Origin of the sequence: Streptomyces sp. NPDC051173 (assembly GCF_040689515.1) — a bacterium.
Taxonomy (GTDB): domain Bacteria; phylum Actinomycetota; class Actinomycetes; order Streptomycetales; family Streptomycetaceae; genus Streptomyces.
In genome coordinates this window covers 18,443-133,785 of the sequence record NZ_JBFBBD010000009.1, presented here as the reverse complement: position 1 = coordinate 133,785, position 115,343 = coordinate 18,443, and the positions used below count along the sequence as shown (strand labels likewise).

Here is a 115,343-nt window from a genome sequence, read left to right as displayed (position 1 = left end):
ACCTCGTCCGCTTCCTCTACTGGCCGGTCCTGATCCTGCTCTCCGTCGCCTTCCTCACCACGCTCTACCACGTGTCCGTACCGGTCCGTTCGCCCTGGCAGGAGGACATCCCCGGGGCGCTGGTCGCCCTCACCATGTGGGTGATCGGCAGCCTCCTGCTGCGCGTCTACCTCACCCACACCGTGGAGGGCCTCACCATCTACGGGTCGCTCGCCGCGCCCGTGGCCGTCCTGCTGTGGATCGGCGTCTCGGCCTTCGCCGTCCTCGTCGGCGCCGCGGTGAACGCCGCGATAGACCGCGTCTGGCCGTCCGTCGCGACGGCCGGTGCCCGCGCGGAGGTCGACCGGCAGCGCGCGGTGGCCCTGGCCCGCGAGGCCGCGGAGCGGGCCGCCCGCGCGCTGGAGGCGGGCCTGGAGGAGGACCTCGACGACGAGGTGGAGGAAGGCGCCGCCGGCCAGGACCGCGAACCGCCGTCGGAATTCCCCGAGCGCTGGGCGCAGTTCCTCCCGCCGGAGGACGTACGCTCGCGCATCCAGCGCCCGGAACACCGCCCGAAACACGCGAAGCCGGACTCTGCGGGCCGGCATGCGAAGCCGAATGGTGGAGCCTAGGGTTTCGGCTGGTCTCGTGCTGCCTCTGCGGGCCGTCCCGTCCGCACCACCGCTGCGCGGCGGTGTCCTCAATCGCCGGACGGGCTGGATATGGCTGATGTGGGTGCGCAATTCAGCCCCACGGGCGTCCCGGCGCAGGCGGAAAAACAAATGGCGATCGTATGCACCACCTGCATACGATCGCTTCGCACAACAGGGTGCGGAACAGGAGGTGAGGACCGATGACTGTCACGGCGACGGGCGCTGCCCGCACACGGAAGCAGGTAACGATCCACTCCCTCCTGAAGGACTCCCACCTTGTCCGAGCTCACCGCTCCGCACCCCCTCACCCGCTACGGCTGGGACGAAGGGTTCGCTGAAAGCTTCGCCCCGCACGCCGCCGAGGGCCTGACGCCCGGCCGGATCGTCCGCGTGGACCGCGGCCGTTGCGACCTCGTCGTCCCCGACGGCGACGGCGTACGGACCGTGCAGGCCGACACCGCGCTCGTCACCACGGGCGACCCGTTGCGCATCATGTGCACCGGCGACTGGGCGGCCGTCGACCTCACCCGGGGGTTCGTACGGGCGCTGCTGCCGCGCCGTACGGCCTTCGTCCGGTCCACCTCCTCCCAGCGGTCCGAGGGCCAGATCCTCGCCGCCAACGTCGACCACGCCGTGGTCGCCTCCTCCCTCGCCGCCGAGCTGGACCTCGGCCGGATCGAGCGGTTCCTCACCCTCGCCTGGGAGAGCGGGGCCACGCCCGTCGTCGTCCTCACCAAGGCCGACCTCGTCGCCGACCCCGTCGTCCTCGGCCACCTCCTCGACGACACCGCGGCGGCCGCGCCGGGCTCGCAGGTCCTCGCGGTCAGCGCGGCGACGGGCGAGGGCGTCGACGTGCTCGCCGCGACGCTCGCCGGCGGCACGTCCGTGCTCCTGGGCCAGTCCGGCGCCGGGAAGTCCACGCTCGCCAACGCCCTGGTCGGCGAGGACGTCCAGGGCGTCAACGCCACACGCGACAGCGACGGCAAGGGCCGCCACACCACCACCACGCGCAATCTGCTGCCGCTGCCGGGCGGCGGCGTCCTCATCGACACACCGGGGCTGCGCGGGGTGGGGATGTACGACGCGGACGCCGGGGTGGCGCTGGCGTTCGCGGAGATCGAGGCGCTCACGGCGCGCTGCCGCTTCCACGACTGCGGCCACGAGAGCGAGCCGGGCTGCGCGGTCCTGGAGGCGCTGTCCTCCGGCGCCCTTCCGCAGCGCCGCTTCGACAGCTACCGCAAGCTGCTCCGCGAGAACCAGCGCATCGCCGCCCGGACCGACGCGAGGCTCCGGGCGGAGATCCGGCGAGACTGGAAGCGGAAGCAGGCGGAGGGGCGGGAGATGTTCGCCCGCAAACGGGGGCGCTGACGCTGGTCTGCGGGGTCGGGGTGCGCCTGATGCGCGGCTCCGCCGCGTGGGGGCTGCGCCCCGGCCGCCGCCTGCGGCGGGCTTTTCACCCACCCCGCCCCTTCCCGAAACTGGGGGAGACCCCCAGCCCCCCGACCACGCTTCGCGCGGTGTCCTCAAACGCCGGACGGGCTGGATATGCGGCTACGGTCCGCACCATTCAGCCCGTCCGGCGATTGAGGACGCGCCCGCAGGGCGCCCCCGCCGCTGGGGGCACCTCCCAGCGGTAGCTGGGGGAGGCAACGGCGAGGCAGCCGGGGGTCTGGGGCACGCGCCCCAGTTTCGGGAAGGGGCGGGGCTGGGGAAAAAGCCCGCCGCAGGCGCAACGGACCCGCACATCAGATGCGACCGGCTCCGAGGAACAAAGCCCCCCGCCCCCAACACCGCGTCCGATTTCCGCCAGGGCCGCCGCAGGCGATGCCGCAGACTGGATCGTATGGAAGACACCCCCACCTCCCTCGACGACTCCCGCTATCAAGCGGTGTGCAGCAGGGACGCCCGCTTCGACGGAGAGTTCTTCTTCGGTGTGGCGAGCACGGGGATCTACTGCCGGCCCAGTTGCCCCGCGGTCACCCCGAAGCGGGGCAACGTGAGTTTTCACGCGTCTGCCGCCGCCGCGCAGGGGGCCGGGTTCCGGGCCTGCCGCCGGTGCAGGCCGGACGCCGTGCCCGGGTCCGCGGAGTGGAACGTACGGGCCGATCTCGTCGGGCGGGCGATGCGGCTGATCGGGGACGGGATCGTGGACCGCGCCGGCGTCGAGGGCCTCGCGGACCGGCTCGGGTACAGCGCGCGCCAGGTCCACCGCCAGCTCACGGCGGAGCTCGGTGCGGGCCCGGTCGCCCTCGCGCGGGCCCAGCGTGCCCACACCGCGAGGATCCTCCTGACGACGACATCGCTGCCGGTCACGGAGATCGCGTTCGCGGCGGGGTTCAAGAGCGTCCGGCAGTTCAACGACACCGTCCGGCAGATCTACGCCTGCACGCCGACCGCGCTGCGCGGCCGGGCGCCCGGCCGCCGCGGCGGCCCCGCGCCGACCACCGCGGCCGGCATCCCGCTGCGGCTCGCCCACCGCGGCCCGTACGCCGCGCGGGAGATCTTCGACGACCTCCACAGGAGCGCCGTTCCCGGCATCGAGGAGGTGCGCGGCACCCCCGGCGCCCGCCTCTTCCGCCGCACCCTGCGCCTGCCGTACGGCACCGCCGTCGCCGAGGTCCGCGAACCCGCCCCGGCGCACCACGGCCAGTGGCTCGACTGCCACCTGCACCTGTCGGACCCGCGCGATCTGGCCGCCGCCGTGCAGCGGGTGCGCCGCCTCTTCGACCTCGACGCCGACCCGTACGCCGTCGCGGGCCGCCTTCGCGCCGACCCCCTGCTGCGGCCCCTCGTCGACGCCCGGCCGGGCCTGCGCTCGCCCGGCGCGGCCGACGGCGACGAGCTCGCCGTGCGCGCCGTGCTGGCCCGGGGCAGGACCGCCGAGGAGGCGGCGGCGCTCGCGGGCGGGCTGGTGAGCGCGTACGGAAAGCCCCTCGCCGCACCGGACGGCGCCCTCACCCATGTCTTCCCCGGCGCCGGCACCCTCGCCGGCGCCGCCCTCGACGACGTTCCGGAGCCGGCCCGCCGGGCGCTGCGCGCCCTCACCACTGCCCTCGCGGAGGGCGCGGTCCGGCTCGACCCCGGCGCGGACCGCGACGCCGCCGAACGCGCCCTGCTCACCCTGCCCGGCATCGACGCCCGGACGGCCGGTCACATCCGGATGCGGGCGCTCGGCGACCCGGACGTCTTCCTGGCGGAGGACGCGGAGGACACCGGCACGCCCGTCGAGGACACCGCCGCTTGGCGCCCCTGGCGCTCGTACGCACTGCACCACCTGCGGCTCCGCGCCGCCGAGCCCCGCCCCGACACAGTGAAGGACGTCTGACCGTGCTCTACACCGAGATCGACAGCCCCCTCGGCCCGCTCCTGCTCGCCGGCACGCCCTCCGCGACCGCGCCCGGCGGCACCGCCCTCGTCTCGCTGTCCGTGCCGGGGCAGAAGAACGGTGCCACCGTGGGGCCGGACTGGCAGCGCGACCCCGGTGCCTTCGCGGAGGCCGGACGCCAGCTCGCGGCGTACTTCGCGGGGGAGTCCAAGGACTTCGCGCTCGAATTCGCCGTGCAGGGGACGGAGTTCCGGCGGCGGGTCTGGGACGCGCTCGACACCGTCCCGTACGGCTCCACCACCACGTACGGCGAACTGGCCGCCCGCATCGGCGCCCCGCGCGCCGCCGTCCGCGCCGTGGGCGGCGCGATCGGCGCCAACCCGCTGCTGGTGCTGCGCCCCTGTCACCGGGTGATCGGCGCGGACGGCTCGCTCACCGGATACGCGGGAGGACTGGAGCGCAAGCGGCTGCTGCTCGGTCTCGAAGCACCGCGCGCTTGACCGCTCCGGTCAACGGAACTGGACGATCTGTCAATCGGCGCCGGGGGAGATCACCCCCGCAACACCGATCCGATCCACGCCCCCACGACGAGCAGGCAGGCGAACAGTTCGACCAGGACGCTCGTCCCGAGCGCCCGCATCACGTTCCGCGTCGACGCCCACGCCTCGCCGTGCCCGCCGAGCCGCTGCCGCTCCACGCCGTAGAGCCCGGCGACGAAGCCCGGGACCGCGCCCAGCACCGGCACGAGGAAGAACCCGGCGATCCCGGCCGCGCCGGCCACCAGGAAGGCGCGGCGGGTGATGCCCGCGCCCCGCAGGTGCCGGGCCGGGAGCAGCCAGATCACGGCCTGGTTCAGCAGCAGCACCCCCGTGGCACCGGCCAGCACGGCCCAGGCCAGGGCGGTCCGCTCGGTCATCGACCACCACAGCACCCCGGCCCAGACGATCGGCGGTCCCGGCACCCCCGGGGTCACCACGCCGAGCAGGCCGAGCAGCATCACCAGACCGACCAGGACCAGCTGCCACGTCCCCATGGACCAAGGTTGCCGGAAGGCGCGCGGCACCGCTTCCGGACGATTGCGGACAGCGTGGCCGGTATTCGCCCAACCACCGGCGCCCGTCGGCCCGCGAGCGGATCGGTGCAGGTCAGCGCGGTGCCGTCCAGCCGCGTTCGGCGGCGTGCCGGCCCAGCTGGAGCCGGGTCGTGACCCCGGCCAGCTCCATCAGCCGCTTCACCCGCCGCTGCACCGTCCGCAGGCCCAGCCCGAGCTGCTTGGCGGCGCCGGCGTCCGTCAGGCCAGCGAGCAGCAGCGAGAGCACTTCCAGGTCGACGGCGTCCGGCTCGGCGGCCTCGTACGGCGCGTCGTCCGCGCACGTCCGTAAGGGCAGCGCCCGGCGCCACTCGTCCTCGAAGAGGTCGGCCAGCGAGGTGAGGAGCGCGCCGGGCCGCACCGCGAGGGCGGTGTGCGGGGACAGCACCACCAGCGCGGCCGCGCGGTCGGCGACGACGAACTCGGCGGGCACCCGGCCGACGGCCCGGACTCGGGCGGCCGGTCCGTGGTGGCCGGACACCGGCGCGGGAGCGGCGCCGCGCGCCGGAGCGTCACGTCCGACAACCGTGCGCTGGTGCACGCCGTTGACCGCGTCACCCGTGGTGAGCGAGGCTCTGTCCGCCATCAGCGTGCAGATCTCGCGGGTGGCGGCGAACCGCAGCCGCAACAGACGTTCGGCGACGGCGTGGTAACCGGTCACCAGTTCCACCGCGCTGTTCCCGTCGGGCCGTTGTGTCGGCCGCTCGCACTGCCCTGTCTCCCGGACGGCGTCCAGACCTATGGCACTGAGCAAGCGACATCCCTCCCCGCGACCGCGTTTCGAATGCGGACATCATCCCTGGGGGCGGTTCCTTCGTGCACTCTTCCCGTATGCCCCGAGGTGTGGACAATAAGGGCATGAGTCAGCAGGGGGATCAACGCTCCGGCCAAGAGGACGCCTGGTGGGGCGAGTTGTACGACAAGAATCAACCCGACACCGGCTCCGCCGCCGCGGACGACAGCCTCGACGAACGCTTCACCTCCGTCGCCGCGGTCGTCAGAGCGACGGGTGCCGTGCCCGGAGCGGAACCGGTCGGGCGGGCGGCGCGCGCGACGAGAGACGGCGGCGACCGATCCGCTCCTCCCTCGGGAGGGCTCCCCTCGCTGTCGATGGGTTACGGAGCGCCGCACACCCGGGGCCTGCCCGGCCCGCCCGAACTCCAGCCGCCCGCCGACCCCGTGGGCCCGCCCCCGCTCCCCTCGCCGGACCGGGCGCAGCGGATCACCAGGGACGTGCCACCGCCCGATACCAGGGGGCAGGTGCCACCGCCCCGCGCCCCCGCCCCGCCGCCCCGGCTCCCCGAGCCCGCGGACCCCAGCGGCCCGACCGAGAAGCCGGTGAAGCTCCCGGAGTCCCTGCGGCCGGCCAACGTCGCCCGGCCCGCGAGCGCGCCCCGGCCCGTGAACGTACGGCGGCCGTCGCCCCGGCCCATGAACACCCCGCGGCCCACCTCACCGCTGCGCAAGCCGCCTGGGCAGTCCGTACCACCGCCGCGGGAGGCGCTGCCCCCCGCGGAGTCCCCGCTTCCGGGGGAGCCGCTCGAACCGCTCCCCGTGCGGGACGCGCTCCCGCCGCCCGGTCCGGCGCAGCCGGACGGGACTCCCACCCTGGATCCGGAGCCCGGGGACATGTGGGAGGGCCCGCTGCCACCCCGCCCTCCGCAGTCGCGGGAGCCGCTCTGGTCCCCGAAGTCCCGGGAGAAGGCCACCTCGGAGGCCCCACCGGTAACCGACGCGCCCCAGGAGGCCGAGGAGAGCCCGCGCGCGGCGGACGCCGAGCCAGCGGACGAGCCGTCGGCCGCGCCCCCGGAGCGCCGGGCACCGCTCCCGACGCCACGGCGCGAGCAGCCGCGCGACACCGCCCCACGGGACCGGCAGCCGCGCGGGGCGACGCCCCCGCGCAAGCCCCTGCCGTCCCGGCCGAACGAGGCGCCTCCCGGGCCCGCTTCACGCCGTGCGCGCGACCCTCAGCCGCCAGGCGATTCCCGCCGGTCGCGTGACTCCCTCCCGTCCAACGGATCCCGCCCGTCCCGCGACCCTCTCCCTCCCGCCGATCCCCGTTCGCCCCTCGACGCCCTGTTCCCCACCTCCTCCCGCCCACCGCGCGCCCCTGCCGTCCCGCCCGTCGACCCCCGGCAGCCCGACGACCCGCTGCCACCCGGATCCCGCCGGTCGCGCGAGCCCCTCTCGCCCGCCAGGTCACCCCAGCCCCGCGACGCCTCCCAGCCTCCGCAGACCATGCAGCCCTGGGACGCCCTCTTCTCCGCCCGGCCCGAGCCTGCCGAGGAGCGGGCGCCACGGGTGCCGCTCGTGCCCCGGCAGACGCGGAAGCCCGCCCGCGCCGCCGAGTTCGTGGGGGAGCGCCCGCCCACGTACGACGCCGAGCCGACCGCCTGGCCCGCCGGCGACCCCCGGCACCTGGCGGACGTCGTGCCGGACACCGTGCTCGACGGTGCCTGCTACGGCGCGGTGACCCTGCGCGCCACCTCGCTGCGCGGCGACTCGGCGCGCTACCGCGGCGAGCCGCGCCGCGACGCCCTGCTGACCACCCGCTTCGGCGACGGTGACGGCGCCCTGGTCTTCGTCGCGATGGCCAGCGGCACCCGCGCGGCCGGTGAGGCGCACCGCGCGGCCCGGGACATCTGCGCCTGGCTCGGCGGCGCCGTGGGGCGCAGCCACGCCCGGCTGGCCGACGACATCCGCGGCGGGCGCCGCGGCGAGCTGAGGTCCGGGCTGCACCGGCTCACCGACCGCTCGTACGGCAGGCTGCGCGCCCGCGCGGCCGAACTGGGCGTGCGCCCCGAGGAGTACACCGCCGCCGTGCGCTGCCTGCTCCTGACCGCGGACCCCGCCTGCCGTACGCGTGTCTTCTTCGGCGTCGGCACCGGCGGCCTCTTCCGGCTCCGGGAGGGGGGCTGGCAGGACCTCGACCCGGAGCCCACGGAGATCTGCCCGGGGCTCGAACCCGCGGTGGAGCAGGGCACGGCGCCCGACGAGCGGATGACGATCGACCTGGGCATCCCCACCCCCGGCGTCACCCCGCCCGTCGAACCGGCCGAGGTGCCGGGCGAGCCGTTCCGCTTCCGGGCGTCGGTCGCCCGGCCGGGCGACGGCCTGCTGCTGTGCAGCACGGGCATGGCCGAGCCGCTGCGCGGCGAGCCGGAGCTGGGCAAGGAGCTCGCCCGCCGCTGGTCCGGGGGTGAGCCGCCGGGGCTGGCGGCGTTCCTCGGGGACGCCCAGCTGCGGGTGACGGGGTACGCCGACGACCGCACCGCGTGCGTGCTCTGGGAGGCATAGCCATGTGTTCCGTGGGTTCATAGGGGAAGGAGCCGGCCGAGACCCGATCCGGAGGAGGCCCGATGGCGAAGCGGACGGTGGCGGAGCAGTTCGTCGACATCCTGGTGCGCGCCGGGGTGCGGCGGCTCTACGGAGTCGTCGGCGACAGCCTGAACCCGGTGGTGGACGCCGTCCGGCGGAACGCCGCCGTCGACTGGGTCCAGGTCCGCCACGAGGAGACCGCCGCCTTCGCGGCCGGCGCCGAGGCACAGCTGACCGGCAGGCTGGCCGCCTGCGCGGGCTCCTGCGGCCCCGGCAACCTGCACCTGATCAACGGCCTCTACGACGCCCACCGTTCCATGGCCCCGGTGCTGGCCCTCGCCTCGCACATCCCCAGCAGCGAGATCGGCACCGGCTTCTTCCAGGAGACCCACCCGGACCAGCTGTTCCGCGAGTGCAGCCACTACAGCGAGCTGATCTCCAGCCCCCGGCAGATGCCCCGGGTGCTGCGCACGGCCGTCCAGCACGCGATCGGGCAAGGCGGCGTCAGCGTCATCTCCCTGCCCGGTGACATCGCCGGGCAGCAGGCCCCCGAGGCGGGTGCCGACCACGCGCCGCTGCCCGCCCGCCCGTCCGTGCGGCCCGGGGACACGGAGATCGACGCGCTCGCCCGGATGGTCGACGAGGCCGGGAAGGTCACCCTCTTCTGCGGCAGCGGCACCGCGGGCGCGCACGACGAGGTGATGACGTTCGCGGAGCGGGTGAAGGCGCCGGTCGGGCACGCCCTGCGGGGCAAGGAGTGGATCCAGTACGACAACCCCTACGACGTCGGCATGAGCGGGCTCCTCGGCTACGGCGCCGCCTATGAGGCCACCCACGAGTGCGACCTGCTGATCCTGCTGGGCACCGACTTCCCGTACAACGCCTTCCTGCCCGACGACGTGCGGATCGTGCAGGTGGACGTGCGGCCCGAGCGCCTCGGCCGCCGGTCCCGGCTCGACCTCGCCGTGTGGGGCGACGTGCGAGAGACCCTGCGCTGCCTCACGCCGAAGGTGCGGGCGAAGGGCGACCGCGCCTTCCTGGACCGGATGCTCAAGAAGCACGCCGACGCCCTGGAGGGGGTCGTCAAGGCGTATACGCGCAAGGTCGAGAAGCACACCCCGATCCACCCCGAGTACGTCGCCTCCGTCCTGGACGAGGAGGCCGCCGACGACGCGGTCTTCACCGTCGACACCGGCATGAACAACGTCTGGGCGGCCCGCTATCTCACGCCCAACGGCCGTCGCCGGGTCATCGGTTCGTTCACCCACGGCTCGATGGCGAACGCGCTGCCCCAGGCGATCGGGGCCCAGTTCCTCGACCCCGGCCGCCAGGTCGTGGCGATGTCGGGCGACGGCGGCTTCTCCATGCTGATGGGCGACTTCCTCACGCTCGTGCAGTACGGCCTGCCGGTGAAGGTCGTTCTCTTCAACAACTCCTCGCTCGGCATGGTCGAGCTGGAGATGATGGTGAGCGGGCTCCCCTCGTACGGAACGACGAACCGGAACCCCGACTTCGCGGCCCTCGCCCGGGCCGCCGGAGCCCACGGCGTGCGGGTGGAGAAACCCAAGCAGGTGCGTGACGCGCTGCGCGACGCCTTCCGGCACAAGGGGCCCGCGCTGGTCGACATCGTCACCGACCCCAACGCCCTCTCCATCCCCCCGAAGATCAGCGCCGAGATGGTCAGCGGCTTCGCGCTCTCCGCGGGAAAGATGGTGCTGGACGGCGGCGTCGGCCGGATGCTGCAAATGGCGCGCTCCAACCTCCGCAACGTACCGCGCCCCTGACCAAGGAAAGCCACGCGGAAAACCTCCGTTCGCCACAGGCCGACGGCATATTCGCGCGCGGCACGGGTGGGCTCGTTATTCCAGTCATATCGCCTTGTTGATGGGTCAACAGGAGTCGTCGCCCGCGGGCCGGGGCATGCATTGCCGTGAGTGAGCGTGAACGTGTTCGATGCCGGTGCGCCGGGGAGGGGTCGGGTACAGGGAAGGATGAAACGGCGGACTGCAGGCCTGGCGAGCGCGGACGGCCACGCGGGCAGGGAAAGGGCCGCGGGGAGCATGGCGGCGAGCGGAGCGGGGGACGCGCCCGCGTCCTCGGTGCCACGTTTCGAGAGACGGCTCGGCCGTCGCGACCTCACGGCGGTGGGCCACGTGCGCGCGGAACTCCGCGCGCTGCTGGCGCACTGGGGCGCACCGGGGCGCGCGGACACGGCCGAGCTGCTGACGAGCGAGCTGGTCACCAACGCACTGGTGCACACCGACGGGGCGGCGGTGATGAAGGCCACGCTCACCGGTGGCGCGGAGGCATGGGCCAAGGGACGGCTGCGCGTCGAGGTGCGGGACTTCGTCGCCAGGCACCCGGCCCTGCGCGTCCCGGGAGCACGCACCGGCGGCCGGGACGACGGGACGGACGACATCGAGCAGACCGCGACCTCGGGCCGCGGTCTGCTGCTCGTGCACTCCCTCGCCGACGGCTGGGGCGTCCACCCGCACGGCGTGGGGAAATCGGTCTGGTTCGAGCTGGACGCCCAAGAGCCCTGAACCGCCGCTTCGGGCGACCCAGGGCCCATGGGGGCTCAGCCGAACTGTCGCTCGATCTGGGCGAGTTTGGCCTCCAGCGAGTCGAGCCGCGGGATGGCTTGGGTGTCGTCCTCGGCGGTGAGGTCGATCGGATCAGAGCCGCTCACCGCCTGGAGCGGACGCGCGCGTACGGGAAGCTGTCCTTCGGCCGCTATGGAAGGCTCCGCGCCGAGTTGCGGCGGCTGCGCGGCCGCGGGCACGGCCGGCCCGGTCACCTCGACCTGCCGCCCGGTGCGGGCGCGGCCCCAGACCCGGTGCTGGCGGTTGTACGCCTTGATGCGGGCCCGCTCCAGCTTGCCCGCCTCGCGCCGCCGCACCCGGTCCCGCTCCATCTGCCGCTTGTCCTCGCGGACCTCCTCGACCGCCTCGTCCAGCGTCCGCACACCCTCCAGGAGCATCAGCGACCAGGCGCCGAAGGTCTCGCGGGGGGCGCGCAGCCACCGGACTATGCGGATCTGGGGGAGTGGGCGGGGCACGAGTCCCTGCTCGCGGAGCGCTGCCCGGCGGGTCTGCTTGAGCGCGCGGTCGAAGAGCACCGCGGCCGAGAGGGACATGCCGGCGAAGAACTGCGGCGCGCCCGCGTGGTCCATCCCCCGTGGCGCGTGCACCCAGTTGAACCAGGCCGCCGCGCCCGCGAAGGTCCACACCAGCAGCCGGGAGCCGAGCGCCGCGTCACCGTGGCTGGCCTCGCGCACGGCGAGCACCGAGCAGAACATGGCGGCGCCGTCGAGACCGAAGGGCACCAGATACTCCCAGCCGCCCGTCAGGCCCAGATTCTGCACGCCGAAGCCCACCAGCCCGTGGAAGGAGAGAGCGGCGGCCACGGCGGCGCAGCAGAAGAGCAGTACGTACGAGGCGCTGCCGTAGATGGCCTCCTTGCGGCGCCTGCGCTCCTCGGTGCGTTCCCAGGAGTCCGTGGGAGCCCCCGTGTCGTCCGCGCCGCCGTTCCGGCCGCCGCGCGCGAGCACCGTCACCGCCACCACGGCCCCGGCGAGCGCCACCACACTGGGGAGCATCCAATTCAGCGGTATATCGGTCACTCTCATCTTGCGTCCCTTGCATAGCAGTACGGCCTTTCGCGCGCCATCCTGACGGAATCGGACCGTTCGCCAAAGGGTTTCCGGGCAACTGCCTGCCAATGGACGCCAAGGGCATACAGATAGGTGTGGGAGTATTCGAACGCCGCCCAGCGAAAAGGGAATTGCGTTCGTTTCACTCCACCCGATCGAGTGGTGTGAAGGTAATCAGCTTGTGGTCATACGTGCTACTCGTACGGCATCACCGGTACGAGGGCAGGTGAGACAGGTGTCATCGGGACGCAGGGTGTAGTAGAGGCAGCAGCTCGCCCGGTCGCGGGTCCGCAGCGATTCGCCCATGGGTCCGGTCGGCGCACGGAAGGCCGCACCGCCCGCGTACGGCGGGGTGGCGCCCGGCAGGAGCAGCGCCAACTCCCGCTCCACGCGCGGCTCCTCGCCCAGCAGGCCGCCCAGCCGCCAGAGGCCCTCGGTGAGTTCGTCCGCCGCCATGCCCCACAGGGCGCGCGAGCCGCGCCGCATCCGCGGCCGGAAGGCGGCCGGCACCGGTGCGAGGTGTTCGGCCACCGCCTCCCGCACCCGGACCCGCAGCTCCTCCTCGTCCGCGACGACCCGGGCGCGCGGATCCCCCGCCGCCGGATCGTCGGCCAGGCAGGCGAAGTCGGCGATCCGGGCCGTCATCCGGCCGCGCGCCCGGTCGTAGGAGACGGCCCCGACGGGCAGCCGCACCACCCGGCGGCGCAGAAACCACGGGATGGTGACCAGCAGGCACAGGGGCCAGGCGTAGCGGTGCAGACCGACGCTCGCGACGACGGTCGGCCGGGCCCGCTCGCCGTGGTCGCGCAGGAGCTGCTCGTCGTCCCATGCCAGAAACGCGTCGAGCTCGGCCCCGCCCGCCGCGAGCCCCGCCGCGGTCACCCAGCCGTCGCCCCGCCGGGGCGGCTCCACGCTGACGGTCAGCCGGGGGAACACCTCGGCGAGCCGGGCGTACGCGCCGCCGGCGGGGCACTCCCGGGCGGGCGGCCGAGGGGGTACGTGCGAGAACGGGGCGGCCGGGGCGGGAAGCATGCGATACCACCGAATCGCGATCGTTTGCAGGCAAGCCTTACCTTACCCGGATGGTTCGGGGTTTGAACTGTCAGAACGGCCGCCTATGGTTCGGATGGACACAGGAGGACCCCCATGGAGCAGGGCAGACCCCACGGCGCGGCATCGCGGCCCGTCCCCGGCGCGCCCGGACGGGCCACCGCGCACAGCGCGCCGATCGGCCACGTCCGAGGTGAGCACGTCCACAGCCAGGAGGCGTACGGCGAGGACGCGTACGGCGCCCCGGTCACCGTCCCCGCGCCGCGGTCCGCTCCCGCACGCCGCATGCCGCAGCGGTACTCCGTGCGCGGACAGATCCTCGACGCCCTGCGCAAGGCACTGCTCAGCGGCGAGCTGATACCCGGCGAGGTCTACTCCGGGCCCGCGCTCGGCGAGCGCTTCGGCGTCTCCGCGACGCCCGTCCGCGAAGCGATGCAGCAGCTGGCACTGGAAGGCGCCGTCGAGGTCGTCCCCAACCGCGGCTTCCGCGTCACCCGCCGCACCGCCCGCGACCTCGCGGAACTCGCCGAGGTGCGCGCCCTGCTGGAGGTCCCGGCCGTACTGCGGCTGGCCCGCACCGTGCCCCCGGCGCGCTGGGCCGACCTGCGGCCCCTCGCCGAGACGGCCGCCGCCGCGGCGGAGACCGGCGACCGCGCCCACTACGCCGAGGCCGACCGCGCCTTCCACCGCGCGCTCCTCGGCCTCTCCGGCAACCGCCAACTGGCCACGGTCGCCGAGGAACTCCACCGCCGGGCCCAGTGGTCCGCGGCCCGCACCCCCTGCCTCGCCGCGGACGCGGCTGAACATCTGGCCCTGCTCGACGCCTTGGCGGCGGGCGATCTGGGGGCGGTCGAGACGCTTCTGACGGGGCACGTCATGGGGGCTGCCTGAGCTGTCGGGTGCGGGTTGCTGGCGCCTGCGGCGGGCTTTGTTCCCCTACCCCGCCCCTTCCCGGCTGCGTCCGATGTGCGGCTCCGCCGCGTGGGGGGAGACCCCGGACCCCGACGCGGCTGCGCCGCGTGTCCTCACCCCCCCCAGCCACCTCCCCCGGACTCCGTCCGGGGGAGCCCCCAGAGGTGCCCCCAACGGGCTGAATGTGCGGACCGTGGCGAAGCGTGTTGCGGGGCCTGGGGCGCGGCCCCAGTGCGGGCTAATCCGGGGCCGCCCCCGGTGACAGCCGGTCCGCCAGCCACGCCGGGACGCCCCCCAGGAGCCGCACGAGCCGCCCCGCCTCCGCCCGCAGCCGCGCCGCCTCGTCCGCATCGGCGAGCACGGCGGCCAGCGACGCCAGCGCCGGGGCGATGCCGATCAGATAGCCCAGCTCCTCCCTTATGCGGAGCGACTCGGCGAAGCCGTACCGGGCCTCGGCGAGCTTGCCGTCGTGCTCGGCCATGGCCGCCACGTGCCGCCAGGTGAAGGACAGCAGCAGCCGCTGGCCGTGCGCGGCCGCCCCCGCGTGGGCGCGCTGGAAGGCGGCGGTGGCGTCGGAGGGGTTCTCGGACAGGTGCTGGGCGATGAGCCCCCGCCTGAAGTTCAGCAACGGCCGCGTCGGCGAGGCCGGAGTCAGCAGCGCGGCCGCCCGGCCCAGCGCGGACCGCGCCTCGTCCGCCCGGTCCCTTACGCCCAAAAGGGTGGCCGCGTAGGCGAGATGGCCCCGCTCGCAGGCCGCCGCGCCCCGCTCCTCGTCGTCCGTGGCGAGCGCCTCGGCCGCCCGCAGCGCGTCCTCCGCGGCCCCCCAGCCCCGCGCGGTGTAGACGCACCGCTCGGTCAGCACCTCCGTCCGCCGCAGCGCCGCGCCCGGATCCTCGGCGGCGTGCGGGGCGAGCAGCGCGGCGGCGTCGTCCCAGCAGGCGCGCGACCGCAGTCGCCAGACGGCTCGTTCGAGGGGATCGTCCCCTTGCGGGTCCGGCCCGTGTGGTCCTGGTGGCTCCTCCGACAACCCAGAATTCCGCATGGCGGTATCCGCCACAGTGCCCTCCCCAAGCGCGCCGTCGAGCTGGAAGCCGTGACCCGAATCTCAGCACGAAGACCCGGACGCGGCCAAGGGTCAGGTGTGAAGCAATTCACAAAGGTGGGCGACTTCCAGCAGTAGCGGAAGATTACCGGAGAGTGAACGGGCCCATGAGCGTGAGGGCGCTCATGTGGTACGCGTGGAAGGGGTCCGGAAGCCGCTCTCCCGTCCACCCTCTCCGCTCCCCGGCGGCTCGTCCGGCGCGCGGAAAATGCCTCGCTCCAGCAGGGTGCGGCTGACAGGATGGCCGACGCCCGCGCCACCGCGGGCGCGGAGTGACGCCTGCGGCGGGGCTTGTTCCCCAGCCCCGCCACTTCCCGGCTGCGTCTGATGTGCGGCTCCGCCGCGTGGGGGGCAAGTCCCCGGACCCCCGCAACACGCTTCGCGCGTTGTCCTCGAACTCCCCCGGCTACCTCCCCCGGACTCCGTCCGGGGGTGCCCCCAGAGGTGCCCCCAACGGGCTGAAAAGAAGAGAACGGCCGCGCCCGGCGCAAAGAACCGGTGCACCCGGCTGAAATGAACAGCGCACCCACCGGCCGTGAAGGTACCCACCGGCGGAGGGGGTGGGGCCGGAGGGTGGGGTTCTGGAACGCGGTGCGTCGTTACGGCACCCAATGCGTATGGCGGTGCCATGCACCGCGTTCCAGGTCCTCAGCCCGGAGGTCACACCCCCGGTCCAGCCACCAACCCAGCCCGGCCGGCGATTGAGGCCGCCCGCCGCACCCGCAGCGCACCCGCAGCGCACCCGCAGCGCACCCGCAGCGCACCCGCAGCGCACCCGCAGCGCACCCGCAGGCGCAGCGCACCCGCAGGCGGCAGGCGCACCCGCAGGTCAACTCATACGCAACGCCAAGAAAAAGTCCAACTTGTCCTCCAAGCGCGACAAATCACGCCCCGTCAGCTGCTCAATCCTGCCCACCCGATACCGCAACGTATTCACATGCAGGTGCAAGCGAGTCGCACACCGCGTCCAAGAGCCGTCGCAGTCCAGAAACGCCTCCAGCGTCGGGATCAGCTCGGCCCGATGCCGGTGGTCGTAGTCGCGCAGGGGGTCCAGGAGGCGTGCGGTGAAGGCGCGGCGGACGTCGTCGGGCACGAAGGGGAGCAGCAGCACGTGCGAGGCCAGCTCCTGGTGGCCCGCGGCGCAGACCCGGCCCGGGCGGGCGGCGGCGACGCGGCGGGCGTGCCGGGCCTCCTCCAGGGCGCCGCGCAGGCCTTCGGCCGAGTGCACGGGGGCGCTGACGCCCAGCGTGAGCCGGCCGTCGCCGTCGAGGCCGCGGGAGAGGGGTTCGTGGACGGTGGCGAGGAGGGTGTCGGCGTGCAGTCCGGGCGCCGTCGCCGTGCCGTCGTCCTCGGCGCCGGGAGGGCCGGGGAGGTCGGGGCGGACGGGCAGCGCCGGGAGCGGCACCAGCGCCACGGCCTCGTCGCCGAGGTGGGCGACCGCGATCCGGTCGGACGGCTCGGTGCCGGACGCGTCCGGGTCGACGAGGATCTCCTCCAGCAGGGCCTGGGCCACCGGGCCGCCGGGGATCTCGCCGCCGTCCCACTCGACCCGGGCCACGACGACCTGCCAGTGCGGGGCGGTGCCGAGGCCCGGCAGCAGCACGGGCGCCGCCACCCGCAGCCGGGCGGCGATCTCGGCCGGGGCCGCGCCGGTCTGGACCAGTTCCAGGACCTCCTGGGCGAGCCGGCGCCGCACCGTGCGGGCGGCGTCGCGCCGGTCGCGCTCGACGGCGATCAGCTGGGTGACGCCGTCGAGCAGGTCAAGGCGCTCGGCGGGCCAGTCGCCCGCGTCCGCCTCGACGGCCAGCAGCCAGTCCGACAGGACGGTCTCCCGGACGTCGCGGGCGGCGCCGCGCCCGGCCCCGCTGATGGGGAAGAGGGAGTAGGTGTTGCCCGCGGCGCTCACCCGGTGCGGGCCGCGGCGCCCGGTGCGCGAGGCGGCGAGGTGCTCGCCCGCGAGCGTGGCGCAGACGGCGGCCGGCAGCTCGGGCCCGGATCCGGCCAGCGAGGAACCGGCGATGGGGCGGCCGGTGGGGGAGAGAACCCAGGCCCGCAGGTCCAGGTCGGAGCCGAGCAGGTCGAGGACGACCTCGGGGCCGCCGCCCGCCGGGCCGGAGGTCATCAGCCGCCGGTGCCGGTCGACGACCGCCGCCAGGTCCCCGGCCCGCTCGCTGGAGACCTGCCGCACCACGTGCTCGGTGATGGACGCGAACGACACGTCCTCGACCACCGAGAACAGCGGCAGCCGGTGCCGCCCGCAGGCCTGCACGAGGTCGTCGGGGATCGAGCGCATCTCGGCCTCGCCCGCCGCGAGCCCGGCCACCCCGGCCGCCGAGAGGATCCGTACGAAGCGCTCGGAGTCCTCCGGCTCCCGCCGCCACGCGAGGCCCGTGAGCACCAGCTCCCCGCCGGAGAGGTACCGGCTCGGGTCGCGCAGGTCGGTGGTCATCACGCCGCGCACGGAGCGGTCCAGCTCGTCCTCGCCGCCGAGCAGCCGCAGGCCCAGTGCCTCGGTCTCCAGGAGTGCGCGCAGCCGCATCGTGGTCGCCGCCGATCTGTCTTGTTGTAACCAGTGGAATGCAGTGGGGTTTCTGAACCCCGTCTTTCGTTCGAATCTACAAGACGGGGCCCGCGGCCAGCGAACCGCTTCATGGTTTCGGTGACTGCACCCGGGTGCCCGCCCGGCCTTGTACTGGCCTCACGCCGCGTGAACAGGACATGAACCGCCCGGACGGACCACCCCCTCGCACCACCCCACGGGACCCGATCGAGAAGAGAAGATCCATGGACTTCCTGCGCCCCGGCAGCTGGGAGGAGGCGCTCGCCGCGAAGGCCGAGCACCCCACGGCTGTGCCCATCGCGGGCGGCACGGACGTGATGGTCGAGATCAATTTCGACCACCGCCGGCCGGAGTATCTGCTCGACCTGAATCGCATCGGCGATTTGTACGAATGGGAGATCGGCGACCGCGACGTCCGCCTCGGCGCGTCCGTGCCGTACACCCGGATCATGGAGGAGCTCCGCCACCCGCTCCCCGGCCTCGCGCTCGCCTCGCACACCGTGGGGTCCCCGCAGATCCGCAACCGCGGCAGCGTGGGCGGCAACCTCGGCGCGGCCTCCCCGGCCGGGGACGCCCACCCCGCGCTGCTCGCGGCGGGCGCCGACGTGGAGGCGGAGTCGGTGCGCGGCACCCGGCTGATCCCGGTGGAGGAGTTCTACACCGGCGTGAAGCGCAACGCCCTGGCGCCGGACGAGCTCATCCGGGCCGTACGGATCAGGAAGGCCGACGGGCCGCAGCAGTTCTCCAAGGTCGGCACCCGCAACGCCATGGTCATCGCGGTCTGCGCCTTCGGCATCGCCCTGCACCCGGACACCCGCACCGTGCGGACCGGCATCGGCTCGGCCGCGCCCACGCCGGTGCGGGCCCGCGCGGCGGAGGACTTCCTGGCCGCCGCGCTGGAGGAGGGCGGCTTCTGGGAGTCGGGCACGGCCCTCCCGCCGTCGCTGGCCCGGCAGTTCGCCGAGCTCGCCGCCGGCGCGTGCAACCCGATCGACGACGTGCGCGGCAGCGCCCGGTACCGGCGGCACGCGGTGGGCGTCATGGCCCGCCGGACGCTCGGCTGGACCTGGGACGCGTACCGCGGCAGTGAGAGGAACACCCGATGCGCGTGAATTTCGAGGTCAACGGGCGGCCGCAGCAGGCCGACGACGTCTGGGAGGGCGAGAGCCTGCTCTACGTCCTGCGCGAGCGGCTGGGCCTGCCCGGTTCGAAGAACGCCTGCGAGCAGGGCGAGTGCGGCTCCTGCACGGTCCGCCTCGACGGAGTGCCGGTGTGCGCCTGCCTGGTGGCCGCGGGGCAGGTCCAGGGCCGTACGGTCGACACCGTGGAAGGGCTCGCCGACTACGCGAAGCGGCGGGCCGGCGGCGCCGGTGGCACGGACCTCGGCGCGTCCCTGCAGTGGCGGCCCGGCCAGGCCGCCACCGAACTCTCCCCGGTCCAGCAGGCGTTCATCGACGCGGGGGCCGTCCAGTGCGGCTTCTGCACCCCCGGCCTGCTCGTCGCCGCCGACGAACTGCTGGAGCGCAACGCCGACCCCACCGACGCCGACATCCGCGAGGCGCTCTCGGGCAACCTCTGCCGCTGCACCGGCTACGAGAAGATCCTCGACGCGGTGCGCCTCGCGGCCGCCCGCGGCGGAGAGGGGAGCTGACGTGATGTCATCGGCCCGCGCACGGAGCGGCCTCCCGCCCGGCCCCACCGAGCCGCCCGGCTCCCGGCCCCCGGCCGCCGCCCGGGAGCGGAACCACGACGCGCCGCGCCGCCGCACGGCGCCGCGGGCGGACGACGCCCTCACCACCGAGCTACAAGCCGTCACACCGCAAACCATCGCAACACAAGCCGGCGCCTCCCGCACCGGACGAGGCACCGGCACCGCGCGCGTCCCCACCGAGCTCACCCAGGGCAGCCGCACCCGCGGCGGTATCGGCGAGTCCACCAGGCGGCCCGACGGCACCCTGAAGGTCACCGGCGACTTCGCCTACGCCTCCGACCTCTGGCACGAGGACATGCTCTGGGGCTTCACGCTCCGCAGCCCGCACACCCACGCCCGGATCCTGTCCGTCGACCTCTCCGAGGCGTACGCCACGCCGGGCGTGTACGCCGTGCTCACCTACGCCGACCTCCCCGCCGAGACCCGCTACGGGCTGGAGATCAAGGACACCCCCGTCCTCGCCGACGGCGTCGTCCGCTATCACGGCGAGCCCGTCGCGCTCGTCGCCGCCGACCACCCCGAGACCGCCCGCCGCGCCGCCGCGAAGATCAAGGTGGCGTACGAGCAACTGCCCACCGTCACCGACGAGGAGACGGCCACCGCACCCGGCGCCCCCCACCTGCACCCCGGCCGCAATGACCACCACGCCGGTCACGTGCCCCACCCCAACATCGTCCACCGCCAGCCCGTGCTCCGCGGCGACGTCGCCGCCGCCCGCGCCCGCGCCGAGGTGGTCGTCACCGGCGACTACGAAGTGGGCATGCAGGACCAGGCGTTCCTCGGCCCCGAGTCCGGACTCGCGGTGCCCGCCGAGGACGGCGGCGTCGACCTCTACATCGCCACCCAGTGGCTGCACGCCGACCTCCGCCAGATAGCCCCCGTCCTCGGCCTGCCCGAGGACAAGGTCCGCATGACGCTCTCCGGCGTCGGCGGGGCCTTCGGCGGCCGCGAGGACCTCTCCATGCAGGCCCACGCCTGCCTGCTGGCGCTGCGCACCGGACGGCCCGTCAAGATGGTCTACAACCGCTTCGAGTCGTTCTTCGGCCACGTCCACCGCCACCCCGCCAAGCTGCACTACGAGCACGGCGCGACGCGTGACGGCACGCTGCTGTACGTGAGTTGCCGCATCGTCCTCGACGGCGGCGCGTACGCCTCGTCCTCCCCGGCCGTCGTCGGCAACGCCGCCTCGCTCGCCGTCGGCCCGTACGTCGTCGACAACGTGGAGAGCGAGGCCCTCGCCCTCTACACCAACAACCCGCCCTGCGGGGCGATGCGCGGCTTCGGCGCGGTGCAGGCGTGCTTCGCCTACGAGGCGCAGATGGACAAGCTGGCCGCCGCGCTGGGCATGGACCCGGTGGAGCTGCGGCAGCGCAACGCCATGGCGCAGGGCGCCGTCATGCCCACCGGGCAGATCGTGGACTCCCCGGCGCCGGTCGCCGAACTCCTGCGCCGGGTCAAGGCGTTGCCCCTGCCGCCCGGGCGGGAGTGGGAGAGCGCGGGCGGCCCGCCCGACGTGCGGGCCCTGCCCGGCGGCCTGTCGAACACCACCCACGGCGAGGGCGTCGTACGGGGCGTCGGCTACGCGGTCGGCATCAAGAACGTCGGCTTCTCCGAGGGCTTCGACGACTACTCCACCGCCCGGGTGCGGCTGGAGGTCATCGGCGGGCAGCCCGTGGCCACGGTGCACACGGCCATGGCGGAGGTCGGCCAGGGCGGCGTCACCGTGCACGCCCAGATAGCCCGCACCGAGCTCGGCGTCAGCCAGGTCACCATCCGGCCCGCCGACACCCGCGTCGGATCCGCGGGCTCCACCTCCGCCTCCCGCCAGACCTATGTCACCGGCGGCGCGGTCCGGCACGCGTGCGAGGCCGTACGGGAGAAGGTGCTGGAGCTCGGCCGCGCCCGCTTCGCGGCCCACCACCCGGCCTGGAGCCACGCCGAGCTCCTCCTGGAGGGCGGCAAGGTCGTCACCGACGGGGGCGAGGTGCTCGCCGGCCTCGCCGACGTGCTGGAGGGCGAGGTGGTCGACCTCGAGCTGGAGTGGCGGCACCGGCCCACCGTGCCCTTCGACCTGAGGACGGGCCAGGGCGACGGCCATGTGCAGTACTCCTTCGCCGCCCACCGCGCCGTCGTGGAGGTCGACACCGAACTCGGGCTGGTCAAGGTGATCGAGCTCGCCTGCGCCCAGGACGTCGGCAAGGCCCTCAACCCGCTCTCGGTGGTGGGCCAGATCCAGGGCGGCACCACGCAGGGCCTCGGGCTGGCCGTGATGGAGGAGATCGTCGTCGCGGCGGACGGCAGGGTGCGCAACCCCTCCTTCACCGACTACCTCATCCCCACCATCCTCGACACCCCCGCCATACCGGTCGACATGCTCGAACTCGCCGACGACCACGCCCCGTACGGGCTGCGCGGCGTCGGCGAGGCCCCCACCCTCTCCTCGACCCCGGCTGTCGTCGCCGCGATCCGCGCCGCGGCGGGTCTGCCACTGAAGCGGGTGCCGGTGCGGCCGGAACACCTCACGGGGACGTGAGCGCCGTGTCGTACCCGCACCACCGCCGCGCGGCGGTGACCTCCGGCGAAGGGAGCCCCCGCCGCAGGCGGCAACGGCGAAGTCCCCGACGATAAGCCGCCGGCAAAGCTCAGCGAACCGCCTCGGGCCGTCCCCCGGGTCGTGCAGCCGTTCCACATCCCAAATCCCGTGGGCGGGCCCACCGGCCGCCCACGGGTGCCCCTCTGAACCTTGGGAAGGCACCATGACCCAGTCATCCGTGGAGACCGGGGCCACGGCGGAAGGCACGGGCGCGGGCCCGTGTCCGCCCGCCGGGCGCTCCCCGCTCGACCGGTACTTCCGCATCAGCGAGCGAGGCTCCACCGTCGCTCGCGAGGTGCGCGGCGGCATCACCACCTTCATGGCGATGTGCTACATCCTGCTCCTCAACCCGCTGATCCTCTCCGGCCCCGACTCCACGCGGCACACCCTGGGCCACGCCGGGCTCATCACCGCCACCGCGCTCGCGGCCGCCGTCAGCACCCTGCTCATGGGGTTCGTCGGCAGGGTGCCGCTCGCCCTCGCCGCCGGTCTCAGCGTCTCGGGTGTGCTCGCGACCCAGGTGGCACCCCACATGACGTGGCCGCAGGCCATGGGCATGTGCGTGCTCTACGGCGGGGTGATCGTGCTGCTGGCCGTCACCGGCCTGCGGGAACTGATCATGAACGCGATACCGCTCGCCCTCAAGCACTCCATCACCATGGGCATCGGGATGTTCATCGCCCTCATCGGCCTGGTCAAGGCGGGCTTCGTGCACGCCTCCACGGGCGGCGGGCCGGTCACCCTCGGCCCGGCAGGCGAGCTCACGGGCTGGCCGGTGCTGATCTTCTGCGTCACCCTGCTGGTCGTCCTGATGCTCCAGGCCCGCGAGGTCCCCGGCGCGATCCTCATCGGCATCGTCTCCGGCACGGTCCTCGCCGTCGTCGTCAACGCCGTCGGCCACCTCGGCCCCGGCACCTGGCAGAACGGCGCGCCCGCGCTCAAGGGGAGCGCGGTCTCCATGCCGGACTTCTCCCTCTTCGGGCACGTCGAGTTCGGCGGCTGGGGCTCGCTCGGGGCCATGAGCGTGGGGATGATCGTCTTCACCCTGGTGCTGGCCGGCTTCTTCGACGCGATGGCCACCATCATCGGCGTCGGCACCGAGGCCCGGCTCACCGACGCCTCCGGCCGGATGCCCGGCCTGAGCAAGGCGCTCCTCATCGATGGCGCGGGCGGCGCGATCGGCGGCGTCGCGGGGGCCTCGGGCCAGACCGTCTTCATCGAGTCGGCGACCGGGGTGGGCGAGGGCGCCCGTACGGGCCTGTCCTCGGTGGTCACCGGCCTCTTCTTCGCCGCCTGCCTGTTCTTCACCCCGCTCACCCGGATCGTGCCCGGCGAGGTGGCCGCCGCGGCGCTCGTGGTGATCGGCGCGATGATGATGAGCAACGCCCGGCACATCGACTGGAACGACCGGGCGGTGGCCGTCCCGGCCTTCCTGACGGTGGTGCTGATGCCCTTCACCTACTCCATCACCGCGGGCGTGGGCGCGGGCGTCATCGCCTACACGGCCATCAGGACGGCCCAGGGGAAGTGGCGCGAACCGGGCGTGTTCATGTGGCTGCTGACGGCGGTCTTCGGTGTGTACTTCGCGCTGCACCCGATCGAGAGGTGGCTGGGGGCGGCGTAGGGGCCGTCGCGCGGCCTCCGCCACCCGGCACATACGGATCACCCGAGGAGAGAGACATGCTGGACCTCGCAGAGGAGCTGCACCGCTGGTGCGAGCAGGGCCGGGACTTCGCCGTCGCCACCGTCGTGTCCGTGCGCGGCAGCGCGCCGCGGCAGCCGGGCGCGGCCCTGGCCGTCGACGCGGACGGCGCCGTCGTCGGGTCCGTGTCCGGCGGGTGTGTGGAGGGCGCGGTCTACGACCTGTGCCTGGCGGCCCTCGCGGACGGCGGGAGCGTGCGGACGAGCTTCGGCTATTCCGACGAGGACGCCTTCGCGGTGGGCCTGACCTGCGGCGGCGTGATCGACATCCTCGTCACCCCGGTCCGGGCCGACGCCCCGGACCGGGAGGTGCACGCGGCCGCCCTGGCCGCCGCCGCGGGCGGGGAGACCGCGGCCCTCGCCCGTGTCGTGGACGGCCCGGCCGCGCTGCTGGGCCGCCCCCTGCTCGTACGGCCCGGTGGCGGCCGTACCGGCACCCTCGGCGGCCCCGGCGCGCTCGACGACGCCGCCGCGCGGGAGACGGCGGCGCTGCTCGACCTCGGCCGCACGGGAACGGTCCGGGTGGCGTACGGCGACGACGGGGCGGGGGAGAGCGGCTCGCGCTGCGGTGAACAGGTGGTGCTGCTCGTCGAGTCCAGCCTCCCGCCGCCCCGGATGGTCGTCTTCGGGGCGGTCGACTTCGCCGCGGCCCTCACCGGCGTCGGGAAGTTCCTCGGCTACCACGTCACCGTCTGCGACGCCCGCCCCGTCTTCGCCACCGCCGACCGCTTCCCCGCGGCGGACGAGGTCGTGGTGGACTGGCCGCACCGCTATCTCGACTCGCAGGAGTTCGACAGCCGTACGGTGCTGTGCGTCCTCACCCACGACGCGAAGTTCGACATCCCGCTGCTGGAGCGGGCGTTGCGGCTCCCGGTCGCCTACGTCGGCGCGATGGGCTCGCGCCGCACGCACGAGGACCGCCTCGGGCGGCTGCGGGAGGCGGGGGTGGGCGAGCGCGAACTGGACCGGCTGCGCTCGCCCATCGGCCTGGACCTCGGCGCCCGTACGCCGGAGGAGACCGCGCTGTCCATAGCCGCCGAGATCGTCGCCGCGCGGCGGGGCGGCACGGGGGTGCCGCTCACCGGTGCCCACACGCCGATCCACCGGGACGCGCGGGCGGCCTGACCGTACGGAGGACCACAGAAGACCACAGAAGACCACAGAAGACCACAGAAGACTGCGGAAGGCGCGGCTCCGGGGACGGTATCGGGCATGTTCACGCCAGTGTGGCAGGATGCCTCGATTGTCGGTTCAACCACCTCAGAGAGTCGTCTTGTCACCTTTTAGATGGTCCCGCAGCGCAGCCGTCGTCCTTTGCATGGCCGCGTGCGGCACGACCGCCACCGCCGCCGTCGCGGCCACCCCGGGCACGGCCGACGGCCGCACCGCGGAGAAGTTCTGGACGGCCGAGCGCATGGCCGCCGCCAAGCCGGCCGACACGGGCCGCGCCGCCGCCCCCGCCCCGGGCGCCGGTCGGAGCCGCGCGCTCGTCGGCGCGGCCCCGACCGGCACGCCGCAGGGCGCGTACGGCGACGGCATACCCATGGTCGGCACGTTCTTCAGCAGCACCGGGCCCGACGGGCCCACCTACTGCACCGCCAGCGTGGTGCACAGCGCGGGCCGCAACCTCGTGCTCACCGCCGGGCACTGCGCCAAGTCCCTCGCGGGCGGGGGCCAGCGCGTCTTCGTGCCGCAGTACCGCAAGGGCCTGGACGCGGCCCACCAGCCGTACGGCGTCTTCCCCGTCGACCGGGTCTTCACCGACCCGCGCTACGCGAAGAACAGCAAGGGCCCCGACTCCAACCTGGACTTCGGCTTCGCCCGCCTCTCCCCGAACGCCCAGGGCGCCCAGGCGGAGGACCGCACCGGCGCCCTCCGGCTGACCCCGACCCCGCGCTGGAGCAGCACCGTCACGGTCGTCGGTTACCCCGGCTCGCGCAACCCCGACCAGAAGGCCGTCAGCTGCACGGTGCCGACCTCGCGGCTCGCCGGCTTCCACCAGCTCCAGATGAAGTGCGGCGGCTTCTACGGCGGCACCTCCGGCAGCCCCTGGATCACCAACTACGACGCCAGGAACCGCACCGGCGACGTCATCGGCAACCTCGGCGGCTGGAACGGCGGCGGCAACGCCACCGGCGACGACTGGATCAGCTACTCCCCGGTCCACGACCACGAGATCCAGGACCTCTACCAGGACGCGGTCGCCGGCCGCACGCCCGTCCGCGCTCCCTACCAGCCGCCCTCCGACAGCGCCCGGCTGCCCGGCGCCGCGTCGACCTGGAGCCACGCGAAGTTCCTCACCTCCGGCGACTTCACCGGCGACGGCCGCGACGACCTGATGACGGTCTGGAGCGACGGCGAGGTCACCCTCCACCCCGGCGACGGCAAGGGCGGCTTCGGCGCGGAACAGCAGCTCGCGAAGCCGAAGAGCTACTGGCAGCGCGCCCAGGCCGTGACCGCCGGCGACTTCAGCGGCACCGGCCGGCCCGAAGTCCTGGTCCGCTGGGACACCGGCAAGGTCAGTTACTACGAGGACGTGGATGCGGCGGGCTTCGGCGCCAAGAAGGAGTTCACCCTCGCGGCCGCCGGCTCCGTCTGGAAGGACGCCGCACAGATCACGGCGGGCCGCTTCAACTCCACCGGCAAGGCAGCCGACTTGATCGTCCGCTGGGCCGACGGCAAGGTCACCCTGCACAGCGGCGTGAACCCGTCCGGCACCGGCACCGGGCGCCGCCTCGCGGACCCCGGCTCCTTCTGGCGCAACTCCACGGCCCTCACCGCCACCCTCCCCGCGGGCCGGGACCGCTCGCAGGTCGTCGTGCGCTGGGCCGACGGCTCGCTCGGCAGCTTCGCCCTCTCCGCCGGCGGCCTCTCCGGCACCCGGCTCCAGGCGTCCAACCCCTCCTGGGCGGCACCCGCGATGACCGCCGGCGACTTCAGCGGAACGGGCCGGGCCGACGGCCTGATCGTCCGCTGGAACGACGGCGAGACCGCGCTCTACGACGGCACCGCCGCGGACGCCCTCGGCACCTGGAACCCTCTGGTCAACACCGGCTGACGAACCGTCAGCCATGCAGGGCGGCATCGACCACCAGCGCCCGGTGGTCGGTGCCCGCCAGGTCGAGGAATCTCGCCGCGCGCGGCTCGACCGCGGCGCTGACCAGCACATGGTCGATCTGCGCGCCCAGCGGCGGCGCGGTGAGCGCGGGCCACGTCGGCGTCCGCGCCCGGCCCACCAGGGCCGCGCTGTCCCGCACCCCGGTGTCCAGGACGGAGCGGAACGCCGCGTGGTCCTGGGTGGCGTTGAAGTCGCCCGCGATGACGGTCGGCACCGCACCCCGCCCGGCGGCCACGGCCCGCAGCCGCCCCAGCTCCCGCTGCCACAGCGCCACCTGGCCGGGCTCCGGCGGCATCGGATGCGCCACCTGGAAGCGCAGCGCAGTCCCCGCCACGCGCACCACCGCCCGCGGCATCGCCAGCGTGCCGCGCACCTCGCCGTCCGCATCCAGCGGGAACCTGCTCAGGATCGCCGAGCCCTCCGCCCGGCCGTCTCCGACGATCCGGCGGTAGGGGTAGGCCGCGCGCACTTCCGGGCCGTCGAGAGCGACCGCGCAGTTCTCCGGCGCGCACTCCTGCACCGACACCAGGTCCGGCTTCTCCCGGCGCAGTGCCTCCAGCAGTCCCGGGGTCGCGCCGCCGAACTCCAAGTTCGCGGTGAGGATGCGCAGTTGGGCCCGCACCGGACCCGGCGTGGGCGGGGGTGTCGCGTCGTACGGGCGGAGGAAGAGGGCGACGGCCGCGACGGCGAGCAGCCCCCAGGCGCAGCCGACGAGCCACCGCGCGCCCGCCGCCAGCAGCAGTGCGGCGGCGGCCGGGAGCAGCAACCACGGCAGGAACGCCAGGAGTTGGGGCACCGGGGTGACGGCGTCGGTCCCCAGTGCCCGGCACAGCGGCACCACGCTCACGGGAACCAGCAGGACCCCCGCGCACCAGCGCGCCCAGCGCCGCCGCCCGCCCGGCAGCCGCATTCCCTTCCCGAGGTCTTTCCGCATCGTTTGACCTTCGCATTAACCGCCCGGGGCGGACCCGCTTGACTTCCTATGGCAAGCTAGACGCTGAAGGTGCCGCTCCGGCCGCATTGACGCGAATTTTTACGGCGCGGCGCCTGTGCTGTCCGTGACGAGCGAGGAGGTGATCGGGATGACCAGTCGGAGTCCCGAGGGAAGTCCCCGCTACAGTCGGTCGGCCACTCTTCGCCGAGCGTAAGCGCTCCGTATCTTTCTTTCCGGGCGCACGCGTTCCGTTGATTCTCCACTGAGCTGACCTGCGGCGCCGCCTTTTCCGGCGTTCATTGCCGCGCCGCTGTCGCGAGCCCTTTCCCTTTTCGGTGTTTCCGGCCTTCCCGGCCGTCGAATTCCCCTTTTCCGTGCCCCGGGACGCTTTTCGCCGCCCCGCCGCGCGGTCACCCTTCACTTTTCCGTGCCCCGGCGCGGCCGCGCCATGCCGCTGTGCGGCCATGCCGCGATGCCGTCGCGCCGTCGTGCCCGGAGAGAGGTTCCGCCATGACCAACACCACGCTCACCCCCCAGAAGCTCGCACCGCCGGGCCGCGGCCGCCGCGACCGCAAGGCCGCGGAGCTGGAGGCCCGTACCCGCGCGGCCGGCGACCGGCTCGCCCGCTACAGCTCGCTGCCCGGCGGCCAGGTCCTCCAGGACGTACGCGCCACCGCGCAGGGGCTGCGGCACGACGAGGCCGCCCACCGCCTGGAGCAGCACGGCGCCAACGTCGTCGCCCACGAGCGCGCGCCCCGCTGGTTCACCCAGCTCGCCAAGGCGTTCGTCAACCCCTTCATCGCCGTGCTCGTCGCGCTGGACCTCGTCATGCTCTGGCAGTGGCTCCAGGCGGCCGACGACGAGCCCTTCGACCCGGGCATCGCCATCCTCGCCACGATGGTGCTGGTCAGCGGCGCCCTGCGGTTCTGGCAGGAGTACCGCTCGGGACGTTCGGCCGCGGCCCTGCGGGCCTTGGTCACCACGACCACGGCCGTGCAGCGCCGGGCGGGCCGCAACGAGCGGCCCGCGACCACCGAGATCCCCATGGAGCAGGTCGTCCCCGGCGACATCGTGCGCCTGGCCGCCGGTGACCTCGTACCCGCCGACCTGCGGCTGCTCACCGCCAAGGACCTTAATGTCGGCCAGGCCGCGCTGTCCGGCGAGTCCCTGCCGGTCGCCAAGGCCGACACCCGCACCCACGACTACGGGCAGAGCACCACCACCGACCCCGTCGAGGCCGACAACCTCTGCCTCATGGGCACCACCGTCACCTCCGGCACGGCCACCGGCGTGGTCGTCGCCACCGGCTCCGACACGTACTTCGGCTCGATGGCCGGCTCCCTGGTCGGCGAGCGCCCGCAGACCAGCTTCGACACCGGCGTCCGCAAGGTCAGCTTCCTGCTGATCCGCTTCATGCTGGTCATGGTCCCCGTCGTCTTCGCGATCAACGGCTTCACCAAGGGCTGGGACGAGGCGTTCATGTTCGCCCTCGCGGTCGCGGTCGGGCTGACCCCCGAGATGCTGCCGATGGTCGTCACCACCAACCTCGCGCGCGGCGCCGTCGCCATGTCCCGGCGCAAGGTCGTCGTCAAGCGCCTCAACGCCATCCAGAACCTCGGCGCCATGGACGTGCTCTGCACGGACAAGACCGGCACGCTCACCGAGGACCGCATCGTCCTCGACCGCTACCTCGACGTGCACGGCCAGGAGGACACCGAGGTCCTGGAGTACGCCTACCTCAACAGCCACTTCCAGACCGGGCTGCGCAACCTCATGGACCAGGCCGTCATCGACCGGGTGCTCGAGGCCGAGGAGGTTGTCGTCGACGCGCGCTTCACCAAGGTCGACGAGATCCCCTTCGACTTCGCCCGCCGCCGGATGTCGGTGGTCCTGCGCCGCAACGACCTGGACGGACCCGGCGCGCACGTCATCGTCACCAAGGGCGCGGTCGAGGAAGTCCTCGCGCTGTGCACCCACATGACCGACCGCGGGCGCCGCGTGGAGCTCACCGAAGAGCTGCGCCGCCGGGTGACCCGCACCGCCGAGGACCACAACCGGCAGGGCCTGCGCGTCCTGGCCGTCGCGACCCGCACCCGCCCCGCCGACAAGGACGCCTACACGGTCGCGGACGAGGAGGGCCTGACCCTCATCGGCTTCCTCGCCTTCCTCGACCCGCCGAAGGCCGACGCCGCGGCCGCGCTCCAGGCGCTCGCCGACAAGGGCGTCACGGTCAAGGTCGTCACCGGCGACAACGAGCTGGTCGCGGCCCGCGTCTGCGCCGACGTCGGCATCCACGTGGGCCGGGCCGTCACCGGCACGGAGATCGACGGCCTCGACGAGGGCGAGCTGCGCGCCCTGGTGCGCTCGACCACCCTCTTCGCGAAGACCAACCCGGTCCAGAAGGCCCGCATCGTCCGGGCGCTCCAGGCCGAGGGGCACACGGTGGGCTTCCTCGGCGACGGCATCAACGACGCCGCCGCGCTGCGGGACGCCGACGTCGGGATCTCCGTGGACACGGCGGTCGACATCGCCAAGGAGTCCGCGGACATCATCCTGCTGGAGAAGGACCTGATGGTCCTGGAGCAGGGCGTGGAGCAGGGCCGGACGACGTTCGGCAACACCATCAAGTACATCAAGATGACGGCCAGCTCGAACTTCGGCAACGTCTTCTCGGTGCTGGTGGCCAGCGCGTTCATCCCCTTCCAGCCGATGCTCGCGATCCACCTGCTGGTGCAGAACCTCGCGTACGACATCTCCCAGCTGGCCACCCCGTGGGACCGGATGGACCCGGAGTACCTGCGCGAGCCGCGCACCTGGGACGCCAAGGGCATCGCCCGGTTCATGCTCTGCATCGGTCCGATCAGCTCCGTCTTCGACATCACCACCTTCCTGGTGATGTGGAACGTCTTCGGGGCGGACAGCGAGGCGCACCAGACGCTCTTCCAGTCCGGCTGGTTCATCGAGGGGCTGCTCTCCCAGACCCTCGTCGTCCACATGATCCGCACCCGCAGGATCCCGTTCATCCAGTCCCGGGCCTCCGTGCCGGTGCTGGTCATGACCGGGCTGGTGATGGCGTTCGGCATCTTCCTGCCCTTCTCGCCGCTGGCGTCGGCGCTGTCGATGGAGCCGCTGCCGATGGCCTACTTCCCGTGGCTGATCGGGATCCTGCTCACCTACTGCGCGCTCACCCAGGTGGTGAAGACCTGGTACATCCGGCGGTTCAGCACCTGGCTGTGACCGGCCGATAGGGATACGGACAAGGACGAGGAGGAACGTGGGGCATGGTCATCGTCAATGAGTGGCACATGGCGGGCAACATCGCGGCCGGTCTGGGCTTCGGTGCGATCATCGGGCTGGAGCGCCAGTGGCGGGCGCGCATGGCCGGACTGCGGACGAACGCGCTCGTCGCGGCGGGCTCCGCCCTCTTCGTCCTGCTGTCGCAGTACGGATTCTCGGCGGCGACGAGTACCACCGGTTACGACGGCTCACGGGTCGCCGCCCAGATCGTCTCCGGCATCGGCTTCCTGGGCGCCGGCGTCATCATGCGCGACGGGCTGAGCGTCCGCGGCCTCAACACGGCGGCCACACTGTGGTGTTCGGCCGCGGTCGGCGCCCTCGCCGGGACCGGTCTCTACGTGGTCGCCGCGCTCGGCACCGTCGGCGTGGTCGGTGCGAACACCCTGCTGCGGCCGCTGGCCCGCGGCCTCGACCGGGGCTCGCACGGCGCCGAGGTGGCCACCGACTACCACTTCGAGGTCGTCTGCACCGAACCCGAGGAGGCCCACATCCGCACCCTCGTCGTGCAGGCCGTCACCCGTCCCGGCTTCCAGCTGCGTTCGGTCTACAGCAGTGACGCCGAGACGGGCGGCAAGGTCATGGTCGCGGCCGACCTCACCACCGAGCGCCGCGACGACAGCCTGCTCGAAGAGGCCGTCAGCAGGCTCTCGTTGGAACCCGCGGTCTCGGCCGTGCGCTGGACGGTCCTGCACGGGCCGGACGACACGGACGACGACTACCCGACGGAGACCCGGGGGCGGCGCCGGGTGCGGGACTTCTTCACGGGGCGGTGAGCGGCGGGTGCTGCGGCGGGGGAGGGGAGGCCGCGGGGCCGGGGTAGACGCGTTCGAGGGCGTGCCAGCCCGTGTCGTGGGCGCGCACGGCCTCCTCGGCGCGCCCGCCGCCGCGCAGGCCGAACAGCCGCTTGGCGAAGAGGAGGTAGATCACGACCGCGAGGTTGATGACCAGGGTGAGGACCTTGGTCGCGCTGATGCGCCCGGTGAGTTCGTAGACCTCGGGCACGAGCAGCACCGTGGTCGCCACGAACGTGAGGTACTCCGCCCAGCGCCGGGCCCGCCACAGGCCGATCGCCTCGACGCCTTCGAGGACGGCGTACGCCGCGATCACCAGGCCGATGATCCGCAGCGTGGAGGTGTGCGCGCGGAACGCCTTGTCGAGCTCGCCGAGCAGACCGTGTCCGGACCGGCCGCTGGGCCCGCCCACGCCGTTCTGCAGGGCGTCCACGACGCGGTAGAACGGGTCCTTGAGCCGGGCGCGCTCCCCGGCGAAGAGGAACACGGCGACCGCCAGCACGGCGAGCACCACGAAGTGCACCATCCGGTCGACGGCGATCAGCCGGAGGACGTACCGGTCACGCAACGGCCGCCCCCGCAAAGGCAGTTCGATCGCACCCCGGTCCGGGGGCGTCCGACTGCCGGGACGCTCGGGCGGCGGGTGCGGCAGCCAGGCATCGCACCGCAGACAACGATGCCACCGCACCCCGTCCACCCCCTCCCGCACGAACAGCCCGTCCTCGGCCCGCACCCGCGCGGCGTCGACCCCTTCCAGCCGGTGCCCGTGCAGCCCGCACTCGATGAGCTCGTACCACAACTTCCGCTTCCGCTTCCGCACCCCGGGGGCATGCACCGTCTCGGGCTTCTCTGCCACTGCTCCTCCTCGGTACAGCGCTCATGCCGTAGGTGATGCGGACCAGGGTAGGGGGGAAGGGGGCGCGGCCCAGGAGGAAATCTTTTCGGAGCCGCCGCTTTCGCATGGCTGACCTGCGTAAATCAGGTACTTGGAGAGTTGCTCCGGTCTGCGTGATCTGCCTTGTCGGCTCGCTCGTCGCACTACCCGTTTGTGCGGTCGATCCTCCCGGATTCTCTCCGCCGGGGTCGGGCACGGGGGCGACCGGTGAGCACGGGGCCAGCAAGCTGCCCCGGGTGGTCGGCTGAGACGTGGGTGGTCGGCCGAGAGCCGAACGGGACCGGCTGCGCCCGGTACGGCAGCAGAGCCCCCGATACGGCGGCAGGGGCTCGGACCGCGCGTCGCGGTCCGAGCCCCTGCCCCGTGCGGTGCTGCCCTGCGCGGCGGCGGTGTGTCAGCTCTGTGCGGTGTCGTTGTTCGCCTGCGCGGCGGCCTCAGCTGCGCGTGCCTTCTCGCGCATCTTGCGTACCAGCTCGGCCTTCTGGGCGGCGGCACCCTGGCGGTCGAGGTTGCGGTGCGGACCGTTGTTCTGCCGTTCGGCGCGGGACAGCTTCTTGCGGTGGCCGCCGCCCTGGCCCACGGGGTTGTTGATGTTCTTGCTGTCGGTCACGGGTTCTCCCGGTGATGATGTGCAGTGGTCTACGGATTCATCGGTGGGGGACGGGCGCGGCGACGTCGAAGGACGTCAGCAGGGGCCCGTCACGCTCTCACTCGTAAATCGGCGTCTGGAAGAACATGACAAAGACGTTACCCGGTTCCGTCGGCCCCGCGCGCCAAGGTTTTCGCCGCCCCGGCGTCGGCCGGGCTTCCGGCGAGCGCCCGGGGCCGGCTCGGCTACGACTGGGGCCTGCGCGGTGGATGATCTGGCCGGCGTGATCGGCGCTGGGCTCTTGCGCCCAGCTGCCCGGGACAACCTTTTTAGCCATGGGGTCGGACATCGGTCGTCTACGCTCAAGATCCACGGCCATTGGACAACTGCCGACTTGTAGCCGTCCAGCGGGACAGCAAGGGCCTGGTGCCACCCGTTTTCGTTACTCTCCGCAGACGCGTGCTGCTGAAGGTGGTCGGCGGCGCGGGAGCGTCACCCTCAAGGCGCGGGGGAGTGCCGTGCGGGGGCGGGCTGCGCGTTCTTCCCAGATTCTCCCCACTTGGGGCGGAGGGGTGGTCGCCGCTGGTCAGAAGCTCGATCCTGGCGTCGGTGCAAACCGTGCAAAGTGTTGCAGTCTGGGCAGGAATGGTGCTCGGCTTCGTAGACTGAGGCCGCATGGACGAATTGGATTCTCCTCCTCAGCTCGTACTGTCGCGATGGCTCCCCGGCAGCTTCTCGACCCACCGTCCACTCCAGCGGACGTCAGTGCCCCCTATGCGTGCGCCGTCATTCGGGGGCGGGCATCTCGGCTGCGAAGGAGCGTCCCACCCCAGGCTGCTTCATTTGCGGAGCGGGGCACAACGGAGGGTCGCTGACGTGATGCAATCTGCCATTGAGGCAGCCACACCCGACGTCCTCTTGGCGGCTGCCGCAGCAGGCGAGCTATGTGGCTTCGGGGAGGCTGTGATGAGCCGTGCAGGTCAAGCTGGTGAGGTCGGCAGCGTGTTCCGATGCGCCGTCGCCACCCACCTCGCTGTGCATGGGCTGCGTGGTCGCTCGAAGCACTCCTCCAGGCTGGTGCGGGCCGCCAGCACGTCGAAGTTGTTGGTGATCACGGGGCCGACCAAGTTCCCGGCGTCGTGGAGTTCTTTCAGCGCGCACATGGCGGGTGTCGGCTCGGCCAGGAAGCACGCCTTGAACATCTCGGTGAACTCGGCCGTCTTCTCCTCCGGCTCGGTGAGCACTTCGTGCAGAAGCGGGTCGGAGGTGGGGGAGAGGGTGAAGCGGTGTTCCCGCGGGTCGTCACCCTGGCGGTCGGTGACCCGGTAGATCTCGTGGAGACGGTGCAGGGGCGGGATACCGGCCTCCACGGAGGTGCCGCAGCCGATCTCGACCTGGAAGGGCAGATGATCGGCGAGGACGGACAGGTCCGGGACGAGGGTGGGCGTGCCGCGCTGGCCCTTGACCCGGATGCCGGAGGCCAGTACGTCCCAGGGCCGTTGCCGAACGGCCGGTGGCGGGGCGTATTGGGCGGAAGTGATCTGGACGTCGAGGCTGCGGTAGTTGTGCGGGAGCTTGCGGCGGGCCACGGAGTCCTGGGGGTGCAGTGCGTACGCCGTGACCTTGCACTTGAGGTCACGGCGCATCCACAAGGCTCCGCCGGGGGTGTGCTTCCATCCCCCGACCGCGAGCGCGGCCCTCACTGCGTCCTCGTGGGTGGTGATCTCGCCGGCGGGCGCGGTCACGGAGTGGTACAGGTACAGGTCGGTCAGGCCGATCGCCGGGGCGGCCGTGGTCGGTACCAGGCCGTAGCGGTAGTGGTAGTGGATGAGGCGGCGGCGGGCGTCGTCGCCCCCGCTCCAGCCCGACTGGCCGGCGGTGGCCTCCTCCTGGGTGCGGCGCCAGATGCCCTCCTCGATGTAGCGGGGACGGTCGGCGTCGCCGAAGTAGGTGTTCCACACCTGCTGTTGCGACGGGGTGAGCTGGTCGATGACGATGTACGGGATCTCCATGGGGTCCCTTCCCTGGTGATGATCCGCCCACAGCGGTGGGCGGCTGATCGGATGCCGTACGACATGTGCCAGGTCGAGCGCCGTTCCGCCCGGCGGAACGGATTGTGCTGCGGAGCAGGCCCGCCGTAGCTCGGGCGGTCCCTCACCGCACCTCGTCCAGGGCGGTGTCCGGTGCTCCGGCTCTCGGGGGCAGGCCCCAGGCCGCGGGGCCGGGGCCTCTATGGGTCCGGCTCGGCGGTGTCCGGCACGGAGATGGCCGCGGGCCGCTCGGCGGAGAGGAGATCGGCAGTCTGGCCGCGCAGGATCCACGCGGGCCCGGTGAGGCCGAGCAGGGACAGGACGGTCAGGGCGATGCCGCCGGAGTCGCGGTGGACCGGGTTGTTCCGTCCGTGGTCTGGCGCGTGGCGCCGTCCCTGGGGCATCACGGCGCCCCGCCGTGGGAGCGCTCGTGGCCGGCGAGTACGCGTCCGGTCTGGGCGTGCAGGCGCTGCAGTTCGGCCAGCGTGAGGATCAACGCTGCCTCGCTGCTGCCGCCATCCTCGTGGTGCACGACGATGGCCACCGACCCCTGCTCGGCACGCGGGTCGTAGACCGCGTCTGTGACGAGCAGGGTCGCGTGTGTCGGCCTGGAGGGCACCGGCTCCAACGTGCCGGCGTCGGCCGGCGCGGACCATTCCGGGCCGCCGCCCGGCGGGCGAAGGTGGTACGTCGCGGCACTTTCGCCGGGAAGGGCGACGACGATGCCGACGCGACCGTCCTTGGCGGTGTCGGCGGCGAGGTCGCCGAGCTGCGGAAGAAACGGGGCCGTTGTTCCTAACTCGGCTCCCTGTGAAGGCAGATGGGGAGTTGGTCGTCCGCTCATGCCCCTGACGCTAGGAACGGGTCAGGGGCCGAATATGAGCCCGAGGAATACGACCTTCATCCGCCCAGGTGGAAGCGGTCGGACATGTGCCGCAACTTCTCGCGTGTGACTGCTCGTTCGGCGTAGACGATGCTGCGAAGGGTGGAGCGGGCGATGGGGTGGTTACGGATGAGCTGGGGTGCGATTCGCTCCGCCCTTTCCAGTTCGCCCAGTGCCTTGTCGCGGTTCCCGTCCCATAGCCAGGCTCGCGCGAGGTCCATGTGGTGGTGTCCCTGACGTGAATTGGGCATGGAAGCGACCAGCTCCGGGCTGGTGCGGTGGTCTATCGTCAGGGCCTTCCGCTGTTGTCCCATCTCCAGAGCCACGCTGATGGCGTGGATCTGGACGTTGCCGGGCGAGAACGTCAGCGAGTGCCTGTCGTACACCGGGGGCCCGGCGTACTCGCCCATGCGGTCGGCCGCCGCCCTGGCGAGATTGATGCGGTCTTCCGTCTCCGCTGCCCGGCCGCCTCGTGCTGCGGAGACCGCAGCACGGAGCTGGAGCGTGCCCCATGCCCGCAGGGCCAACGGCTCGCCACGTTCGTAGTCCTGCTGAAGAGTGCTGATGGCCTTGTCGGACAGGGCGATGGCGTCTTCCCAGTCCGCGCCTGCCCACATGTCCCAGACCCGCATCCAGTCGGCGACCGCGGGCAGTACAGGGTCGCCGGACAGCCGTGCGGACCAGGCGGTTCGCTCGCAGGCCATGGCGACCAGCTCGGGGTGGCCCAGAGCGTGGGCGGCCGTGTGCGCGAACTTGCAGCACACCGCGTAGATCGCGTAAGCCTCTTCCCGCTCGTGGCCTGCGACTTGCCCAGAGCGGCGGCAAGGTCGGCCTGCGGCATGCCCAGGCGGAGACGGGCACGACGGGCTCGGCGGCCGATCTCCTCGGCTTCCTCCAGCATCAGCGCACCCCCGACCCGCTGATGGGCCGGCTTGGCTCAGTCGTTCGGCAGGGCATGGTGCCTCCGTCCGTTCAGGTGTCTCCATCAGAACGGTACCTATGCCGGTGTCGCGGTCGTGCAGGCTTGGATGACTCGTGCTCGGTCGCCGGGGGCTCGGCCGTTCCCGTGCCTCGCGGTGCCGTCCTCGTGAACCGGGGCCAGCCCTCGTCGCTACAACCAGTCCCGCCGCTTGAAGATGACGTACAAGCTCACGCAGACCACGGCCATCAGCAGGATCGCGAATGGATACCCGCCCGCCCAGTGCAGCTCCGGCATGTTGTCGAAGTTCATGCCGTAGATCGTTCCCACCAGCGTGGGGGCGAACAAGATGGCCGCCCACGACGAGATCTTCTTGATCTCCTCGTTCTGCTCGAACCCCGCCTCCGCCAAGGCCCGCATTTCCGCGTTCTGTTGCTGGGTGACGAGGGTGGCGTTGACGGCGAGGATGTCGGCGAGGGCGGAGCGGAAGCCGTCCACGCGCTCGCTGGTGTGGGTGACGTGGTCGGCGACGTCGCGGAGGTAGCGCTGGAGTTCGTCGTCGGTGCCGTATTTCGCGAAGCCCGCCATGAGGTTGTGCAGCATGCCCACCAGGGGGCGGGTCGCGCGCTGGAACTCCACCATTTCGCGGGCGAGTTCGTAGATGCGCCGGGAGACCTCGGGGTCGCCGCTGAAGACCTCGGTCTCGATCTCGTCGATGTCGTTCTGCACGCCGGACACCACGGGGGCGTAGCCGTCGACGACCGCGTCGAGGATCGCGTAGAGGACGGCCTCGGGGCCCAGGGCCAGCAGTTCCGGGGTGGCCTCCATGCGGCGGCGCACCGCGGAGAGGTCGGGGGCCGCGCCGTGCCGGACGGTGATCACGAAGTCGGGGCCGACGAAGAGGTGGAGCTCGCCGAAGTCGACCTCCTCGGGGGCGTCCAGATAGCGGGCGGCCCGCAGTACCACGAAGAGGGTGTCGCCGTAGCGCTCCAGCTTGGGGCGTTGGTGGGCCTCCAGCGCGTCTTCGACGGCCAGCTGGTGGAGGTCGAACTCCTCGGCCAGTGAGAGGAGTTCGTCCTCCGAAGGCCGGTGCAGCCCGATCCAGGCCATCCCCTGCGGCTGCTCGCGCAGCTGCCGGTAGGTGTCGGCCAGCGAGGCGGGCGTGGCGACGCGGTGGCCGTCGCGGTAGACGGCGGCGTGGACCACGCTCGAGTCACCCTCGTAGGCGGGTGGGTCGGCGGGAGTCTCCGCCGCCGGGCGCCCCGGCCCGTGCGTACGGGACCCCGTGGGCCGCAGCCAGGAGTGCTTCCTCGGCACGGGCCGCTCGCGGCGCGGAGGGTTCTCGGGCATGGGGCGCGCTCCCTCTCGCTCGTCCTCGTCTTTGAACCGCGCATCAGAATATACGGGCCGGTTCGCCGCGCTTTGCGGCGGCTTGTCGCCGGGGCGCGGAGGCTGATTCCGGGCGGTGCCCCGAGGAATCCGGGCCGGGCTGTCACAGTTGCCCGCCCCGCTGCGTCGGTCTCGGTGAGCGAGAGACGGCGGCAGCTGAGGGGAACGGATTCGGATGACGGAACAGCGAGAAGCGCGGCGCAGCCCCTGGCTGATGCTGACGGTCCTCTGCGTGGGTCAGTTCATGACGCTGCTCGACACCACGATCGTCAATATCGCGATCCCGGACATGGTCGACGGCCTGCGTGCCTCCCTGGACCAGGTCCTGTGGTTCGTCAACGCCTACATGATCGTCTTCGCGGCGCTCCAGATGCTGGCCGGCCGGCTCGGCGACCGCTACGGCCCCCAGCGGATGTTCGCCGCCGGACTGGTGGTCTTCACCGCCGCCTCCGCCGCCTGCGGCATGGCGCAGTCGCCCACCCAGATGATCGTCACGCGGGTGATCCAGGGCATCGGCGCGGCCGTCATGATGCCCCAGACCCTGACCCTGCTCACGGCGGTGTTCCCGGCGGAGCGGCGCGGCGCGGCCTTCGGCATCTGGTCGGCCGTCGCGGGCCTGGCGGCGGTCGCGGGTCCCACGCTCGGCGGGGTCCTGGTGGACGGGCTGGGCTGGCGCTGGATCTTCTACATCAACGTCCCGCTCGGCGTGCTGGCGGTGCTCGCCACCTTTGTGTTCGTACCCGATATCCGCCTGGGCCGGAAGGCGCGGCTGGACGTGCCCGGGGTGCTGCTCTCGACAGCGGGTCTGTTCCTGATCTCGTTCGCCCTCATCGAGGGCCAGCGCTACGACTGGGGGACGATCACCTCCTTCATCGGTATCCCCCTGCTGGGCGCCGTCGGGGTGCTGCTGCTGGTGCTCTTCGTCCTGCTCCAGCGGAGCGGCCAGGCGAGGCAGCCGCTGCTGCCCTTCGCGCTCTTCCGGATCCGGACGTCCGCCGTCTCCGGAGTGCTGGGGGCGGCCCTCATGTTCGGTTCCGTGGGCGTGCTGCTCCCGCTGACCATCTATGTGCAGTCCGCGCTCGGGCTGTCGGCCGTCCAGGCCGGCCTCGCCATCGCCCCGGCCCCGCTGGTGACCCTGTTCGTGGCCCCGCTGACCGGGAAGCTGCTGGCGAGGTTCGGCGGCCGGGTCCTCGTCTGCCTCGGCTTCCTGGCCTTCGCCGCGGGCATCGCCTTGATGGCGGCGCTCGCCGGACCGGACTCCAGCCGCTGGGTGCTGCTGCCGGGGCTGCTGGTCTTCGGCGTGGGCATGGGCCTGGCGTTCGGCCCGGTGAGCACCCTGGCCGTACGGAACGTGCCGCCCGCGCTGCTCGGCGCCGCCTCCGGCGTGTTCACGACGCTCCGTCAGGTCGGCACGGTACTCGGCGCGGCGGTGATCGGCGCGATGCTCCAGGCGCGGCTGGCCCACGAGCTGGTCAGCGAGTCGGCCCGCAGGGCGGCCGAACTCCCGGCGCAGCTCCGGCCGGGGTTCGAGGAGGGCTTCCACCAGGCCGCCGACAAGGGCATCGAGGTCGGGACGCGCGGCACCGACTCGATGCAGGGGCTGCTCACCGACGTACCGGAACGGCTGCGCGGCCAGGTGGGCGGCCTCGCCGGCGAGGTCTTCGGCCACAGCCTGACCAGCGCCGTCCAGGCGGGCCTGCTGCTCGCGGCCGGGGTCCTCGCGGCGGCGGCCCTGCTCGCCCTGCTGCTGCCCGGCCGTGACCTCGCCGCCGGAGGCGGGGGCACCGCCGCACCGGAGACGGCCTCGCTGGAGCAGCCCGTCGAGGGCTGACGCGGCTCGCAGGACCCAGGACCACATCACCCGGCGACCGCCGGGCGACGATCACCCATGACGTCACAGAGAGGCAGGACCGTGAGCGACACGACACTCGTCCAGCGCTACATCAGGGCACTCGGGGAGCAGGACTGGGACACCCTCACCGAGCTCTACGACGACGACGTCGTCTTCTACACCCCCCTCAAGTGGGGCATCAAGGGCGTCCCCTTCATCGTGCAGTTCTGCAAGGCGGTGCACCTGGGCTTTCCCGGCGTACGCGTGGCGCTGCACGACGAGTTCTACGACGCCGACGGCACCCGAGCGGCCTTCCGGTTCGTCATGCACTGGCACAACACCGGCCCGTTCCTGGGACACGAGCCCACCGGTGAGCGCGGCACGAGCGTCGAGGCGCACACCGTGCGGATCCGGGACGGCCGGATCACCGAACAGGTGGTGGCCGTCGGCTCGTTGCACCTGCCGCACATCGAACTGGTCCGCTGGGCGATGGATTTCCCCCGCGACACGGTCGACCCGTCCTCCGAGATCCTGTCCGCACCCACCGGGAAGTGAAACCGACAGATGGCTGACAGCGCCTTCCGCGAGCCGCGCGCCACCGAGATCCCCTTCGCCGTCAGGCCGCCCGAGACCGTCGCGGCGCGACTGCGCGACCGTGGCTGGTGGCGCGACCGGTCGATCGTCCACGACCTGCTGAACGCGGCGGTGGACCGCCCCGACGCCCCGGCGTTCGTCGCCCACCGGGCCGAGGAGAACCGTACGGACACCCTGACCTACTCCGAACTCGCCCGGCACACCGAGCGGTTCACCCAGGCCCTCGCCACCCTCGGGGTCCGCCGCGGCGACCGCGTGGCCTTCCAGCTGCCCGCCTGGTGGGAAGCCGCGGCGCTCACGCTCGCCTGCGCCTGGACCGGAGCCGTGGCCGTCCCGCTCCTGCCCACCCTCCGCAGCCGGGAGCTGGAGCGCATGCTCCAGATGACCGGGGCGGCCGTCTGCGTGGTGCCGGACACCTGGGGCGGCCACGACTACGCCGCCGCGCTGGAGCGGGTGGCCGGCCGGCTCCCCGCCCTCCGGCACCGGGTCGTGTACGGCGACAAGATCCCCGACGGCGCCCTGGACTTCGCCACCTACTTCCTCCGGACCACCTACCGGAAGCCGCTGCCGGACATCCCCTCCGGCCGCGACCTCGACGCCGTCACTCTGGTGATGTTCACCTCCGGCACCACCGGGGAGCGGAAAGCCGTCCTGCACACCGAGAACACCCTCTACGCCGGAACGGCCGCCGCCGCCGGAGTCCTCGAACGCGGCTGGGACGACGGCGAGGTGTTCTGCTCGCCCCATCCCATCTCGGGCCTCGCCGGTCTCCTCTACTGCCTGTGGGGGCCGATCCTGGCGCGGGGCACCGGTGTCTGCACCGACAGCTGGGACCCCGGCCGGCAGCTCGATGTCATGGCGGCCTCCGGGACCACACAGATCTTCGCCGCGCCGCCGTTCGCCGCGCAGCTCGCCGAGGCGCAGCGGAAGACGCCGCGCTCCCTGCCCGCCCTGCGCTTCCTCATGTGCGGCGGTGGGCCCGTCCTGCCGAAACTCGTCTCCGACGTCACCGCCGCGTTCGCCGCGCCCGTCCGCACCTGCTGGGGCATGACCGAGCTGGGCATGGGCATCCGCACCCGCGAGGACGACCCCGAGGACTGGGCGGCGCACAGCGACGGCCGCCCGCTGCCCGGCCTGGAGACCTCCCTGCGCGAGGTTCCCGGTGCCGACGGCCTCCGCAGGCTGTGGGTCCGCGGGCCCTCGGTCTGCGTGGCCGTCTGGGCGCCCGGCGTCGACGGCGGGGCCGCCGCCCCGACCTGGGACCGCGACGACGGGTGGATGGACACCGGCGACCTCGTGCGCGACGACGGCGCGGGCGGGATCCGCTTCGCGGGCCGGGCCGACCGCCGGGTCGGCGGCCCGTACATGATCCCCGTCGCGGACGTGGAGAACGAGATCCTGCACCATCCCGGCGTCGCCGAGGCCGTCCTCATCGGCTACGCGGACGAGGACGGCCAGGAACACGCCTGCGCCGTGCTCGCCCCCGCCGACGACCACGCACCGGGCCTGGACGAGATCCGCGGCTTCCTCACCGAACGCGGCATGACGCAGTGGTATCTCCCCGAGCGGGTGCTGGAGGTGCCCGAACTGCCCAAGAACGAGAACGGGAAGATCCTCGTGGACAAGCTGCGCCTCCTGCTGTCGTGACCCGAGCAGCTCCGCCCCACGCGCCGCGCCCGGGTCCCTCCCGCACCGGTAAAATCACTCATGCGTACGGGAGTTGCCGTATCACGAGTGCAGTCCGGGGAGGAACCCATGGCGGCAGAGGCCCCTGTCACCGATCCGTTCGAGGAGTACTGGGACCTGTTGTTCGGGATCTCCTACCGCATGCTCGGCACGGTGGCCGATGCCGAGGACGTGGTCCAGGAGACCTGGCTGCGCTGGCGCCAGGCAGACCCCGGGGAGGTCGCCAACCCGCGGGGCTATCTGGTCAGGGCGGTGACCCGTACGGCCATCGACCACCTGCGCCGCAGCCGGACGCGGCGGGAGGAGTACGTCGGGCCGTGGCTGCCGGAACCCCTGCTCACCAGCCCCGACGTGGCGGATACCGTGGCCCTCGCCGAGTCGGTGGACATGGCGTTCCTGGTGATGCTGGAGGCGCTGTCCCCTGTGGAGCGCGCGGTGTTCGTCCTGCACGAGGTGTTCGCGATCCCCTACCCGGAGATCGCCGGGACCGTGGGGCGCTCCCACTCCTCCGTACGGCAGATCGGCCACCGCTCGCGGCAGCGCGTGGAGGGCAGGCAGCAGCGCTACCGGCTGGGGCGGCGGGAGCGGCGCGAGGCGGTGGAGCACTTCGTCTCCGCCTGCCTCGACGGCGACCTGGACGCGCTGCTGCGCGTGCTGGCCCCGGAGGTGACCATGTGGGCGGACAGCGACGGCAAGTCGGAGACGCCGCGGGTGCCGCTGCACGGCGCCCGCACCGTCGCCGAGTACTTCGCCTCCGTGGCCGCCCTCTATCCGCCGGACGTCTCGATGAGGGTCGCCGAGATCAACGGCGGACCCGCCGCCGTCGTCGTGGCGAACGGCACGGTGTTCGCGGTGGTCGGGGTGGACGTGGAACCGAGCGGGGGCCGCTGGCAGATCACGGCCGTCCGCGCGGTGCGCAACCCGGCGAAACTTCGGCGGATCCCCGTCCAGGGGTGACCGGAGCGCCCGGCCCCGCGGGCCGTGTCGCCGGCGCCCCCGGACGGGAGCCCAGGACGACGTGGCCAGGAAGGAGCCGGGATGCCGGAACGGACTGAGAGCGCACCGGGATCCTCCGGTGCGCCGGAGGCGGCGGACCCCTTCGCGGCCCGGGTCCCGGCGGCGGTCGCCGAGCGGTTCCGCGCCGAGGGCTGGTGGCGGGACACCTCCGTCCTCCACGACCTGCTCCGGACCGCCGCCGAACGGCCGGACGCGCCGGCGATCGTCGCGTTCAGCGCGGACGAGGGCCGCACGACAGTCGTGCGCTACGCCGAACTCGCCTGTCATGTACGGCGATTCGGTGCGGCACTGGCCTCCCTCGGGGTCCGCTGCGGCGACCGCGTCGCCTTCCAGATGCCGAGCCGGTGGGAGGCGACGGCGCTCACCCTCGCCTGCTGCTGGGCGGGCGCCGTCGCCGTCCCGTTGCTGCCCACGCTGCGCGCCCGCGATGTGGAGCGCGCGCTCGCGGCCGCGCGGGCACAGGTGTGCGTGACGGTCGGGAGCTGGAACGGCTACGACTGCGCGGCCGCCCTGGGGGAGGTCTCGTCCCGCCTCCCCTGGCTGCGGCACGTCGCCGTCCTCGGCGGACACGTACCCGCCGGGGCCATCGACTTCGCCGACTACTTCATACGCACCCCGCACGAGGAGCGGGCCGCCGCCGTCCCGCCGCTGCCCTCCGGCGCGGACCTCGACCGGGCCTGCCTGCTGCTGTTCTCCTGCGGCCCGGACGGCGAACGGACCATGGTGCTGCACACGGAGAACACCCTGTACGCGGGGTGCGGCGGCCCGGCGAGCGCGCTCCACCGGGGCTGGGCGGCGGGCGACGTGTTCTGCACCTCCTACTCCATCACGGGCCCCGCGGGCGTGCGGTACTGCCTCTGGGGTCCGATCCTCGCCGGCGGCACGGGCGTGTACAGCGACACCTGGTCGCCCGCGGGCTGCCTGGAGCTGATGTCGTCGGCCTCGGTCACCCAGGCGTTCCTGCCCGCCGACCTCATCCAGCAGCTCGTCGCGGAGCAGCGCCGCAGGCCGCGCTCCCTGCCCATGCTCCGCTTCATCATGGGCGACTCCCTGTCGGGGCTCGACGGCCTCATCCGGGAGGTCAAGCGGTACCTGGTTCCCGGGGTGCGCTCCTGCTGGGGGATCACCGAGGTCGGGATGGGCTTCCGCACCCGTGAGGACGACGGCTGCGGCTGGGCGGCGCGCAGCGACGGTACGCCCCTGGCCGGCCTGGAGACCGACCTGGTGCCGGTCCCGGGGAGCGACGGCGTCTTCAGGCTCCGGGTGCGCGGCGCCCATCTCTGCCTGGGGTACGGGCGGCCGGGCGCCGGACCGGACAGCGCGTTCCACGAGACCTGGCGCCACGGCGACGGCTGGCTGGACACCGGCGACCTGGTGCGCGAGGACGGGCGCGGCGGTATCCGCCTCGTCCGGCGCGCGATCCGCCGGATAGACGGCGCCGCCCTGGTGCCCGCCGCCGAGGTGGAGGGCGAGATCGCCCGCCATCCCGGAGTCCGCGAGGTCGCGGTCGTCGGTTACCGGGACGGGCGGGGCCAGCAGCGGGCCTGCGCCGTCGTGGTGCCGAGCGGGGACCGTTGCCCCACCCTGCCCGAGCTGGTCGGCGTCCTCACCGACCGCGGCATGACCCACTGGTACCTGCCGACACGGCTGATGGAGTTCGGCCCCGCTCTCCCCCGCGAAGGGAACGGGGCGGTCCGGTACGAGCTGCTGCGGGCCCTGGTCGAGGCGGGGTGACCGGGCCGGGACCGGCGGACGCCCCTCAGTCGTCCGTCGGCCCCGTGCCGTGCTGCCGCTGGAGCACCCACTGGGCGATGTGGATCCGTGACGGCACGTCGAGCCGTCGCATGATCTGCCGCACGTGATTGACCACCGTCCACTCCGACAGGTTGAGCTGATGGGCGACTTGGCGGTTGGTCAGTCCATGGCTGACCAGCAGTGCCACCTCGTACTGACGAACCGTCAACTGGACCGGTCGCGTCGCCGAGGCGGGCTCGGGCGACGGCGGGGGAGAGGCCAGTGCCTCCTGCGCCGCGGCCTGCGGCGACAGCACCCTGCCCTCCCGCCGGGCGGCCTCGTACTCCGGACCGGACACCAGCCGGCGCAGCGCGCGCAGGGTGGACGCCGAGCTGCCGCCGCAGTCCGGCGGGGCCGCACCGGTCGCCTCCCGGACGGCGGATGCCGCCGCCAGGAGCCGGGCCACCCGCTGCCGCTGGCCCGGCAGCCGCTGCCACAGCAGAAGCGCGCGGATCTCCAGCACCCACGGCAGCGCCGTGTGTTCGGCGATGGACCACAGCCGGTGCAGGCTCTCCTGGAGCAGCGTCTCCGCCAGCAGCTGGTCCCCGCGCGCCATGACCAGCTCGGCGCGCTGCGCCAGGACCAGCCCCTCGCCCCGGACGTCCTGCGCACGCGCGTGGACCGTGCCCGCCGCGTCCAGCAGCTCCGAGGCGAGCTTGGCGTCGGAGGTCTGCCAGACGCAGGCCAGCGCCAGGGCGGCCGCCGCGACCTCCTCCTTGGCGTCGGAGCGCCGGGCCGCCTTGAGGACGTGGCCCGCGGCCTTGCGGGCCTCGTTGCGGGCGGGTTCCCGCTGGGCGGCGGTCAGCCGGGCCAGGGCCGTCCGCTCGGCGGACTCCTCGCCCCGCTCCCGGTGGGCGGTGGCGGCCCGCCGGAAGCAGTCCACCGCCAGCCGGGAGTTGCCCGCGGCCTCGGCCAGCGCCCCGCGTGCCTCCTCGGCCCGCGCGGTGAGCTCCCGCTGCGCGGGGTCGGCGAGGAAGGCCGCGGACGCGGCGGCCAGCATCCTTTCGCCCAGCGCGAGATGGCCGTGCGCCAGCCAGAACCGGTGCAGCGAGAGCGACGCCAGAGCGGAGTCGGCGCGTCTGCCGCACCCGTCGAGATGCGTCAGCGCGGCTTGGAGGTCGTCGTGCTCCAGCGCCAGCCGGGACAGCCACTGCGGCTGCTCCGGGCCGCACAGGCGCGGACCGGCCCGCAGTGCCAGCGCCAGGAAGTGACCGGCGTGCCGGTTCCGTGCGTCCGCCAGCTCGCCGGTCTCCTCCAGTCGCTCCAGCCCGAATTCGCGCACCGTTCTGAACATCGCGCACCGCGGCTCGTCACCGGCCGGGACGACGTGCAGCAACTGGTGTCCCACGAGCGCCTCCACGGTGTGCTCCGTCCGGCGGGCCGGGAGGTCCCAGATCTCCTCCATCGTGGTCAGGCTCATGCTGCCGTTGACGACGGACAGCTGGGTGAGGAGCCGCTGCTGGTCCTCGTCCAGCAGTCGGAAGCTCCGCTCCGCGAGAGAGGCCACGGAGCGGTGCCGGGGCGAGCGGGCGGCGTGGTGGGCACCCAGCACCGGCTTGCCCTCGCGCAGCCGCCGCAGGAGTGTGTCCACCCGGAACAGCCTCATCCGCTCGGCGATGAGCTCGATGGCCAGCGGTAGTCCGTCCGTCCGGGCGCAGATCTCCGCCACGGCCTGGGCGTTGTGGACGGTGAGGGCGAAGGAGGGATTCACCGCGCGGGCCCGGTCCAGGAAGAGCGCCACCGCCGCGTAGTCCTGGAGCTCGGACACGTCCTGGTGGTACGGCGGGGGCGGCGCGGACAACGGCTGCACGGGGCGCACCTGTTCGCCGTACACCCGCAGCGGGCGGTGGCCGGCGGCCAGGATCCGCAACCGCGGGAAATGGTCGAGCAGGGTGTCCACCGCGGCCGCGGTGGCGTCCGCCACCTGCTCGAAGCCGTCGAGCACCAGCAGCGCCTCCCCGTCCGGCAGCGGGAGGTCCAGTGCGCGGGGCAGCGCCGCCGGGTCGTCGACCTCGTGCAGGTCGGCGTAGTGGACGTACGGCAGGGACGCGCCGCTCACCGCGGCGGCCGCCAGCCGGCTCTTGCCGACGCCGCCCGGGCCGGTGAGCGTGATCAATCGGTGGGCGGGGCCGCGGAGTTGGGTCGTGATCGTCAGGAGGTCCACGTCGCGGCCCACGAGCGTGGTGCGGCCGTCGTCCGAGGGCCAGGTGCGCCGACGGGTGGCGGGGGCGTCAGAGGTGTCGTCCGGCGGGCCGCTGTGACCGAGCAGGTCCGGTATCACCGGCATGGCCTGACTGCGTGTAAGTCATGTGCGGGCACGGTGCGTTGAGCGTACGTCATCGTCTCAGTCCCCCGTTGACTGTGGAGCCCGCGGTGCCCTGCTGCGCCGGGCCGCAAGGTTCACGTGTTCGATCCCAGGATACGGCTTCGATGTCTCCGCCGGGCTCTCCGACGGCTCGTTGCCGTGTGCGGAGACGACACCACCCGCGGAACCGGCCGCACGGTCCACCGGACACCGCCTAACCGCGGCCGGGACCTTCCGCCTCGGTGGCGTCGGTGCGTGCTGTGCCGGGCCGGGCTGCGGGGGACAGCGCGACCCGGCAGACCACCCCGAACACCAGCCCCCAGAAGGCCGATCCGATCCCGAACAGAGTGACGCCCGACGCGGTGGCGAGGAAGGCCACCAGGGCGGAGTCCCGGTCGGCGGGGCCCGTGAACGCGCTGCCGAGGCTGGTGCCGAGCACGCCGAGCAGTGCGACGCCCGACGTGGCGGCCACGAGCGCCGGGGGGAGCGCGGCGAACATCCCGGCGACCGTGGCGCCGAACAGGCCCACCGCGACATACAGCACCCCGCAGCTCAGCCCGGCCACATAGCGCCGGTCCCGGTCCTCGTGCGCCTCCGGGCCCGTGCAGATCGCGGCGGTGATCGCAGCGAGGTTGAGGGCGTGCGCGCCGAAAGGGGCGAAGACCACCGAGGCGGCCCCCGTGCCCCGGATCAGGGGCCCGGTCGGCACGTGCTCGTAGCCGGCCGCCCGCAGCACCGCCGCCCCGGGCGCGTTCTGCGAGGTCATGGTCACCAGGAACAGCGGCAGGGCCAGGCCCACCAGGGCCCCGGCCGACCAGTGGGGTGCGGTGAACACCGGCCGGGCGAGCGCGACCTGGGTGTGCCCCAGGGAGATCCCGTGGGTCGCCGCGGCCGTGCCGACGCCCAGGGCCAGCGCCGTCAGGACGGCGTAGCGTGGCGCGATCCGGCGGCACAGCACATAGCCGCCGAGCACCGCGCCCGCGATCGCCGGGCTGTGCCCCAGCGCCCCGAACGCGTCGAGCCCGAAGCGCAGCAGCACGCCGGCGAGCATGGCGGAGACGACCGCGGCGGGCACCCGCCGCATGAGGGCCTCCAGCCAGCCCGTCAGGCCCACGACGACGGTGAGCGCCGCGGCCCCGAGATAGGCGCCGATCGCCTCCCGATAGGGGTAGTGGCCCAGTTGGGTCACGAGCAGGGCCGCGCCAGGTGTGGACCAGGCGGCCACCACCGGCGCCCGGAACCGCAGGCTCAGCACCAGCCCGGTGAGCCCGCTGCCGAGCGAGATGGCCCAGATCCACGAGGACAGCCGGGCTTCGTCCAGCCCGGCCGCGTGCGCGGCCTGTACCACGACGGCCAGTGGCCCGGCGAAGGACACCAGAACCGCGATCGCCCCCGCGGTGATCGCGGACAAGGAGGTGTCGGCCAGGATCGCCCGTGGCCCACGGCCGCGTGCCGTCACAGGATCTCTATGTCGGCGCCGGGGCGCAGCCGCCGCCGGCAGTCCAGGACGAGTCGGGCATGGCGCTCCACCGCGGCGTAGTCGAAGTCGTCGTGGTCGGTGAGGACGACCACGGCGTCGGCGGCGGCCAGTTCCCCGTCGGTCAGCTCCACGCGCGTCACCCGGGGGTCCACCGGGGCGGTCTCCCGTACGTGCGGGTCGACGGCCCGCACCTGGGCGCCGGTGCGCAGCAGCAGTTCCGCGACCCGCAGCGCCGGCGACTCGCGCGCGTCACCGCTGTTGCGTTTGTACGCCAGCCCGAGGAGGAGCACCCGGGAGCCGTTGGCGGAGCGCTGGCGCTGGTTGAGCGCCTCCACGAGCCGCTGCACCACGTAGTGCGGCATGTGGCTGTTGACGTCGTTGGCGAGGTCCACGAACCGGAACCGGCGCCCGAGCTGGCGCTCGACCCGCCAGGACAGATAGCGGGGGTCGACGGGCAGGCAGTGGCCGCCCACCCCGGGGCCGGGGGTGAACGGCATGAAGCCGAAGGGCTTGGAGGAGGCCGCGTCGATGGCCTCCCAGGCGTCGACGCCCAGTTCGCGGGCGATCACCGCCATCTCGTTCACCAGCGCGATGTTGACGTGCCGGTAGGTGTTCTCCAACAGCTTCGCCAGTTCGGCGGTCTTGGGATCGCGGACCGGGACGGTGCGCTCGACGACGGAGCCGTAGAACTCCTCGACCCGGCGCAGGGAGGCCGTGTCGACCCCGGAGACGATCTTGGGGGTGGTCTCCAGGGTCCACCGGGTGTTGCCGGGGTCGATGCGCTCGGGGCTGTAGCCGAGGTGGAAGTCGGTGCCCGGCGCCAGCCCGCTCTCCTTCTGGATCAGCGCGCCGAAGACGTCCTCGGTGGTCCCGGGGTAGGTGGTGGACTCCAGCACCACCAGCGCGCCCGGCGTCAGGTGGCCGGCGAGGGTGCGGGCCGCCTCCTCGATGCAGGTGAGGTCAGGCACGTCGTCCAGGAGCGGGGTGGGCACGGTGACCACGGCCACCTCGAACCCGGCGAGCTCGGCGGCGTCGGTCGTGGGCCGGTAGCCGCCGGACGCCAGCACCCCGGCCAGCCGGTCCCCGCTCACGTCCTCGACGAAGGAGTCGCCCGCGAGGAGCCGCGCGATCCGGCCGTCGTCCACGTCGTAGCCCACGACCGCGTACCCGGTCTCCGCCGCCCGGACGGCCAGCGGCAGGCCCACGTATCCCTGGCCGATCACGGCCAGCCGCGGCGGGCCGTCGTTCGTTGTTCGGGTCATCGCAGTGCCCTTTCAGCCGTTGTGCACCAGAACCAGATTCGCGGCGATCAGCAGGACGACGCCCCAGCGGTGAAGGGTGATGCCCGTTCTCCGGGCAGCGAGGACCTTTCCCGCGACGAGGCCGCTGTACGCCTGGCGGGCGCGCAGTGCGAGCACCGGCAGGAGAAAGGCGCAGAACCACAGGGGGACGGCACCCACCGCCGCGGTGAGGACGATCGCACCGGTCTCGGAGAGGGACAGTCCCGCGACGAGCGCCCGGTAGCCGTCGCGGGAGAGGAGGACCGCCAGATTCCGCCGCCCGGCGGCCCGGTCGCCGGCCAGGTCGTTGATGTTGGAGTAGAGCGAGACCATCAGGCTCCACAGCCCGAAGAGGAAGGTCTCCAGCCAGGCCGCCCCGGTCATCTCCCCACGCAGCAGCCCGAACGGGACCAGCACGCTGATGCCGGTGCTGAGCAGGATCACCGCCTCCTGGCCGCCGCGGTAGCTGAGTTTGAGGCCGTAGGAGTACTGCACGCTGATGACGACCGACAGCGCGGCGGCCGCGGGGGCCCACCACGGCCGGTGCGGTGCGGCCAGCGTGGCGAGCGTCCACAGGGCCGCGCCTGCCACGGCACAGGCCCAGCCGAAGCGCAGGGCCTGATGGAGCGTCAGACTGCCGTCGAGGAGAGGCTTGCGGTCGCGGGCGCGCAGCGTCTGCCCGGGTTCGTAGTTGCGGGCGTCGCTGCCGTCGCGCAGCCCTGTGACGTCGTCGAGGGCGACCGTGGCCGCCACCACGCCCAGCCACCCCAGGTCGAACAGGGCGAGGACCAGCCAGGTGCGCGGCTCCGCGCGCACCGAGGGCGGCAGCAGCGCCGCGACCACGAGCACGCACAGGTAGTAGTCGAAGAAGGAGAGCTTCGCCAGCTTGGCGTACGCACGGGCCCGTCGGCGCACACCGGGCCGGGCGGGTGCCGGGGCCAGGGTCATGGCCGGGCCTTCGCCCTGCCGCCCGGCTTGCGGCCGACCGTGCTGATCAGGACCTGGCTCAGCCAGTGATGGGCGGGGTCGGCCATCTCCGCGAGGGCCTCGTCCAGGCGGGCCTCGTCCAGGAGCCCGGCCGCCAGGATGCGGGGCCGCATGTACTCCAGCCACAGCATGTAGTGCCGCGCCTGCTCGGAGCCGCCCCGCACCATCACGGCCCGGCCCTCGGCCGTGGCCTCCAGGCCGGCGGCCAGGGCCAGCCGGAGATCGACGTGGCCGCCGCGCGGATCGTGCCCCGACTCACGCATCACGCCGTACCCCGCGGCCCGTACGTCCTGGAGGAAGTCCTCCGACAGGAAGCTGCGGAAGAGGGTGGAGGAGTCGGTGTCCTCCAGGAACAGCAGCCCGCCCGGCCGCAGCGCGCGCACCATCCGCCCCACCGCGGCGGCCCGGTCCGGCAGGTGCTGGAGCACCATGCGGGAGTGCACCAGGTCGAAAGCGGCCGCGGGCAGCTCCTCGGTGCGCAGGTCGTGCCGGACGACCTCCACCCCCCGCAGCCCGGCGACCTCCCCGAGCCGTCCGGTCTCCAGGTCGGTCGCCACCACCCGGCCGGCCGGGCCCACCAGGTCCGCGAGCCGGCGGACCATGGAGCCGGAACCGGCGCCGATCTCCAGGCAGTTCCAGCCGGGCCCCACGCCCAGCCGCTCCAGCCGTTCGGCGGTGCCGGGGTCCCAGACCGCCTCGTTGGTCCGCAGCCGCTCGGTCTCCTTCTCCCACCCGGGGTCGAAGACGTACTCCTGGCCGGGGGCGGGCATGGCGGTCTCCTCGGTCGCTCGCGCCCTCATGCGAAGAACCCGCAGACGGAGTCGGCGATGAACTCCACTTCGGCGTCCTTGAGATGGGGCCAGATCGGAATGGCGAGGTTGCGGGCCGACGCCTGCTCGGCATGCGGCCAGGCGCCGTCCACCGGGGCCCACGGTGCGAACGCGGGCTGCCGGGGGAGCGGCACCGGGTAGTAGACGTGCGTACCGATCCGACGCTCTGTCAAGTACGTGCGCAGATCCTCGCGCCGGTCGGTGAGCAGCGCGTAGACGTAGTAGCAGCGGCCGTCGCGCCCGGCGGGCGGGGCGAGCAGCCCGCGGTCGCGCAGCGGCCCGAAGCGCTCGGTGTAGTAGTCGGCGATCCGCGCGCGGCGCTCGAGACGGTCCGGGAAGCCGGCCAGCCGGCGCAGTTGGAAGGCGGCCTGGACCTCGTCGAACCTGCTGTTCCGGCCGACCCGGTGGTGCAGGAAGCGGTGCACGCCGTCCTGGCCGTGGTTGCGCAGCATCCGGCAGGCCCGCGCGAGCCCGTCGTCGTCCGTGAGGACCACCCCGCCCTCGCCCACGGTGCCGAACGACTTGACCTGGAAGAAGGAGAACACGCCCAGATCGCCCCAGCGCCCGGCCGGTCGGCCGTCCAGGACCGCGCCCTGGGCGACCGCCGCGTCCTCGATCACGGCCAGCCCGTGTTCGCGGGCGAGGGCGTCCAGCCGCTCCATGTCCGCCATGACGGAGAAGACGTGCGCCGGCATCAGCGCCCTCGTCCGCTCCGTGATCAACGGCTTCACCACGTAGGGGTCCAGCACCATCGTCCACGGGTCCACATCGGCGAAGACCGGGGTCGCCCCGGCGTTGGCCACCGCGCTCGCCACCGGCTGGCAGCAGAACGCCGGGACGACCACCTCGTCGCCCGGCCCGATGCCCAGGGCCCCGACGGACAGCTCAAGCGCTCCCGTTCCGCTGGAGCAGGCGACGGCGTGCCGGGCCCCGGTGGCCTCGCACAGCGCCCCCTCGAACTCGGCGGTCCGCTCGCCCAGGATGAACCGCTGACCGGGCCCCGTGCCCAGCTCGTGGAGGACGGACAGCAACGGCTCCCGTTCCTCCTCGAAGAGGTCGGGTGCGAAGAAGGGCAAGGTCCTCATGAGGCGTTCCCTCCGTAGAAGCGGCTGACGGCGTCGCAGACCCGGTCCACGTCCGTCAGGGACAGATCGGGATGGAAGGGCAGCGCGACGGTGTGCGCGCAGGCGGCCTCGGCGTGCGGGAAGTCCCCCGGCCGGTGGCCGAGTCCGGCGAACGCGGGCTGGAGGTGCAGCGGGGTGGGGTAGTAGACCTCGGTGCCGACGCCCTCGTGCGCGAGGTGCGTGACCAGTTCGTCCCGCCGCTCCACCTCGATCACATAGACGTAGAAGACCGGCTCGGCGACGGCCTCGCGCCGTACGACGGCGGGCAGTCGCAGGACGCCCGGCACACCGCGCAGCCGCTCGGTGTACGCGCGGGCCAGCTCGGCGCGGCGGGCGATCGCTCCGTCCAGCCGGGGCAGCTTGCCCAGCAGTACGGCCGCCTGGATGTCGTCCATCTTGCTGTTGGTGCCCGAGGCGCCCGCGAGGTTGGAGATCCCGGCGAAGTGGTCCACCGTGAGCCCCGTCCGGCCGTGGTGCCGCAGCGATGCCACCCGCTCCGCGAGCTCCGGGTCGTCGGTCAGGACGGCCCCCGCGTCACCGAGCGCCCCCAGGGTCTTGGTGGGGAAGAACGACAACACCCCGCCGTCGCCCAGCAGTCCGGCGTGCACGCCGTTCCAGCGCATGCCGATGGCCTCGGCGCTGTCCTCCACCACCCGCAGGCCGTGTCGCCGGGCGAGTGCGCCCAGCCCCGCCATGTCGGCGAGCTGCCAGAACAGGTGCACCGGCAGCACGGCCCGGGTGCGCGGGGTGACGGCGGCCTCGGCGGCTGCCGGGTCGAGGGAGTAGCTGACGGGGTCGATGTCGGCGAACACCGGCCGGGCGCGGGCCAGCGCCACCGAAGAGGCCGACGCGAAGAAGCTGAACGCCGGGACGATCACCTCGTCGCCGGGCCCGATGCCGCAGCCCCGCAACAGCAGGACCAGGGCGTCCGTCCCGCTGTTCACCGCCACCACGTGCCGGGCCCCGGTGTACGCGGCGAGCGCCTGCTCCAGCTCGGCGACCTGACGGCCGTGCGAGAACTTGCCCCGGTCGAAGACCTCGCCGACGTGGCGGCTGATGTCCGGCCAGCACCGGGCGAACGTGTCGGCCTGGGTGAAGAACGGAACCGGGCGCGCGGCGGCGGAACCGCTCGCGCCGGCACTCCGGGCGGAGGAGATCACTGGGTAAACCTCCGGATGCGGGACGGAGTTGTGGACGAAACGCAGCTAAGCCGGTGCTCCTGACGGACGGCAATAGCAATCCCTTGGCATGGTGCCTACGGGAAGCTGACAAGCATCAGCCATACGCCCCCGTGAAAAACCGGTACCTGCCAGATCAGAGCGTTTTCGGAATCCTGAGTTCTGTGCGAGGCGGTGGCGCGGACCGGCCGGTGCTTGACAGTCGAACCCCCAACAGCCCAGCGTGGGTCTGCATCGCCGCGCCGCTTGAGGCCGCTGCCCGCATATTCCGCGAGGGCCGGCCCCCGTCATCGGGCCGAGCGCGGGCATGCCCAATTCGCGGGCGACGGAGGATGTGCCAGCTGTGAAATGGAAAGAAAATCCGGCCGGTTCGGCCGATCCTGTGGAATTACCCGGGAAAACCGTGGTGCTCGCCGAACCCAGTGGTTTCTGCGCCGGAGTGCGGCGCGCCGTCGACATCGTGGAGGTGGCCCTGGAACGCTTCGGCCCACCGGTCTACGTGCGGAAGCAGATCGTGCACAACCACCACGTGGTGCAGGACCTGGAGGAGCGCGGGGCCCGCTTCGTGGACTCCGAGGCCGAGGTGCCGTACGGCGCGGTCTGCGTGTTCTCCGCACACGGGGTGTCGCCCGCCGTGCGGGCGGCCGCCGAGGCCCGTGCGCTGACCGTGATCGACGCCACCTGCCCCCTCGTCGCCAAGGTGCACCAGGAGTCCCGGCGCTTCGCCGACGACGGCCGCACCATCCTCCTCGTCGGCCACGCCGACCACGAGGAGGTCGAGGGAACCTACGGCGAGGCGCCCGACCGCACCCGGATCGTCGCCACGGTGGACGACGTCCGCGCACTGGACCTGCCACGCGACGCCCCGGTGTCGTACCTCACCCAGACCACCCTCGCCCTCGACGACACCCGCGAGATCGTGGCGGCCATGGAGGAGCGCTTCGACGACCTCCGCGGCCCCGGCAGCGACGACATCTGCTACGCCAGCCAGAACCGCCAGCACGCCGTCAAGGCGCTCGCCGCCCGCACCGACCTCGTCCTCGTCGTCGGTTCCACGAACTCCAGCAATTCCGTACGGATGGTCGAGGTCGCCCGCGACGCGGGGGTCGCGGCGCACCTCGTCCCCGGACCGCAGGACCTGGACCCGGACTGGCTCGTCGGGGTCGGGTCCGTCGGCGTCAGCGCCGGTGCCAGCGCACCGGACGTCCTCGTGGACGGACTCCGGCGCCGCCTGGCCGGATTCGGCTACGACAGGGTCGAGATCGAGCGCACCGCCACCGAGGACATCGTCTTCGGCCTGCCCTCCGCCCTGAAGGGGACCACCGGATGAGCACACGGAAGAACGTCCGCGGCAAGGCCCTCACCAAGGACCCCGTCGGCGAAGACCCCACCGGCGGCGACTCCTTGGCCCCGGCGCTCGCCGCCGTCGAGCGACGCATCGCCTCGGTCCTGGCCGCGGAACGCGAGCGCTGGGCGGACGTCGACCCGCGCTGTGTCCCCTTCCTGGACGCCGTCGGCGCGCTCAGCACCGCCAAGGGCAAACTGCTCCGCCCCCGCTTCTGCCTCCTCGGCCACCTCGCCGCGGGCGGTGACCCCGGCGACCCGCGGGCCGTCGACGCCGCCGCCGCCGTCGAACTGCTCCACACCTTCGCCCTGTTGCGTGACGACGTCCTCGACGACTCGCCGCTGCGCCGTGGCGTGACCACCGCGCACGAGCGGCACATCGAGGACCACCGCAAGCGTGGCCTGCGCGGCGAGGCGCGGCGCTACGGCGAAGGCGTCGCCGGCCTCGCCGCCGACCTCGCCCACATCTACGCCGACCGGCTCACCGGCTCGCTGCCCGAACCCGCCCGCGCGGTCTGGGACGAACTGCGCGTCGAACTCACCTACGGCCAGTACTTGGACATCGCCGTCGCCGCCGAGGGCGTGGCCGACCCCGAACTCTCCCGCTGGATCGCCGTCTGCAAGTCCGGCCGCTACACCATTCACCGGCCCCTCCAGCTCGGCGCCGCCCTCGCCGGCCGCACCGGCCTCGCCGGGATCTTCGAGGGGTACGGGCTGCCGCTGGGCGAGGCGTTCCAGTTCCGTGACGACCTCATCGACGCCTTCGGGGACACCGAGGCCACCGGCAAGCCCGCCGGACTCGACTTCGCCCAGTTCAAGATGAGCTACCTGCTGAGCCTGGCCGTACGTGCCGACGAGCGGATCCGCGCGCTCGCCGCCGCGCCCGGCGGCCCGGAGGAAGCCGCGCTGATGCGCCGCCTCCTGACCGAGACCGGAGTGGCCGACGAGGTGGAGCGGCGTATCGCGCGGCTCGTCGGCGAAGCCCGGCGGGCGATCGCCGACGCACCCCTGGTCCCCCGCTGGCGTACCGCACTGATGGACCTCACGGCCACCGTGGCCTACCGGGACCGCTGAAGGAGCAACGCACCCATGTTTCGCACCCTCATCATCGGCCTGGGGCGGGCCGGCCTCGGACTCCACTGGGCCGTACTGGACCGGCTGCGCTCCGCGGGCCACCACTCCGAGCTCTTCGGCCCCGGCCCCGTCCTCGCACTCGACCCGATGGCCTCCGTCCCGGCCCTGCCCGTCGCGGGCCTGCAACCGGTCGTCGGCCTCCACCGGGTCCGCGAACTCCTCGACCCCGACCGGACCGTGGTGCACCTGTGCACACCCCCGGTGGCCCGCCTCGGCCTGCTCCGCGAACTGGCCGGAGCCGGGTTCCGCCGGATCATCGTGGAGAAGCCCCTGGCGGCCGACCGGACCGCGCTCCGCGACATCGTCGCCCTGGCCCGCGCCGAGCGGCTCGACCTGGCGATCGTGGCCCCCTGGCTGGCCAGCAGCCTGACCGCACGGCTCACCGGCCTCGTGGCGGAGGCCCCCCTCGGTGCGCTGCGCTCCGTCGACGTACGCCAGTGCAAGCCGCGGATGCGCCGCACCCTCACCGACGGCGGGCACCCCACCGCGTTCGACATCGAGCCACCGCACTCCCTCGGCGTCTGCCTGCGGCTCGCCGGGGACGCCCGGCTGGCCGGCGCGGAGCTCACCGACATGCGCGTCGGCGACACCGTCGTCCCGGACATGGGCCGGGCCGGGCTCCTGCTCCACCACGCCACGGTGACCAGCCGCATCGTCTCCGACCTCACCGCACCGATCCGGGAGCGCCGGATCCGGCTGGAGTTCGAGGAAGGCCAGGTGGTGGCCCACTACCCCAACGCCGAGGACGACCACTACGCCCACCTCCGCGTGCTCCGGCCCGGCCACCCGGAGACCTGGGAGGTCTTCCCGGACGACGCCCTGACCGCCTACCTGGTCGACACCTACCGCGCCTTCCGCTCCGGCACGGACCTCTCCCCGCAGCTCCGGCTCGCGACCCGCGTCGTCGAACTCCTCTGTGATGCCAAGGACTTCTGCCACCACGACGCGGCCCCGCCCGTTCCCGGACAGCGGGTGGCCCATGCCCGCTGAGACGAAGACCCCCGCCACACCCGTGACCGATCCCGGCCCGGCGCCGCCCGGCATCCGCTTCGCCGGCATCGGCGACGAGGCGGCCCCGGCCCTCGACGGCCAGATCCGCGCCCACCACACCTTGGGCTGGACCGCCATCGAACTGCGGGACCTCGACGGCACCGCCCTCGCGGACCTCGACGACGCCGCCTTCGACCGGGCCCTGGCCGCGCTGCGGAAGGCGCGCCTCGACGTCGTCTGCGTCGACTCCCGCATCGCCAACTGGGCCCGCCCCGTCACCGGCGACTTCGACCTTGACCTCGCCGAACTCGACCGGCTGGCCCCGCGCTGCGCCGCCCTCGGCACCCGGTTCGTCCGCGTCATGTCCTATCCCGACGACCCGGACGGCCGGCTCGGCGAGGCGGAGTGGGGCCGTCGCGCCGTCCACCGGATGCGGCTGCTGGCCGAACGGGCACGCGCCGCCGGGCTCGTCCTGCTCCACGAGAACTGCGCGGGCTGGGCCGGTGCCCACCCGGACCGCGCCCTGCGGCTGCTGGGCGAGGTCGACAGCCCCGCCCTGCGGCTGCTGTTCGACACCGGAAACGGCATCGCCTACGGCTACGAGGCCTACGCCATGCTCACCGAGCTCGCCCCCTGGGTCGAGCACGTACAGATCAAGGACGCCCGCAGCGAGGTGGGCGGGGCCGTCTACACCCTCCCCGGGGAGGGCGCCTGCCGCGTCGCCGACTGCCTCCAACTGCTGCTCGACCGCGGCTGGACCGGCACCTGGTCCATCGAACCCCACCTGGCCGTACGCCCCCACGAGGGCCGCTCCGCCACGGGCGCCGACGCCGTGGCCGGGTTCGTCCGCTACGGCCGCGCCCTGGAGCGGCTCGCCGCAGGGCTGACCGGCCCAGCGCCACGACCGGACGGCGCTTCATGAACGGCGCGCGGCTGACCTCCGCCGAACACCGACTGCTGCTGAATCTGCTGAAGTTGCCCACGGCCGGCCCGCTCGAAGGCGGATCCGAACCCCGTCTGTGGGAGGCCCAGCGCCGCTACGCCGAAGCGGCCCGCGCCCTGGGCTTCGAGGTCGTCCACCACGCGACCGCCGACCCGGCGGAACTGACGGGGGATCATGTGCCGCTCGCGGTGCGCCGTGCCGCGGCACACCCCGGCTTCCTGGCCGCGCAGCCCAGCCTCGTGCTGGCGCTGGGACCGCCACGGCCGACGGCCGAAACCGTGATGTTCAACGTCCACCTCGACACCGTGGCGGGGGAGGAGCCCGTCGGCTTCGACGGGACGCGATTCACCGGGCGCGGCGCGATCGATGCCAAGGGCCCGGCCGTCGCCCTCCTCGCGGGCATACGCGCCGCCCTCGCGGCCGCACCCCGCCTGCCCTCGGCCACGCGCGTGCTCATCCAGGCCGTCTCCGGTGAAGAGGGCGGAGCCATGGGCGTCTTCGGCACCCGGGTCCTGGTGCGCCGGGGCTGGTACGGCAGGATCAACCTCTTCTGCGAGCCCACCGGGATGCGGCTGCTGACGCGCTCCACCGCCGCCATGACCGCCTGTGTCCGCGTCGACGGGTGCGACGCCATCGACGACCGGCCCGCCGCCGGGCACAACGCCACCGTCCTCCTGGGGCACCTCGCCCAGCGCCTCGCCACCCGCCTGCCCCAGCACGCCGGGGGCGGCCAGGTGTGCGTCGCCGGGCTCCACACCGGACACCTCCACAACAAGGTCTACGGAACCGGTCGCCTCCTGCTCAACTGCTCCTACCCCGACCCCGCCACCGGCCGCTCCCTCGCCGCCGCACTGGAAGACGAAGTCGCCGCCGGAATACGGGACTTCACCGCCTCCTACCGGGGCCATCGCGACCTGGCCCGTACGGCGGCGGACGCCGCGGCCGTCACCCGGGTCGAATGGCACAAGCGCGGCCTCCCCGCGCTGGCCCCGACACCCGACCCCTGGGCCACCGACCTGCTGGAGCGACAGGCCGGCCTGACCCGCTGGCCGGCCGACGAACCCGCCTTCACCTGCGACGCCCTGTGGATGTCCGGCGTCCCCGGTACGTACACCGCCGTCCTCGGCCCCGGCGACCTCGACCGCAACCACGCCCACGCCGCGGGCGAACACGCCGATCTGGCCGACCTCGAAGCCTTCGCCGGCGCGGTGGGCGGCATCCTCACCCGCTTCGCCGCGCGGCGGGACACCGTCCCGTCCTCCCTGCCGCGGCAGGCCCGCTCCCGGGGCGCGCGCATCCCGGGCCGACCGACCCCGAAAGGCGGAACCCAGTGACCCAGCAGCGGACCGACGCCCCGGCCGCCCCCACGACCGTTGCCCACGACGCCCTCGTGACCTTCACCGCCGAGGTCTTCACCGACCGAGGAGTGCCCGCCGCGCGGGCCCGCACGGCCGCCGAGGCCCTCGTCCACGGCGATCTCGCCGGACTGACCTCGCACGGACTCGCCAACCTCACCCGGCTGTACCTGCCCGCCATCGACTCCGGCCGCATCGACCCCGCCGCCGAACCGGAGAGGATCACCGACACCGGGCCCGCCGTCCTCCTCGACGGCCGCCGGTCGCTCGGACTCTGGGCCGCCACCGAAGCCCTCGACCTGGCCGCCGACCGCGCCCGCACCACCGGCATCGGCCTCGTCACCATGCGCAACGCCACCCACTTCGGCTGCGCCGGCCACCACACCGCCCGGATCGCGGAACGCGGCATGGTGGCGGTCCTGGCCGGCAACTGCGGCCGCCAGCGCATCGCCCGCCCGCCGGGCGGCCGGGCCGCGATGCTGGGCACCAACCCCTTCAGCGTCGCCGCGCCCGCGGGCGACCGCCCCCCGTACGTCCTCGACATGAGTACCACCGTCGTGCCCACCGGACGGATCCGGGCCGCCGCCCGCGCCGGCGAGCCGATACCCGAGGGCTGGCTGGAGGACGCCCAGGGCCGGCCGGTGACCGACCCCGGTGCGCTCGACCGGGGCGAGGGATTCCTGCGCTGGCTCGGCGGCGACCCCGCCACCGGCGCCTTCAAGGGCTACGGCCTCGGGCTGATGGTCGAGGTACTGGCCGCCCTGCTCCCCGGAGCCGGCCTCGGCCCCGCCCCGGACGCCCTGACCGGTGACGGGCGGCCCACCGGCAGGGACGACGACATCGGCCTCACCGCACTCGTCCTCGCCCCCGGCGCACTCCGTCCCCAGCAGGACTTCCTGGCCGACGCCGACGGCGCCTTCCGGGCACTGCTCGACTGCCCGCCCCTGGGTCCCGCCCGCCCGGTCGGCTACCCCGGACTGCCGGAGGCCCGGGCGGCGGCCCGGGGCCGTGAGCACGGCGTGACGCTCTCCGCCGAGCGGCACGCCGAGCTGACCGCCCTCGCCGCCGAACGCGGCCTGACCTTCCCCGGAGGGGAGCGATGACCCCGCGCACCCGCATCGGCATCATCGGCCTCGGTGTCATCTCGAAGTTCTACGTCGCCGCCTTCGACCGGCTGCCCGCACTCGCCCTCGCCGCCGTGTGCGACCTCAGGCCCGAAGCCCTCGCGCCCTTCCACGACCGGGCCGAGTGCTACGGCCGTCACACCGAGCTGCTCGCCGACGCGGCCGTGGACGCGGTGGTCGTGAACGTACCCAACGACATCCACGCCGCCGTGTGCGCCGACGCCCTCGCCGCCGGGCTGCCCGTCTGCGTGGAGAAGCCCCTCGCCACCCGCCTCGCCGACGCCAGGAGCCTCGCCACGCTCGCGCACCGGCGCGGCGCGACCCTCTTCACCGCCTTCCACCGCCGCTACAACAGCGAGGTGCTCCGGCTGCTGCACGGCATCGCGCCCGGCAACCCCGTCCGCTCCCTGACCGTCCGCTACCTTGAGCGCATCGAGGAACACGCCGGTGACGACCGCTGGTACCTCGACGCCGACCGCTGCGGCGGCGGCTGCGTGGCCGACAACGGCCCCAACGCCTTCGACCTCGTAAGGCTGTTCCTCGGCGACGTGCACCTGACCGCCGCCGAGGTGACCCGCGACATCCACGGAACGGACCGCCGGGCGGCCGTCGCCCTGCGCGCCGCGGACGGCGCGACCGCCCGCGTCGAGCTCGACTGGTCCTACGACGGCGAGGTCAAGGACATCACCGTCGAACTGGCCGACGGCACCACCCGCACCGCCGACATGCTCGCCGGGTACCCCGAGTTCAAGGGTTCCCTCTGGCACGAGTACGTCGGCGTGCTCGCGGACTTCGCGGCCACCCTGGACGCGGGGCGGACCGGCGCCCGCGGCGGGCTCGCCGCCCTCGAACTCGTCGACGCCGTCTACCGGACCGAGGCCGGCACCGCCCCGCGCACCGAAGGAGCCACGCCGTGAACCGGCTGGAGGACGGCGCCAAACGCGCCGTGCACGCCACCGTCGTCAAAGTGCTCGTCCACCGCCGCCACGACCGGGGCATGCGGCTGGCGGAGTTCGCCGGCCGGTGCGTACGCCGCGGTGAGGTCCACGAACTGGTCACCACCGACCAGACCGACGCCGTGCCCGGCACCCGCGTCGACCGCGTCGGCTTCCTCGGCTTCGCCGAGATCGGCTGCGCCGGAGTGATCGACCGCGGCGACGAGGTCTGGGCCGCCGGCCGCCGCGTGGGCACCGTACTGGGCTTCGACACCTGCCACTTCCCCAACCACTACAACGTGCTGATCGCCACGCCCTCCCTGCTGACCGGGGCCGAGCTGGACCTCGGGCCGGAGAGCCCCGTCGCCTTCCGGCAGGTCCCCACGGCCGTGCCGATCCGCACCGGGAGCTGACCATGGGACTGCTGGAACACGTCAAGAGCCCGGCCGACCTCCGCGGGCTGGACCCGCACGAACTCACCGAGCTCGCCGCCGAGATCCGCGCCCTCCTCGTCGACAGGGTGTCCCGCAACGGCGGACACCTCGGGCCCAACCTCGGCGTCGTCGAACTCACCCTCGCCCTGCACCGCGTCTTCGACTCCCCGCGCGACGCCCTCGTCTGGGACACCGGCCACCAGGCGTACGTCCACAAACTCCTCACCGGCCGCGCCGCCGCCTTCACGACCCTGCGCACTCGCGGAGGCCTCTCCGGCTACCCCAGCCGCGCCGAGTCCCCGCACGACCTGGTGGAGAACTCCCACGCCTCCACCGCCCTGTCCTACGCCGACGGCCTGGCCCGCGCCCGCCAGCTGCGCCGCGAACCGGGCCACACCGTCGCGGTCATCGGAGACGGCGCGCTCACCGGCGGCATGTCCTGGGAGGCGGTCAACAACATCGCCGCCGCCCCCGACCGGCCCCTCGTCGTCGTCATCAACGACAACGGCCGGTCCTACGCCCCGACCGTGGGCGGCCTCGCCGACCACCTCGCCGCCCTGCGCACCTCCCGGCGCTACGAGGAACTCCTCGACCGGGCCAAGCACACCCTGCGTGGCGTCCCCGCCGTCGGCGACACCGTCTACCACGCCCTGCACGGTGCGAAGAAGGGCCTCAAGGACTTTCTCGCACCACAGGCCCTCTACGAGGACCTCGGCCTGAAGTACGTCGGCCCCGTCGACGGGCACGACCGCCCGGCCGTCGAGGCCGCCCTGCGTCGGGCACGGGACTTCGGAGGCTCCGTCGTCGTCCACTGCATCACCGAGAAGGGCCGTGGTTACCCGCCCGCCGAGGAGGACACCAGGGACCGCTTCCACGCCGTACGGGCCGAACCGGCACCCGGCGCGGCAGCCGCGACCGGGACCGGCTGGACGGCGGCCTTCGGCCAGGAGCTGCTCGCCGCGGCACGCGCCCGCCCCGACGTCGTCGCGGTGACCGCCGCGATGCTCGAACCCACCGGCCTGTACCTGCTCCAGCAGGCCCTGCCCGAGCAGGTCGTGGACGTCGGCATCGCCGAGCAGCACGCGGTGACCTCCGCCGCGGGCATGGCCATGGGCGGCCTCCACCCGGTGGTGTGCGTCTACGCGACCTTCCTCAACCGGGCCTTCGACCAGGTCCTCATGGACGTGGCGCTGCACGGCCTCCCGGTGACCCTCGTCCTCGACCGGGCCGGCATCACCGGCGATGACGGGCCGTCCCACAACGGCGTCTGGGACCTCGCCGCCTTCCAGGCCGTGCCGGGCCTGCGCATCGCCGCCCCCCGGGACCGGGACAGCCTGCGCGAGGAGTTCGGCGAAGCCCTCGGCACCACCGACGGGCCGACCCTCCTGCGCTTCCCGAAGGGTGCCCTCGGCCCGGCCCTCCCCGCGCTGGAGCGGATCACCGGGCCCGACGGGAACACCGTCGACGTCCTCGTCCGGACCGGCGAGGACGTGCTGCTGATCGCCGTGGGCGCGCTGGCCGGGCCGTGCGCCGAGGCGGCCCGGCGGCTCGCCGAGTGGGGCGTCGGCTGCACCGTCGTCGACCCCCGCTGGGTGAAGCCGGTGCCACTCGCACTGGTGGAGCTGGCCCGCCGGTTCGCCACTGTGGTGACGGCGGAGGACGGCGTACGGACCGGCGGCGTGGGGGAGACGACGGCCGCGGCACTGCGGGACGCCGGGGTCGTGCCGGCGCGGCTGCGGGTCCTCGGCGTGCCCGGACGGTTCCTGGAACACGCTGCGCGCTCCGAGCTGCTCCGGGAGTGCGGGCTCACGGCCGGGCGGCTCGCCGAGCAGGTCAGGGACGTCGTGACCGCGCGGACACGGCCCCTGGCGCACGACACGACTTCGAACGGCACATCCTTGAAAGGAGTGGTGTGATGACGGGCTCCGTCGCGCTCGGCATGCCGGCCGTACCGCCGGTGCTCGCCGAGCGCAGGACCAGCCGGGCGATCCAGGTCGGCCCGGTGCGCGTGGGCGGGGGTGCACCGGTGTCGGTGCAGTCGATGACCACGACGCTCACGGCGGACGTGGGCGCGACGCTCCAGCAGATCGCCGAACTGACCGCTTCGGGCTGTCAGATCGTGCGGGTCGCATGTCCCTCGCAGGATGATGCGGACGCGTTGCCGATGATCGCGAAGAAGTCGCAGATCCCGGTGATCGCGGACATTCACTTCCAGCCGAAGTATGTGTTCGCGGCGATCGACGCGGGGTGTGCGGCGGTGCGGGTGAATCCGGGCAATATCCGGCAGTTCGACGACAAGGTGCGGGAGATCGCCAAGGCGGCGTCGGATGCGGGTACCCCGATCCGGATCGGGGTCAACGCGGGTTCGCTGGACCGGCGGTTGCTGGAGAAGTACGGGAAGGCCACTCCGGAGGCGCTGGTGGAGTCGGCGCTGTGGGAGGCGTCGCTCTTCGAGGAGCACGGTTTCCGGGACATCAAGATCTCGGTCAAGCACAACGATCCGGTCGTCATGGTCAGTGCCTACCGGCTGCTTGCCGCGCGGTGCGACTACCCGTTGCATCTCGGGGTGACGGAGGCGGGCCCGGCGTTCCAGGGCACGATCAAGTCGGCCGTGGCCTTCGGGGCGTTGCTCTCGGAGGGGATCGGGGACACGATCCGGGTCTCGCTGTCGGCGCCGCCGGCGGAGGAGATCAAGGTCGGGATGCAGATCCTGGAGTCGTTGGGGCTGCGGCAGCGCCGCCTGGAGATCGTCTCGTGTCCGTCCTGCGGCCGTGCGCAGGTGGATGTGTACAAGCTGGCGGACGAGGTGACCGCGGGTCTGGAGGGTATGGAGGTTCCTTTGCGGGTCGCTGTGATGGGTTGTGTGGTCAATGGCCCGGGTGAGGCCCGCGAGGCGGATCTGGGGGTGGCGTCCGGCAACGGCAAGGGGCAGATCTTCGTCAAGGGCGAGGTCGTCAGGACCGTTCCCGAGTCGAAGATCGTGGAGACCCTGATCGACGAGGCGATGAAGATCGCCGAGCGGATGACCGCCGAAGGATCGGCGTCCGGCCCTCCTCGGGTATCCATCGCCTGACGTAACGTCAATATTCCTGCCCCTCAAGGGAGAAGATGCCGATGACCTCCGTAACCTTCGATGTCACCCTGCCGCACTCCTCCGGCGCGACCTGGCGGCTGGCCGCGGAACTGCACCTCCCGGCCGGCGACCTGCCCGGCACCGTACAACTCCTGCTGCCCGGCCTCACCTACGACCGCCGCTACTGGGCCGTGCCGGGGGAGGGTGACTACACCCGGCACGCCGTCGCGGCGGGATACGCCGTGCTCGCCCTCGATCGCCCCGGCACCGGCGGCAGCGGGCATCCCCCCGCCGACCAGGTCACGGTGGAGGCCAATGCCGAGGCCGTGCACCAGGTCGTCCGGGCCCTGCGCGAGGGTCGGGACGGCATATCGGCCTTCCGGCACGTGGTCGCCGTCGGCCACTCGCTCGGAGCGGGTGTCGCCGTCCACGAAGCGGCCGGTCACCACGACCTCGACGCGCTGGTCGTCACCTCGCTGCTGCACGCCACGGGGCCGCTGTACCCGGAAGCCGTCCCCGCCCTGCACCCGGCCGCGGAGGACGACGTCCTCCGCGCCGCGAACCTCCCCGACGGCTATCTCACCACCCGCCCCGGCCTGCGCGCCCGGCTCTACGAACACCCGGGCGGTGTGAGCGCCGAGATGTCCGCCCACCACGAACGCGCCAAGTCGACCGTGACCATCGGCGAAGGCCTCACCCTCGACACCCTCTACGCTCCCGGGCCCGCCGCCGCGGTGGACGTGCCCGTGTTCCTCGTGGCGGGCCGCGAGGACCGGCTCTTCGGCGGCGGCGAGGTCTCCACCGGCCACGCCGGGACCGTGCTGGCGCACGAGCGGAAGTTCTACACAGGCGCTCCGGAGCTGGACGCCTTCGTCGTGCCGGACGCCGCCCACTCCCTCAATTTCCACCGCACCGCACCGATTTGGTATGCCGCGGCGCAGGACTGGCTCACCCGCAGGGTGCCGCCCGCCACGCCCCGCCCGTGACCGGAGACAGGACCCGAAGACAGGGGAAGCCCAACCATGACCGACCGGACCGACCACCTCCGCCGCACCGGCAGCCATGCCGTGGTGCTGGGCGGCAGCCTCGCCGGGCTGTGCGCGGCGGCGGCACTGGCCCCGCACCTCGACCGCGTCACGCTGGTGGAGCGGGACCGATATCCCGAAGAGCCGGTCTGGCGGCGCGGTGTGCCCCAGGCGCGGCACACCCACAACCTCATGGCAGCCGGCCAGCAGTCCCTGGAGCGGCTCTTCCCGGGCCTTCTCGGGGAGTTGCGGGACCTGGGCATGGTCGAGGTCCGGATGCCGCAGGACATGCTGCTGCTCGTGGCCGGCGGCTGGGTGGACCGCTTCCCGGGCCGGCACGTGGTGCTGTCCGGCTCCCGTGACCTGCTCGACTGGGCGGTACGGCGGGAACTGCGCAAGCTGCCGGGGGTCGAGGTCCGCCAGGAGACGGAGGCCGTCGGCCTCGTCGCCGCGCACGGCGGGTCCGTAGGCTGCGTACGCCTGCGGGACCGCGACACCTCGGCGAGAGGCGGGTGGGGTGAACCGTACGAGTGGGAGGCGGACTTCGTCGTCGATGCCACCGGCCGCGGCTCCCGGGCGCCGGCCTGGCTGCGGAGCCTGGGCCACCCCGAGCCCGAGGAGTCCGTGGTGGACGCCGGTTGCGCCTACGCCACCTGCGTCTTCGCCCCACCTCCCGGCCATACGGCCGACTGGAGCTGCATCGTGCTCCAGTCGACCCCCGAGGAGCCGCGCTCCGGCATCCTCAACCCCATCGAGGGCGGCCGCTGGATGGTCTCCTTGGCGGGCTTCGGAGGGGAACGCCCGCCACTGGACCACCAGGGCTTCCTCGACTTCGCCGGAGGGCTGCGCAGCACCGTCCTCCACAGCGCGATACGCGACGCCGAACCACTGGGCGAGGTGTACGGCTCGGGGCGGACCGAGAACCGGCGGCGCCACTACGACCGCCTGGCGTCCTGGCCCGACCGCTTCCTCGTGCTGGGCGACGCGTTCGGAGCCTTCAACCCCGCCTACGGGCAGGGCATCTCCGTGGCCGCTCTGAGCGCCCTCGTCCTGGACGACGCCTTCGCACGCGCCGGGGTCCGGCGGACCGGCCGGATCCCGGCCGGGCTCGCGGCGTCCCTGCGCAAACCGGTCGCGCGGTGCGTGGATGCCGCGTGGATGCTCTCGGGCAACGCCGACCTGGCCTATCCGGGAGCCTTCGACGGCCCGCTGCCCATCCCCGCGCGGCTCGGCAAGCGCTACACGGACCGGCTCCTGAAGGTGGCGACCACCGACCGGGCCGTGGCGACCGCCCTGTTCGACATGACTCATCTGCTCGCCCCGCCGCGGGTCGTCCTGCGCCCCAGGGTGCTGGCCTCGGTGCTGCGGGGCCCCGGAATCACCCCCGACCACCCGCCCACGCCGAGGAGCGGTACACCCATGGAAACGTCCGAGTCCCGCCGCATGGTGGACGTCTACCGCAAGCGCGCCAAGAGGTACGACCTCACCTCCAACCGGCTCTACCTCATCGGCCAGCGCACGATGGCCTACAAACACCTGGCGCTGGCCCAGCTCGCCCTGCGCCCCGGTGACACGGTCGTCGACGCCGGCTGCGGCACGGGCCACAACCTCCCCCTGCTGGCCGAGGCCGTCGGTCCCACCGGCAGGGTCATCGGGGCCGACCTCACCGACGCGATGCTGGAACAGGCCGAGGAGCGGGTCCGGGGGCTGCCGAACGTCTCCCTCGTCCAAGCGGATCTGACGTCCTATCAATACCCGGAGAACGTAAGGGGGATCATCGCCTGCTTCTCCCTCACCCTGATCGGCGAGTACGCGAAGGTCGTCGAGCGAGGCTACGAGGCCCTGGCCCCCGGCGGCCGCTGGGTGGCCCTGGACTACCGCCTGCCCGGCTGGTGGCCCGACGGCCTGATCCCCGCCCTGGGGCCCATGATCGCCCCCTTCGGCGGCGACACGACGATGGTCCACCGCCACCCCTGGGAACCGATCCAGGAAGGCGCCCACCGCCACCGCACCCTGACCCGCTACGGCGGGTGGGTCTACATCACGGTGGGGGAGGCGCGGCGGACGGCCGCCTGATCGCGTCCCGGCCGCCGGGGTCGGCCGCGGAGCCGTGACGGGAACCGCGGCGGGAACCGGCCGGACCCTCAGTCCCCCACGTCGCGGCTGCGCAGATCCTCCAGCGTCTCCCGCCGTACGAGCAGCCGCGCGTGCCCCTCGGACACCGCCACGACGGGCGGCCTGCCCACCAGGTTGTACGCCGAGGCCATCGACACGTGGTACGCCCCCGCCGCCGGGACGGCCAGGATGTCGCCGGGCCGGATGTCGCCGGGCAGCGCCACGTCCTCCGCGAGGACGTCGCCCGCCTCGCAGTGCCGCCCCACCACGGTCGCCGTCCGCGCGGGCGCGCCCGAGGCCCGGCCCACCAGCCGGACGGTGTACCGCACGCCGTACAGCGCGGGCCGCGGGTTGTCGCTCATCCCGCCGTCCACGGCGACGAACGTCCGCCCACCCGTCGCCTTGACCGACAGGACGCGGTAGAGCGCCACGCCCGCCGGGCCCGCTATCCAGCGGCCCGGCTCCACCGTGAGCCGGGGCACCGGCAGGCCGAACCGGGCGCATTGCAGCTCCAGTTCGCCGGTCACCCGGGTCGCGTACAGCTCCGGGTCGAGGGCCGGGTCGCCGTCCCGGTAGGCGATGGCGAAGCCACCGCCGAGGTCCAGCTCGGGAAATGTCACCCCGTGCCGGTCGCGGAGCAGCGCGAGCAGCGCGGTGAGTTTGCGGACGGCGGTGACGTACGGGCCGAGGCCGGCGATCTGCGAACCGAGGTGGCAGTGCAGCCCGACCAGTTCGAGCCGCGGCTGCGCCAGGATCCGCGCCACCGCGTCCTCGGCCTCCCCGCCCGAGATGGGCAGGCCGAACTTCTGGCCCTCCACCCCCGTCCGCACGGCCGAGTGCGCGCCCGCCGCGACCCCGGGCACGACCCGCAGCAGCACGCGCTGGCGGGCGCCCGGCGGCATCTGCGCGGCGAGCGACGCGATCTCGCCGGTGCTGTCGATGACGATCCGGCCCACGCCCAGGCGCAGCGCGTCCCGAAGGTCGGCCGGGCTCTTGGCGTTGCCGTGCATGACGATCCGCTCGGCGGGGAAGCCGCTGAGCGCGGCGAGCTCCAGCTCGCCGGCGGAGCAGACGTCCAGGCTCAGCCCCTCCTCCTCGACCCAGCGGATCATCGCGCGGGAGAGGAACGCCTTGCCCGCGTAGGCGATGTCCGCGTCCGGGAGCGCGGCCCGCCAGGCGCGGGCCCGGTCGCGCACCTCGGTCTCGTCGATGATGTACGAGGGGGTGCCGAAGCGGTCGGCGATCTCCGCGAGGGAGACGCCGCCGACGGCCAGGCCGCCGGTCCGCAACGGCTGGGTGGAGGCGGGCCACACGGGCGCGCCCGAGGGGGAGTGTGCCGGGGCGCATGCGGTGAGGGGGAGGGACACGGGAGCCTTCTTCGTGACGTGCGGTGCGGAACGGGACGGAGACGGGGCGGCGTCAGTCCCGGGACGGGCCCGGGCTCCCGTCCGGCAGCGTGAGCGGGCCCGTCGGGTGGGCCGGCGGGGCGGTGAGCTGCGGGTCCACGGACACGAGGTCCACCCCGAGCGGTGCCGCCAGGGCGCGCACGGCGGGCAGCGCGAGCCGGATGGAGACCTGACCGGTCCCCAGAACGTCCGAAAGCCGCCGCTCCGTGGTGAAAGCGACGGCAGTGCGAGCGCCCAGCGGCGATCGGAAGACCCGGAGGGCGAAGCCACTGGAGCAGCGCCGTACGGGTACGTACAGCGGCAGCGCCCTGGCGGTGGCCGGGCCGACGGAATGGTCTGGTTCTGAGGGCTCTCCGTCGTCGGCCTGCGGGCTGTCGACCGCCGCGATCGCGGCTGCTTCGGAGGGGGTACGGCTCAAGTGCATGACGGTCCTCGGAAGGGTGTCGGTACGGCGGGGTGGTGCCGCCGCTCGCACACGCTATGCCCGGGGTCCGGGTGCGGGAGCCGTTCATTGACAGCCTGTTGACCCCCCGTGCCGCGGCTTTGACGATCTGTTGACGTGGTCGCTGTGTGGAGTGCTCGGGCGGGTTGTCTGTGGTTGCTGTGTGTTTGTGCACGCGGGTCCGCGGCCGCTCACGGCAGCACCCCCGCCCGTCGCGCCGCCACCACCGCCTCCAGCCTCGTGTGCGCCCCCAGCTTCCGCATGCACGACCGCAGGTAGCTCTTGACTGTCTCGGGCCGCAGGCCCAGCCGTTCCGCCGCCGCCGCGTTCGTCGCGCCGGAGGCCACGCACGCCAGCACGTCCACCTCGCGCGGGGACAGGTCCACGGCGGGCTCAGGGGTGGAACCGGAGGAGCCGGAAGAGGAAGCCCGGGCCAGGCGGCCGCAGGCGGCCAGTAATTCCTGGCGCAGCCCGGGGTCCTGGACCCGCTGGGCCAGCGCGCGCAGCGATCCGTGGGCCTCGCGGACCTCCTCCCACATCGCCGGGTCCGCCGTGGTCGGCTGCTGGGCCACGGACAGCAGCTGGTGGACCTCGTCCTGCACGGCGAGGGTCTGTTCGAGATCCCGCGCCGCCTCCAGCGCGGCGCTCAGCGAGCGGTCGCCGAGCGCGAGCGGCCGCCGGAGCGCGCCGTAGAGGACACCGCGCACCCGGCCCCGTACGACCACGGGCACGGCCATGACGGAACGCAGCCCTTCCGCGGCCACCGCCGCGTCGTACTCATGGCTGATGACGTGCGAGGACTGGTAGTCGGTGACGGACAGCGGCCGGCTCAGGGCCGCCGCCTTGCCGCCCAGTCCGCTGCCCGTGCGGATGGCCAGCCCGCGGAGCGCCGGTGTCGTCGTGCCCGTCATGTCCGATATTCGGAACTGCCGGGAACCTGCCAGCAGTCCCCCGAAGGCGACCGAAAGACCCGTGTTCCTGCGCATGCGCAGCAGAGCGGCCCGAACCTCCGCCGCCCCGTCAGGATCACCCATCACTGCCTCCCCATCCTGGACGCGAAGCGAATCTCCGCATCGATGAAATACCCCTGAAATGCGGCTACCCCCGTCCGGGGGTGGTGAGACTCAGATCACCGTCGCACGATGCTAACCAGCGGGCAGGTCACCCGGCCCGCGAACTGGAGGACACATGACGCCCATGCAGCTGACGGACGCGGCGGAGGGGCCGGGCGGGCCCACGGCGGAGTTCCGCGCGGCGCGCGACTTCCTGCTCGCGCGGCGGACGGACTACGCGGCCGCGTACGAGGGGTTCAGCTGGCCGCGCCCGCGGGAGTTCAACTGGGCGCTGGACTGGTTCGACAGCATCGCCGCGGGCAACGACCGCACGGCACTGTGGATCGTCGAGGAGGACGGCAGCGAGGCACGGCTGTCGTTCGACGCGCTGCGGCGCCGCTCCGACCAGGTCGCGAACTGGCTGCGGGGACACGGCGTCCGGGCCGGTGACCGCGTCGTCGTCATGCTCGGAAACCAGACCGAGCTGTGGGAGACCGCGCTCGCGGCGATGAAGCTGCGGGCCGTCGTCATCCCCGCCACCCCGCTGCTGGGCCCGGCCGACCTCGCCGACCGGATCGAGCGCGGCCGGGCGGCGCACGTGCTCGTACGGTCCGAGGACACCGGCAAGTTCGACGGCGTGCCCGGCGACTACACCCGGATCGCCGTCGGCGGCACCACCGCCCCGGGCTGGCTCGCCTACGAGGAGTCCGCGACCGCCTCCGGGACCTTCACCCCCGACGGGCCGACCCGCGCCGACGACACGCTGCTGCTCTATTTCACCTCGGGCACCACCGCCCGCCCCAAACTGGTGGAGCACAGCCACATCTCCTATCCCATCGGTCACTTGTCGACGATGTACTGGATCGGGCTGCGCCCCGGCGACGTCCACCTCAACATCTCCTCGCCCGGCTGGGCCAAGCACGCGTGGTCCAACCTCTTCGCGCCGTGGAACGCCGAGGCCACCGTCTTCGTGCACAACTACACCCGCTTCGACGCGGCCCGGCTGATGGCGGAGATGGACCGCTGCGCGGTCACCAGCTTCTGCGCGCCGCCCACGGTCTGGCGGATGCTCATCCAGGCCGACCTGCGCGCCCTGCGCACCCCGCCACGCGAGGTGGTCGCGGCCGGGGAGCCGCTCAACCCCGAGGTGATCGAGACCGTCCGGCGGTCGTGGGGCGTCACGATCCGGGACGGCTTCGGGCAGACGGAGACGTCCGTGCAGGTCGCCAACCCGCCCGGCCAGGTGCTCAAGACCGGCTCCATGGGCCGCCCCAGCCCCGGCTTCGAGGTGGTCCTCCTCGACCCCGGCACCGGCCTCCCGGCCGACGAGGGCGAGATCGCCCTCGACCTGGGCGAGCGGCCCGTCGGCCTGATGACCGGCTACGCGGGCGACCCGGAGCGCACGGCCGAGGCGATGGAGGGCGGCTACTACCGCACCGGGGACATCGGCGCACGCGACGCCGACGGCTACATCACCTACGTGGGCCGCAGCGACGACGTCTTCAAGTCCAGCGACTACAAGGTGTCCCCCTTCGAGCTGGAGAGCGCGCTCCTCGAACACGAGGCCGTCGCCGAGGCCGCGGTCGTCCCCGCCCCCGACCCGCTGCGGCTCGCCGTGCCCAAGGCGTACATCGTGCTCGCGGAGGGCTGGGAGCCCGGCGCCGACACCGCGAAGGCCCTCTTCGCGCACTCGCGGGCCACCCTCGCCCCCTACAAGCGCGTCCGGCGGCTGGAGTTCGCCGAGCTGCCGAAGACCGTGTCCGGCAAGATCCGCCGCATCGAGCTGCGCGAGCGCACCGCGCGGGGAGGCGGAGACGAATACCGAGAGGAAGACCACCGGTGACCACACCCGCGTACGCGGCCGGCAGCACCTCCGTCCCGCTGATCGACGACACCATCGGCGCCGATCTGGCCTTCACCATCGAACGCTTCGGTGACCGCGAGGCGCTCGTCGACGTCCCGAGCGGCCGCCGCTGGACCTACGCGGAGTTCGGCCGGGCCGTCGAGGAGGTCGCGCTGGGGCTGCTCGCCAAGGGCGTGGCGAAGGGGGACCGGGTCGGGCTCTGGGCCGTCAACTGCCCGGAGTGGGTGATGGTGCAGTACGCCACCGCCCGGATCGGCGCCGTCATGGTCAACGTCAACCCCGCCTACCGCGTCCACGAACTGGGCTTCGTCCTGCGGCAGGCCGGCATCAGCGTGCTCGTCGCCTCCGTGGAGCACAAGACCAGCGACTACCGCCGCATGGTCGAGCAGGTCCGCGCCGACTGCCCGAAGCTGCGCGACGTCGTCTACATCGACGACCCCACCTGGGACGGGCTGCTCCGCCTCGGCGAGCGGGTGGCACCCGAGCGGCTCGCCGAGCGGGAGGCGCGGGTCGGCTGCCACGACCCGGTGAACATCCAGTACACCTCCGGCACCACGGGCTTCCCCAAGGGCGCCACGCTCTCCCACCACAACATCCTCAACAACGGCTATTTCGTGGGGGAGTCGCTCGGCTACACCGAGGCCGACCGGATCGCCGTGCCCGTGCCCTTCTACCACTGCTTCGGCATGGTCATGGGCAACCTCGCGGTCACCACCCACGGCTCCTGCGTCGTCATCCCGGCGCGCTCCTTCGACCCCGTCGCCACCCTGCACGCGGTCGAGCGGGAACGCTGCACCTCCCTCTACGGCGTCCCCACCATGTTCATCGCCGAGCTGAACCTCCCCGACTTCGCCACCTACGACCTCTCCTCGCTGCGCACCGGCATCATGGCCGGCTCGCCGTGCCCGGAGGAGGTGATGAAGCGGGTCATGACGGAGATGCACATGGCCGAGGTGTCCATCTGTTACGGCATGACGGAGACCTCACCGGTCTCCACCCAGACCCGGCCGGACGACCCGGTGGAGCGCCGCACCGGGACCGTGGGCCGGGTCCTGCCGCACCTCCAGGTCAAGGTCGTCGACCCGGACGGCGGCACCACGCTCGCGCGCGGCGAGGCGGGCGAGCTGTGCACGCGCGGCTATTCGGTGATGCTCGGCTACTGGGAGGAGCCCGAGCGCTCGGCCGAGGCCGTCGACGCCGACGGCTGGATGCACACCGGTGACCTCGCGGTGATGGACGAGGAGGGCTACGTACGGATCGTCGGCCGCATCAAGGACATGATCATCAGGGGTGGGGAGAACGTCTACCCGAGGGAGATCGAGGAATTCCTCCACTCCCACCCCAAGATCGCCGATGTGCAGGTCATCGGTGTCCCGGACGAGAAGTACGGCGAGGAGATCATGGCCTGCGTCGTCCTCCGCGACCCCGCCGCGTCCCTCAGCCGCGACGAGCTCGCCCGCTACTGCCGGGGCCGCCTCGCGCACTACAAGATCCCGCGGCATCTGTGGATCCTGGAGTCCTTCCCCATGACGGTCAGCGGCAAGGTCCGCAAGGTGGAGCTGAGGGAGCGGGCCGCGACGAGCCTGCCGGCTGAGGCCCGCGCGAGTTAGGGCCTGTCCGGGGCTGGTCTGGTGGTCGGGTGCGGGCGGTCGTCGTCCGCACCACCGCTGCGCGGCGATGTCCTCAATCTCCCCCAGCGTTAGCTGGGGGAGGAAGACGGCCCGCAGGCCGGCAAAGATTCGCCGGACACGGCGAGACGGCTGGAGGGGCCCGCGATCCCCCGTCCATGTCGCGGGCCCGCAGCAAGTCTGTGCCCGGAGGGGGCCGGCCTGCCACGCCGAAGCGCCGGTTCAGAGGAAGAATTGAGGTTGGCGGGGTGGGCCGGGCCCGCGTGGTCAGGACGGGCCCCGCTCGACCAGCTCGTCGGCCGCTCCGTTCAGCGGCTGCGGAGTACCCGTCAGATCCATGACGAACAGCGGCAGTCGGAGCTCCTCGGCGCGCGATCTCGCGTCGCGCCCGTATCCCGCGAGGGAGAAGAAGGTGCCGGTCGCCGCGTCAGCCAGGCCGTGCAGCCACAGGCACTCGACCGCGCGCAGCGAGGTCGGCAGGGTGGTCGGGTCGACCCGGGCGACCAGGCCCTCGGCCCGCAGGTCGACCCCGGACTCGGCGGGGTTCCCCGGCCGGGTCACGGCCGTGAAGCCGAGCCACGTCAGATACCGCTCGGCCGCCACGACCGCGTCCTCGGCGGTGCGGATGGCCACCGGGCGGAACGCGGGCCGCAGCGGCTGCGGTTTCCCGCCGGCCGGGCCGCGCGCCGGCTCCACCGGCAGCCGCACCACCGTGCCGCAGGAGCAACCGAACTCCGGCCGCGGCCACTGGTCCTGACGGTCGCAGGCGGGGCAGCGGACCGCCACCCAGGAGTCGCGCCAGGTGCGGTGCACCAGTAACTCGGGTGAGGCGTCGGGAAGGACGGGCAGGGTGAGCGGGGCGCCGCACGCGCAGGGGAAGGTGGGTGGGGTGAAGGAGTGCTCCCGACGGCACGTCGGGCAGTGAACCGGCACGCTCTCGGCCATTTTCTCGGCTCCAGCAACGGGGTCCGTGGGTGTGTGGGTACGGGCCCATCGTCCACGATGAGGGCGCGTCGGGGGCGCGAATGGTGTCCTTGCCCGTATCGGGAGGCGCGAGGTGCCGTCGCGTGCCGGTCCGGCGCGCCCGGTTCACCCAGGGGGCTCGAACTCCCTTACGGAGTCGATGTTCGGGCCGTGCGGTGTGTTCGCCTCGCGTTCGATGAGGATCTCCACCAGCACCGGGCGGGACGTCGCCACGGCCTCCTTGCGCGCCCACTCCACCGCCGCGCGGATGTCGCCAGGATCCACGACGCGGCGCCCTGAACAGCCGTACGCCTCCATCAGCTTGACGTTGTCGGTGCCCGTCTCGTCGTAGTGGATGTCGACCTGGTAGTTCATGCCGTAGCCGGCCGACGCCTGGCGGATCAGGCCCAGGTATTCGTTGTTCAGCATGATCAGGACGAACGGGACGTCGTACTGCGCGGCGACGGCCAGCTCCTCGACCATGTACTGGAAGCCGTAGTCGCCCACGATGCCGACGACCTCGGTGTCGCCCCTGCCCTGGCCCTGGAGCGCCTTCTTCACCCCGATCGCCGCCGGAACCTCCCAGCCCAGCGGGCCCGCCTGCCCGCACACCTGGTAGCGGCGCGGCAGGTGGGACTTCTGGTGCTGGCCGCCCCAGATCTGGTAGAGGCCGATGGCGGTGACGAAGTACGTGTCGGGGCCGAAGATCTCGTTGATCTCCTTGTAGACCCGGGGTGCCTTGACCGGCGTGCTCCCGAAGTCCTCCCGGCGCACCAGCGTCCGCTTGAGCTCCCGGCAGCGGGCCGCCCACGGCGCGACGGCCGGCCGCGCGCCACGGGCCCGCGCGGCGTCCAGCAGGGCGGTGAGAAAGAGGCCCGCGTCGGAGACGATGCCGAGGTCCGGCTCGAAGACCTTGCCCAGCTGGGTGGGTTCGACGTCCACGTGGACGAACGTCCGCTCACCGCGGTAGACACCGAGGTCCGCGCCGGTGTGCCGGTCGCCGAAGCGGGCGCCGACCGCGAGCACGAAGTCCGCCTCCAGGAAAGAGGCGTTGGCGTAGCGCTGCGAGGTCTGGATGCCGGTCGTGCCCATGTGCAGCTCGTGATCGTCCTCGATGGCGCCCTTGCCCATCAGCGTCACCTGGAAGGGCACCCGCAGGAACTCCACCAGCTCCCGCAGCGCGGCCGACGCCTCCGCGAGGATCACCCCGCCGCCCGCCAGCACCAGCGGCCGCTCGGCGGCCAGCAGCAGGTCGAGGGCGGCCTCGACGCGCGGCGGGTGCGGGGCCACGACGGCGACCGGCAGCCGGGAGTCGAGCGCGGGGTCGTAACGGATCTCGCGGCCCGCGATGTCGAGCGGGATGTCGATGAGCACCGGCCCGGGGCGGCCCTCGCGCGCGACGCGGAAGGCCTCCCGGAACACCCACGGGATCTGCGCGGCCTCCTTGATCTGCACGGCCCACTTGGTGACCGGCCGGACGATCTCCACGATGTCGACCGCCTGGAACGCCTCCTGGTGCAGCTTGGCCGACACCGCCTGCCCGGTCACGCACACCATGGGCACGGAGTCGGCGTACGCGGTGTAGAGCCCGGTGACCAGGTTCGTCGCCCCCGGGCCCGAGGTGGCGAGCGCGACGCCGACCCGGCCGTTCGTACGGGCCCAGCCGTCGGCCATGTGCGTCGCGCCCTCTTCGTGACGGACGATCAGATGCTCGATGCCGCCCACCGTTTCCATCGCCTTGTACAGCGGCAGGATCGCGGCCCCCGGGCAGCCGAACGCGATGTCGACGCCCTCGTCCTTCATGATCCGTACGGCCGCCTCCATGGCGGGCACACGCGCCGGGCCACTCATGCGCGTCCCTTGCTCCGCTCGGGCCCGCCTTCGCGGGGCGCGCACCTTCCTGTGAATCGCACGCTCATGAGGCCACCCCCGAGAGCCGCTCGACGCCGCGCAGCAGGGCGGAGTGGTCCAGGGCGCCGTCGCCCTGCGCCCGCGCCGCGGCGACCAGCGTCGCGGCCAAGGCGCCGAGCGGGAGGGCGGCGCCGACGGCGCGGGCCGCCTCGGTGACGATGCCCATGTCCTTGTGGTGCAGGTCGATGCGGAAGCCGGGGGCGAAGTCGTGGGCGAGGAAGTTGTGCCGCTTGCGCTCCAGCACGGCCGAGCCGGCGAGCCCGCCGCCCAGCACCTCCAGCGCCGCGCCGAGGTCCACGCCCGACTTCTCCAGGAAGACGACCGCTTCCGCGCAGACCTGGATGTTGACGGCGACGACCAGTTGGTTGGCGGCCTTCACGGTCTGGCCGGAGCCGTGTGCCCCGCAGTGGACGACCGTCGTGCCGAGCGCGCGGAACAGCGGCGCGGCCACGTCGAAGTCGGCGCGCTCCCCGCCGGCCATGATCGAGAGCACTCCTTCGACGGCCCCCGCCTCGCCGCCGGACACGGGCGCGTCCAGCACGCGGATGTCCCGCGCGGCGGCGGCCCCGGCCAGGGCGACGGAAGTGCTGGGTGCGACGGTGGACATGTCGATCAGCAGTGTGCCGGGCGCGGCGTGGGCGAGCACCCCGTCCTCACCCAGGGCGACCGCCTCCAGCTGGGGGTCGGCGGGGAGCATCGTGACGACGACGTCGGCACCCCGGACCGCTTCCGCGACGGAGGCGGCGGGGGTGCCGCCGGCGGCGGCGAGCCGGTCGAGCTTGTGCTGTTCCAGGGTGTGGCCGGTGACGTGATATCCGGCCTTGAGCAGGTTCTCGGCCATGGGGGATCCCATGATCCCGAGTCCTATCCAGGCGATCCGGGGGGTGGGCACGGGGCAGTCCTTTCACTGGGTGTACGGGTTCGTGGGGCTGAGGCTCAGTCGGTGTGCCGGAAGTCCTCCAGCCAGCCGAACGCGTCGGCGCGCGGCGCCCCGTACTCCAGCCCCACCCACCCTCCGTAGCCCGCCTTCCCCAAGTGCCCCAGCAGTTCGGGGAAGTCGAGCGCTCCGGATCCGGGCGCCCCGCGCCCGGGCGCGTCCGCGATCTGCACGTGGCCGGTCACGGCGGTGTGGTCGTCGATCACGGCGCGCAGGTCCTCGCCGCCCATCGACAGGTGGTAGAGGTCCATCAGGAAGCGCGCGTTGCCCAGGCCGCTCGCCGCGTTCACGGCCTCGACCACCTCGACCGCCTTCGCCGCGCCGGTGAGGGGGTACAGCGGTGACTCCACCGCGTTGAGCGCCTCGATCAGCAGCACCGCCCCCACCCGGTCCGCCGCGCGCGCCGCGCGCACGAGGTTCTCCAGGGCCAGCGCGTCCTGCGTCCGCGGGTCGACGCCCGGGACGCGGTTGCCGTAGAGGGCGTTGAGCGCCGTACAGCCCAGCGAGGCCGCGAAGCCGGCGGCGACGTCGAGGTTCGCGCGGAAGCCGTCGGACGCCGGGCCGGGGATCGAGAGCGCGCCCCGGTCGGGGCCGGGCAGCTGTCCGGCGAAGAAGTTCAGGCCGACGAGCTGTGTCCCGGCGTCGCGCAACGCGCCGCGCAGGGCGTCGAGTTCGCGCTTCTCCGGCACGGGGCGGTCGGGCCAGGGCCACCACAGCTCGACCGCCGTGAAGCCCGCCGCGGCCGCTGCCGCGGGCCGCTCCAGGAGGGGGAGTTCGGTGAAGAGGATCGACAGATTCACATCGAAGCGCAGCTCCGGAAGACCCATCGGGGATTCTCGCTTCCGTATTGCGGAATTTGAATTCTGCTCAATGGAAGCGTGCATGCGGGCCGGGAAGGCTGTCAAGGGCAGCCGCGGAGCTACCGTGTGCCCATGCTGCGATTGCGAGTGGAGTTCACGACCGAGCCCTTCGACCTCGACGAGGCGCCGCCCCACGCGGTGGCCGCCCGCGAGGTCGTCCAGGACGCCGACCTGGACGCCGTGGACGTCGGCCCGTTCGGCACCACGGCGGAGGGCCGCGCCGAGGTGGTGCTCGCCACCGTGGACGAGGTGCTCCGCGAGTCGCTGCGCGCCGGTGCGACACGGGTGTCCTTGCAGCTCAACGTGGTCGGGGAGGACGGTTCGTGACCGCCGCGGACGACGCCTTCCGCGCCGCGGTCCAGCCGCTCGTCGACGCCATGGGCGGCGAGATGATCGACCCGGAACGCGCCCGGGGCGACGACGTGCTGCTGTCCTGGGAGGGGCGCGCGGTCGTCGCCGTACGCCTGCCGCACCTCTCCGACTCCCTCGACCACATCCTCGCCGACCTCGAACGCCGGCACGGCCTGCCGCTGGCCGAACTCGACCGCAGGACCAAGCAGTCGGTCGTACGGGGCCTGGAGGCGCGCGGCGCCTTCTCCGTGCGGCACGGCGTGGAGACCGTGGCATCGGCGCTGGGCGTGAGCCGCTTCACCGTCTACAACTACCTGAATCGGGAGAACCCCTCCCGAGGTGAGGGGCGTCGCGCGGATTGACGGGCCGCGGGATTCAACAAACTGTTGACGTCGTGTTCTTCGAGGCGTTAGCTATGCGCAGTCCTTCCACGCCCACCGACGAGCGGCCACGGAGGCACCCGTGACTTCGAGTCCGACGCCGGGGCTCACCCGGTTCAACGAGGTGGCGGACAGCGCGGCCCGCGCCGCGCTCCGCGAGATCTGCGCGAGCCGGACGTGGGCGAGCGCCCTGCTCGCCCGCCGGCCCTACCCCGACACCGCCGCCCTGTGCGCCGCCGGCGACACCGCCATGGCCGCCCTGACACCGGCCGACCTCGCCGAGGCGATGGCCGGCCACCCGCCCATCGGCCGCCCCACCCCGGGCGACGCCGTGTCCGCCCGCGAACAGCGGGGCATGGCGGACGCGCCCGCGGCCCTCCGGGCCGAGATGCTCGCGCGGAACCTCGCCTACCAGGAGAAGTTCGGGCACGTCTTCCTGATCTGCGCCACCGGCCTCACCGCCGGACAGCTGTACGACGCGATCCGTAACCGGATCGACAACACGCCGGAACGCGAGCGGGAGATCGTGCGCACAGAGCTCGGCAAGATCAATCGCATCCGGCTGACACGGCTCGCGGAAGGGCCGCGGGAGGCGATCGCCGTGCCCGGGCCCGACGACGGAGGAGCGCCACCATGAGCAGCGGTACGACCCCCACGACCGTGTCCACCCACATCCTGGACACCACCATCGGCCGCCCGGCCCAGGGCGTCACCGTCGAACTGGCCGTACGGGAGAAGCGGGAGAAGGGCGACGGCCCGTGGGAGCCCGCCGGCACCTCGACCACCGACGCGGACGGCCGCTGCAAGGACTTCCCCCCACTGCCCCCCGGCACCACCCAGGCGCGGCTGCTCTTCGCCGTCGAGCCCTATCTCTCCCTCTCCCGCGAGCCCTCCCACGAGCCTTCTGGTGAGCCCTCAGGTGAGCCATCCCACGAGCAGGCCCGGGGCATGGCCTTCTTCCCGGAAGTGGCGATCGCCTTCGCCGTCACACCGGGCGAGCACTATCACGTACCGCTGCTGCTCAACCCGTTCGGCTATTCCGTTTACCGAGGGAGCTAGCGACCCCCATGCCCATCCTTGGCCAGAACCAGTACGGCAAAGCCGAGACGCGCGTCCTGAAGGTCACCCGTGACGGGGACACCCACCACATCAAGGACCTCAACGTCTCGGTCGCGCTCTCCGGTGACATGGAAGACGTCCACCTCTCGGGCTCCAACTCCCGGGTCCTGACCACCGATGCCACCAAGAACACCGTCTTCGCCTTCGCCAAGGAGCGCGGCATAGCCTCGGCCGAGGCGTTCGGAGTCCACCTGGCCCGGCACTTCGTCGTCAGCCAGCCGGCCGTCAGGACCGCGCGCATCAGGCTGGAGGAGTACACCTGGGAGCGCATGGAGACCCGGGGGGAGCGGCGGCACTCCTTCGTCCGCGCGAACCAGGAGACCCGCACCGCGCAGATCACCTTCGACGGCCGCGCGTGGCAGGTGATATCCGGGCTCAAGGACCTCGTGGTGCTCAACACCACCGACTCCGAGTTCCACGGCTACGTCAAGGACCGCTACACCACGCTCCAGGAGACCCGTGACCGGATCCTCGCCACGCAGGTCCACGCCCGCTGGCGGCACGCCCGGTTCGACGACACGGTGAGATCCCCGGACTGGAACGGCAGTTACACGGCCACCCGGGAACACCTGCTGACCGCGTTCGCCGCGACGTACTCCTACTCCCTGCAGCAGACGCTCTTCCAGATGGGCTCGCGGGTCATCGACCGCCGCCCCGAGATCGACGAGATCCGCCTCTCGCTCCCGAACAAGCACCACTTCCTGGTGGACCTCGAACCGTTCGGCCTCAAGAACGACAACGAGGTCTACTTCGCGGCCGACCGCCCGTACGGCCTCATCGAGGCCACCGTCCTGCGTGAGGGCGCCGAGGCCGCCATCCCGGTGGACCTGACGAACCTCCCGTGACCCGACTGCGAGGAATCACCGTGGCCGCACCACCGCAAGCACCGCACGCACCCGAGCGGATCGTCATCGAGAACTGCGCCGTCGCCACCGTCGACGCCCAGGACACGGAGCACCCGAGCGGCCACGTCGTCGTCGCCGGGAACAGGATCGAGTCCGTGGGACCGGGCCCGGCCCCCGCGGGCCTGACCGGAGTCGTCCGCCGCGTCGACGGCACCGGACACCTCGTCACCCCCGGCCTCGTCAACACCCACCACCACTTCTACCAGTGGCTCACCCGCGGCCTCGCCCAGGACTCCGCGCTCTTCGACTGGCTCGTCGCCCTCTACCCCACCTGGGCGCGGATCGACGAAGAGATGGTGTACGCCGCCGCGCGGGGCTCCCTCGCGATGATGGTCCGCGGTGGCGTCACCACCGCCATGGACCACCACTACGTCTTCCCCCGCGGTTCCGGCGACCTCCTCGGCGCCGAGATCCGGGCCGCGCGCGAGATGGGCATGCGGTTCAGCCCCACCCGCGGCTCGATGGACCGCGGGAAGTCCGACGGCGGCCTGCCCCCCGACTTCGCGGTCGAGACCACCGAGGCCGCGCTGATCGCGACCGAGGAGGCCATCGACACCTATCACGACCCGGCCTTCGACTCGATGCTGAGGATCGGCGTCGCCCCCTGCTCGCCCTTCTCCGTCTCCACCGAACTGCTCCGTGAGGCGGCCGTGCTGGCCCGCCGCAAGGGTGTGCGCCTGCACACCCACGGCTCGGAGACGGTGGAGGAGGAGCAGTTCTGCAAGGAGCTGTTCGGCATGGGGCCCACCGACTACTTCGAGTCCACCGGCTGGCTCGGTGACGACGTGTGGATGGCCCACTGCGTCCACATGAACGACACCGACATCGCGGCCTTCGCCCGCACCGGCACGGGCGTGGGCCACTGCCCCTCCTCCAACGCCCGGATCGCGGCCGGCACGGCCCGCGTCCCCGACCTGCTGCGGGCCGGCGTCCCCGTCGGCCTGGGCGTCGACGGCACCGCGTCCAACGAGTCCGGGGAACTGCACACCGAGCTCCGCAACGCCCTGCTGATCCACCGGCTCGCGGGCGGCGCGGCCGCGCTGAATGTCCGTCAGACGCTGCGGATGGGCACGTACGGCGGCGCCCAAGTCCTGGGCCGGGCGGCCGAGATCGGGTCCCTGGAGCCGGGCAAGCTCGCCGACCTCGTGCTCTGGAAGCTCGACGGCCTCGGGCACTCGACCATCGCCGACCCCGTCGCCGCCCTGGTGCTCGGCGCGGCCGCGCCCGTGACCCTGTCCCTGATCAACGGCCGGGCGGTCGTCGAGGACGGCAGACCGACCACCGTCGACGAGGACGCCGTCGCCCGTGGCGCCCGCGACGCGTCCCGCCGCCTGGCGCACATCGCGGCAGGCGGCTGACGCCCCTTGTTCCGGCCCGGCCTGACCCGGCACGGGCCGGCCCGGGACCCGGCGGAGGGGGACGGCCCTCGGCCGGGCCCGTGGACCTCCGGGTCCCACGGGCGGCGGACCGGGGTGCCCGCACGACGGCGCCCCGGTCCGTTCCCGCTCTCTCGTCACCCCCTTCTTCCTTGCAGCGCCGCCTCCCTGAAGCCGTGTCACATCGGCGACACGAAAATCGACAGGAGGAACCGCCGTGGCCACAGTGCCCAGGTTCACCGAGCGAAGCACCGAGCCGGCCGCAGCGGGCGGCGAAAGCGCCGATGTCCACCCGGTGGACCGGCTCCTGCCACCGGGGAAGCTGCTGGCCGGCGGCTTCCAGCACGTCGCGGCGAGCTACGCGGGCGTGGTCGCGCCGCCCCTCGTCCTGGGCGCGACCCTCGGACTCTCCCCGCTGGAGATCACGTTCCTGGTGAGCGCCGCGCTCTTCACGGCGGGCATCGCGACCCTGCTCCAGACGATCGGGTTCTGGAAGGTCGGGGCCCGGCTGCCGTTCGTCAACGGCGTCTCCTTCGCGGGCGTCGCCCCCATGGTGGCCGTCGCGAACGCCCAGCCCCACAAGGGGGACGCCCTGCCGGTCATCTACGGCGCGGTGATCGTGGCCGGGGTCCTCGGCTTCCTCCTGGCCCCGTACTTCTGCAAACTCGTCCGCTTCTTCCCGCCCGTCGTCAGCGGCACCGTCATCACCCTGATCGGCATCACGCTGCTGCCGGTCGCCTTCGAGTGGATCCAGGGCGGCCAGACGGCACGGCCCGCGTCGCTCACCGACCTCGGGCTGGCGGGAGCGACGCTCGCCGTCGTCCTCGGGCTGCGCAGGCTGCTGCGCGGCTTCCTCCAGCAGATCGCGGTCCTCCTCGGCCTGGTCGCGGGCACCCTGATCGCCATCCCGTTCGGCGCCGTCGACATCGGGCCCGCCGAGCACGCCCGGATCGTCGGCTTCCCCAGTCCCTTCCACTTCGGCGCCCCGCACTTCGCGGTCTCCGCGATCGTGTCGATGTGCGTGCTCATGCTGGTCTGTATGACCGAGAGCACCGCCGACATGCTCGCCCTCGGCGAGGTCGTCGGCCGTGAGGCGGACGAGAAGGTCATCGCGCGCGGCCTGCGCGCGGACACCCTCGGCACCGCCGTCAGCCCGCTCTTCAACGGCTTCGCCAACAGCGCCTTCGCCCAGAACATCGGCCTCGTCGCCATCACCCGCGTCCGCAGCCGCTTCGTCGTCGCGGCGTGCGGGGTGATGTTCGTACTCCTCGGCCTGAGCCCGGTCTTCGCCTCCCTCATCGCCGTCGCCCCCCGCCCGGTCCTCGGCGGCGCGGGCATCGTCCTCTTCGGCAGCGTGGCGGCGAGCGGCGTGAACGTCCTCCTCAAGGCGGGCCTGGACCGCGGCGACAACATGCTGATCGCGGCGACGTCCCTGGGCCTGGGGCTGATCCCGGTGGTCTCCCACACGTTCTACGACAACGCGGCGATCCCCCAGACCCTGAAGATCATCCTGGACTCGGGGGTGAGCGCGGGGTGCATCTCGGCGGTGGCGCTCAATCTGCTCTTCAATCACGTGGGGCGGCGGGGGGCCGGGAGCGGCGGCGAGTGATCACCTGTCCTTCAGTGAACCGTTTCCAGTAGGACTCCGGCGGCCGACCGACGAATCGTCATCGGCCAAGGCGGACCGTCGGGCCGGAATCAGAAGGCGGGCGCCCTCGGCACGCAGGGAGCCGCCGGGGCTGAGGGGTCCAGGGCCTGTTCGACCAGTCCGATCGCACGCGGGCTGTACGTCATGCTCAGATGGGCGGAGAAGTCGACGAAGCAGCCGTCCTGCAAGGTGATGTTCTGCACCGTCGCTCCGGGGCCCGCCGTCATGAACGTGCTCTGCCAGGGGGTGGTGATCTCGTCGTACTTCGTGGCGATCACGGTGTAGTCGACCCCGGGAACCGTGTCGCCGTCGGCGTTGAGCTCCTTGATGAAGTCGGACTTCTCGTACTGCTGGACGCCCGCCTTCCCTAGGGGCTTCGCCCCGGGCTCCAGTATGTGGAGCTTGTCGGCGAGTGTCTCGATGCCGCTCATGGTGGTGCCGTGGTTGGTCGCGCCGAGTTGGATGATCTTCTTGACCTTGTTCTTCGAGGGGTCGCTCGTGTTCGCGCCGCCGTCGGCCTTGAGATACCAGCGGGACAGAGTCCCGCCCTGGGAGTGGCCGACAAGGTCCACCTGGCCGGAGCCGCTGGCGGCGAGCACCTTGTCCACGAAGGCGGCCAGCTCCTTGGAGGACTTCTTGATGTCTCCGTAACCCTTGACGGTGGGGGCGAGAGCCACTCCGGCGTCGTCGGTGTCGCCGTAGTCGAGGGCGTAGACGCAGTAGCCCTGGGCCTTCAACTCGGGGGACATCCGGGCCCAGTTGTTGTAGCGGTTCTCGTAGGTGCCGTGTACGAGGACGACCGGACGCGGGTGGGCGGCGCCGGGTCGGCAGCTCCAGTCATTGGCGCCCGGCGGATCGATGTCGAGGCGGAGAATGGAATAGACCATGGCGGGAAGGAAATTGTCCTGCCAAGGGCCGGTCTCCGCTGCCGCGGGCGGGGAGGTGGCCAAGACCGTAGCCGCGGCGGCGGCACAGACGGCGGTGACGTATCTGGGTATGTGCAAGACGGCTCCCGAGGAGTGCGGAACTTGGGCAACGCGCGATGATTCCCATGAGTGCCGGCCGAGGAGGGAGCCAAGGGTGACCTCGTCCGACGTCCCCCGTCGAATGATGCACCGTCAGGTCCCGGCCCCGGTACCGCCCGAGGAGGAGCCGGGACCGTCGGCCGCGTGTCCCCGGGTGGCCTTCCGGGCCCTCAGTATGCACGTGAGACGGAAGGTTCTGAAGGGAGGAAGCACAAGCCTCGCATGGGGTAGGGCGCGGTTCCGGCCTGGGCAAGGTGCGCCGGGTCGTCGAGCGCGCCGGCCTCCACCAGGTCCTCCTCGCGCTCCCCTGCGGCGTCATCCGCCTCCGGTGTCTCCGGACGGCATGCTGGAACGACCGGAAAGCCAGTCGATGAACGCGATTGCCGCATCTGCCGCGTTGTTGTGAGCGGTGGCGAGAGCCTTGACGCTGGCGTCCGTGGCCTGCTCTTTCACGGTGGTGTCGCAGGCGGTGGCGAAGATCCGGAAGCGCTTGATCGTTTCGCGCCAATGCTGCTGCCCGGCAGCGACGGGCACAGGGAAGAACGCGTCAGCGCTGCGTGTCGCCCGCGCGAGTTCGGCACAGGTCGGAGGCACCTGCGCATTGAAGACCGTCAGGGCGGCGGCCTCGTCCGGGGCATGACTTGCGGTGCGAAACGCCTTGTAGAAGGTGTCCTCCGCGGAGACCAGGCTTCCCGCCGCATCCTGGCCTCCGACGGCCTTCCACGCAGTGACCTGTATCGCAGCGATCGCCGTCGGCGCGTCACCAGCCTTGGAAACGGCGGGTCGGGGGCCGTTGGGCGCCGTGGCGGCGACGGCATGGTCGGCGGGGTTCCGCGGTGAGTGGCGATACGTACTCGCGATCGCCGCGACGGCCACGGCTGCGCCAACAGCAGTCGCGACGCGCCAGCGTGCACGGCCGCGCGCTGCCCCGCCGCCCGCGGTGTCGGCCGGGTGTTCCGGTGGTACGGGGCCGCGGCGGAGCGAGCGGGCGGCGACGACGGCGGCAGCGGCCAGCGCGGCGATGAGGACAGCCAGGCAGAGCGCGTCGCCCACGACCATCAGGAGACCGTTGTTGAGCGACTGGGCCGGCCGCACGGCGCACTGCGTCGACTGGACGTTCAGCGGGCCGAGGCAGCCGTCCACGGCCGCCAGGACGCAGTGGAACACGAGGCCGATCATGGCTGCGACAGCGCCGGCGATCAGCGCTGTCAGCAGTGCGAAGCGTTGCGGGGCCTGCCACGCGACCACGACGGACGTCAGGATGGCCGCGCCGCAGATCGCGATGATCACCCAGGTGATGAAGCGCATCTCGTACGCCCCCCATGCCGTGGTGAAGAACGCGCGCTGGGTGCCGGTGTACGCCCGTACGGCGAGCAGGCCCACGCAGCCGGCGAGGCCGCCGGCCAGACCGGCCCGCAGGATCCTGTCCGTACGGGGCAGGTGTGAGGACAGCGGTGCCCGTCCGGCGCGTGCGGGCAGCGCCCGCGTGAGCCATGGCGCGGCGCGCGTCGGCGGGTGTCCGGCCCAGGCCAGCATCGGCAGGAGCCAGAGCAGGGGCGCCGCCCACCACAGCCCGCCGAGCGAATTGTCGAAGATCCCGGGCAGGGCGATGAGGACCGTGGCGATCTGAAGAATCTGGTCCGGGTGAGCTGTGGGCAGGCCGCGCAGGCCGATCGTGTCGAGTTGGCTGACCGCCGACCAGGGCCAGCCGTTGGGTATCAGGAAGCCTTCGTCGTTCCACCAGATCAGGGCGAGGGCCAGGACGAGCCAGAACGCGAGGATCCCGGCGGCCATCGTGGGACGCAGCGACCGTCCTTGCGCCATTCTGATCCGGAGTTCGGCGTACTGAGTGGTCCAGACGGTCAGGATCACGGCCACCGCGACGAAGATCAGCAGAGCTTCGGGGTGATCGGGCATCCAATGGGTGCCGGTGACTTCCAGGTCGGTCAACTCGCATACGGCGAGTCCCGTGCCGAGCCCCAGCCCCGCGCGCCAGCCGGACGGCACCCGCCCTCCGGTGAGTACCGCGTGCAGTACCACGCGCCAGAGAGCCACGACGGTGATGGCGGCGATCAGGCCCGCGAGCAGCAACGCCGGTACGCCATCGGACCAGTTGTGCAATGAGTCGGTGAAACCCAGGGAGTAGTTCCACAGCTGGGTCGAAACGATGTCGGATGTGGCCCCGGTGATGAACAGTGGCAAGGCGCCCAGGGCGAAGAGGGCGGACGGGTCGGTCAGCGATCGGTTCCGCAGCGTCCATGACGGGTGTGTGCGCCACAGTTCCCGAAAGCCGGCCCAAGCCCGGGCGCGGCGGCTCTGGTTGTGGGCACGCCCGGTCCCATGCGACAGCCAGGCTTCCGGATCCGCGCCCCAGCGGGCGGCAGCGAGGTCGGCGTAGAGCTCCCGGCTGCGCAGGATGTCCGCGCGGGCGAGATAGACCAGCACGACAATGAGCACTGCCTGGGCCGCGCTGAGCGTGCCGACGGCCGTGTACCCCATGGACGTCGGTGCCACGTCGTCCGGGATCGCGCCGCGGATGAGCAGGGCGGTTCGGGGCAGTAGCACGACCACCAGGAAGACGCGCCACAGCGCGACCGTGGCGTAGGTGACGGGGATGTCGCCGTTGTGGATGTGGGCCAGTTCATGGAGGACCACGGCGCGGAACCGGTCCGGCTCCGTCGAGAGTTTGACGAGCAGACCACCATTGAGGCGGACGGTCGCCCGCTTCCGTGTGCCGAAGACGACGGCACTTGCCGTCGTCGCTCTCGGATCGACCACGATGCGTGGCGGGTGCGCGGCGAGTCCGGCGGTAGCGACCAGTTCGTCCAATACGGGGCGCAGCGTGCCGTTCACGTCTGCTTCGCCGAGCGGGACGACCCGCGATTTCCGGCCCTTCCATACAGGTAGCAGTCGGTACAGCCCATACGCGGCAGCTACCAGTACTGCCGTGGCGGCGAGAGGGAGCCAGTAGGGCATGTGCGTTTCCGATGCCGTGCAGGCCGTCATGGTTCGGTCGTGTTTGCTGGAAATCATGAAGGCCATCTGGGACTGATAGCTGGCGGCCGGGTTGTACCCATCCGCCAGCGCGCAGTCGAGCCAGCGTCCGTTGCCGATGTGGAACAGAGCGTCGAAAATGCCCTGCGTCATCGTCACGCTGCCGGCCACGAACAGGAGAAGCAGCAGCACGAACCGTAATGTTGTGCCGGCGTTGAGAGTTCGCTCGTCGAGGGCAGTGGATCCCTTTGACCTTCGGCCGTCGACCGCGCTCCGCGTCGTCACGAGGCGTCCCCGTCCGGGGCGTCGCCATGTGTGTCCTCACCCGAGGTTCCCAGGGAAAGGCGGCCGACGACGGCATCGGCCAGTACCGTTGCCCGGTCCGGCTCCATTCCGCTCTGCCGGGCCAGTTCCAGGACCCGGCGGTGCACCTCGGCCAGTTCCCTGTCCCCGAAGCTGGGCAGTGGCGCGTCCGGCCTGTTGCGCCTGAGCTTGCCCCGGACAGTGGAGCGGATGCGCCCCACCAGGCTGTCGGCCGCCGAGCTCGCCATCCGGTTGGCGACCTCCTGCACCGCCGTCCACACGATGGGGGCCGTAAGGACGACCATCTCGTCGAGCCCGAATCCGAGGAAGTCGCGGCCTCTCGGGCCTTTCGGGCCGCGAGTGAATCTTCGGCCTGTTCCGGCTCTTCGGCCTGTTCCGGCTCTTCGGCCTGTTCCGGCCCCGTCAAGGCGGCCCAGAGCCGCGATGAGCGGCAACTCCTCCGGCGCGGTCTTGACGGCGACGTCGCGCACCACTTCACGCAGCGTATCGCCGGGAAGCGGGGGAAGACCTTGAGCGGTCGGCCTTTCCATGTCGTCCATGCGAACCCACCCCTGCGCGACGTCGTTGTCGGATCGCCACAGACGCTAGTGCTCAGGTCGTACGTGTGATGTCTCTTTGCCTGATCGCGTTGTGGTCCGGGAGGCCGATGCGGTCATGAATTGGATGGTATGCGGGTGGAGTTGGATGATGGAGAGGCTCATGCCTCGGCATGCGGAACCGCACGTCGACAGGGCACCGCCGGCCCTGAGGGCGCGTCCGGCTCGGCCGGCCGGGGCGCTCATGGTGTGCGTCGGTGGTCACCGGGTGAAAGCCTCGGCCTTCGGCGGGTTGGGAACGCCGGGCGCGCCGTCGGGTGTGGGCGGCTCGCCCGGGGGTTTGTCTCCACCGTCGTCCGACAAGGTCGCGCTCTCGCTGCGCTGGGTGGCGTGTTCCGCTTCGTAATGGCGTGCCATCCGCACTCGGACGGCCTGCTCTTCGGCGGGGTCGGGCGCGCACTGTGCTGTGCGGAGTGCGATGTTGAGGTGCAGGCATTCGGTGCATGTGGACTGCGGCCTACGAGAAGGGGTGCGCGGCACGGGGACGACGCCCCAAGGAGGCAGGGGGACGATCATCATGCGAGCCGCTCCTTGTGCGTCGGCTCCGGCGCTGCGGCCGAAGTGTCGGCGACCGGCCGCAGGGCGGCGGCGTCAGGCTGACCCTTACCGGCCCGGTGCCGGGAGCACTCGCAGGGTGGGTACGCCATGGACCCGGTGGAGGGGTCCGGCCCGTCCGGCGACTCTCCCAGGGTCCGACTCACCATGAGCGCGCCGCCGGTGCCGTGTTCGGCGATCATTCGGGCCGGTCGTGCCCGTGCTTCGCTTGTCATCCTGTCGCGCCTGCTCTCTCTTCCTGGCTTGCGGGCAAACCTAGGAAGCGGAGCTGCGGTTGTCTGTGGCACTTCGGCTATCCGCCGGACGGAAGTGCCCTGAGTGATCGTTCAGAACGGCAGTCCCACCACGTCGGCCATGGCTCGCATCTCGGCCGTCAATGTGCGTCGACCCTTGATCACCCGTCCGAGGATCACGCGGGCGTACCGTTGGTTCGGCAGCCACTCCGGGCTGTCGTTGTTGATCTGCCCGAGCTTCCCGAACGCTTCGGCGTACTGGCCTGTTTTGGCATAGGCGTCGGCGACATCCAAAAGGTGCCGGTTGCGATTATTGGACGTCGGCTTGAGCCCCTTGGCGGGGATTGCCTCGGCCAGTCTGAGAACCACGTCAGGCCTGTCCGCGACACTTGCGTTCTCCGCCCTCTTGAGGGCCACCGTCGTGGGTCCGAACGTCCTCAAGAAGTCGTTCTCCGGGGAGAATTCCCTGCCGAGCGCGACAGCTGCCGCTTTGGCGAACCTGAGAGCGTCGGCGGCGTCCCCAGGCTGGGAGTTGCGGACGGCTGCGGCAGATACCCGAAGGAGCATCCACCCCCACGTGCTCAATTCCGCCGGAGTCGCACGGGAAATCTTGGGTTCTGTCTCGTCCGCCCACTTCACGGCCAAGTCGTACGCCCTGCTCAACTCGCCCTGGCGCAGGAGCAGCCAGCACTGCGTGTTGACCGTGGCAGCGGCTTCCATGCGGTCTGCCGCATCGTCCAGAGCGCGCTCCAAGGCCGTCTCAGCGGCACTGAACTGCCGCGTCTGGACCATGAGCCACCCCGCGAGCTGCAAAAGCCGCACCCGGATGGCCCTGCCCTCCGGCCCCAGCGCGTCGGCTTCCTGGAGCAGTCGCGGCAGCAGCACGGACAGCGCGCCGTACTCGTCACCCGAGAAAAGCGGCGAGATCTCCTGGGCGGCGATGCGCACCCCCGCGACGGTGGGTGGTTCGTCGTCCGCCCAGACCGTCAGCGGCGGTCGTTCAATGGCGTTCCGGACCTCTGTCCATTGATCTACCGTCGCTGTGCTCGGGTCTTCCTCGTGTGGTCCTGCGGCCAGGCGCATGGTCGGTACGCGGAGTGCTGCGGCGAGCATCCTCAGTGTCTCCAGCCGCGCGCCTTCCCGATCGCCTTGTTCGAGCTTCCGGATGGTCGAAAGCGAAACCCCCGATGCGGCGGCCAACTCCCTTTGTGACAAACCCCTACGCTTACGAACGGTCTTCACGTTCTCGCCAGCGTTGCCCATGTCACGAGAGTACGCCGCAAGGTGTGAGTGAGGGAATCATGAGGCTAGGGATCACCGGACACCGCGGCCTGCCCATCGAAGTGGAGCGACGTGTGCGCGCGGCCCTCGTCGATGTCGTCAAGGCGTTCGCCCCCGTGGACCTTGTAGGGGCGAGCTGCATCGCGGACGGGCCGGACGCCTGGTTCGCTCAAGCCGTGCTGGACCACGGTGGCCGGGTCGAGGTCATCGTGCCTGCTGAGGAGTATCGGGCCGGCTTGCCGGAGTGGCACCACGAGACGTACGACGAACTCCTGCGCCGTGCCTCGGAGGTTCACCACACAGGGTTCACCGAATCCAACTCGCAGGCAGTCCGCAAGGTCTGGCCCGAGGTGGAGGTCATCTGTGCCTCGGCGTCACTGGAGTTCGACGACTACGTGAAAACGATCGGCGACGAGAAGCTCGTTGTCGACCAGCTCGTCGGCGATCTGCAGCGGGTGATCGAGTATCCCAAGCTCGGCTTCGCCATCGAGCAGGACGTCCCGGAGGACGTGCATGCCGCCTACCGATCCCTCCTCGAGGACGGCTTCGACAGCCGCCTCCTCCACCTCTGAACCGCCGCCGGGTGGGCGGTGTGCCATCCACCAGCCCAACCTCTTCCCCCGGCTCTCGACGCTGGCGAACTGTTCACGGCGGACTGCTGGGTCGTCCCAGCTGAACCACCCCGCGCCGGCCCCCCCACCCCAGAAACCCCCAGACACACCCGCCCCCGGCCACCACCCCACCCGCCAACCCGGGCAAAATAGGTGAAATCATCACCCCCGGAGAGGCCCCCGTGGATCAGTCAGCCGAGAACCCCGCCTCCACGGCCGTGCCCCCGGGCCGGCGGAGATTCGTCTTTCCCAGTGCTCTCACCGTCCTGGCCGTTGTCACGGTCGTCGTCTGGGCCCTCACCTTCGTGATCCCCTCCGGCAGCTACCGCCGCGACGGCACCGGCAGGCCCCTCCAGGGCACGTACCACCACGAGGCCGCGCCCGGGGACTTCGTGCACCGGCTCGGGGATCTCTTCCTCTCCCCGGTCAACGGCCTCTACGGCATTCGCGACAGCGGGACCGGGCAGGTCGCCCCGGACGCGGTCGGCGCGCTCTACGGCAGCGCCGGGGTCTTCCTCTTCGTGCTGGCCATCGGCGCGTTCATCACCGTCGTCTTCGCCACCGGCGCCCTGGACCGCGGTATCGAACGGCTCGCCCACCGGCTGCGCGAGCGCGGGGCCCTGCTGATCGCCGGTGTGATGGCGGTCTTCTCGCTGCTCGGCACGGTCGAGGGCTTCGCGGAGGAGACCCTCGGCTTCTACGGCCTGATCGTGCCGCTGATGCTGGCCCTCGGCTACGACCGCATGGTCGCCACCGGCGCCATCATCCTCGGCGCGGGCGTCGGCGTGCTGGCCTCGACCGTCAACCCCTTCGCCACCGGCGTCGCCTCCTCGGCCGCCGACGTCTCGCTCGGCGACGGCATCGTGCTGCGCTTCACGATGTGGATCGTGCTCACCGCGGTGACCATCGGCTACGTCCTGCGGTACGCGCACAAGGTGCGTACGGACCCGGCCCGCTCCCTGGTCGGCTTCCTGCCGGGGGACCGCGAGCTGGCGGCGGAGGCCGAGGAGCCGCCCGAGCTGACGGGACTGCAGAAGGGCGTGCTCGCCGCGGTGACCGTGGTCTTCGCCTTCATGATCTTCTCGGTGATCCCGTGGGCGAGCGCGCTCACAGGGAAGGCCGACGCGACACCGTACGGCTGGGAACTCGGCTGGTCCTTTGCCCAGTTGGCGGCCCTCTTCCTCGTCGCGGCCGTGCTCATCGGGGTCGTGGCCCGGCTGGGCGAGCAGGAGCTGAGCGCGCGGGTCGTCCAGGGAGCGGGCGACTTCATCGCCCCCGCGCTGACCATCGTGCTCGCCCGCGGCGTCACAGTGATCATGAACAACGCGCGCATCACGGACACCGTCCTGCACTCCATCGAAGGCGCGGTCTCCGGGACCCCGGCGGCGCTCTTCGGGATCATGGTCTACATCGTCAACCTGCCCCTGGCGTTCCTCATCCCCTCGACCTCCGGCCACGCCACCCTCGCGATGCCCATCCTGGCCCCGCTCGCCGACTTCGCGGGCGTCGCGCGCTCGGTGGTGGTCACCGCCTGGGGAGCGGCGAGCGGAGTGATGAACCTCTGGGTGCCGACCACCGCCGTCATCATGGGCGGCGTCGCCCTGGCGAAGGTCGGCTACGACAAGTACCTGCGCTTCGTCTGGCCGCTGCTGCTCCTCCTGTCCGTCCTCATCTGCGCCTTCGTGGCCCTGGGCGCGGTCGCCGGCTGAGGGTTCCGCGCACCGGCGCTCACAGCCGGATGTCCTGCCCGTCCGCGGCCACCTCCACGAGCGCCGCCGCCAGCGCGGAACGCTCCCGCGAGGCCGGGTCCGCCGCCGGGTTGGTGTTGTTGAGATGGGTGTAGAGACAGCGCACGCCCGTGCGGCCGCGCAGCCGGACGAGCGTCCCGCCGGGACCGCTGATGGGGAGGTGGCCCATCGCGCGGGCCCCCGGGCCGTGACCCGTCCTCCGCTCCATCTCGTCCTCGCTCCAGAAGGTGCCGTCGAGGATCACGCACCCCGCCCCGGCCAGGGCGGCCTCCAGCCCCCGGGGCCACCGGGCGAGCGACGGGGCGTAGACGGCGGCCGCGCCCGTCACGGTGTCGTCGAAGCGATAGGCCACCACCCACGGCCCGGCCAGGGCGGAGCCCGCCGCGTAGCGCGGCCGCTTGTCGCTCACGGGGATCGCGGTGACGCGCAACCGGCCGTCATCCAGGGCCAGTCCACCGACGAGCGGCCGCCAACGGGCCGCGCCGTACGGGGCGAGCAGGCCGCGCAGCGGGAAGTCCTCGGCGAGGGAAGCGGTCACGGCCGCCGGGGCGAAGAGGTCGAGCGCCGCGCCCTCGCGCAGCGCCAGCAGCCCGGCCGTGTGGTCGAGCTCGCCGTCGGTGAGGAGCACGCCGCGCAGCGGGGTGTGCCGGGTGCCGGGCGGAGGGGAGAGCTCGGGGGTGGCGAGGATCTGCGCCCGGATGTCGGGGGAGGCGTTGACGAGATACCAGGCGCCGGGCGAGGCGCTCACCGCCAGGCACTCCTGGGTCCGCCACACCGCGGGGCCCCCGGCCCGTGCCCGGGTGCAGCCGGGGCAGGCGCAGTTCCACTGCGGCAGCCCACCGCCCGCCGCGGTGCCCAGAACACGCAGCCTCATCGCCGGCCCCTCTCCCGTCAGCCCAGCAGCCCGTACACCTGGAGCACACCGGAGAACGTCGGCACGTACACCCTGCCGCCCGCGACCGTCGGCGGCGCGAACTTCGCGAACAGGCCCACGTCGTCGCGGGCCGCGTTCATCTTGCTGTTCCACACCTCCTGGGTGAGGTCGGTGGCCCGGTAGGCGCGGAAGACACCCTCGACCACGGCCTGGTTGGCGTTGTCGCGGTACGGATGCGTCGCCCACACCAGGCCCGTCGCCGGGTCGTCGCCGTCGGCGGAGACGGACAGGAACCCGCCGGGCATCCCGGGCGAACCGCCCGGCACGCTCTTGGGATCGGTCGTGGTGCTCGTCGACACGGGCGCCGTCTGGAGCGTGCCGCCGGTGAAGCGGTAGGCGCGCAGGAAGGCGTTCTCCGGCCATACGTACACCCAGGGCCCGCCGCCGCCCCGGAAGTTCCAGTGCACCGCGCCGCCGTGGATGTGATGGGTGTCGAGGTCCGGTGTCACCACATAGAAGCTCTGCACGATCTGGCTGTCCGAACCGGCCTGGAAGCGGCCCATGTTGCCGGTGTCCAGCAGATAGAACTTGCCCTCCTTGCCGCCGCCCAGCAACAGCCGGGTGCCCGGGATCAGCAGCGGCCCGGCGGAGCCCAGGTCGGCGTCGGCGGCGTCCAGGGCCGCGTTGTTGAAGGGCGAGAACCAGTCCGCGAGCCTGAGGTCGGGGGTCAGCTGGACGACGGCGTCACCGAGCTCCGAGCCGTCCGGGCGGAAACCTCCGTTCCCCGTCATGAAGTACAGGTTTCCCCGGTCGTCGACCCCGAGCCCCTGGCCCGCCTGCCAGATCCCGCCCCGCCGGGTGCCGGGCGTGGTCACGTACACCCCCGTGCGCCGGAGGTCGCTCGCGTCGAAGCCGAACACCCAGCCGTGGTATGGGTCCTGGTCGCCGTAGGCGGCGAACGCGACGTACACCCGGCCGCCCGCCAGGGTGAGCGCGGCGCGCTGGATCTGCCGGTTGCTGGTGAAGGTCAGCATCCCCTGGGCGCTGCCGTCACCCGTGCCGGGCACGGTCGCGGTGATCCGCACCGGCCCGCCGAGCGCCTCCCGGCCGGTGGAGAGGTCCAGCGCGTGCAGGGTGTGGTGGTACGCGCCCTGCTCCTTGGTGAAGGCGACGACATGCAGGACGTGCCGCTCCACATCGATGACCGGCGTGCTGAGCACCCCCACCTCGACCGCGATGTCGCGGTAGCCCCGCGGCCCCACGTTGGCGTCGGGCAGAGTGACCGAGGGGCCGAGGGAGGCGTGCCACAGCGGCGCGGAGGCCGCAGGGTCGTCGGCGTCGAAGGCGTAGACGCTGTTGTGCATCGTCGCCGTGAAGACGACATTGCGCACCCCGTGGCCCTCGACGGGGCAGCGGGCGAGATAGAGGGGCTGGGCGTAGATCTGCCCGTCCACCGCGCGGCTGAACAGCTTGCCGAAGGTGGCCGGGCGGACGTTTCCCGGATGGAGGGCCGTCTCCAGCAGGTTGGCGCCCGTGCGGCGGTTGTCGTTGTGCTGGGTCGTGACCGACAGCCCGGCCGGTGGCAGCGGATTCATGGCGTTGTCTCCCTGCGGTGCCAGGTGGTGGATGCGGGCGTACGGGCCGGGGCGTCCTCAGCCGCGGGGGAGGGGCGCGCCGGGTATGGCCGCGGCGTCGCGGACGATGTCGCGCACCAGGCCGTGGTGCGGGGAGAACCGGCAGGCCGGGTCGGTGGCCGCGGCGTCGCCGGTCAGCTGGAACGCCTGGCAGCGGCAGCCGCCGTGGTCGATCTCCTTGCGCGGACAGCTCCGGCACGGCTCCCGCATCCACTCCGTGCCGCGGAAGAGGTTGAACGCCTCGGAGCGGAACCAGATGTCGGCGAGGCCCGACCGCCCGGCGTTCGGCACGGCGAGCCCCGGTATCCGCGCCGCCGCCGAGCACGGCAGCACATCGCCGTTGGGAGCGACGGTCAGCTGGCGGCCGCCCCAGCCGTGCATACAGGGCTTGGGCACCCCGTCGTGCAGATCCGAGACCACATAGACGATCTCCAGCCGCCCCGCCAGCCGCTCCCGCGCGGCCCGGACCACGGACTCGGCCGCCGCCAGCTGCTCGCGCGTGGGCAGCAGGGCCCGGCGGTTGAGCAGGGCCCAGCCGTAATACTGCGCGTTGGCCAGCTCCAGCCGGTCGGCACCCAGCCGCACGGCCAGCTCGATCAGCGCCCCGGCGCGCCCCATGGTCGCGCGGTGCAGCACGGCGTTGAGCGTCAGCGGCAGGCCCGCCTCCTTGACCAGCGCGGCGGCCGCGAGCTTCCGCCGGTGCGCCGGACGGCCGGCGAGAGCGTCCGCCTCCGCCGCGTCGGAACTCTGCACACTGATCTGCACATGGTCGAGTCCGGCGGCGACCAGCCCGGCGAGCCGGGCCGCCGTCAGGGCCTGACCGCCGGTGATCAGGCCGGTGTAGAGACCGAGGCCGCGCGCGTGCGCGACGATCGCCGCCAGATCGCGCCGCACCAGCGGCTCCCCACCGGACAGATGTATCTGGAGCACCCCGAGCTCACGGGCCTCGGTGAGCACCCGGCACCACTGCGACAGAGTCAACTCCTCTGTATACGCATCGAGTTCCACCGGGTTGGAGCAGTACGCGCAGTGCAGTGGGCAGCGGTACGTCAGCTCGGCCAGCATCCCCGACGGCCTATCCATCGATGCGCTCCGGGGGAGCGGGGCAGGCCTCGACCAGCCGCCGCCGCGCCAACTCGGCGAGAAACGACCGCACTTCCTCGCTGGACACCGACGCATACCGCCCCGCCAGGGCCCGGGTGACGGCGTGCTCGCCGGTGGCGCCGTCGCACAGCGCGAGCACGGCCGCGCCTGTGTCGTTGAGCAACAGGACACCCTCCGGGTGCAGCAGGATGCCGACGTCCCGTACCGGGTCGTGGCCCAGCCGCACGCCCCCGCGCAACCGCCACCGGACCCCCGCGTCGGCGCTGCTCGCCGGAGCCGGAGCCGGAGCCGGAGCCGGAACCGCGCCCGCGCTCACCGGGCCCGGCCCGCGTGTTCGAGGGCGTCGAGGATGCTCCACAGCACATCGCACTTGAACGCCAGCGCGGCCAGCGCCGCCTGCTGCCGCTCCCGTGTGGTGCAGTGCGCGAGGACCAGCTCCAGGGCGTGCCGGGCGTCGCAGGTGGCGGCGGCCGGGCGCTCGGCGAAATAGGCGTGGCCGGAAGCGGTGACCCAGGGATAGTGCGCGCGCAGCGCTTCGAGGCGCTCCCGCATCAGGTCGGGTGAGAACAGCTCGGTGAGCGAGGAGGCCACGGCCTCGGTCCAGGGCCGGGTGCGGGCGAAGGTGACATAGGCGTCGGTGGCGAAGCGGACGCCGGGGAGCACATGGCGCTCGTCCAGCACCTCCGAGCGGCTCAGGCCCGCGGCCTCGGCGAGGTCGAGCCACTGGGCGTGGCCGCCGTGCCGGTCGTCGGTGCCGTCCTGATAGAGGATCCGCCGCACCCAGCGCCGACGCACCTCCGAATCCGGGCAGTTGGCGACGATGGCCGCGTCCTTCTGCGGCAGGCACTTCTGGTAGTACCACCGGTTGGCGATCCACTGCCGCAGCTCCTGGCGGCTCAGCTCGCCGCGGTGGAGGCGCAGGTGCAGCGGGTGCCTGTGCCAGTAGCGGTCGGAGTGGGCGCGCAGCGCGGTGGTGAACTCCTCCGTGCTCCAGGCGGTGGTCATCACCATCGCCCGGCGTAGGCCGTGACCTCTTGGCCGAGCTCGATGTCCGTGAATGCGGGTGGTGACCAGGGCCGGAGCGCGGGCCCGCCGGGGCTCTCGCGGGGTGCGGGCGGAGCCTGCCGCGCCGTGCCGGCGCTTCGCTCCGCCGTCACCGGACCGGGGCGCGAGCCCGGGGCCGGTGATTCCGTGACGGGCCGGGGAACGCTGGTCGTCACCGCTTCGGCCATGCTGTTTCCCCCGTCGTCCGCGTGTGCAGGGCGACCGGCGGGTGTGCCCTGCTCCCTTCCAGGGTGAGCCAGGGCACACATGAGCCACAATCACTGAATCGGGTGAACAATCATCCAATCACCCGTCACATGCGGCCGTTTCGCCTCTCGGATCGGCCCGGAGACCCCCGGCCCGGGCTTCCCCTCAGGCCGGCCGGTCGAGCAGCTCGTACGCGGGCAGCGTGAGGAACTCCGCGTAGTCCTCGTCCAGGGCGACCTTCAGCAGCAGGTCGTGGGCCTGCTGCCAGCGGCCCGCGGCGAAGGCTTCCTCGCCGGCCTCGGCGCGGATCGTGGCGAGCTCCTCCGCGGCCACCCGGCGGGCCAGTTCGGCGGTGGCCTTCTCGCCGTTCCCGAACACCACCCCGGCGTTGATCCACTGCCAGATCTGCGAGCGGGAGATCTCGGCGGTGGCCGCGTCCTCCATCAGATTGAAGATGGCGACGGCGCCCGAGCCGCGCAGCCACGCCTCGATGTAGCGGATGCCGACGGCCACCGCGTTGCGCAGCCCCTCGTACGTCGGCCTCGCCTCCAGCGAGTCGACCGCGATGAGTTCGGCGGCCGTCACGCGTACGTCCTCGCGCAGCCGGTCCTTCTGGTGCGGCCGGTCGCCGAGGACCGCGTCGAACGACGCCCGCGCCACCGGCACCAGGTCGGGGTGGGCGACCCACGAGCCGTCGAAGCCGTCGCGCGCCTCACGGTCCTTGTCGGCGCGGACCTTCTCGAACGCGGCCGCGTTGACCTCGGGGTCCTTGCGGGAGGGGATGAAGGCCGCCATGCCGCCGACGGCGTGCGCGCCGCGCCGGTGGCACGTGCGCACCAGCAGCTCGGTGTACGCGCGCATGAACGGCGCCGTCATCGTCACGGCGTTGCGGTCGGGCAGCACGAACCGCGGCCCGCCGTCGCGGAAGTTCTTGACGATCGAGAAGAGGTAGTCCCAGCGGCCCGCGTTCAGCCCCGAGGCGTGGTCGCGCAGTTCGAAGAGGATCTCCTCCATCTCGTACGCGGCGGTGATCGTCTCGATCAGCACGGTGGCGCGGACGGTACCCCGGGGGATGCCCACGTAGTCCTGGGCGAAGACGAAGATGTCGTTCCAGAGGCGGGCCTCCAGGTGCGACTCGGTCTTGGGGAGGTAGAAGTACGGGCCCTTGCCGAGCTCGATCAGGCGCCGGGCGTTGTGGAAGAAGTAGAGGCCGAAGTCGGCCAGGGCGCCGGGGACGGGCCGGCCGTCCACGGTCAGGTGGCGCTCGTCCAGGTGCCAGCCGCGCGGCCGGACCACCACGGTGGCGAGCTCCTCGGCGGGCCGCAGCGCGTACGCCTTGCCGCGGGCGTCGGTGAAGTCGATGCGCCGCTCGTAGGCGTCGGTCAGGTTGAGCTGGCCGAGTACGACGTTCTCCCAGGTGGGTGCCGAGGCGTCCTCGAAGTCGGCGAGCCAGATCCGCGCACCGGAGTTGAGCGCGTTGACGGTCATCTTGCGGTCGGTCGGGCCGGTGATCTCCACGCGCCGGTCCTGGAGCGCGGCCGGGGCGGGCGCCACCTGCCAGCTGTCGTCCGCGCGGATCGAAGCGGTCTCGGGGAGGAAGTCCAGGGTGCTCGTCCGCGCGATCTCCGCGCGGCGCGCGGCGCGGCGGGCCAGCAACTCGTCGCGGCGCGAGGTGAACCGGTCGTGCAGTGCGCCGACGAAGGCGAGCGCCTCCTCGGTCAGTACCTCTTCCTGTCGCTCCACGTGAGGGGCGTCGACGACGACCGGCGAGGACGGCGCTGGTGCGGACATGAACGGTCACTCCTTCAGCGGGACTTCAGCGGGGACTTCAGCGGAGGCTTCGGCGAGGACGGCACGGAGTGCCGCGCGAACCCTGATCAAATGGAGAATAGTTTTCTCATGGTGGAAGTTCAATGGGGCGGGGTGGCGCCCGGTGCCAAGCCGTGCGACACACGCCCCCGCCGGCTCTCAGTCCAGGAGCCGTAGATCGTCCGGGGTGTCCACGTCGTCCGGCGCCGCGACGTCCCCGCACTCCACCAGCGTCACCGCTCCGGCGTGCTCCCGCAGATACGCGCGCGCCCCCCGGTCGCCGACGGCCGACCGCGCCACGCCCTCCCAGTGCTCGCGCGCGAACAGCACCGGATGGCCGCGCTCACCCCCGTACGCGGCGGCGGCCAGTCCCGCGCCCGCCCGGTGCGCGGCCAGCAGCCGGGCCACCGCCGCGGCCCCCACGCGCGGCTGGTCCACGAGCGTCACCAGCACCGCCGGGGCGTCCGTGGCGGCCAGCGCCGCGAGCCCGGCCCGCAGCGAGGACCCCATGCCGTCGGCCCAGTCAGGGTTGTCCACCAGGACGCAGCCGGGCAGTTCGGCCCGGTTCCGCACTTCCGCCGCGTGAGCGCCCAGCACTACGTACCGTGGTACGCAGCCGCCGTCCCGCAGCACCCCGGCCGCGAACTCCACCAGCGGCCTGCCCCGGTGGCCGAGCAGCGCCTTGGGCCGGCCGCCCAGCCGCCGCCCGCCACCCGCGGCCAGCAGCAGCCCGGCGACAGGCGGGGTGCCGGGCCGGGCGTCCTCGGCGGGGTCGTGTGCCGTGTCCGTGATCCGCGTCATGGACCCTGCATACCGCATCCGTTCACCCGGTCGGAGCGAGTCCGCTTCGTCACCCGTGCGTGCGGAGTACGGACTTAATTTCGCTGTGCGTATAGCGCGCTGTACGGAAAGTGCGTTAACTGATCGGCGCGAGCGGGTGGGAGGGGAGTGTCGTGACGGAAGGCGCCGTTGTGGTGGAAGAGGAGCAAGGCCGCGTCGGTCAGGACCCAGGAGTGGACGCGTTGAGGGACGCGGTGTCCCGGCTGCGCCGGGCGCTCGCGGCACACCCCGCCCGGTTACCCGACCGGGACGCCGCAGAGGACGAACTGGCCGCGCTGGACGCCATGGCGCGCGAGGGGGAGCCCGAGGTGGCCCGGCTGCACCGCTCCCTGCTCCTGGTCGCGGGCGCGGTGGGCTCGGTCAGCGCCCTGGCGGCGGCCCTCGGCGAACTCCGCGCCGCGGTCGACCGCTTGGGCGGGGCGCGCGTGCCGGAGCAGGGAACGGGCAGACCCGCGCGCGAGGTCCGGCAGGAGGACGGCCGGAAGCCCCCGGCGCGAGCCGAAGGCTTCCGCCAGGGGCCCTGAGGAAGGTCAGGCGGTGGCCGCCAGCGCCAGTGAAAGCTCCGCGGCGACCTCCTGGAGCAGCGGAACAATCCGCTCCGTGGCCGCGTCCGTGACCCGGCCCGCGGGCCCCGAGATGGAGATGGCCGCGGCCGTGGGGGAATTGGGCACCGGCACCGCCAGGCAGCGGACGCCGATCTCCTGCTCGTTGTCGTCCACCGCGTAGCCCGACTCGCGCACCCGGGCCAGCGCCTCCAGGAAGACGTCCGGCGTGGTGATCGTCTTCTCGGTCGCGGCGGGCATGCCCGTACGGGCCAGCAGCGCCCGCACCTCGTCGTCCGGGCTCTGGGCGAGCAGCGCCTTGCCGACGCCCGTGGTGTGCGGCAGCACGCGGCGGCCCACCTCGGTGAACATCCGCACGGAGTGCCGCGACGGCACCTGTGCCACGTAGACGACCTCGTCGCCGTCGAGCAGCGCCATGTTCGCCGTCTCGCCGGTCTCCTCGACCAGCCGGGCCAGCTGCGGGCGGGCCCAGGTGCCGAGCAGCCGGGAGGCGCTCTCGCCGAGCCGGATCAGCCGGGGGCCGAGCGAGTACCTCCGGTTGGGCTGCTGGCGTACGTAACCGCAGGCCACCAGCGTGCGCATCAGCCGGTGGATCGTGGGCAGCGGCAGCCCGCTGGTCGTCGACAGCTCGCTCAGCCCGACCTCGCCACCGGCGTCGGCCATGCGCTCCAGCAGATCGAAGGCGCGCTCCAGTGACTGGACACCGCCACTGGTCGGGGCGGTACGGGGGTCGGCGGACGAGGGCACGTCGGGGTCCTTCCGGTACAGGGGTGGGAGCAGCCTACCGGGACATCGGGGGCTTTACGCCCCACCTTCCACGATTTGAAAACCGACTTCTGGTAAATGAAAAACATAAAGGGTCAGGGGGTCTTGACGGGTAGGAGACACGGCTGAAGACTGCGTGCACCGCGGTTCAACAGAACGTTGAAATTTCGCTCGGAAGGCCCGAAAGGCCCTCCGGAGGAAGGGGCGTGGGCGTGGGCACGACGGAGCCGAGAGAGCCGGTGCCACCGGTGGAACTGGTGCTGCGCTCCACCCGCGTCGTCACCCCGGAAGGCGTCCGGCCCGCCTCCGTCACGGTGGCCGGCGGCCGGATCGCGGCCGTGCTGCCGTACGAGACCGACGTGCCGCGCGGCCCAGGGGTGTACGCCCCCGGACAGCACGCCCCCGGGGCCGCCGTCGAGGATCTCGGTGACGACGTCCTGCTCCCCGGCCTCGTCGACACCCACGTGCACATCAACGACCCCGGCCGCGCCGAGTGGGAGGGCTTCGCGACCGCCACCCGGGCCGCGGCCGCCGGTGGCATCACCACGCTCGTCGACATGCCGCTCAACAGCCTCCCGCCCACCACCACCCTCGAAAACCTGCGGGTCAAACAGGACGCCGCGCGCGGCAGGGCCCACGTCGACCTCGGCTTCTGGGGCGGAGCCCTGCCCGGCAACCTCGCGGACCTGCGGCCCCTGCACGACGCCGGGGTGTTCGGCTTCAAGGGCTTCCTCTCGCCGTCCGGCGTCGAGGAGTTCCCCTCGCTCGGCCCCGGCGACCTGGAGGCGGCCGCCGCGCGGATCGCCGCCCTCGGCGGGCTGCTGATCGTGCACGCCGAGGACCCCGGCCGCCTGGCCCGCGCCCCGCGGCCCGGCGGCCCCCGCTACTCCGGCTTCCTCGCCTCGCGCCCGCGCGCCGCCGAGAACGAGGCCATAGCCCGGCTGATATCCGTCGCCCGCCGGCTGGGCACCCGCGTCCACGTCCTGCACCTGTCGTCCTCCGACGCCCTGCCGATGATCGCCGCCGCCAAGGCCGACGGGGTGCGGATCACCGTCGAGACCTGCCCGCACTTCCTCACCCTCACCGCGGAGGAAGTCCCGGACGGCGCCACCGAGTTCAAGTGCTGCCCGCCGATCCGCGAGGCCGCCAACCAGGACGCCCTGTGGGCCGGGCTCGCCGACGGCACCATCGACTGCGTCGTCTCCGACCACTCGCCCTGCACCACCGACCTCAAGGTCCCCGACTTCGGCCGGGCGTGGGGCGGCATCTCCTCCCTCCAACTGGGCCTGCCCGCCGTCTGGACCGAGGCCCGGCGGCGCGGCCACACCCTCCACGACCTCGCCCGCTGGATGTCCGGCGGCCCGGCGGCCCTCGCCGGCCTGCGCCACAAGGGCGCCGTCGAGGCCGGCCGCGACGCCGACTTCGCCGTACTCGCCCCCGACGAGACCTTCACCGTCGACCCGGCCGCGCTCCACCACCGCAACCACGTCACCGCCTACGCCGGGAAGACCCTGCACGGCGTCGTACGGGCGGCCTGGCTGCGCGGCCGCCGGATCACCGGCCGTGAGCCCACCGGCCTCCTCATCGAAAGGCAGCCCAGCGCATGAGCGGCACACCCGCGGACATACCCTCCTTCACCGGCGACGCGAACCCCTACGCGGGCGGCGACCCGTACGCCGACTACCGCACCGCGGCCTTCCCCTTCGACCGCTTCCCCGACCTCGCCGACCGGCGCCTGGGCGCCGGGGTGATCGCCGCCAACGACGAGTTCTTCGCCGAGCGCGAGAACCTCCTCCGGCCCGGAGCCGCGCGGTTCGACGCCGGGGACTACGGACACAAAGGCAAGATCATGGACGGCTGGGAGACCCGCCGCCGCCGCGGTGCCTCCACCGACGCGCCCCACCCGGCCGAGGACGACCACGACTGGGCGCTCGTCCGGCTCGGCGCACCCGGGATCATCCACGGCCTCGTCGTCGACACCGCCCACTTCCGCGGCAACCACCCGCAGGCCGTCGGCGTGGAGGCCACCGCCCTGCCCGGCACGCCCTCCCCGGAGGAACTGCTCGCCGACGACGTGAAGTGGACGGTCCTCGTCCCGCGCACGCCCGTCGGCGGCCACGCGGCCAACGGCTTCGCCGTCGACAGCCCGGAGCGCTTCACCCACCTGCGGCTCAGCCAGTACCCCGACGGCGGCATCGCCCGCCTCCGCGTCCACGGCGAGTCCGTCCCCGACCTCGCCTGGCTCGCCGCCCTCGGCACCTACGACCTCGCCGCGCTGGAGAACGGCGGCCACGTCGAGGACGCCTCCGACCGCTTCTTCTCCTCCCCCTTCCACAGCATCCACCCCGGCCGCTCCCGCCGGATGGACGAGGGCTGGGAGACGAGGCGCCGCCGCGACCGTGGCCACGACTGGGTGCGCTACCGCCTCACCGGCCGCTCCGAACTACGGGCGGTGGAGATCGACACGGCCAACTACAAGGGCAACGCGGCCGGGTGGGCGACGCTCTCCGCCCTCGACGCGACGACGGGGGCGGACCCCTCGTCCCCCACGGCCGACTGGACGGAGATCCTCCCGCGGACACGGCTCGAACCGGACGCGGTCCATCGGTTCGTGCTGGGTGGCCCCGTGGTGGCGACGCACGTGCGTCTGGACATCCATCCGGACGGGGGCGTGGCACGACTGCGCGTGCACGGCGCGCTGACGGTCTGATTTCCCCAGCCCCGCCCCTTCCCGAAACTGGGGGAGACCCCCAGACCCCCAGCGACCTTCGGTCGCGTCCTCAAACTCCCCCAGCTACCGCTGGGAGGTGCCCCCAACGGGCTGATTTCAGCCCGTTGGGGGCACCTCCCAGCGGTAGCTGGGGGAGTTTGAGGACAACGCGCGAAGCGTGTTGGGGGTCTGGGGCAGCGCCCCAGTTTCGGGAAGGGGCGGGTAGGGGAACAAGCGCCGCAGGCGCCACGAACCCGCAGCCGGGGGCCTGGGGCACGCGCCCCAGCGCGGGAAGGGGCGGGGCAGGGGGAAAAAGCCCGCGCAGCGGCAGCGCCGCCACACCCCCACCGCCGAATCAGAACCGCACAGGCACCCTCTCCGGCCCCCGAATCAGCAGACCCTGCCGCCAAGCCAGCGACGCCGGATGCGCGTCAAGTGAGAGATCGGGGAAGCGATCCAGCAGCGCCCCGATCGCGATCCGCGCCTCAAGGCGGGCCAGCGGCGCACCGAGGCAGTAGTGGATGCCGTGCCCGAAGGCGACGTGCCCGCGGGCGTCGCGGCGGATGTCGAAGCCGTCGGGCTCCGGGAAGCGCGCGGGGTCGCGGTCCGCGTCGGCGAGGACGGGCAGGACGAGGGCCCCGCCACCCGGTATGCGCACACCGGCGATCTCCACCGGATCCGTCGTGAACCGGTAGGTGGGCGTCTCCACCGGCCCGTCGTAGCGCAGCATTTCCTCGACGGCGTTCTCCATCAGGCCCGGGTCGGCGCGCAGCTGCGCCAGCTGGTCGGGGTGCTGGAGGAGGGCCAGTACGCCGTTGGAGATCAGGTTGACGGTCGTCTCGTGACCGGCGACGAGCAGCAGCCAGGCCATGCCGAGGAGTTCCTCGGAGGAGAGCCGGTCGCCCTCCTCGTCGGTGGTGCGGATCAGCGCGCTCAGCAGGTCGTCGCCGGGTTCCTCGCGCTTGGCGGCGATGAGCCCGGCGAGGTATTCCCGGCCCTCGCGCGAGGCGACGGCCTTCTCCTCCAACGGCGCGGCCCCGACCGCGATGTTGGACCAGGACCGGAACGCCTCCCGGTCGAGCGAGGGCACGCCGAGCAGCTCGCAGATGACGCCCATGGGCAGCGGGAACGACAGGGCGTCGACGAGGTCCACGCGGCACTCCGGTGCCGCGGCCATCGCGTCGATCAGCTCGTCCGTCATCCGCCGCACCTGAGGAGCCATCCCCTCGATGCGCTTGGGGGTGAACTCCTTGGTGACGAGCTTGCGCAGCCGGGTGTGGTGCGGCGCGTCGGAGATCAGCATGTGCGGGCCGGAGGCCACGGAGATGAGGCCGATGTCGCCGTCCGCCGCCCGCCAGTCCTTCGACAGCCGCGGGTCGTTGAGCGTCGCGCGCACCTCGTCGTAGCCGACGACGAGCCAGGCCTCCGCACCCTCCGGCATCCACACCCGGTGCACGGGCCCGAGCGCGCGCAGCTCCGCGTAGACGCGGTAGGGGTCTCTGGCGAACTTCTCACCCATCGCCGCCAGATCGACCATTACGCCGCTGTCCGTCCCCATGGTGAACCTCCTCGTCGACCAAGATCACCACACTAACGTTCGACAGTCTTCCGTTGAAGGGTGAGTCGGCGAGACCTTGGTCCCAAATGCCGGACGGGTCCGTGGTGTTGGCGCCCGGCAGGCCGCCGCCGGTCAGGGGTAGGAGCGGAGATACGCGACATTCGTGGTCGCGTCGGACGGGCCGCCGGTGTCGTTGACGATGTGCCGGATCGTGCCCGTACCGCCGAGCGAGACGGTGACCAGGTCGTGGAAGCGCACCCTGGGCCGCCTGGGCGCCGCGAAGGCGCGGTCGGCCACCACACGCGGATCCGCGGTGAAGTGGCCGTAACTGCCCAGCCCCCAGCCCTCGTGGCGCGCCACCCGCCCGCCGACCTCGTAGGCGGGGTAGCCCTTGGCCGCACCGTGGCTCCAGGCCGCCTGGGAGGGCGGGTCGTAGGGCAGCTCGTTCTGGAAGAAGTACGTCCGTCCGTCCTCGCCGTTCCAGACGGTCTGCCGGCGCTGGTAGTGCTCGACGAACAGCCCGTACAGCGTGACGCGGTCACCGTTCACCACCAGGCCCTCGGCCGCGGTGTTGGCCGTCCAGCCGACGCCGGAGCCGTGGTCGGCGCGCCACAGCCACAGGTCGTCGCCGATGACGTCCGAGCTGTTGACGACGAGGGTCCGGACCGCCTTGCCGACGCCCGCGCCGCCGACGCGGAAGAACACGTCGTGGAGCGAGACGGGATCGCGCTCGTGCCGCCTGTGGGCGCCGGGCGGCCCGATCTCCATCAGCGTGGGCGAGGCGACGGGCCCGGCGTCGACGAGGAGCCCCGCGACGCGTACGCCGTCCACGTCGGCGACGGACAGGGCGCTCGTGCCGCGGTCGGGGACGAGGGTCGCGAGCCCCAGCCCGAGGACGACCGTGCCGGGACGGGTGATCCGCAGCGTCCGGTCGAGGTGGTGGACGCCGGGGGTGAACAGCAGGTCCTTGCCGTGCGCGAGCGCTGCCTGGATCCGCCCGGCGGGCGTCCCGGGCCGGACGACGAGGAACCGGCCGAGCGGACGCGAGGAGCCCGGCTGCCGGGCGCCGCGTTCCCAGGTGGTGCCCCGGGTGGCTGTGCGCACGTCCGGGACGAAGACGCGGTAGGCGCCCGCGCGGTCGACGTAGAGGAACGGCTTCTCGCGTACGCGGGGTGTCCGGTCGACCCGGGTGTAGGGCGGGTGCGGGAAGGTGCCCAAGGGGGCGTTCCGTACGCCGACGAACACCATGTTCCAGGTGCCGCCGGTCCAGCCGCCGAGGCCGCTGTCGCGGGTCAGCCACTGCTGCTGGGTGCCCGAGCGCACCTGCCCGTCGATCCGCGAGTCGGCGAGGAAGCCGCCGCTGGCCCAGCCCCCGTCGTCGAGCCGCAGGTCGCCGCGCAGGTGCATCCGGCGGTACGGGGCGGCCTGGGACACCGCCCAGCGGTCGGTCCCGGAGGCGGGGGTGACGCTGAGGTTCTCGGCCTCGCGCCAGAAGTTCTGGGTGGCGTCGCCCTGGCGCCAGCCGGCCCCGGCGTGCACGGCACCCCTGATGGTGACGTCGTCGGGCGACATCCCCAGGCCCGCGACCTGGGTGGAGAAGCCGACATCGACGTCCACGTCGTACGTGCCCGGCTTGAACAGCAGCGCCTCGCGGGCGGGCCCGAACTGGTCGCGCTCCTGCCGCCGGAAGACCTCGTCCACCTTCCGCTGGATCGCGGCCCTCGGCGTCGCCGGGCCGAAGACGGTGACGTTCGGGCCGAAGTCGGGGGCGGCCGGCGGGGGAGCGGCGGGGGCCTGGGAGAAGGCGAGGCAGGCGGCGGCCGCCATCGCGGTGATCAGGGCGCGTACGGACCGGGATCTCACCGGGCCATTGAAGCGGAGGTCCCGCCGTCGGGAGCGACGGCGGGACGCGACTCGCGGTTGTCGCCGGGCCCGTCGGGGCCCGGACGGCTCAGCAGGTGAAGTCGACCCGGTCGAAGGTCTCGTAGTGGTCGGCGGTGTAGTAGTCCTCGTGCTGCTGCTCACCGGTGATGATGCGCCGGGTGCCACGGTTGGGGGCGCCGGGGGTCTTGACGGTGTACTCGTGGTAGTAGCCGCTGGACTGCTGCGGCAGCACGCCTTCGCGGTTGGAGAAGACGATCCCGTCCCTCGGATAGGGGAACGGACCACCGTTGTCGATCAGGGTGATCGTGTCGTGTGCCTGGGACGGCAGGTCGCCGTAGCAGATGTCGCCGACGATCTGCGCGGAGGCGGTGACGGACGTGACAGCCGGGTGGGCGGCGGTGGGAGTGGCGGCGACCGCGGGGCCGCCGATCAGCAGCGCCGAGGCCAGGGCGGCGAGCGCCGCGGTACGCATGAAACGAGGGGGGTTGGTCATGACGCCCAGCATGACGCGCGTAGCTAATGACATGTCAATGCCAAAAAGCAGAGTTTCCCGGCTGTTCACCGGGGGTGGGGCGGGTGCTGAAGTGATCAAGGGAATCCCATGAGGAGCCCTGGTGGAGGCCTGGGCGGAATCTTTGCCTCAGCCCATTTTTGCCTCAGGGGCAAAACCTTTGCCTCTGAGGCATGGGGCCCGCTATACCGGAGGCATGAGCCCGTCGCCCGACCTGGCCGCACCGTCCGGCCCGGCCGATCCCGCCGATCTGCCGTCCGTCGCCCCACGCCTGCGTGACCTGCGCAGACGCAGTGGTCTGACCCTGGAGGCCGCCGCCGCGCGCGTCGGTCTCTCCCCCGCGCACCTGTCCCGTCTGGAGACCGGCCGCCGCACCCCGTCCCTGCCGATGCTACTGACGCTGGCGCGCACGTACGGCACCACCGTCTCGGACCTGCTGGGCGAGGCGATCCCCGAGCGCGATCCCATTGTGCGCGCGGATCGCATGGAAGCCCAGGAGTCCGGCGGCTGGACGTACTGGCGGGCCGGCGGCTCGGGCCGGGCCATGCAGGCGCTGCGGCTGCACGTGCCCCCCGGCGCGGGCGGCCAGGCGGAGCTCGTCCGCGTGCACCCCGGCGAGGAGTGGCTCTACGTCACCCGCGGACGGCTGCGGCTGACGCTAGGCCAGGCCATCCATGTGCTGGACCCCGGCGACGCCGCGCACTTCGACTCGCTGACACCGCACCGCATCGCGGCGGCGTCCGGCGAGGGAGCGGACCTGCTGTTCATGCACACGCTGATGCAGAGCGGCGCGACCGAGCTGTGCCTCGGCGGCGCCGAACCGACCCGGAGGGGAATGCCGTGAGCAACGCCTCGCAGGACCTGAACACCGCGGAGATCACCACTGCGGCACCGGAGATCACGACTGCGGCATCGGCCGCGTCCGCCGCGTCCGCCGCACCGACCGCGAAGAAGAAGGTGAACGAGCAGGACCGCGCCCCGATAGCGATCACGATCCGCATCTTCATCTACCTCGTCGCCGTCCACTTCTTCGCCGGCTTCCTCTTCCTCCTCTTCTACCTGGCCGGAGCGAAGTGAGCGCGGCGGCCGGGCGCTGAGCGGCGATCTTCTGGCAGCCTGTTCCCGGGGCTCTTCACCGCTCGGGACAGGAAGGCGTCGCGATGGCTCGTACGGCCCGGGAAGTGCTGGCGGACGCGACGGCGGGACTCGCTCCCGCCGACGGGGCGAACCCCCTGGTGCCGCTGATCGCGGCGGGCGAGGCACCCCGCGAGGTCTTCGCGGCCCTCGCCCTGGAACAGCACCACATCATCCCCGCCGACCGCCGCAGCTTCCTGCACCTGGCCGACCGGGCCGAACTCCAGCCCGCCGTGGCCGCCTTCTTCCACTTCCTCGCCGAAGGCGAGACAGCGGCCCTGCACCGGCTGACGGCCTTGGCGGCCGCCTGCGGCCTGGACGAGGACGCGGTACGGGCGTACGAGCCACAGGCCGGCTGCCAGGCCTACCCCGCGTACGCGGCCTGGCTCGCCCTCGGCGCCGAACCCGTCGACGCGGTGGTCGCGCTCACCGCCAACTTCGCCGCCTGGTCCGACTACTGCGGGACCGTCAGCCGCGCCATGCGCGACCACTACGGCTTCGACGACCGCGCGTGCGGCTTCTTCGACTTCTTCGCCGAGCCGTCACCGGAGGCGGATTCGCTGGCGCTGACCGCGGTCCAGTCGGGCCTGACCACCGGCCTGCTCTCGGAACCGGCCGCCCACCGCCACGGCCGGCTGCTCCAGTCCTACGAGTTGATGTTCTGGGAGACGCTCGCTGTACGGTGAAACCATGGTGACCTACCGCGCAGCGACCTCGGAGGACCGTAAGCGGGCCGAGGCGATCGACAACTCCTTCACGACCGACACGGTCCTCGAAGTGACGGCCACCGACGCCGAATTCAGGGTGACCCCCGTCCCGGTGGACCCTCCGGTGCACAAGGTCTACCCGGACGACGAGGACGAGACCGACGGCGAGGAACACGTCATCGTCGCGATCGACACCGAGGGCGACGTGTGCGGCGCGATCACCCTCGCGTACGCCACCTGGAACTGCCGCCTCCACATCGCCGACTTGAGGGTGTCCCCGCCCCACCGCGGCCGGGGCATCGGCACGGCCTTGATGGAACGCGCGCTGACCCACGGCCGCGACCTCGCGGCCCGCACGGCCTGGCTGGAGGTCACAAACGTCAACGCCCCGGCGGTACGGGCCTACCGCCGCCTGGGCTTCGCGCTGTGCGGGCTGGACACGTCGCTTTATGTGGGGACGGAGTCGGAGGGGGAGGTGGCGCTGTTCATGAGCCGGGGGGTGTGAGCAGCGGGTTCAGATCACGGGAACGTGATCAATTGGCGAGACGGTGAGACCATCCCCCTCCCGATCCGTTGGACAAAGTTTGTGACAATGGTCGTGCTCTGTGATGTGTGGTGTCACAGAGTATGGACGGCTGCCGTCAAGCAGCCCTGACGCAAAGTCACGGACATGATTCTCAGAACGCATCGCCGAGGCCGTACCGCCGCATGGTTATTCGTGCCCACGCTGACATCGGCACTGGTCGCGAGCTTGTTGATCGCTGGTACCGCTGCCGTAGGCGCGCCTGCCGCGGTCGCAGGCCCAGCCGACGAACAGAACTGGAAGGTGCCCCGCCTTGCGGTGATGCCTTTGGGTGACTCGATCACCTGGGGAGCCGGCAGCTCCACCGGCAACGGCTACCGCGCCGAACTGCGCGACCGACTGGCTTCACACGCTGACGACCTGCGGTTCGTAGGCTCACTTCGGACCAATGGCGCCGACCACGAAGGGCATTCGGGCTGGCAAATCGGCGGTTTGTCCGACAACATCGATCAATGGCTCGCCGCTGCCAAGCCCAATGTCGTGCTGCTGAACATCGGCACCAATGACATGGACCTCAACAACGACGTCGAAGCGGCCCCCCGTCGGCTCGGCCACTTGGTCGACCAGATCACCACGGCTGCCCCTGACATCACCGTTCTGGTCTCGTCGTTGGTGCCCGCGCGGAACCCTGAGGGGCAGAAGCGGGTGGAGAAGTACAACGCGGCAGTTCCGCAAGTTGTGGCCGAACGACGTGCCAAGGGCACGCATGTCGAATACATCGACATGGGGGCTGTCACCACGAAGGACCTCAACGACAGGCTCCACCCCAACGACGCCGGTTACTCCAAGATGGCCGACGCCTTCTACCAGGGACTCGCCCGGGCAGCCGCCGGCGGATGGATTCGTGAGCGCGTGGACGTCAAGCCTCCCCGGCCTCGCGAGACACCCCTCGGCGACTACAAGGTCGATATCAATGGTGATGGCAAGGCCGACTACCTTGTGGTGGAAGATGATGGTTCCGTCCGTGCCTGGATCAACAACGGCGGTGACGGACAGGGCGGCTGGAAGGACTACGGTCGGATCGCCACCGGTGTGGGCGCTGGGGGCGGCAAAGTTCGTCTTGCCGATATCGATGGTGATGGTAAGGCTGACTATCTTGTGGTCGGTGAGAACGGATCTGTTCGTGCCTTTGTCAATAACGGGGGCGATGGACACGGTGGTTGGAAGGAATACGGTCAGATAGCCACCGGTACCGGTGCTGTCAGTGACAAGGTTCGTTTCGCCGACATCGACGGTGATGGCAAGGCCGACTACCTTGTGGTGGAAGATGATGGTTCCGTCCGTGCCTGGATCAACAACGGCGGAGATGGACACGGTGGTTGGAAGGACTACGGCCGGATCGACGGTGGTGCCGCTGTTCCAGCTGACAAGGTTCGTTTCGCCGATATCGATGGTGATGGTAAGGCTGACTATCTTGTGGTCGGTGAGAACGGATCTGTTCGTGCCTTTGTCAATAACGGGGGCGATGGACACGGTGGTTGGAAGGAATACGGTCAGATAGCCACCGGTACCGGTGCTGTCAGTGACAAGGTTCGTTTCGCCGACATCGACGGTGATGGCAAGGCCGACTACCTTGTGGTGGAAGATGATGGTTCCGTCCACGCCTGGATCAACAACGGCGGAGATGGACACGGCGGCTGGGCCGACCACGGTCGGATCGCGTCAGGCGCCGGCCCCGGATACCGCGTCCGAATCTGACCTCCATAGCGCGCGACGCCCCGCCGGAATCCGGCGGGGCGTCGCGCAAGACCGTAATTCACGAATCTCAGATGCGAACCTTGCTGCCTGGAGCACCGGCACCGCCGGCGATGCGGCCGTAGTCGGTCCAGCCGCCGTGGCCGTCGCCGCCCTTGTTGAGGAAGGCGCGGACGGATCCGTCGTCCTCGACGATGAGGTAGTCGGCTTTGCCGTCGCCGTTGATGTCGGCGAACCGTACCTTGTTGCTGGTCGTGCCGGTGCCGGTGGCGATCAGGCCGTAGTCGGTCCAGCCGCCGTGGCCGTCACCTCCGTTGTTGAGGAAGGCGCGGACGGATCCGTTGTCACCGACGATGAGGTAGTCGGCTTTGCCGTCGCCGTTGATGTCGGCGAACCGTACCTTGTTGCTGGTCGTGCCGGTGCCGGTGGCGATCAGGCCGTAG

Annotated in this window: 97 protein-coding genes and 1 pseudogene (1 of these 98 cut by a window edge); 52 read left to right on the top strand and 46 right to left on the bottom strand. The window is 72.5% G+C overall.

Features of this window, described 5'->3' with window-relative positions; translation table 11 throughout:
* The 4 genes from AB0435_RS08695 to AB0435_RS08680 form a co-directional block, all read left to right on the top strand.
* On the top strand, positions 1-611 hold the 3' portion of the coding sequence (locus tag AB0435_RS08695; protein ID WP_366006876.1) for a YihY/virulence factor BrkB family protein. The gene continues 595 nt to the left of window position 1, outside the view; 611 of the gene's 1,206 nt are visible here — the last part of the coding sequence; its start codon lies off the left edge, out of view; it ends in the stop codon at positions 609-611.
* A gap of 297 nt (positions 612-908) precedes the next feature.
* Positions 909-2,000: a ribosome small subunit-dependent GTPase A gene (gene rsgA / locus AB0435_RS08690; protein WP_366006875.1), complete on the top strand. Its 1,092-nt coding sequence runs from the start codon at positions 909-911 to the stop codon at positions 1,998-2,000.
* 475 nt (positions 2,001-2,475) lie between these two features.
* Positions 2,476-3,957 (top strand): AlkA N-terminal domain-containing protein, encoded by a 1,482-nt coding sequence (locus tag AB0435_RS08685; RefSeq protein WP_366006874.1) that lies wholly within the window; start codon positions 2,476-2,478, stop codon positions 3,955-3,957.
* Positions 3,954-4,457 carry a methylated-DNA--[protein]-cysteine S-methyltransferase gene (locus AB0435_RS08680; protein ID WP_366006885.1) on the top strand — a complete coding sequence of 168 codons (504 nt, stop codon included), beginning with the start codon at positions 3,954-3,956 and terminating at the stop codon, positions 4,455-4,457. The genes AB0435_RS08685 and AB0435_RS08680 overlap by 4 nt, the downstream gene beginning before the upstream one ends.
* Positions 4,458-4,507: 50 nt before the next feature.
* On the opposite strand, the gene AB0435_RS08675 is transcribed toward AB0435_RS08680, so the two are convergent.
* Together AB0435_RS08675 and AB0435_RS08670 are read right to left on the bottom strand one after the other, a co-directional pair.
* Positions 4,508-4,990: a DUF456 domain-containing protein gene (locus AB0435_RS08675; protein ID WP_366006873.1), complete on the bottom strand. Its 483-nt coding sequence runs from the start codon at positions 4,988-4,990 to the stop codon at positions 4,508-4,510.
* A 112-nt stretch (positions 4,991-5,102) separates the two neighbouring features.
* Positions 5,103-5,801, bottom strand: a complete 699-nt coding sequence (locus AB0435_RS08670) for a helix-turn-helix transcriptional regulator (RefSeq protein ID WP_366426518.1) — start codon at positions 5,799-5,801, stop codon at positions 5,103-5,105.
* 104 nt (positions 5,802-5,905) lie between these two features.
* On the opposite strand from AB0435_RS08670, the gene AB0435_RS08665 reads away from it, so the two are divergent.
* The 3 genes from AB0435_RS08665 to AB0435_RS08655 all read left to right on the top strand — a co-directional run bounded on the left by AB0435_RS08665 (position 5,906) and on the right by AB0435_RS08655 (position 10,908).
* Complete coding sequence (locus tag AB0435_RS08665) at positions 5,906-8,344, top strand: protein phosphatase 2C domain-containing protein (RefSeq protein WP_366426517.1); 2,439 nt, start codon at positions 5,906-5,908, stop codon at positions 8,342-8,344.
* 62 nt (positions 8,345-8,406) lie between these two features.
* A complete protein-coding gene (locus AB0435_RS08660) occupies positions 8,407-10,149 on the top strand; it encodes a pyruvate dehydrogenase (RefSeq protein ID WP_366006870.1) in 1,743 nt (580 codons plus the stop codon).
* Positions 10,150-10,425: 276 nt separating this feature from the next.
* A complete protein-coding gene (locus AB0435_RS08655) occupies positions 10,426-10,908 on the top strand; it encodes an ATP-binding protein (protein ID WP_366426516.1) in 483 nt (160 codons plus the stop codon).
* Positions 10,909-10,943: 35 nt separating this feature from the next.
* On the opposite strand, the gene AB0435_RS08650 is transcribed toward AB0435_RS08655, so the two are convergent.
* Complete coding sequence (locus AB0435_RS08650; RefSeq protein WP_366006868.1) at positions 10,944-11,993, bottom strand: DUF2637 domain-containing protein; 1,050 nt, start codon at positions 11,991-11,993, stop codon at positions 10,944-10,946.
* Positions 11,994-12,191: 198 nt separating this feature from the next.
* On the bottom strand, positions 12,192-13,049 hold the full coding sequence (locus AB0435_RS08645) for a (2Fe-2S)-binding protein (RefSeq protein WP_366426515.1): 858 nt from the start codon (positions 13,047-13,049) through the stop codon (positions 12,192-12,194).
* 114 nt (positions 13,050-13,163) lie between these two features.
* Here AB0435_RS08645 and AB0435_RS08640 point away from each other — a divergent pair, with 114 nt between their 5' ends.
* Entirely contained in the window at positions 13,164-13,958 is a 795-nt protein-coding gene (locus AB0435_RS08640; RefSeq protein ID WP_366006867.1) for a GntR family transcriptional regulator, read from the top strand.
* 259 nt (positions 13,959-14,217) lie between these two features.
* Here the strand turns inward: AB0435_RS08640 and AB0435_RS08635 are convergent, their stop codons facing one another.
* Entirely contained in the window at positions 14,218-15,021 is an 804-nt protein-coding gene (locus tag AB0435_RS08635) for a hypothetical protein (protein ID WP_366006884.1), read from the bottom strand.
* An 889-nt stretch (positions 15,022-15,910) separates the two neighbouring features.
* Positions 15,911-17,620, bottom strand: coding sequence for a PucR family transcriptional regulator ligand-binding domain-containing protein (locus tag AB0435_RS08630; protein WP_366006865.1), 1,710 nt, complete (start codon positions 17,618-17,620; stop codon positions 15,911-15,913).
* A 245-nt stretch (positions 17,621-17,865) separates the two neighbouring features.
* Here AB0435_RS08630 and AB0435_RS08625 point away from each other — a divergent pair, with 245 nt between their 5' ends.
* The 6 genes from AB0435_RS08625 to AB0435_RS08600 all read left to right on the top strand — a co-directional run bounded on the left by AB0435_RS08625 (position 17,866) and on the right by AB0435_RS08600 (position 26,704).
* Positions 17,866-18,753 (top strand): FAD binding domain-containing protein, encoded by an 888-nt coding sequence (locus tag AB0435_RS08625; RefSeq protein WP_366006864.1) that lies wholly within the window; start codon positions 17,866-17,868, stop codon positions 18,751-18,753.
* Complete coding sequence (locus AB0435_RS08620; protein ID WP_366006863.1) at positions 18,744-19,292, top strand: (2Fe-2S)-binding protein; 549 nt, start codon at positions 18,744-18,746, stop codon at positions 19,290-19,292. Before AB0435_RS08625 ends, AB0435_RS08620 begins: the two co-directional genes overlap by 10 nt.
* Positions 19,293-19,296: 4 nt before the next feature.
* A complete protein-coding gene (pucD, locus tag AB0435_RS08615; protein WP_366426514.1) occupies positions 19,297-21,885 on the top strand; it encodes a xanthine dehydrogenase subunit D in 2,589 nt (862 codons plus the stop codon).
* 223 nt (positions 21,886-22,108) lie between these two features.
* Entirely contained in the window at positions 22,109-23,569 is a 1,461-nt protein-coding gene (locus AB0435_RS08610) for an NCS2 family permease (RefSeq protein WP_366426513.1), read from the top strand.
* 56 nt (positions 23,570-23,625) lie between these two features.
* The gene (locus tag AB0435_RS08605) at positions 23,626-24,771 is read left to right on the top strand and encodes an XdhC/CoxI family protein (RefSeq protein WP_366426512.1); all 1,146 of its coding nucleotides are present in this window, start codon (positions 23,626-23,628) and stop codon (positions 24,769-24,771) included.
* A gap of 193 nt (positions 24,772-24,964) precedes the next feature.
* Complete coding sequence (locus tag AB0435_RS08600) at positions 24,965-26,704, top strand: FG-GAP-like repeat-containing protein (RefSeq protein ID WP_366426511.1); 1,740 nt, start codon at positions 24,965-24,967, stop codon at positions 26,702-26,704.
* 7 nt (positions 26,705-26,711) lie between these two features.
* On the opposite strand, the gene AB0435_RS08595 is transcribed toward AB0435_RS08600, so the two are convergent.
* Positions 26,712-27,698, bottom strand: coding sequence for an endonuclease/exonuclease/phosphatase family protein (locus AB0435_RS08595; protein WP_366426510.1), 987 nt, complete (start codon positions 27,696-27,698; stop codon positions 26,712-26,714).
* 510 nt (positions 27,699-28,208) lie between these two features.
* Here AB0435_RS08595 and mgtA point away from each other — a divergent pair.
* Both mgtA and AB0435_RS08585 read left to right on the top strand, forming a co-directional pair.
* On the top strand, positions 28,209-30,935 hold the full coding sequence (mgtA, locus tag AB0435_RS08590; RefSeq protein WP_366004031.1) for a magnesium-translocating P-type ATPase: 2,727 nt from the start codon (positions 28,209-28,211) through the stop codon (positions 30,933-30,935).
* Between the two features lie 44 nt (positions 30,936-30,979).
* Entirely contained in the window at positions 30,980-31,768 is a 789-nt protein-coding gene (locus AB0435_RS08585) for an MgtC/SapB family protein (protein WP_366004030.1), read from the top strand.
* On the opposite strand, the gene AB0435_RS08580 is transcribed toward AB0435_RS08585, so the two are convergent.
* The 7 genes and pseudogenes from AB0435_RS08580 to AB0435_RS08550 form a co-directional block, all read right to left on the bottom strand.
* Positions 31,755-32,642, bottom strand: coding sequence for a DUF2127 domain-containing protein (locus AB0435_RS08580; RefSeq protein WP_366426509.1), 888 nt, complete (start codon positions 32,640-32,642; stop codon positions 31,755-31,757). The two genes, AB0435_RS08585 and AB0435_RS08580, sit on opposite strands and share 14 nt — an antisense overlap.
* A gap of 433 nt (positions 32,643-33,075) precedes the next feature.
* Positions 33,076-33,291 (bottom strand): DUF6243 family protein, encoded by a 216-nt coding sequence (locus tag AB0435_RS08575; RefSeq protein ID WP_366004028.1) that lies wholly within the window; start codon positions 33,289-33,291, stop codon positions 33,076-33,078.
* Positions 33,292-34,250: 959 nt separating this feature from the next.
* Positions 34,251-35,282 carry a hypothetical protein gene (locus tag AB0435_RS08570; protein WP_366426508.1) on the bottom strand — a complete coding sequence of 344 codons (1,032 nt, stop codon included), beginning with the start codon at positions 35,280-35,282 and terminating at the stop codon, positions 34,251-34,253.
* A 218-nt stretch (positions 35,283-35,500) separates the two neighbouring features.
* The gene (locus AB0435_RS08565) at positions 35,501-35,704 is read right to left on the bottom strand and encodes a hypothetical protein (protein WP_366004026.1); all 204 of its coding nucleotides are present in this window, start codon (positions 35,702-35,704) and stop codon (positions 35,501-35,503) included.
* A complete protein-coding gene (locus tag AB0435_RS08560; RefSeq protein WP_366004025.1) occupies positions 35,704-36,144 on the bottom strand; it encodes a hypothetical protein in 441 nt (146 codons plus the stop codon). The genes AB0435_RS08565 and AB0435_RS08560 overlap by 1 nt, the downstream gene beginning before the upstream one ends.
* 56 nt (positions 36,145-36,200) lie before the next feature.
* A pseudogene (locus AB0435_RS08555) lies at positions 36,201-37,084 on the bottom strand (hypothetical protein).
* A gap of 210 nt (positions 37,085-37,294) precedes the next feature.
* The gene (locus AB0435_RS08550; protein WP_366004024.1) at positions 37,295-38,452 is read right to left on the bottom strand and encodes a magnesium and cobalt transport protein CorA; all 1,158 of its coding nucleotides are present in this window, start codon (positions 38,450-38,452) and stop codon (positions 37,295-37,297) included.
* Between the two features lie 214 nt (positions 38,453-38,666).
* Here AB0435_RS08550 and AB0435_RS08545 point away from each other — a divergent pair, with 214 nt between their 5' ends.
* The 5 genes from AB0435_RS08545 (at position 38,667) to AB0435_RS08525 (ending at position 45,353) form a co-directional block, all read left to right on the top strand.
* A complete protein-coding gene (locus tag AB0435_RS08545; protein ID WP_366426507.1) occupies positions 38,667-40,322 on the top strand; it encodes an MFS transporter in 1,656 nt (551 codons plus the stop codon).
* A gap of 81 nt (positions 40,323-40,403) precedes the next feature.
* On the top strand, positions 40,404-40,877 hold the full coding sequence (locus AB0435_RS08540) for a nuclear transport factor 2 family protein (RefSeq protein ID WP_366004022.1): 474 nt from the start codon (positions 40,404-40,406) through the stop codon (positions 40,875-40,877).
* A 9-nt stretch (positions 40,878-40,886) separates the two neighbouring features.
* Positions 40,887-42,563, top strand: a complete 1,677-nt coding sequence (locus AB0435_RS08535; RefSeq protein WP_366426506.1) for an AMP-binding protein — start codon at positions 40,887-40,889, stop codon at positions 42,561-42,563.
* 108 nt (positions 42,564-42,671) lie between these two features.
* Positions 42,672-43,559 carry an RNA polymerase sigma factor SigJ gene (gene sigJ / locus AB0435_RS08530; RefSeq protein ID WP_366426505.1) on the top strand — a complete coding sequence of 296 codons (888 nt, stop codon included), beginning with the start codon at positions 42,672-42,674 and terminating at the stop codon, positions 43,557-43,559.
* An 81-nt stretch (positions 43,560-43,640) separates the two neighbouring features.
* The gene (locus AB0435_RS08525; protein ID WP_366004019.1) at positions 43,641-45,353 is read left to right on the top strand and encodes an AMP-binding protein; all 1,713 of its coding nucleotides are present in this window, start codon (positions 43,641-43,643) and stop codon (positions 45,351-45,353) included.
* 25 nt (positions 45,354-45,378) lie between these two features.
* Here the strand turns inward: AB0435_RS08525 and AB0435_RS08520 are convergent, their stop codons facing one another.
* The 7 genes from AB0435_RS08520 to AB0435_RS08490 all read right to left on the bottom strand — a co-directional run bounded on the left by AB0435_RS08520 (position 45,379) and on the right by AB0435_RS08490 (position 54,579).
* Positions 45,379-47,700: a LuxR C-terminal-related transcriptional regulator gene (locus AB0435_RS08520; protein WP_366004018.1), complete on the bottom strand. Its 2,322-nt coding sequence runs from the start codon at positions 47,698-47,700 to the stop codon at positions 45,379-45,381.
* Positions 47,701-47,932: 232 nt separating this feature from the next.
* The gene (locus AB0435_RS08515; RefSeq protein ID WP_366004017.1) at positions 47,933-49,177 is read right to left on the bottom strand and encodes a benzoate/H(+) symporter BenE family transporter; all 1,245 of its coding nucleotides are present in this window, start codon (positions 49,175-49,177) and stop codon (positions 47,933-47,935) included.
* Positions 49,174-50,460, bottom strand: a complete 1,287-nt coding sequence (locus tag AB0435_RS08510; RefSeq protein ID WP_366426504.1) for a nucleotide sugar dehydrogenase — start codon at positions 50,458-50,460, stop codon at positions 49,174-49,176. The genes AB0435_RS08515 and AB0435_RS08510 overlap by 4 nt, the downstream gene beginning before the upstream one ends.
* A 12-nt stretch (positions 50,461-50,472) precedes the next feature.
* Positions 50,473-51,426 (bottom strand): UbiA family prenyltransferase, encoded by a 954-nt coding sequence (locus tag AB0435_RS08505; RefSeq protein ID WP_366004014.1) that lies wholly within the window; start codon positions 51,424-51,426, stop codon positions 50,473-50,475.
* On the bottom strand, positions 51,423-52,265 hold the full coding sequence (locus tag AB0435_RS08500; RefSeq protein ID WP_366426503.1) for a methyltransferase domain-containing protein: 843 nt from the start codon (positions 52,263-52,265) through the stop codon (positions 51,423-51,425). The genes AB0435_RS08505 and AB0435_RS08500 overlap by 4 nt, the downstream gene beginning before the upstream one ends.
* Positions 52,262-53,380 (bottom strand): DegT/DnrJ/EryC1/StrS family aminotransferase, encoded by a 1,119-nt coding sequence (locus tag AB0435_RS08495; RefSeq protein ID WP_366004012.1) that lies wholly within the window; start codon positions 53,378-53,380, stop codon positions 52,262-52,264. The genes AB0435_RS08500 and AB0435_RS08495 overlap by 4 nt, the downstream gene beginning before the upstream one ends.
* Complete coding sequence (locus tag AB0435_RS08490; RefSeq protein WP_366004011.1) at positions 53,377-54,579, bottom strand: DegT/DnrJ/EryC1/StrS family aminotransferase; 1,203 nt, start codon at positions 54,577-54,579, stop codon at positions 53,377-53,379. The genes AB0435_RS08495 and AB0435_RS08490 overlap by 4 nt, the downstream gene beginning before the upstream one ends.
* A gap of 421 nt (positions 54,580-55,000) precedes the next feature.
* Between AB0435_RS08490 and ispH the strand changes: the two genes are divergently transcribed.
* From ispH to AB0435_RS08430, 12 genes are read left to right on the top strand one after another with little or no spacing between them, the layout of a single operon-like run.
* The gene (gene ispH, locus AB0435_RS08485) at positions 55,001-55,927 is read left to right on the top strand and encodes a 4-hydroxy-3-methylbut-2-enyl diphosphate reductase (RefSeq protein WP_366004009.1); all 927 of its coding nucleotides are present in this window, start codon (positions 55,001-55,003) and stop codon (positions 55,925-55,927) included.
* Positions 55,924-57,015, top strand: coding sequence for a polyprenyl synthetase family protein (locus tag AB0435_RS08480; protein ID WP_366004008.1), 1,092 nt, complete (start codon positions 55,924-55,926; stop codon positions 57,013-57,015). Before ispH ends, AB0435_RS08480 begins: the two co-directional genes overlap by 4 nt.
* Before the next feature lie 15 nt (positions 57,016-57,030).
* The gene (locus AB0435_RS08475; RefSeq protein WP_366004007.1) at positions 57,031-58,065 is read left to right on the top strand and encodes a hypothetical protein; all 1,035 of its coding nucleotides are present in this window, start codon (positions 57,031-57,033) and stop codon (positions 58,063-58,065) included.
* Positions 58,055-58,987 (top strand): sugar phosphate isomerase/epimerase family protein, encoded by a 933-nt coding sequence (locus AB0435_RS08470; protein WP_366426502.1) that lies wholly within the window; start codon positions 58,055-58,057, stop codon positions 58,985-58,987. Before AB0435_RS08475 ends, AB0435_RS08470 begins: the two co-directional genes overlap by 11 nt.
* Positions 58,984-60,342: a M20/M25/M40 family metallo-hydrolase gene (locus tag AB0435_RS08465; RefSeq protein ID WP_366426501.1), complete on the top strand. Its 1,359-nt coding sequence runs from the start codon at positions 58,984-58,986 to the stop codon at positions 60,340-60,342. Before AB0435_RS08470 ends, AB0435_RS08465 begins: the two co-directional genes overlap by 4 nt.
* Positions 60,339-61,466: an Ldh family oxidoreductase gene (locus tag AB0435_RS08460; protein ID WP_366004004.1), complete on the top strand. Its 1,128-nt coding sequence runs from the start codon at positions 60,339-60,341 to the stop codon at positions 61,464-61,466. The genes AB0435_RS08465 and AB0435_RS08460 overlap by 4 nt, the downstream gene beginning before the upstream one ends.
* Positions 61,463-62,404: a Gfo/Idh/MocA family oxidoreductase gene (locus tag AB0435_RS08455; protein WP_366004003.1), complete on the top strand. Its 942-nt coding sequence runs from the start codon at positions 61,463-61,465 to the stop codon at positions 62,402-62,404. The genes AB0435_RS08460 and AB0435_RS08455 overlap by 4 nt, the downstream gene beginning before the upstream one ends.
* Positions 62,401-62,835, top strand: a complete 435-nt coding sequence (locus AB0435_RS08450) for a hypothetical protein (protein WP_366004002.1) — start codon at positions 62,401-62,403, stop codon at positions 62,833-62,835. The genes AB0435_RS08455 and AB0435_RS08450 overlap by 4 nt, the downstream gene beginning before the upstream one ends.
* 2 nt (positions 62,836-62,837) lie before the next feature.
* Positions 62,838-64,772: a 1-deoxy-D-xylulose-5-phosphate synthase gene (dxs, locus tag AB0435_RS08445; RefSeq protein WP_366004001.1), complete on the top strand. Its 1,935-nt coding sequence runs from the start codon at positions 62,838-62,840 to the stop codon at positions 64,770-64,772.
* On the top strand, positions 64,772-65,929 hold the full coding sequence (gene ispG / locus AB0435_RS08440; RefSeq protein ID WP_366003999.1) for a flavodoxin-dependent (E)-4-hydroxy-3-methylbut-2-enyl-diphosphate synthase: 1,158 nt from the start codon (positions 64,772-64,774) through the stop codon (positions 65,927-65,929). Before dxs ends, ispG begins: the two co-directional genes overlap by 1 nt.
* A 41-nt stretch (positions 65,930-65,970) precedes the next feature.
* Entirely contained in the window at positions 65,971-66,915 is a 945-nt protein-coding gene (locus AB0435_RS08435; RefSeq protein ID WP_366426500.1) for an alpha/beta fold hydrolase, read from the top strand.
* 36 nt (positions 66,916-66,951) lie between these two features.
* Complete coding sequence (locus AB0435_RS08430) at positions 66,952-69,030, top strand: methyltransferase domain-containing protein (RefSeq protein ID WP_366426499.1); 2,079 nt, start codon at positions 66,952-66,954, stop codon at positions 69,028-69,030.
* A gap of 68 nt (positions 69,031-69,098) precedes the next feature.
* Here AB0435_RS08430 and lysA read toward each other — a convergent pair whose 3' ends face one another.
* From lysA to AB0435_RS08415, 3 genes are all read right to left on the bottom strand, one after another.
* Positions 69,099-70,436 carry a diaminopimelate decarboxylase gene (lysA, locus tag AB0435_RS08425; RefSeq protein ID WP_366426498.1) on the bottom strand — a complete coding sequence of 446 codons (1,338 nt, stop codon included), beginning with the start codon at positions 70,434-70,436 and terminating at the stop codon, positions 69,099-69,101.
* Positions 70,437-70,488: 52 nt separating this feature from the next.
* Positions 70,489-70,779, bottom strand: coding sequence for an SAV_915 family protein (locus AB0435_RS08420; RefSeq protein WP_366426523.1), 291 nt, complete (start codon positions 70,777-70,779; stop codon positions 70,489-70,491).
* A gap of 329 nt (positions 70,780-71,108) precedes the next feature.
* A complete protein-coding gene (locus tag AB0435_RS08415; protein ID WP_366003994.1) occupies positions 71,109-71,951 on the bottom strand; it encodes a helix-turn-helix transcriptional regulator in 843 nt (280 codons plus the stop codon).
* 154 nt (positions 71,952-72,105) lie between these two features.
* On the opposite strand from AB0435_RS08415, the gene AB0435_RS08410 reads away from it, so the two are divergent.
* Both AB0435_RS08410 and AB0435_RS08405 read left to right on the top strand, forming a co-directional pair.
* A complete protein-coding gene (locus AB0435_RS08410) occupies positions 72,106-73,812 on the top strand; it encodes an AMP-binding protein (protein ID WP_366003993.1) in 1,707 nt (568 codons plus the stop codon).
* Positions 73,809-75,443, top strand: a complete 1,635-nt coding sequence (locus AB0435_RS08405; RefSeq protein ID WP_366003992.1) for an AMP-binding protein — start codon at positions 73,809-73,811, stop codon at positions 75,441-75,443. The genes AB0435_RS08410 and AB0435_RS08405 overlap by 4 nt, the downstream gene beginning before the upstream one ends.
* A gap of 285 nt (positions 75,444-75,728) precedes the next feature.
* Here the strand turns inward: AB0435_RS08405 and AB0435_RS08400 are convergent, their stop codons facing one another.
* The 4 genes from AB0435_RS08400 to AB0435_RS08385 form a co-directional block, all read right to left on the bottom strand.
* Positions 75,729-76,406, bottom strand: coding sequence for a hypothetical protein (locus tag AB0435_RS08400; protein WP_366003991.1), 678 nt, complete (start codon positions 76,404-76,406; stop codon positions 75,729-75,731).
* 144 nt (positions 76,407-76,550) lie between these two features.
* The gene (gcl, locus tag AB0435_RS08395) at positions 76,551-78,275 is read right to left on the bottom strand and encodes a glyoxylate carboligase (RefSeq protein ID WP_366003990.1); all 1,725 of its coding nucleotides are present in this window, start codon (positions 78,273-78,275) and stop codon (positions 76,551-76,553) included.
* A 64-nt stretch (positions 78,276-78,339) separates the two neighbouring features.
* Entirely contained in the window at positions 78,340-79,227 is an 888-nt protein-coding gene (locus AB0435_RS08390) for a 2-hydroxy-3-oxopropionate reductase (RefSeq protein WP_366426497.1), read from the bottom strand.
* Positions 79,228-79,271: 44 nt separating this feature from the next.
* Complete coding sequence (locus AB0435_RS08385; protein ID WP_366003987.1) at positions 79,272-80,099, bottom strand: TIM barrel protein; 828 nt, start codon at positions 80,097-80,099, stop codon at positions 79,272-79,274.
* A 105-nt stretch (positions 80,100-80,204) separates the two neighbouring features.
* Here AB0435_RS08385 and AB0435_RS08380 point away from each other — a divergent pair, with 105 nt between their 5' ends.
* The 7 genes from AB0435_RS08380 to AB0435_RS08350 all read left to right on the top strand — a co-directional run bounded on the left by AB0435_RS08380 (position 80,205) and on the right by AB0435_RS08350 (position 85,872).
* Entirely contained in the window at positions 80,205-80,459 is a 255-nt protein-coding gene (locus AB0435_RS08380; protein ID WP_366003986.1) for a thiamine-binding protein, read from the top strand.
* A gap of 50 nt (positions 80,460-80,509) precedes the next feature.
* A complete protein-coding gene (locus AB0435_RS08375; RefSeq protein WP_366004038.1) occupies positions 80,510-80,845 on the top strand; it encodes a helix-turn-helix domain-containing protein in 336 nt (111 codons plus the stop codon).
* 100 nt (positions 80,846-80,945) lie between these two features.
* Positions 80,946-81,500: a 2-oxo-4-hydroxy-4-carboxy-5-ureidoimidazoline decarboxylase gene (uraD, locus tag AB0435_RS08370; RefSeq protein ID WP_366003985.1), complete on the top strand. Its 555-nt coding sequence runs from the start codon at positions 80,946-80,948 to the stop codon at positions 81,498-81,500.
* Positions 81,497-81,922, top strand: coding sequence for a hydroxyisourate hydrolase (gene uraH, locus AB0435_RS08365; RefSeq protein ID WP_366426496.1), 426 nt, complete (start codon positions 81,497-81,499; stop codon positions 81,920-81,922). Before uraD ends, uraH begins: the two co-directional genes overlap by 4 nt.
* Before the next feature lie 8 nt (positions 81,923-81,930).
* Positions 81,931-82,827 carry a factor-independent urate hydroxylase gene (pucL, locus tag AB0435_RS08360; protein ID WP_366003983.1) on the top strand — a complete coding sequence of 299 codons (897 nt, stop codon included), beginning with the start codon at positions 81,931-81,933 and terminating at the stop codon, positions 82,825-82,827.
* A gap of 20 nt (positions 82,828-82,847) precedes the next feature.
* Positions 82,848-84,245, top strand: a complete 1,398-nt coding sequence (locus AB0435_RS08355) for an 8-oxoguanine deaminase (RefSeq protein ID WP_366003982.1) — start codon at positions 82,848-82,850, stop codon at positions 84,243-84,245.
* A gap of 244 nt (positions 84,246-84,489) precedes the next feature.
* A complete protein-coding gene (locus AB0435_RS08350) occupies positions 84,490-85,872 on the top strand; it encodes a nucleobase:cation symporter-2 family protein (protein WP_366426522.1) in 1,383 nt (460 codons plus the stop codon).
* Positions 85,873-85,961: 89 nt separating this feature from the next.
* Here the strand turns inward: AB0435_RS08350 and AB0435_RS08345 are convergent, their stop codons facing one another.
* From AB0435_RS08345 to AB0435_RS08325, 5 genes are all read right to left on the bottom strand, one after another.
* Positions 85,962-86,798 (bottom strand): alpha/beta fold hydrolase, encoded by an 837-nt coding sequence (locus tag AB0435_RS08345; protein WP_366426495.1) that lies wholly within the window; start codon positions 86,796-86,798, stop codon positions 85,962-85,964.
* 453 nt (positions 86,799-87,251) lie between these two features.
* A complete protein-coding gene (locus tag AB0435_RS08340; protein WP_366003978.1) occupies positions 87,252-90,122 on the bottom strand; it encodes a M56 family metallopeptidase in 2,871 nt (956 codons plus the stop codon).
* An 89-nt stretch (positions 90,123-90,211) separates the two neighbouring features.
* The gene (locus AB0435_RS08335) at positions 90,212-90,538 is read right to left on the bottom strand and encodes a hypothetical protein (RefSeq protein ID WP_366426494.1); all 327 of its coding nucleotides are present in this window, start codon (positions 90,536-90,538) and stop codon (positions 90,212-90,214) included.
* Between the two features lie 513 nt (positions 90,539-91,051).
* Positions 91,052-91,369 carry a hypothetical protein gene (locus AB0435_RS08330; protein ID WP_366003976.1) on the bottom strand — a complete coding sequence of 106 codons (318 nt, stop codon included), beginning with the start codon at positions 91,367-91,369 and terminating at the stop codon, positions 91,052-91,054.
* 362 nt (positions 91,370-91,731) lie between these two features.
* The gene (locus tag AB0435_RS08325; RefSeq protein ID WP_366426493.1) at positions 91,732-92,901 is read right to left on the bottom strand and encodes a helix-turn-helix transcriptional regulator; all 1,170 of its coding nucleotides are present in this window, start codon (positions 92,899-92,901) and stop codon (positions 91,732-91,734) included.
* A 38-nt stretch (positions 92,902-92,939) separates the two neighbouring features.
* Here AB0435_RS08325 and AB0435_RS08320 point away from each other — a divergent pair, with 38 nt between their 5' ends.
* Together AB0435_RS08320 and AB0435_RS08315 are read left to right on the top strand one after the other, a co-directional pair.
* On the top strand, positions 92,940-93,491 hold the full coding sequence (locus AB0435_RS08320) for a hypothetical protein (protein ID WP_366426492.1): 552 nt from the start codon (positions 92,940-92,942) through the stop codon (positions 93,489-93,491).
* A 221-nt stretch (positions 93,492-93,712) separates the two neighbouring features.
* The gene (locus AB0435_RS08315; RefSeq protein WP_366426491.1) at positions 93,713-95,239 is read left to right on the top strand and encodes a YfcC family protein; all 1,527 of its coding nucleotides are present in this window, start codon (positions 93,713-93,715) and stop codon (positions 95,237-95,239) included.
* A 19-nt stretch (positions 95,240-95,258) separates the two neighbouring features.
* Here AB0435_RS08315 and pqqB read toward each other — a convergent pair whose 3' ends face one another.
* From pqqB to AB0435_RS08275, 8 genes are all read right to left on the bottom strand, one after another.
* The gene (gene pqqB / locus AB0435_RS08310) at positions 95,259-96,152 is read right to left on the bottom strand and encodes a pyrroloquinoline quinone biosynthesis protein PqqB (protein WP_366003973.1); all 894 of its coding nucleotides are present in this window, start codon (positions 96,150-96,152) and stop codon (positions 95,259-95,261) included.
* A 17-nt stretch (positions 96,153-96,169) separates the two neighbouring features.
* A complete protein-coding gene (locus AB0435_RS08305) occupies positions 96,170-97,747 on the bottom strand; it encodes a hypothetical protein (RefSeq protein ID WP_366426490.1) in 1,578 nt (525 codons plus the stop codon).
* 57 nt (positions 97,748-97,804) lie between these two features.
* Positions 97,805-98,869, bottom strand: a complete 1,065-nt coding sequence (gene pqqE, locus AB0435_RS08300; protein ID WP_366426489.1) for a pyrroloquinoline quinone biosynthesis protein PqqE — start codon at positions 98,867-98,869, stop codon at positions 97,805-97,807.
* Positions 98,862-99,206: a pyrroloquinoline quinone biosynthesis peptide chaperone PqqD gene (pqqD, locus tag AB0435_RS08295; protein WP_366426488.1), complete on the bottom strand. Its 345-nt coding sequence runs from the start codon at positions 99,204-99,206 to the stop codon at positions 98,862-98,864. The genes pqqE and pqqD overlap by 8 nt, the downstream gene beginning before the upstream one ends.
* A complete protein-coding gene (pqqC, locus tag AB0435_RS08290) occupies positions 99,203-99,901 on the bottom strand; it encodes a pyrroloquinoline-quinone synthase PqqC (protein WP_366426487.1) in 699 nt (232 codons plus the stop codon). Before pqqC ends, pqqD begins: the two co-directional genes overlap by 4 nt.
* Positions 99,895-100,122 carry a pyrroloquinoline quinone precursor peptide PqqA gene (gene pqqA, locus AB0435_RS08285; protein WP_366426486.1) on the bottom strand — a complete coding sequence of 76 codons (228 nt, stop codon included), beginning with the start codon at positions 100,120-100,122 and terminating at the stop codon, positions 99,895-99,897. Before pqqA ends, pqqC begins: the two co-directional genes overlap by 7 nt.
* A gap of 184 nt (positions 100,123-100,306) precedes the next feature.
* Positions 100,307-101,932, bottom strand: a complete 1,626-nt coding sequence (gene aceB / locus AB0435_RS08280) for a malate synthase A (RefSeq protein WP_366426485.1) — start codon at positions 101,930-101,932, stop codon at positions 100,307-100,309.
* A 177-nt stretch (positions 101,933-102,109) separates the two neighbouring features.
* On the bottom strand, positions 102,110-102,751 hold the full coding sequence (locus AB0435_RS08275) for an NTP transferase domain-containing protein (RefSeq protein ID WP_366003963.1): 642 nt from the start codon (positions 102,749-102,751) through the stop codon (positions 102,110-102,112).
* Positions 102,752-102,921: 170 nt separating this feature from the next.
* Here AB0435_RS08275 and AB0435_RS08270 point away from each other — a divergent pair, with 170 nt between their 5' ends.
* Complete coding sequence (locus tag AB0435_RS08270; RefSeq protein ID WP_366004036.1) at positions 102,922-103,314, top strand: DUF5955 family protein; 393 nt, start codon at positions 102,922-102,924, stop codon at positions 103,312-103,314.
* Between the two features lie 6 nt (positions 103,315-103,320).
* On the opposite strand, the gene AB0435_RS08265 is transcribed toward AB0435_RS08270, so the two are convergent.
* The gene (locus AB0435_RS08265) at positions 103,321-104,100 is read right to left on the bottom strand and encodes an IclR family transcriptional regulator (protein ID WP_366426484.1); all 780 of its coding nucleotides are present in this window, start codon (positions 104,098-104,100) and stop codon (positions 103,321-103,323) included.
* Between the two features lie 257 nt (positions 104,101-104,357).
* On the opposite strand from AB0435_RS08265, the gene allB reads away from it, so the two are divergent.
* Both allB and alc read left to right on the top strand, forming a co-directional pair.
* Positions 104,358-105,725, top strand: coding sequence for an allantoinase AllB (allB, locus tag AB0435_RS08260; RefSeq protein WP_366426521.1), 1,368 nt, complete (start codon positions 104,358-104,360; stop codon positions 105,723-105,725).
* A complete protein-coding gene (alc, locus tag AB0435_RS08255) occupies positions 105,722-106,828 on the top strand; it encodes an allantoicase (protein WP_366426483.1) in 1,107 nt (368 codons plus the stop codon). The genes allB and alc overlap by 4 nt, the downstream gene beginning before the upstream one ends.
* 355 nt (positions 106,829-107,183) lie before the next feature.
* Here alc and AB0435_RS08250 read toward each other — a convergent pair whose 3' ends face one another.
* From AB0435_RS08250 to AB0435_RS08240, 3 genes are all read right to left on the bottom strand, one after another.
* Positions 107,184-108,386, bottom strand: a complete 1,203-nt coding sequence (locus AB0435_RS08250; protein WP_366426482.1) for a cytochrome P450 — start codon at positions 108,384-108,386, stop codon at positions 107,184-107,186.
* A 132-nt stretch (positions 108,387-108,518) separates the two neighbouring features.
* Positions 108,519-110,249, bottom strand: a complete 1,731-nt coding sequence (locus tag AB0435_RS08245) for a coagulation factor 5/8 type domain-containing protein (protein WP_366426481.1) — start codon at positions 110,247-110,249, stop codon at positions 108,519-108,521.
* Between the two features lie 88 nt (positions 110,250-110,337).
* The gene (locus AB0435_RS08240; RefSeq protein ID WP_366007792.1) at positions 110,338-110,763 is read right to left on the bottom strand and encodes a ribonuclease domain-containing protein; all 426 of its coding nucleotides are present in this window, start codon (positions 110,761-110,763) and stop codon (positions 110,338-110,340) included.
* A 214-nt stretch (positions 110,764-110,977) separates the two neighbouring features.
* Between AB0435_RS08240 and AB0435_RS08235 the strand changes: the two genes are divergently transcribed.
* The 5 genes from AB0435_RS08235 (at position 110,978) to AB0435_RS08215 (ending at position 114,903) form a co-directional block, all read left to right on the top strand.
* Positions 110,978-111,625 carry an XRE family transcriptional regulator gene (locus AB0435_RS08235; protein WP_366007794.1) on the top strand — a complete coding sequence of 216 codons (648 nt, stop codon included), beginning with the start codon at positions 110,978-110,980 and terminating at the stop codon, positions 111,623-111,625.
* Positions 111,622-111,858, top strand: a complete 237-nt coding sequence (locus AB0435_RS08230) for a DUF6126 family protein (RefSeq protein WP_366007795.1) — start codon at positions 111,622-111,624, stop codon at positions 111,856-111,858. Before AB0435_RS08235 ends, AB0435_RS08230 begins: the two co-directional genes overlap by 4 nt.
* Before the next feature lie 83 nt (positions 111,859-111,941).
* Complete coding sequence (locus AB0435_RS08225) at positions 111,942-112,601, top strand: transcriptional regulator (protein ID WP_366426480.1); 660 nt, start codon at positions 111,942-111,944, stop codon at positions 112,599-112,601.
* A 4-nt stretch (positions 112,602-112,605) separates the two neighbouring features.
* Complete coding sequence (locus AB0435_RS08220; protein WP_366426479.1) at positions 112,606-113,127, top strand: GNAT family N-acetyltransferase; 522 nt, start codon at positions 112,606-112,608, stop codon at positions 113,125-113,127.
* Positions 113,128-113,292: 165 nt separating this feature from the next.
* Positions 113,293-114,903 carry an FG-GAP-like repeat-containing protein gene (locus AB0435_RS08215; protein WP_366426478.1) on the top strand — a complete coding sequence of 537 codons (1,611 nt, stop codon included), beginning with the start codon at positions 113,293-113,295 and terminating at the stop codon, positions 114,901-114,903.
* Positions 114,904-114,970: 67 nt separating this feature from the next.
* On the opposite strand, the gene AB0435_RS08210 is transcribed toward AB0435_RS08215, so the two are convergent.
* Positions 114,971-115,343, bottom strand: a 373-nt coding sequence (locus AB0435_RS08210) for a VCBS repeat-containing protein (RefSeq protein WP_366426477.1), incomplete at its 5' end; no start/stop codon positions are given.

Bases quoted from the DNA above. Each gene is read 5' to 3' on its own strand.
- AB0435_RS08685 (WP_366006874.1), top strand. From the start codon at position 2,476: ATGGAAGACACCCCCACCTCCCTCGACGACTCCCGCTATCAAGCGGTG.
- AB0435_RS08675 (WP_366006873.1), bottom strand. From the start codon at position 4,990: ATGGGGACGTGGCAGCTGGTCCTGGTCGGTCTGGTGATGCTGCTCGGC.
- AB0435_RS08665 (WP_366426517.1), top strand. From the start codon at position 5,906: ATGAGTCAGCAGGGGGATCAACGCTCCGGCCAAGAGGACGCCTGGTGG.
- AB0435_RS08660 (WP_366006870.1), top strand. From the start codon at position 8,407: ATGGCGAAGCGGACGGTGGCGGAGCAGTTCGTCGACATCCTGGTGCGC.
- AB0435_RS08655 (WP_366426516.1), top strand. From the start codon at position 10,426: ATGGCGGCGAGCGGAGCGGGGGACGCGCCCGCGTCCTCGGTGCCACGT.
- AB0435_RS08650 (WP_366006868.1), bottom strand. From the start codon at position 11,993: ATGAGAGTGACCGATATACCGCTGAATTGGATGCTCCCCAGTGTGGTG.
- AB0435_RS08645 (WP_366426515.1), bottom strand. From the start codon at position 13,049: ATGCTTCCCGCCCCGGCCGCCCCGTTCTCGCACGTACCCCCTCGGCCG.
- AB0435_RS08640 (WP_366006867.1), top strand. From the start codon at position 13,164: ATGGAGCAGGGCAGACCCCACGGCGCGGCATCGCGGCCCGTCCCCGGC.
- AB0435_RS08635 (WP_366006884.1), bottom strand. From the start codon at position 15,021: ATGCGGAATTCTGGGTTGTCGGAGGAGCCACCAGGACCACACGGGCCG.
- AB0435_RS08630 (WP_366006865.1), bottom strand. From the start codon at position 17,620: ATGCGGCTGCGCGCACTCCTGGAGACCGAGGCACTGGGCCTGCGGCTG.
- AB0435_RS08625 (WP_366006864.1), top strand. From the start codon at position 17,866: ATGGACTTCCTGCGCCCCGGCAGCTGGGAGGAGGCGCTCGCCGCGAAG.
- AB0435_RS08620 (WP_366006863.1), top strand. From the start codon at position 18,744: ATGCGCGTGAATTTCGAGGTCAACGGGCGGCCGCAGCAGGCCGACGAC.
- pucD (WP_366426514.1), top strand. From the start codon at position 19,297: ATGTCATCGGCCCGCGCACGGAGCGGCCTCCCGCCCGGCCCCACCGAG.
- AB0435_RS08610 (WP_366426513.1), top strand. From the start codon at position 22,109: ATGACCCAGTCATCCGTGGAGACCGGGGCCACGGCGGAAGGCACGGGC.
- AB0435_RS08605 (WP_366426512.1), top strand. From the start codon at position 23,626: ATGCTGGACCTCGCAGAGGAGCTGCACCGCTGGTGCGAGCAGGGCCGG.
- AB0435_RS08600 (WP_366426511.1), top strand. From the start codon at position 24,965: ATGGCCGCGTGCGGCACGACCGCCACCGCCGCCGTCGCGGCCACCCCG.
- AB0435_RS08595 (WP_366426510.1), bottom strand. From the start codon at position 27,698: ATGCGGAAAGACCTCGGGAAGGGAATGCGGCTGCCGGGCGGGCGGCGG.
- mgtA (WP_366004031.1), top strand. From the start codon at position 28,209: ATGACCAACACCACGCTCACCCCCCAGAAGCTCGCACCGCCGGGCCGC.
- AB0435_RS08585 (WP_366004030.1), top strand. From the start codon at position 30,980: ATGGTCATCGTCAATGAGTGGCACATGGCGGGCAACATCGCGGCCGGT.
- AB0435_RS08570 (WP_366426508.1), bottom strand. From the start codon at position 35,282: ATGGAGATCCCGTACATCGTCATCGACCAGCTCACCCCGTCGCAACAG.
- AB0435_RS08565 (WP_366004026.1), bottom strand. From the start codon at position 35,704: ATGCCCCAGGGACGGCGCCACGCGCCAGACCACGGACGGAACAACCCG.
- AB0435_RS08560 (WP_366004025.1), bottom strand. From the start codon at position 36,144: ATGAGCGGACGACCAACTCCCCATCTGCCTTCACAGGGAGCCGAGTTA.
- AB0435_RS08550 (WP_366004024.1), bottom strand. From the start codon at position 38,452: ATGCCCGAGAACCCTCCGCGCCGCGAGCGGCCCGTGCCGAGGAAGCAC.
- AB0435_RS08545 (WP_366426507.1), top strand. From the start codon at position 38,667: ATGACGGAACAGCGAGAAGCGCGGCGCAGCCCCTGGCTGATGCTGACG.
- AB0435_RS08535 (WP_366426506.1), top strand. From the start codon at position 40,887: ATGGCTGACAGCGCCTTCCGCGAGCCGCGCGCCACCGAGATCCCCTTC.
- sigJ (WP_366426505.1), top strand. From the start codon at position 42,672: ATGGCGGCAGAGGCCCCTGTCACCGATCCGTTCGAGGAGTACTGGGAC.
- AB0435_RS08525 (WP_366004019.1), top strand. From the start codon at position 43,641: ATGCCGGAACGGACTGAGAGCGCACCGGGATCCTCCGGTGCGCCGGAG.
- AB0435_RS08520 (WP_366004018.1), bottom strand. From the start codon at position 47,700: ATGCCGGTGATACCGGACCTGCTCGGTCACAGCGGCCCGCCGGACGAC.
- AB0435_RS08510 (WP_366426504.1), bottom strand. From the start codon at position 50,460: ATGACCCGAACAACGAACGACGGCCCGCCGCGGCTGGCCGTGATCGGC.
- AB0435_RS08505 (WP_366004014.1), bottom strand. From the start codon at position 51,426: ATGACCCTGGCCCCGGCACCCGCCCGGCCCGGTGTGCGCCGACGGGCC.
- AB0435_RS08500 (WP_366426503.1), bottom strand. From the start codon at position 52,265: ATGAGGGCGCGAGCGACCGAGGAGACCGCCATGCCCGCCCCCGGCCAG.
- AB0435_RS08495 (WP_366004012.1), bottom strand. From the start codon at position 53,380: ATGAGGACCTTGCCCTTCTTCGCACCCGACCTCTTCGAGGAGGAACGG.
- AB0435_RS08480 (WP_366004008.1), top strand. From the start codon at position 55,924: ATGAGCACACGGAAGAACGTCCGCGGCAAGGCCCTCACCAAGGACCCC.
- AB0435_RS08475 (WP_366004007.1), top strand. From the start codon at position 57,031: ATGTTTCGCACCCTCATCATCGGCCTGGGGCGGGCCGGCCTCGGACTC.
- AB0435_RS08470 (WP_366426502.1), top strand. From the start codon at position 58,055: ATGCCCGCTGAGACGAAGACCCCCGCCACACCCGTGACCGATCCCGGC.
- AB0435_RS08465 (WP_366426501.1), top strand. From the start codon at position 58,984: ATGAACGGCGCGCGGCTGACCTCCGCCGAACACCGACTGCTGCTGAAT.
- AB0435_RS08455 (WP_366004003.1), top strand. From the start codon at position 61,463: ATGACCCCGCGCACCCGCATCGGCATCATCGGCCTCGGTGTCATCTCG.
- dxs (WP_366004001.1), top strand. From the start codon at position 62,838: ATGGGACTGCTGGAACACGTCAAGAGCCCGGCCGACCTCCGCGGGCTG.
- ispG (WP_366003999.1), top strand. From the start codon at position 64,772: ATGACGGGCTCCGTCGCGCTCGGCATGCCGGCCGTACCGCCGGTGCTC.
- AB0435_RS08435 (WP_366426500.1), top strand. From the start codon at position 65,971: ATGACCTCCGTAACCTTCGATGTCACCCTGCCGCACTCCTCCGGCGCG.
- AB0435_RS08430 (WP_366426499.1), top strand. From the start codon at position 66,952: ATGACCGACCGGACCGACCACCTCCGCCGCACCGGCAGCCATGCCGTG.
- AB0435_RS08415 (WP_366003994.1), bottom strand. From the start codon at position 71,951: ATGGGTGATCCTGACGGGGCGGCGGAGGTTCGGGCCGCTCTGCTGCGC.
- AB0435_RS08410 (WP_366003993.1), top strand. From the start codon at position 72,106: ATGACGCCCATGCAGCTGACGGACGCGGCGGAGGGGCCGGGCGGGCCC.
- AB0435_RS08400 (WP_366003991.1), bottom strand. From the start codon at position 76,406: ATGGCCGAGAGCGTGCCGGTTCACTGCCCGACGTGCCGTCGGGAGCAC.
- gcl (WP_366003990.1), bottom strand. From the start codon at position 78,275: ATGAGTGGCCCGGCGCGTGTGCCCGCCATGGAGGCGGCCGTACGGATC.
- AB0435_RS08385 (WP_366003987.1), bottom strand. From the start codon at position 80,099: ATGGGTCTTCCGGAGCTGCGCTTCGATGTGAATCTGTCGATCCTCTTC.
- AB0435_RS08380 (WP_366003986.1), top strand. From the start codon at position 80,205: ATGCTGCGATTGCGAGTGGAGTTCACGACCGAGCCCTTCGACCTCGAC.
- AB0435_RS08375 (WP_366004038.1), top strand. From the start codon at position 80,510: ATGGGCGGCGAGATGATCGACCCGGAACGCGCCCGGGGCGACGACGTG.
- uraH (WP_366426496.1), top strand. From the start codon at position 81,497: ATGAGCAGCGGTACGACCCCCACGACCGTGTCCACCCACATCCTGGAC.
- pucL (WP_366003983.1), top strand. From the start codon at position 81,931: ATGCCCATCCTTGGCCAGAACCAGTACGGCAAAGCCGAGACGCGCGTC.
- AB0435_RS08345 (WP_366426495.1), bottom strand. From the start codon at position 86,798: ATGGTCTATTCCATTCTCCGCCTCGACATCGATCCGCCGGGCGCCAAT.
- AB0435_RS08335 (WP_366426494.1), bottom strand. From the start codon at position 90,538: ATGGTCGTCCTTACGGCCCCCATCGTGTGGACGGCGGTGCAGGAGGTC.
- AB0435_RS08330 (WP_366003976.1), bottom strand. From the start codon at position 91,369: ATGATGATCGTCCCCCTGCCTCCTTGGGGCGTCGTCCCCGTGCCGCGC.
- AB0435_RS08325 (WP_366426493.1), bottom strand. From the start codon at position 92,901: ATGGGCAACGCTGGCGAGAACGTGAAGACCGTTCGTAAGCGTAGGGGT.
- AB0435_RS08320 (WP_366426492.1), top strand. From the start codon at position 92,940: ATGAGGCTAGGGATCACCGGACACCGCGGCCTGCCCATCGAAGTGGAG.
- pqqB (WP_366003973.1), bottom strand. From the start codon at position 96,152: ATGAGGCTGCGTGTTCTGGGCACCGCGGCGGGCGGTGGGCTGCCGCAG.
- AB0435_RS08305 (WP_366426490.1), bottom strand. From the start codon at position 97,747: ATGAATCCGCTGCCACCGGCCGGGCTGTCGGTCACGACCCAGCACAAC.
- pqqE (WP_366426489.1), bottom strand. From the start codon at position 98,869: ATGGATAGGCCGTCGGGGATGCTGGCCGAGCTGACGTACCGCTGCCCA.
- pqqC (WP_366426487.1), bottom strand. From the start codon at position 99,901: ATGGTGATGACCACCGCCTGGAGCACGGAGGAGTTCACCACCGCGCTG.
- pqqA (WP_366426486.1), bottom strand. From the start codon at position 100,122: ATGGCCGAAGCGGTGACGACCAGCGTTCCCCGGCCCGTCACGGAATCA.
- aceB (WP_366426485.1), bottom strand. From the start codon at position 101,932: ATGTCCGCACCAGCGCCGTCCTCGCCGGTCGTCGTCGACGCCCCTCAC.
- AB0435_RS08275 (WP_366003963.1), bottom strand. From the start codon at position 102,751: ATGACGCGGATCACGGACACGGCACACGACCCCGCCGAGGACGCCCGG.
- alc (WP_366426483.1), top strand. From the start codon at position 105,722: ATGAGCGGCACACCCGCGGACATACCCTCCTTCACCGGCGACGCGAAC.
- AB0435_RS08250 (WP_366426482.1), bottom strand. From the start codon at position 108,386: ATGGGGACGGACAGCGGCGTAATGGTCGATCTGGCGGCGATGGGTGAG.
- AB0435_RS08240 (WP_366007792.1), bottom strand. From the start codon at position 110,763: ATGACCAACCCCCCTCGTTTCATGCGTACCGCGGCGCTCGCCGCCCTG.
- AB0435_RS08235 (WP_366007794.1), top strand. From the start codon at position 110,978: ATGAGCCCGTCGCCCGACCTGGCCGCACCGTCCGGCCCGGCCGATCCC.
- AB0435_RS08225 (WP_366426480.1), top strand. From the start codon at position 111,942: ATGGCTCGTACGGCCCGGGAAGTGCTGGCGGACGCGACGGCGGGACTC.
- AB0435_RS08220 (WP_366426479.1), top strand. From the start codon at position 112,606: ATGGTGACCTACCGCGCAGCGACCTCGGAGGACCGTAAGCGGGCCGAG.
- AB0435_RS08215 (WP_366426478.1), top strand. From the start codon at position 113,293: ATGATTCTCAGAACGCATCGCCGAGGCCGTACCGCCGCATGGTTATTC.